103 protein-coding genes, 4 tRNA genes, 2 pseudogenes and 2 riboswitches (1 of these 111 only partly in view) are annotated in these 115,343 nt (G+C 38.5%); of the genes and pseudogenes, 61 read left to right on the forward strand and 48 right to left on the reverse strand.

The genetic code is table 11. The features are described 5' to 3' along the window. Nucleotides 1-150 precede the first annotated feature (150 nt). The 3 genes from CTN01_RS06520 (at nt 151) to CTN01_RS06530 (ending at nt 3,913) form a co-directional block, all read left to right on the forward strand. Nucleotides 151-1,767: a phosphoethanolamine transferase gene (locus tag CTN01_RS06520; protein WP_107342123.1), complete on the forward strand. Its 1,617-nt coding sequence runs from the start codon at nt 151-153 to the stop codon at nt 1,765-1,767. A gap of 77 nt (nt 1,768-1,844) precedes the next feature. Continuing rightward, on the forward strand, nt 1,845-2,516 hold the full coding sequence (locus CTN01_RS06525; RefSeq protein ID WP_005367570.1) for a response regulator transcription factor: 672 nt from the start codon (nt 1,845-1,847) through the stop codon (nt 2,514-2,516). 2 nt (nt 2,517-2,518) lie between these two features. After that, the gene (locus CTN01_RS06530) at nt 2,519-3,913 is read left to right on the forward strand and encodes a sensor histidine kinase (protein ID WP_107342124.1); all 1,395 of its coding nucleotides are present in this window, start codon (nt 2,519-2,521) and stop codon (nt 3,911-3,913) included. Nucleotides 3,914-4,053: 140 nt separating this feature from the next. Here the strand turns inward: CTN01_RS06530 and CTN01_RS06535 are convergent, their stop codons facing one another. From CTN01_RS06535 to CTN01_RS06550, 4 genes are all read right to left on the reverse strand, one after another. Further along, complete coding sequence (locus CTN01_RS06535) at nt 4,054-4,431, reverse strand: nuclear transport factor 2 family protein (protein ID WP_045147771.1); 378 nt, start codon at nt 4,429-4,431, stop codon at nt 4,054-4,056. 312 nt (nt 4,432-4,743) lie between these two features. Then, entirely contained in the window at nt 4,744-5,382 is a 639-nt protein-coding gene (locus tag CTN01_RS06540; protein WP_045147774.1) for a hypothetical protein, read from the reverse strand. 123 nt (nt 5,383-5,505) lie between these two features. Next, a complete protein-coding gene (locus CTN01_RS06545) occupies nt 5,506-6,279 on the reverse strand; it encodes a GNAT family N-acetyltransferase (RefSeq protein WP_045147775.1) in 774 nt (257 codons plus the stop codon). Between the two features lie 107 nt (nt 6,280-6,386). Next, on the reverse strand, nt 6,387-6,704 hold the full coding sequence (locus tag CTN01_RS06550; RefSeq protein WP_045147777.1) for an antibiotic biosynthesis monooxygenase family protein: 318 nt from the start codon (nt 6,702-6,704) through the stop codon (nt 6,387-6,389). Nucleotides 6,705-7,134: 430 nt separating this feature from the next. Between CTN01_RS06550 and CTN01_RS06555 the strand changes: the two genes are divergently transcribed. The 4 genes and pseudogenes from CTN01_RS06555 to CTN01_RS23240 all read left to right on the forward strand — a co-directional run. Continuing rightward, nucleotides 7,135-7,317, forward strand: a complete 183-nt coding sequence (locus tag CTN01_RS06555; RefSeq protein ID WP_341844117.1) for a hypothetical protein — start codon at nt 7,135-7,137, stop codon at nt 7,315-7,317. Further along, nucleotides 7,289-7,491, forward strand: a pseudogene (locus CTN01_RS23235) (IS91 family transposase); the annotation flags it as partial. The gene CTN01_RS06555 and the pseudogene CTN01_RS23235, both read left to right, overlap by 29 nt. A gap of 165 nt (nt 7,492-7,656) precedes the next feature. Next, a complete protein-coding gene (gene panB, locus CTN01_RS06565; RefSeq protein ID WP_045147779.1) occupies nt 7,657-8,448 on the forward strand; it encodes a 3-methyl-2-oxobutanoate hydroxymethyltransferase in 792 nt (263 codons plus the stop codon). Nucleotides 8,449-8,529: 81 nt separating this feature from the next. Further along, nucleotides 8,530-8,700: pseudogene (locus tag CTN01_RS23240) on the forward strand (IS91 family transposase); the annotation flags it as partial. Nucleotides 8,701-8,789: 89 nt separating this feature from the next. On the opposite strand, the gene CTN01_RS06575 reads toward CTN01_RS23240, so the two are convergent. The 3 genes from CTN01_RS06575 to CTN01_RS06585 all read right to left on the reverse strand — a co-directional run bounded on the left by CTN01_RS06575 (nt 8,790) and on the right by CTN01_RS06585 (nt 12,495). Continuing rightward, on the reverse strand, nt 8,790-9,563 hold the full coding sequence (locus CTN01_RS06575) for a hypothetical protein (protein ID WP_045147782.1): 774 nt from the start codon (nt 9,561-9,563) through the stop codon (nt 8,790-8,792). A gap of 754 nt (nt 9,564-10,317) precedes the next feature. Next, nucleotides 10,318-10,773: a YaiI/YqxD family protein gene (locus CTN01_RS06580; RefSeq protein WP_045147783.1), complete on the reverse strand. Its 456-nt coding sequence runs from the start codon at nt 10,771-10,773 to the stop codon at nt 10,318-10,320. A 126-nt stretch (nt 10,774-10,899) separates the two neighbouring features. Beyond that, a complete protein-coding gene (locus tag CTN01_RS06585) occupies nt 10,900-12,495 on the reverse strand; it encodes an ABC-F family ATPase (protein WP_045127035.1) in 1,596 nt (531 codons plus the stop codon). 331 nt (nt 12,496-12,826) lie between these two features. Between CTN01_RS06585 and CTN01_RS06590 the strand changes: the two genes are divergently transcribed. Next, nucleotides 12,827-14,179, forward strand: a complete 1,353-nt coding sequence (locus CTN01_RS06590; protein ID WP_045147785.1) for a phosphatidylserine decarboxylase family protein — start codon at nt 12,827-12,829, stop codon at nt 14,177-14,179. Between the two features lie 121 nt (nt 14,180-14,300). On the opposite strand, the gene CTN01_RS06595 is transcribed toward CTN01_RS06590, so the two are convergent. Next, a complete protein-coding gene (locus CTN01_RS06595; RefSeq protein WP_005367537.1) occupies nt 14,301-14,774 on the reverse strand; it encodes a VF530 family protein in 474 nt (157 codons plus the stop codon). A 193-nt stretch (nt 14,775-14,967) separates the two neighbouring features. On the opposite strand from CTN01_RS06595, the gene rhtB reads away from it, so the two are divergent. From rhtB to CTN01_RS06610, 3 genes are all read left to right on the forward strand, one after another. Continuing rightward, the gene (rhtB, locus tag CTN01_RS06600; RefSeq protein ID WP_045127037.1) at nt 14,968-15,588 is read left to right on the forward strand and encodes a homoserine/homoserine lactone efflux protein; all 621 of its coding nucleotides are present in this window, start codon (nt 14,968-14,970) and stop codon (nt 15,586-15,588) included. Nucleotides 15,589-15,860: 272 nt separating this feature from the next. Next, nucleotides 15,861-17,402 carry a DUF1800 domain-containing protein gene (locus CTN01_RS06605; protein ID WP_045147786.1) on the forward strand — a complete coding sequence of 514 codons (1,542 nt, stop codon included), beginning with the start codon at nt 15,861-15,863 and terminating at the stop codon, nt 17,400-17,402. After that, nucleotides 17,399-18,712, forward strand: a complete 1,314-nt coding sequence (locus CTN01_RS06610) for a DUF1501 domain-containing protein (RefSeq protein WP_045147788.1) — start codon at nt 17,399-17,401, stop codon at nt 18,710-18,712. The genes CTN01_RS06605 and CTN01_RS06610 overlap by 4 nt, the downstream gene beginning before the upstream one ends. 234 nt (nt 18,713-18,946) lie before the next feature. Here the strand turns inward: CTN01_RS06610 and tdh are convergent, their stop codons facing one another. Beyond that, complete coding sequence (gene tdh / locus CTN01_RS06615) at nt 18,947-19,978, reverse strand: L-threonine 3-dehydrogenase (protein WP_045147789.1); 1,032 nt, start codon at nt 19,976-19,978, stop codon at nt 18,947-18,949. A gap of 135 nt (nt 19,979-20,113) precedes the next feature. Beyond that, nucleotides 20,114-21,307, reverse strand: coding sequence for a glycine C-acetyltransferase (locus CTN01_RS06620; protein WP_045147790.1), 1,194 nt, complete (start codon nt 21,305-21,307; stop codon nt 20,114-20,116). Between the two features lie 265 nt (nt 21,308-21,572). On the opposite strand from CTN01_RS06620, the gene CTN01_RS06625 reads away from it, so the two are divergent. The 5 genes from CTN01_RS06625 (at nt 21,573) to CTN01_RS06645 (ending at nt 27,306) form a co-directional block, all read left to right on the forward strand. Continuing rightward, nucleotides 21,573-22,484, forward strand: coding sequence for a LysR family transcriptional regulator (locus tag CTN01_RS06625; RefSeq protein ID WP_045147792.1), 912 nt, complete (start codon nt 21,573-21,575; stop codon nt 22,482-22,484). Nucleotides 22,485-22,671: 187 nt separating this feature from the next. Further along, the gene (locus tag CTN01_RS06630) at nt 22,672-22,959 is read left to right on the forward strand and encodes a hypothetical protein (protein WP_045082896.1); all 288 of its coding nucleotides are present in this window, start codon (nt 22,672-22,674) and stop codon (nt 22,957-22,959) included. Between the two features lie 166 nt (nt 22,960-23,125). Further along, nucleotides 23,126-24,886, forward strand: coding sequence for an ABC transporter ATP-binding protein/permease (locus CTN01_RS06635; RefSeq protein ID WP_045147794.1), 1,761 nt, complete (start codon nt 23,126-23,128; stop codon nt 24,884-24,886). 216 nt (nt 24,887-25,102) lie between these two features. Continuing rightward, nucleotides 25,103-26,218, forward strand: coding sequence for an anhydro-N-acetylmuramic acid kinase (locus tag CTN01_RS06640; protein ID WP_045147795.1), 1,116 nt, complete (start codon nt 25,103-25,105; stop codon nt 26,216-26,218). A gap of 119 nt (nt 26,219-26,337) precedes the next feature. Then, entirely contained in the window at nt 26,338-27,306 is a 969-nt protein-coding gene (locus CTN01_RS06645; protein WP_005367526.1) for an LD-carboxypeptidase, read from the forward strand. A gap of 62 nt (nt 27,307-27,368) precedes the next feature. Here the strand turns inward: CTN01_RS06645 and def are convergent, their stop codons facing one another. From def to CTN01_RS06660, 3 genes are all read right to left on the reverse strand, one after another. After that, complete coding sequence (def, locus tag CTN01_RS06650) at nt 27,369-27,881, reverse strand: peptide deformylase (protein ID WP_005367524.1); 513 nt, start codon at nt 27,879-27,881, stop codon at nt 27,369-27,371. Nucleotides 27,882-28,067: 186 nt separating this feature from the next. Next, the gene (locus tag CTN01_RS06655; protein ID WP_249033678.1) at nt 28,068-30,080 is read right to left on the reverse strand and encodes an ATP-binding protein; all 2,013 of its coding nucleotides are present in this window, start codon (nt 30,078-30,080) and stop codon (nt 28,068-28,070) included. 17 nt (nt 30,081-30,097) lie between these two features. Next, nucleotides 30,098-30,988, reverse strand: a complete 891-nt coding sequence (locus tag CTN01_RS06660; RefSeq protein ID WP_244155977.1) for a sulfurtransferase — start codon at nt 30,986-30,988, stop codon at nt 30,098-30,100. 343 nt (nt 30,989-31,331) lie between these two features. On the opposite strand from CTN01_RS06660, the gene CTN01_RS06665 reads away from it, so the two are divergent. Then, entirely contained in the window at nt 31,332-31,613 is a 282-nt protein-coding gene (locus CTN01_RS06665; protein ID WP_181318094.1) for a hypothetical protein, read from the forward strand. 120 nt (nt 31,614-31,733) lie between these two features. Further along, nucleotides 31,734-33,101, forward strand: coding sequence for a DEAD/DEAH box helicase (locus CTN01_RS06670; protein ID WP_045147800.1), 1,368 nt, complete (start codon nt 31,734-31,736; stop codon nt 33,099-33,101). A gap of 102 nt (nt 33,102-33,203) precedes the next feature. Here CTN01_RS06670 and fruA read toward each other — a convergent pair whose 3' ends face one another. From fruA to fruB, 3 genes are read right to left on the reverse strand one after another with little or no spacing between them, the layout of a single operon-like run. After that, nucleotides 33,204-34,943: a PTS fructose transporter subunit IIBC gene (fruA, locus tag CTN01_RS06675; protein WP_045147801.1), complete on the reverse strand. Its 1,740-nt coding sequence runs from the start codon at nt 34,941-34,943 to the stop codon at nt 33,204-33,206. A 40-nt stretch (nt 34,944-34,983) separates the two neighbouring features. Further along, on the reverse strand, nt 34,984-35,934 hold the full coding sequence (gene pfkB / locus CTN01_RS06680; protein WP_045147803.1) for a 1-phosphofructokinase: 951 nt from the start codon (nt 35,932-35,934) through the stop codon (nt 34,984-34,986). A gap of 11 nt (nt 35,935-35,945) precedes the next feature. Continuing rightward, the gene (gene fruB / locus CTN01_RS06685; protein ID WP_045147804.1) at nt 35,946-37,064 is read right to left on the reverse strand and encodes a fused PTS fructose transporter subunit IIA/HPr protein; all 1,119 of its coding nucleotides are present in this window, start codon (nt 37,062-37,064) and stop codon (nt 35,946-35,948) included. Nucleotides 37,065-37,369: 305 nt separating this feature from the next. Here fruB and cra point away from each other — a divergent pair, with 305 nt between their 5' ends. The 3 genes from cra (at nt 37,370) to CTN01_RS06700 (ending at nt 40,059) form a co-directional block, all read left to right on the forward strand. Next, a complete protein-coding gene (gene cra, locus CTN01_RS06690; protein ID WP_045131780.1) occupies nt 37,370-38,353 on the forward strand; it encodes a catabolite repressor/activator in 984 nt (327 codons plus the stop codon). A 141-nt stretch (nt 38,354-38,494) separates the two neighbouring features. Continuing rightward, the gene (locus CTN01_RS06695) at nt 38,495-39,547 is read left to right on the forward strand and encodes an FUSC family protein (protein ID WP_045147806.1); all 1,053 of its coding nucleotides are present in this window, start codon (nt 38,495-38,497) and stop codon (nt 39,545-39,547) included. A 137-nt stretch (nt 39,548-39,684) separates the two neighbouring features. Continuing rightward, nucleotides 39,685-40,059, forward strand: a complete 375-nt coding sequence (locus CTN01_RS06700; RefSeq protein ID WP_045131781.1) for a hypothetical protein — start codon at nt 39,685-39,687, stop codon at nt 40,057-40,059. A gap of 97 nt (nt 40,060-40,156) precedes the next feature. Here CTN01_RS06700 and CTN01_RS06705 read toward each other — a convergent pair whose 3' ends face one another. Then, complete coding sequence (locus tag CTN01_RS06705) at nt 40,157-41,044, reverse strand: putative PEP-binding protein (RefSeq protein WP_052666552.1); 888 nt, start codon at nt 41,042-41,044, stop codon at nt 40,157-40,159. Between the two features lie 339 nt (nt 41,045-41,383). Between CTN01_RS06705 and CTN01_RS06710 the strand changes: the two genes are divergently transcribed. The 5 genes from CTN01_RS06710 (at nt 41,384) to CTN01_RS06730 (ending at nt 46,581) form a co-directional block, all read left to right on the forward strand. Further along, nucleotides 41,384-42,442: a 3-deoxy-7-phosphoheptulonate synthase gene (locus tag CTN01_RS06710; RefSeq protein ID WP_045147951.1), complete on the forward strand. Its 1,059-nt coding sequence runs from the start codon at nt 41,384-41,386 to the stop codon at nt 42,440-42,442. Nucleotides 42,443-42,588: 146 nt separating this feature from the next. Next, on the forward strand, nt 42,589-43,071 hold the full coding sequence (locus CTN01_RS06715) for a YajQ family cyclic di-GMP-binding protein (protein ID WP_045127058.1): 483 nt from the start codon (nt 42,589-42,591) through the stop codon (nt 43,069-43,071). Nucleotides 43,072-43,665: 594 nt separating this feature from the next. Next, nucleotides 43,666-44,955, forward strand: a complete 1,290-nt coding sequence (locus CTN01_RS06720) for an HAAAP family serine/threonine permease (RefSeq protein WP_045147807.1) — start codon at nt 43,666-43,668, stop codon at nt 44,953-44,955. A gap of 138 nt (nt 44,956-45,093) precedes the next feature. After that, on the forward strand, nt 45,094-45,720 hold the full coding sequence (locus CTN01_RS06725) for a DNA-J related domain-containing protein (RefSeq protein WP_045147809.1): 627 nt from the start codon (nt 45,094-45,096) through the stop codon (nt 45,718-45,720). A gap of 114 nt (nt 45,721-45,834) precedes the next feature. Beyond that, entirely contained in the window at nt 45,835-46,581 is a 747-nt protein-coding gene (locus tag CTN01_RS06730) for a DUF481 domain-containing protein (protein WP_045147810.1), read from the forward strand. A 103-nt stretch (nt 46,582-46,684) separates the two neighbouring features. On the opposite strand, the gene lpxL is transcribed toward CTN01_RS06730, so the two are convergent. After that, entirely contained in the window at nt 46,685-47,617 is a 933-nt protein-coding gene (lpxL, locus tag CTN01_RS06735) for an LpxL/LpxP family Kdo(2)-lipid IV(A) lauroyl/palmitoleoyl acyltransferase (protein WP_045147812.1), read from the reverse strand. 227 nt (nt 47,618-47,844) lie between these two features. Then, on the reverse strand, nt 47,845-48,771 hold the full coding sequence (locus CTN01_RS06740) for an LpxL/LpxP family Kdo(2)-lipid IV(A) lauroyl/palmitoleoyl acyltransferase (RefSeq protein ID WP_080896158.1): 927 nt from the start codon (nt 48,769-48,771) through the stop codon (nt 47,845-47,847). Between the two features lie 366 nt (nt 48,772-49,137). Here CTN01_RS06740 and CTN01_RS06745 point away from each other — a divergent pair, with 366 nt between their 5' ends. Both CTN01_RS06745 and CTN01_RS06750 read left to right on the forward strand, forming a co-directional pair. Beyond that, complete coding sequence (locus CTN01_RS06745; protein WP_005367491.1) at nt 49,138-49,431, forward strand: winged helix-turn-helix domain-containing protein; 294 nt, start codon at nt 49,138-49,140, stop codon at nt 49,429-49,431. 79 nt (nt 49,432-49,510) lie between these two features. Next, entirely contained in the window at nt 49,511-50,596 is a 1,086-nt protein-coding gene (locus CTN01_RS06750; RefSeq protein WP_045147815.1) for a site-2 protease family protein, read from the forward strand. Between the two features lie 79 nt (nt 50,597-50,675). On the opposite strand, the gene CTN01_RS06755 is transcribed toward CTN01_RS06750, so the two are convergent. Then, a complete protein-coding gene (locus tag CTN01_RS06755; protein ID WP_005367488.1) occupies nt 50,676-51,032 on the reverse strand; it encodes a YajD family HNH nuclease in 357 nt (118 codons plus the stop codon). Between the two features lie 455 nt (nt 51,033-51,487). Between CTN01_RS06755 and CTN01_RS06760 the strand changes: the two genes are divergently transcribed. The 4 genes from CTN01_RS06760 (at nt 51,488) to CTN01_RS06775 (ending at nt 57,524) form a co-directional block, all read left to right on the forward strand. Continuing rightward, a complete protein-coding gene (locus CTN01_RS06760; protein WP_045127347.1) occupies nt 51,488-52,156 on the forward strand; it encodes a DUF2760 domain-containing protein in 669 nt (222 codons plus the stop codon). Then, on the forward strand, nt 52,156-53,991 hold the full coding sequence (locus CTN01_RS06765; RefSeq protein WP_045147816.1) for an Hsp70 family protein: 1,836 nt from the start codon (nt 52,156-52,158) through the stop codon (nt 53,989-53,991). Before CTN01_RS06760 ends, CTN01_RS06765 begins: the two co-directional genes overlap by 1 nt. A gap of 151 nt (nt 53,992-54,142) precedes the next feature. After that, nucleotides 54,143-56,995 (forward strand): Hsp70 family protein, encoded by a 2,853-nt coding sequence (locus CTN01_RS06770; protein WP_107188398.1) that lies wholly within the window; start codon nt 54,143-54,145, stop codon nt 56,993-56,995. Nucleotides 56,996-57,320: 325 nt separating this feature from the next. Beyond that, nucleotides 57,321-57,524 carry a hypothetical protein gene (locus CTN01_RS06775; protein WP_005367479.1) on the forward strand — a complete coding sequence of 68 codons (204 nt, stop codon included), beginning with the start codon at nt 57,321-57,323 and terminating at the stop codon, nt 57,522-57,524. 127 nt (nt 57,525-57,651) lie between these two features. Here the strand turns inward: CTN01_RS06775 and CTN01_RS06780 are convergent, their stop codons facing one another. From CTN01_RS06780 to CTN01_RS06790, 3 genes are all read right to left on the reverse strand, one after another. Beyond that, nucleotides 57,652-58,485: an ABC transporter gene (locus CTN01_RS06780; RefSeq protein WP_045147817.1), complete on the reverse strand. Its 834-nt coding sequence runs from the start codon at nt 58,483-58,485 to the stop codon at nt 57,652-57,654. Next, nucleotides 58,482-59,354, reverse strand: coding sequence for an ABC transporter ATP-binding protein (locus tag CTN01_RS06785; RefSeq protein WP_045147819.1), 873 nt, complete (start codon nt 59,352-59,354; stop codon nt 58,482-58,484). Before CTN01_RS06785 ends, CTN01_RS06780 begins: the two co-directional genes overlap by 4 nt. Before the next feature lie 572 nt (nt 59,355-59,926). Next, on the reverse strand, nt 59,927-60,232 hold the full coding sequence (locus CTN01_RS06790) for a hypothetical protein (RefSeq protein WP_005367470.1): 306 nt from the start codon (nt 60,230-60,232) through the stop codon (nt 59,927-59,929). 556 nt (nt 60,233-60,788) lie between these two features. Here CTN01_RS06790 and CTN01_RS06795 point away from each other — a divergent pair. After that, nucleotides 60,789-61,802 (forward strand): ribonuclease T2 family protein, encoded by a 1,014-nt coding sequence (locus CTN01_RS06795; RefSeq protein ID WP_045147820.1) that lies wholly within the window; start codon nt 60,789-60,791, stop codon nt 61,800-61,802. Nucleotides 61,803-62,373: 571 nt separating this feature from the next. Next, nucleotides 62,374-63,876, forward strand: coding sequence for an alanine/glycine:cation symporter family protein (locus CTN01_RS06800; protein WP_045129633.1), 1,503 nt, complete (start codon nt 62,374-62,376; stop codon nt 63,874-63,876). 69 nt (nt 63,877-63,945) lie between these two features. Here the strand turns inward: CTN01_RS06800 and CTN01_RS06805 are convergent, their stop codons facing one another. Continuing rightward, nucleotides 63,946-64,527 (reverse strand): glutathione peroxidase, encoded by a 582-nt coding sequence (locus CTN01_RS06805; RefSeq protein WP_045147822.1) that lies wholly within the window; start codon nt 64,525-64,527, stop codon nt 63,946-63,948. A gap of 108 nt (nt 64,528-64,635) precedes the next feature. Continuing rightward, nucleotides 64,636-64,917, reverse strand: coding sequence for a hypothetical protein (locus tag CTN01_RS06810; RefSeq protein ID WP_005367462.1), 282 nt, complete (start codon nt 64,915-64,917; stop codon nt 64,636-64,638). 290 nt (nt 64,918-65,207) lie between these two features. Between CTN01_RS06810 and CTN01_RS06815 the strand changes: the two genes are divergently transcribed. Continuing rightward, nucleotides 65,208-65,573: a hypothetical protein gene (locus tag CTN01_RS06815; RefSeq protein WP_005367461.1), complete on the forward strand. Its 366-nt coding sequence runs from the start codon at nt 65,208-65,210 to the stop codon at nt 65,571-65,573. A 222-nt stretch (nt 65,574-65,795) separates the two neighbouring features. Beyond that, nucleotides 65,796-67,736: an FUSC family protein gene (locus CTN01_RS06820; protein WP_045147824.1), complete on the forward strand. Its 1,941-nt coding sequence runs from the start codon at nt 65,796-65,798 to the stop codon at nt 67,734-67,736. A 30-nt stretch (nt 67,737-67,766) separates the two neighbouring features. Here the strand turns inward: CTN01_RS06820 and CTN01_RS06825 are convergent, their stop codons facing one another. The 4 genes from CTN01_RS06825 to CTN01_RS06840 form a co-directional block, all read right to left on the reverse strand. Beyond that, a complete protein-coding gene (locus tag CTN01_RS06825) occupies nt 67,767-68,465 on the reverse strand; it encodes a hypothetical protein (protein WP_045147825.1) in 699 nt (232 codons plus the stop codon). A 95-nt stretch (nt 68,466-68,560) separates the two neighbouring features. Next, on the reverse strand, nt 68,561-69,028 hold the full coding sequence (locus CTN01_RS06830) for a hypothetical protein (RefSeq protein WP_080890335.1): 468 nt from the start codon (nt 69,026-69,028) through the stop codon (nt 68,561-68,563). 54 nt (nt 69,029-69,082) lie between these two features. After that, the gene (locus tag CTN01_RS06835) at nt 69,083-69,685 is read right to left on the reverse strand and encodes an HAD family hydrolase (protein WP_045135663.1); all 603 of its coding nucleotides are present in this window, start codon (nt 69,683-69,685) and stop codon (nt 69,083-69,085) included. A 29-nt stretch (nt 69,686-69,714) separates the two neighbouring features. After that, nucleotides 69,715-70,323, reverse strand: a complete 609-nt coding sequence (locus tag CTN01_RS06840; RefSeq protein WP_045127069.1) for a TetR/AcrR family transcriptional regulator — start codon at nt 70,321-70,323, stop codon at nt 69,715-69,717. Nucleotides 70,324-70,457: 134 nt separating this feature from the next. Here CTN01_RS06840 and CTN01_RS06845 point away from each other — a divergent pair, with 134 nt between their 5' ends. Both CTN01_RS06845 and CTN01_RS06850 read left to right on the forward strand, forming a co-directional pair. After that, nucleotides 70,458-71,609 (forward strand): efflux RND transporter periplasmic adaptor subunit, encoded by a 1,152-nt coding sequence (locus CTN01_RS06845; RefSeq protein WP_045147827.1) that lies wholly within the window; start codon nt 70,458-70,460, stop codon nt 71,607-71,609. A gap of 1 nt (nt 71,610) precedes the next feature. Further along, nucleotides 71,611-74,703, forward strand: coding sequence for an efflux RND transporter permease subunit (locus CTN01_RS06850; protein WP_080896160.1), 3,093 nt, complete (start codon nt 71,611-71,613; stop codon nt 74,701-74,703). A 130-nt stretch (nt 74,704-74,833) separates the two neighbouring features. On the opposite strand, the gene CTN01_RS22990 is transcribed toward CTN01_RS06850, so the two are convergent. The 3 genes from CTN01_RS22990 to CTN01_RS06860 form a co-directional block, all read right to left on the reverse strand. Continuing rightward, nucleotides 74,834-75,187: a hypothetical protein gene (locus tag CTN01_RS22990; protein ID WP_052666558.1), complete on the reverse strand. Its 354-nt coding sequence runs from the start codon at nt 75,185-75,187 to the stop codon at nt 74,834-74,836. A 209-nt stretch (nt 75,188-75,396) separates the two neighbouring features. Beyond that, nucleotides 75,397-75,738, reverse strand: coding sequence for a J domain-containing protein (locus tag CTN01_RS22995; protein WP_249033679.1), 342 nt, complete (start codon nt 75,736-75,738; stop codon nt 75,397-75,399). An 87-nt stretch (nt 75,739-75,825) separates the two neighbouring features. Beyond that, nucleotides 75,826-76,527, reverse strand: a complete 702-nt coding sequence (locus CTN01_RS06860; RefSeq protein ID WP_045147835.1) for an AraC family transcriptional regulator — start codon at nt 76,525-76,527, stop codon at nt 75,826-75,828. Between the two features lie 497 nt (nt 76,528-77,024). Here CTN01_RS06860 and CTN01_RS06865 point away from each other — a divergent pair, with 497 nt between their 5' ends. The 3 genes from CTN01_RS06865 to CTN01_RS06875 all read left to right on the forward strand — a co-directional run bounded on the left by CTN01_RS06865 (nt 77,025) and on the right by CTN01_RS06875 (nt 80,853). Beyond that, entirely contained in the window at nt 77,025-78,350 is a 1,326-nt protein-coding gene (locus CTN01_RS06865) for a glycoside hydrolase family 18 protein (RefSeq protein ID WP_052666559.1), read from the forward strand. A gap of 363 nt (nt 78,351-78,713) precedes the next feature. Next, a riboswitch (glycine riboswitch) is annotated at nt 78,714-78,806 on the forward strand. Nucleotides 78,807-78,883: 77 nt separating this feature from the next. Next, nucleotides 78,884-80,278, forward strand: coding sequence for an alanine/glycine:cation symporter family protein (locus CTN01_RS06870; protein ID WP_045131801.1), 1,395 nt, complete (start codon nt 78,884-78,886; stop codon nt 80,276-80,278). Between the two features lie 266 nt (nt 80,279-80,544). After that, complete coding sequence (locus tag CTN01_RS06875) at nt 80,545-80,853, forward strand: high-potential iron-sulfur protein (protein WP_045082927.1); 309 nt, start codon at nt 80,545-80,547, stop codon at nt 80,851-80,853. A gap of 53 nt (nt 80,854-80,906) precedes the next feature. Here CTN01_RS06875 and yegD read toward each other — a convergent pair whose 3' ends face one another. After that, nucleotides 80,907-82,259, reverse strand: a complete 1,353-nt coding sequence (yegD, locus tag CTN01_RS06880) for a molecular chaperone (protein WP_045147836.1) — start codon at nt 82,257-82,259, stop codon at nt 80,907-80,909. 209 nt (nt 82,260-82,468) lie between these two features. Between yegD and CTN01_RS06885 the strand changes: the two genes are divergently transcribed. The 3 genes from CTN01_RS06885 to CTN01_RS06895 all read left to right on the forward strand — a co-directional run bounded on the left by CTN01_RS06885 (nt 82,469) and on the right by CTN01_RS06895 (nt 86,241). Next, the gene (locus CTN01_RS06885; RefSeq protein ID WP_045147838.1) at nt 82,469-83,095 is read left to right on the forward strand and encodes a thiol:disulfide interchange protein DsbA/DsbL; all 627 of its coding nucleotides are present in this window, start codon (nt 82,469-82,471) and stop codon (nt 83,093-83,095) included. A gap of 221 nt (nt 83,096-83,316) precedes the next feature. After that, nucleotides 83,317-85,023, forward strand: coding sequence for a methyl-accepting chemotaxis protein (locus CTN01_RS06890; protein ID WP_045147839.1), 1,707 nt, complete (start codon nt 83,317-83,319; stop codon nt 85,021-85,023). 177 nt (nt 85,024-85,200) lie between these two features. After that, nucleotides 85,201-86,241 (forward strand): FUSC family protein, encoded by a 1,041-nt coding sequence (locus CTN01_RS06895; RefSeq protein ID WP_045129620.1) that lies wholly within the window; start codon nt 85,201-85,203, stop codon nt 86,239-86,241. A 33-nt stretch (nt 86,242-86,274) separates the two neighbouring features. On the opposite strand, the gene rlmC is transcribed toward CTN01_RS06895, so the two are convergent. From rlmC to pheS, 7 genes are all read right to left on the reverse strand, one after another. Then, the gene (rlmC, locus tag CTN01_RS06900; protein ID WP_045129619.1) at nt 86,275-87,429 is read right to left on the reverse strand and encodes a 23S rRNA (uracil(747)-C(5))-methyltransferase RlmC; all 1,155 of its coding nucleotides are present in this window, start codon (nt 87,427-87,429) and stop codon (nt 86,275-86,277) included. A gap of 152 nt (nt 87,430-87,581) precedes the next feature. Further along, entirely contained in the window at nt 87,582-88,346 is a 765-nt protein-coding gene (gene btuD, locus CTN01_RS06905) for a vitamin B12 ABC transporter ATP-binding protein BtuD (RefSeq protein ID WP_080896161.1), read from the reverse strand. Nucleotides 88,347-88,350: 4 nt separating this feature from the next. After that, nucleotides 88,351-89,343, reverse strand: a complete 993-nt coding sequence (gene btuC, locus CTN01_RS06910) for a vitamin B12 ABC transporter permease BtuC (protein ID WP_045129732.1) — start codon at nt 89,341-89,343, stop codon at nt 88,351-88,353. 101 nt (nt 89,344-89,444) lie between these two features. Further along, on the reverse strand, nt 89,445-90,488 hold the full coding sequence (astE, locus tag CTN01_RS06915) for a succinylglutamate desuccinylase (RefSeq protein WP_045147841.1): 1,044 nt from the start codon (nt 90,486-90,488) through the stop codon (nt 89,445-89,447). Nucleotides 90,489-90,692: 204 nt separating this feature from the next. Then, nucleotides 90,693-90,989, reverse strand: a complete 297-nt coding sequence (ihfA, locus tag CTN01_RS06920; protein ID WP_008986880.1) for an integration host factor subunit alpha — start codon at nt 90,987-90,989, stop codon at nt 90,693-90,695. Nucleotides 90,990-91,479: 490 nt separating this feature from the next. Then, complete coding sequence (gene pheT / locus CTN01_RS06925; protein WP_045147842.1) at nt 91,480-93,867, reverse strand: phenylalanine--tRNA ligase subunit beta; 2,388 nt, start codon at nt 93,865-93,867, stop codon at nt 91,480-91,482. Nucleotides 93,868-93,887: 20 nt separating this feature from the next. Beyond that, nucleotides 93,888-94,871 (reverse strand): phenylalanine--tRNA ligase subunit alpha, encoded by a 984-nt coding sequence (pheS, locus tag CTN01_RS06930; RefSeq protein ID WP_005367402.1) that lies wholly within the window; start codon nt 94,869-94,871, stop codon nt 93,888-93,890. Nucleotides 94,872-95,602: 731 nt separating this feature from the next. Between pheS and CTN01_RS06935 the strand changes: the two genes are divergently transcribed. From CTN01_RS06935 to CTN01_RS06945, 3 genes are all read left to right on the forward strand, one after another. Beyond that, entirely contained in the window at nt 95,603-95,848 is a 246-nt protein-coding gene (locus tag CTN01_RS06935; RefSeq protein ID WP_045082934.1) for a hypothetical protein, read from the forward strand. 146 nt (nt 95,849-95,994) lie between these two features. Continuing rightward, nucleotides 95,995-96,252 (forward strand): YiaA/YiaB family inner membrane protein, encoded by a 258-nt coding sequence (locus tag CTN01_RS06940; RefSeq protein ID WP_045082935.1) that lies wholly within the window; start codon nt 95,995-95,997, stop codon nt 96,250-96,252. Nucleotides 96,253-96,266: 14 nt separating this feature from the next. Then, nucleotides 96,267-96,716, forward strand: a complete 450-nt coding sequence (locus CTN01_RS06945; protein ID WP_045082936.1) for a hypothetical protein — start codon at nt 96,267-96,269, stop codon at nt 96,714-96,716. Nucleotides 96,717-96,815: 99 nt separating this feature from the next. Here the strand turns inward: CTN01_RS06945 and rplT are convergent, their stop codons facing one another. The 5 genes from rplT to yqfB all read right to left on the reverse strand — a co-directional run bounded on the left by rplT (nt 96,816) and on the right by yqfB (nt 100,498). Then, entirely contained in the window at nt 96,816-97,169 is a 354-nt protein-coding gene (gene rplT, locus CTN01_RS06950) for a 50S ribosomal protein L20 (protein WP_005367388.1), read from the reverse strand. 44 nt (nt 97,170-97,213) lie between these two features. Beyond that, nucleotides 97,214-97,408 (reverse strand): 50S ribosomal protein L35, encoded by a 195-nt coding sequence (rpmI, locus tag CTN01_RS06955; RefSeq protein WP_005367387.1) that lies wholly within the window; start codon nt 97,406-97,408, stop codon nt 97,214-97,216. Nucleotides 97,409-97,510: 102 nt separating this feature from the next. Then, the gene (infC, locus tag CTN01_RS06960) at nt 97,511-98,062 is read right to left on the reverse strand and encodes a translation initiation factor IF-3 (RefSeq protein ID WP_080890338.1); all 552 of its coding nucleotides are present in this window, start codon (nt 98,060-98,062) and stop codon (nt 97,511-97,513) included. A gap of 3 nt (nt 98,063-98,065) precedes the next feature. Next, on the reverse strand, nt 98,066-99,997 hold the full coding sequence (gene thrS / locus CTN01_RS06965) for a threonine--tRNA ligase (RefSeq protein ID WP_045127082.1): 1,932 nt from the start codon (nt 99,995-99,997) through the stop codon (nt 98,066-98,068). A gap of 201 nt (nt 99,998-100,198) precedes the next feature. After that, nucleotides 100,199-100,498, reverse strand: coding sequence for a N(4)-acetylcytidine aminohydrolase (gene yqfB / locus CTN01_RS06975; RefSeq protein ID WP_201774390.1), 300 nt, complete (start codon nt 100,496-100,498; stop codon nt 100,199-100,201). A 385-nt stretch (nt 100,499-100,883) separates the two neighbouring features. Here yqfB and CTN01_RS06980 point away from each other — a divergent pair, with 385 nt between their 5' ends. Both CTN01_RS06980 and CTN01_RS06985 read left to right on the forward strand, forming a co-directional pair. Beyond that, nucleotides 100,884-101,753 (forward strand): fructosamine kinase family protein, encoded by an 870-nt coding sequence (locus tag CTN01_RS06980; protein ID WP_045129615.1) that lies wholly within the window; start codon nt 100,884-100,886, stop codon nt 101,751-101,753. Nucleotides 101,754-101,993: 240 nt separating this feature from the next. Next, nucleotides 101,994-102,197, forward strand: a complete 204-nt coding sequence (locus CTN01_RS06985) for a CPXCG motif-containing cysteine-rich protein (RefSeq protein WP_005367380.1) — start codon at nt 101,994-101,996, stop codon at nt 102,195-102,197. Nucleotides 102,198-102,258: 61 nt separating this feature from the next. Here CTN01_RS06985 and CTN01_RS06990 read toward each other — a convergent pair whose 3' ends face one another. Continuing rightward, nucleotides 102,259-102,867 (reverse strand): riboflavin synthase, encoded by a 609-nt coding sequence (locus tag CTN01_RS06990; RefSeq protein ID WP_045147843.1) that lies wholly within the window; start codon nt 102,865-102,867, stop codon nt 102,259-102,261. Nucleotides 102,868-103,160: 293 nt separating this feature from the next. On the opposite strand from CTN01_RS06990, the gene CTN01_RS06995 reads away from it, so the two are divergent. The 12 genes from CTN01_RS06995 to thiD all read left to right on the forward strand — a co-directional run bounded on the left by CTN01_RS06995 (nt 103,161) and on the right by thiD (nt 111,500). Next, nucleotides 103,161-103,814 carry a riboflavin synthase subunit alpha gene (locus CTN01_RS06995; RefSeq protein ID WP_045147844.1) on the forward strand — a complete coding sequence of 218 codons (654 nt, stop codon included), beginning with the start codon at nt 103,161-103,163 and terminating at the stop codon, nt 103,812-103,814. Nucleotides 103,815-103,824: 10 nt separating this feature from the next. Beyond that, complete coding sequence (locus CTN01_RS07000; protein ID WP_045147846.1) at nt 103,825-104,847, forward strand: glycosyltransferase family 2 protein; 1,023 nt, start codon at nt 103,825-103,827, stop codon at nt 104,845-104,847. Beyond that, nucleotides 104,840-105,220 carry a GtrA family protein gene (locus CTN01_RS07005; protein ID WP_005367375.1) on the forward strand — a complete coding sequence of 127 codons (381 nt, stop codon included), beginning with the start codon at nt 104,840-104,842 and terminating at the stop codon, nt 105,218-105,220. The genes CTN01_RS07000 and CTN01_RS07005 overlap by 8 nt, the downstream gene beginning before the upstream one ends. Continuing rightward, nucleotides 105,217-106,371 carry a glycosyltransferase family protein gene (locus CTN01_RS07010; protein WP_045082942.1) on the forward strand — a complete coding sequence of 385 codons (1,155 nt, stop codon included), beginning with the start codon at nt 105,217-105,219 and terminating at the stop codon, nt 106,369-106,371. Before CTN01_RS07005 ends, CTN01_RS07010 begins: the two co-directional genes overlap by 4 nt. A gap of 226 nt (nt 106,372-106,597) precedes the next feature. Then, complete coding sequence (locus tag CTN01_RS07015; RefSeq protein WP_045127087.1) at nt 106,598-107,968, forward strand: MATE family efflux transporter; 1,371 nt, start codon at nt 106,598-106,600, stop codon at nt 107,966-107,968. A gap of 92 nt (nt 107,969-108,060) precedes the next feature. Further along, nucleotides 108,061-109,143 (forward strand): DUF3080 domain-containing protein, encoded by a 1,083-nt coding sequence (locus CTN01_RS07020; protein WP_052666560.1) that lies wholly within the window; start codon nt 108,061-108,063, stop codon nt 109,141-109,143. A 131-nt stretch (nt 109,144-109,274) separates the two neighbouring features. Further along, the gene (locus CTN01_RS07025) at nt 109,275-109,535 is read left to right on the forward strand and encodes a DUF5062 family protein (RefSeq protein WP_005367367.1); all 261 of its coding nucleotides are present in this window, start codon (nt 109,275-109,277) and stop codon (nt 109,533-109,535) included. Between the two features lie 228 nt (nt 109,536-109,763). Beyond that, a tRNA-Val gene (locus CTN01_RS07030) sits at nt 109,764-109,840 on the forward strand. 40 nt (nt 109,841-109,880) lie between these two features. Beyond that, nucleotides 109,881-109,957: transfer RNA gene (locus CTN01_RS07035), tRNA-Val, on the forward strand. Between the two features lie 38 nt (nt 109,958-109,995). Next, a tRNA-Val gene (locus CTN01_RS07040) sits at nt 109,996-110,072 on the forward strand. Between the two features lie 40 nt (nt 110,073-110,112). After that, nucleotides 110,113-110,189: transfer RNA gene (locus tag CTN01_RS07045), tRNA-Val, on the forward strand. A gap of 265 nt (nt 110,190-110,454) precedes the next feature. Then, nucleotides 110,455-110,554: riboswitch (TPP riboswitch) on the forward strand. A 100-nt stretch (nt 110,555-110,654) separates the two neighbouring features. After that, nucleotides 110,655-111,500, forward strand: coding sequence for a bifunctional hydroxymethylpyrimidine kinase/phosphomethylpyrimidine kinase (thiD, locus tag CTN01_RS07050; protein WP_045147847.1), 846 nt, complete (start codon nt 110,655-110,657; stop codon nt 111,498-111,500). A gap of 79 nt (nt 111,501-111,579) precedes the next feature. On the opposite strand, the gene CTN01_RS07055 is transcribed toward thiD, so the two are convergent. Next, nucleotides 111,580-114,663, reverse strand: coding sequence for an efflux RND transporter permease subunit (locus CTN01_RS07055; protein WP_045147849.1), 3,084 nt, complete (start codon nt 114,661-114,663; stop codon nt 111,580-111,582). Continuing rightward, nucleotides 114,650-115,343, reverse strand: the 3' portion of a protein-coding gene (locus tag CTN01_RS07060) for an efflux RND transporter periplasmic adaptor subunit (RefSeq protein ID WP_045147850.1). Its footprint extends 479 nt past the window's final position; 694 of the gene's 1,173 nt are visible here — the last part of the coding sequence; its start codon lies off the right edge, out of view; its stop codon occupies nt 114,650-114,652. Before CTN01_RS07060 ends, CTN01_RS07055 begins: the two co-directional genes overlap by 14 nt.

The raw sequence follows: 115,343 nt of genomic DNA on the forward strand, positions 1-115,343 counted from the left end.
ATATGAAAGTTAATACAATATTGATAATCAATTTTGTTGAATATGGGGTGAGTATTTTTGAAATTAATAGTGATTTTAATCCAAATATTAAGTAAGTCTTAAGTTATAAAATGGATGATATGGCCCTTCGCTAATTCATAAGAGCCCGTAATGCGTCAAATTTTCCAAATTAAGATGACAAGCTTCATCGTGGTGATGTCAGCATACTTCACCCTATGCTTTAACTATCCAATCCTCGCTAAGATTTTCGATTTAAGCCATTCAGTATCTAATGTCTTTTTTCCATATACTGCACCTATAGTATTAATGGCAGCATTTCTGATTATCTTCACGGTGATATGTTGGCCATACCTGTTTAAACCAGTAATGATTTTCTTAACCATTACTTCATCGATGGCTCTCTATGCAGAGGTGAATTATCACACCTTATTTAATAATGCTGTAATTGAAAGTATTTTCGAAACACGTTCAGATGAAGCGATGTCTTATATTAATGCAGATTCTATTATCTACGTCATCGCATTTGGTATCGTGCCAAGTATCTGGATTGCAATGGTAAAAATCACCAAGCGAGAATCTTTTATTAAAGATATCGTTGCTCGTGTCGCGTTAATTGGTATCGCTTGTACCGCGATTTTGCTCGTCGGATTAACGACGTTTAAAAGCTATGCTTCTGTGGGTCGAAATAACCATTTTTTAAACCGTATGATCATTCCAGGTCATGTATATGCAGGTGGTAAGTATCTCTATAAAAAGTTTATTTACAAACCACTACCATTTAAACAACAAGGGTTAGACGCAAAACTAAGCCCAAGTAAAAACCATAAACCTACTTTATTTGTGATGATCTTAGGTGAAACCGCACGTACCTATAACTATGCTTATAACGGTTATAAACGTGACACCAATCCGTACACCAAAAATGAAGGTATTATATCGTTTAAAAACGTCGAATCTTGCGGTACTTACACTGCCCTTTCTGTGCCTTGTATGTTCTCGAATTTAACGCGAGCACATTACAATCAAGATCGTGCATATTCTCAAGATAATGCCGTTGATATTATCCATCGCGCAGGGGCGAAAGTACTGTGGCTTGATAACGATGGTGGATCAAAAGGCGTAGCAGATCGCGTTAACTATCAAGCGATCGATCCTTCACAGCATAATCAATTCTGTAATGGTACCAGTTGCTACGACAGTGTAATGCTAGATAAAGCCCAAAGCTTTATTGATAAAGGCGATACAAATAAATTTCTGGTACTACATTTAATCGGTAGCCACGGACCGACTTATTTCAAACGCTACCCTAAAGCGTTCGATAAATTTAAACCATCATGTAATCGCAGCGACATTGAAAATTGCACTGACGAAGAAATTAGGAACGTGTACGACAATACCATTTTGTATACTGACTTCGTGACAGAGCAAATGATAAAAATGCTGAAAGCCAAAGAAGATAAATATAACGTTGCTTTGTTATATATGTCAGATCATGGTGAATCTTTAGGTGAGAACGGTTTCTATCTTCATGGTGCTCCCTTCTCTATTGCGCCTAAAGAGCAAAAACACGTGCCTTGGCTACTATGGTTACCTAACCAATACGCACAAGCGAAAGGGTTAAATAAAGCGTGTTTAGAGAAAAAAGAAAATCAAGCAGGACTATCACAGGATAATTTATTCCCTAGCCTACTGAGCTTATATGGTGTGAAATCAAAAGTGATTAATCCAAAGCTCGATATCGCGGCAAGCTGTCGAGTAAGAGCTTAACCATTCAATGATCCCATTAACTTAATGTATACTTGTAAGACATTACAGGTATACATTTTTATTTGAGCTCTCATTCCATGAAAATACTGATTATCGAAGATTCCTCAGCATTACGTCGTAGTTTAGCTGTGGGGTTTAATAATTTAGGCTTTTCCACTGACGAAGCAGAAAATGGTAATGAAGGGCTCACTTTAGCCTTAGACAATGATTACGATATTATTATTTTAGATCTCATGCTTCCTGGCATTGACGGTATGACAATTTTAAATAAACTGCGTCAAACAGGCATTGAAACTCGTATTATTATTCTTTCAGCCAAAACACAAAGCCAAGATCGTATTGATGGCTTAATGCAAGGAGCTGATGATTATGTCACGAAACCTTTTTCATTTGATGAGCTCCATGCTCGTGTGGTTGCAATTTCCCGTCGTTGCCAAGCTGTAAGCATTACCAATACCATTGAAATTGATGGCTTTCTGTTAGATCTTAATAAAAGAACGTTATTCTATGGTAACAACGATTTAGAACTCACACCGAATGAATTTAAGATCATCGATTATCTCTTCACTCACCGAGGTCAAATCCTCACCGCTAGTATGATCAGCGATAACATTACTAATAACTTCGACTATATTTCGAAAAATACCATTGAAGTACATATCTCTACGATGCGTAAAAAAGCGAAAAATATTGAGGCTGTTTTGCCAATAAAAAATAAACGCGGTTTTGGGTATTACGTAGAGAGTTAAACATGACGAATCCTCGCTCAATTAAAAAGAATTTAATTAACGCGATTAGCGCCGTATTTGGCTTCTTTATTATTATTGTTTTTACCTTCGTCGATTTCAGTGTAGATAATTGGGTTCAAGAACAATTTGAATTAGAGATCCAACAAAAAGCCGGACAGTTCAAAACCATCACCAATATCCAAGATTTTGCACAAACGATTAAAAGCGATAAAGATTATGCCTATTATCAGATCTGGAAAAATGATGGTGTCATTTATCGTTCTACATCGCTCAATGATTATCCCAACATCAATTTACTCCACAAGAAGTTACCACTAAATAGCTATCAAATTGTCGATGTCACTTTACCAAACCATGAGATTGGTAAGGCATTTCTATACTCTTATCTCGCAAAACCTAAAGATAAAAAGCCAACCCCTATTTATTTGACCATTTATGCATCAACGACAGGACTTGATAAGGTTACGGGTATTCTCGATATTTTACTGGTTGGTAGCTTTTTACTCTCGATGATCATTATGCGTATAGTCGCTAAAATCATTGTGACTAAAGGGCTTGATCCTCTCGTAAACTTAAACGATCAAATAAAACTGTTTAACGAAAATAAACAGCAACGACACAATCATACCTTTGCGTTTAAAGAAAATGTATCCTCTTATATTGAGATTGATTTAATCCGCAAAGAGCTTAATAACTTCCTCGAAACTAACCGTAAAATGGTCGATAACGAAAAACGGATCACCTCTGATATCGCCCACGAAATCAAAACGCCTATTGCAGAACTCATCACCCTAACCGAAGTGCATCAACGCTTTCCAGATGATGAACGTTTAGCGAAAACCTTTACCTCTGACATTCTCCAAATATCAAACAGAATGAAAGTGATTGTAGAAAACCTATTATTACTACAACGCACGTCTCATTCGCTTTCTCTTTATAAAGAGCCGATTGAAATCACAACCTTATTAAGTACCGTGATTCACGATTTAAACTTTAAATATGACGATATTAAACAACGTGTAGTTTTAAATAACACACTTCAGCACCCTATTTTCGCTGATGAGTTTTGTTTAAAAACCATTATCACCAACTTATTAGATAATGCACTGTTTTACAGCGTGCCTAATACCGCTATTAATATTACGATTAATGATGATACTCAGGATGTGGTATTCACTATTACCAACCCATCCTCTATTAATTACTCACAGCAGGAAGTCGATAAACTGGTGCAGCCGTTATTTCAACATGACGATTCACGCTCTAATAACGATCGCTATGGTTTAGGGTTATCTATCGTTGATAACATCTGCAAAATCAACGATTACGAGTTATCAATAAACCAGTTAGAGAATGGGGATTTTCAAGTGTTAGTAAGAATTCCGAAAAAGAATTGAAGCGAAGAAAGCTAACCAATGAGCTGAAAATAACAACAACTAGGATTCTTTATTGCTGCCTTATTAAAGGTAATCCACTTATAAATCAGAGTTTTAAAACTATTTATTCACACCAAGGATAACACTCGACTTCTTAAGCTTTAATTATGTTCTAGCTCGAAAGGCGAGCACGGTGTGCCTTGGTGATACTTGAGTTGCCAGCAAGTACCGGTAAATACCCAAATTGATGAACGTTTTGCAAAGTGATTAACTTCTCCATACTCGTCAATAACTGCCGATTTATATAGCAGCAACTTGGTTGCAGTTGCTAGCTCTACACACTCAAAATCTTGAGAGTGTACTTTAGAATTTGATGGAGATTCCGACTGCATAATGTCGACAATGGATGAGAAATCATAAGTACAACCAGATTTACCCACTTCAATAAAACTATGATGCAGCAAGCGATTAATTTCGGATAAGTTTTGTCTTACTTCATAATGATGAAGTGCAATTTCTTGCTCAATTAGAATGTCCATTATTTCCTCTGCGTTTATATATAAACATGATTACTATCATGTCAAAACAAAATCATAAAACACCAATATCATAATCGATATATTCTTTAAACATTTGTACATACGTATTTCTAAACAGCGTAAATAATCGTTCATATTAATAAAAAGTTAACAATTGGATTTACAGAAAAATAAGGATAATGCTCGACTTCTTTTTGGTATCACCCTTCATGATATTTTCAATATTTACTTATATAAGGTGGCTTGGGTTTGTCTAACCCTTCGAATAGGTGTCGGCTGCGCGACATATATCCTTATTTGTCATAAAACAAATTACTGCTCCGTAACATCCATAGACTTAGGTGTCGGTATAACACCAATAAATCGCGCTAAACTCAACAATGTCATGAACAAACCTATCATTGCTTGCCCAATAACTAGTGAGTAAGCTAAAACCCCTAACGGTGTCACGTTGTAAAACCCGAAGCTAGTCATTACAACAAAACTCGTATAAACCGCTCCTAAAACACTTTCGTGAGATCCATCAACTGCGAATGAGAAGATGTTTTGAAAGAAAATATATTGCGCTGCAAACCAGAAAATAATCTCGAAATAGTTCTGCATTAACAAAATCACAATTCGTCTATAACCATGCAATTTGTATTCTTTACCAGCCTTGATCGCTCGATATTCATCAAACAAAAGTACATTTGTTTGATAAATCACAACCTCATAAACCCGTAATAATGCATAAGAAGCTATAGCAAAGCCGATATATTGATTATTGATGTATAAGACAGCAGGCACAGACATGATAGATAAAAACACATGACTTAAAGCCCATATTTCAGAAAAACGACCAGTTCTAGCTTTAGGGCATAGCCTTCTGACCAAGTTGAAAAAAGAAATTTTGCCAAGCATTTTGAATACAAATGCCCAAAAATCAACAATAAACGAATCTGACTTTTCCATAAATCACTCTTGTTTTATAACGTCACAATAACGGCATTTACTAGCCAAAACTGATTGAAACGCATGGATCACTACGTTTCTATAAAAGTTGCGCTACGAGTAAATGTCACGTTCATTATTCTGTTATATTTCCTTACACCAAACGTTCCTTACGCCAACACTAGTAAAGCCAAAAGACTTGCAATTACGACTGCTAGTGCTGTTTAATTCCACATCCGTTAGGACAACTTCAATACCGTTATCGAAAGCATCCTTTATGCGCGCATCAAGCAATGCTTTTTGGCAACCTCGGCCTCGAAACTCTTCTTGTGTATATGCGTTAGCTAAAATTACATGCTTACTTTCAAAAAAGCTTGTAGCCCATGCGCAAGGCATGCCATTAACGAATGCTACATAGCTACGAAATTTATCAGTACAATATAGCGAACGCTTTTTTAACCAAATGTCGTCTGAACAACTTACCCCAGACGTTTTTAACAGAGAGAGAAAATCGTCAACTTTACTATGTCCCCATACTTCTACATTAATAGCATTTGATGAGTCATTAGAGGCCAGCAAATTCTCTTGTGTTAGTTGAAGAAATTCATGTTCAAACACATTAGTAAATTCGTGGCTTGATAGCCATGAATTGAGTTCGGGTGTAATAGCTTTTGGTTCAACACTGATTTCTAGTGGCAAATTAATGTCGAATAGCTCAAGGCTATTATCCAATGATTCTAAATTGCAGATATCTCGAACAATTATTTGATTGTCGTATCTACGCGTTTTGTCTACATAAGTAGCGTAAGAAGTTAAATCTGTAACGGAAAGCTCACTTGGTGTATCAGTAGACAGAGCCCGCTCGTTATTGAAGATAAAGTAAGAGTTGTATACTTCCTGTACTCTTTTGTCCTGCATTCATCTCTCGTCTTTTAATGAAATCTAACACCGCACTAAGCAGAAAAATTGTAGGCTAACGTATTGAACAAAAGCCAAGCGTTTTCTGTCCGTTCTTAAGCACCTTGTTACATGCCATAGTCTCGTTCTACTCTTGAAATACGAACCTTAAATGACTCATACCATAACTTACGACCAGTTTTTTGAGCTGCTTGATGCTCAGTATTAGCTTTCCAATTTTTAATAGATTCCAAATCAGCCCAGTAAGAAACTGTAATACCTACATCTTCTCTTGCTGATTCTGAACCTAAATACCCTGCTTGCTGTTCAGCAAGCTCTATCATCCTATTTGCAGTTTCTCCATAATCATTATCGTCCGCAGTACGGACTGAAGTAAAAATAACAGCATAATATGGTGGTTTTGGGGTATTAGCTAAAAGAGTCATCAAAAATCCTTGGTATATAACGCCGCATTATGTTGTAAGTTATGTTGCCATCATTTCTATGTTTAACTGTCCTGCCAAACCTGCCTCTCGATGAACGCTTAGAGCCTTAAGCTCTTCCGATGACGTAATTTCAATGAAATCTTGTCGAGATGGATCTCTAACGATTACAAATATATTTAACCAGAATCAGATGAATGCTTCAGTCTGACAATCTGATTGGATACGTTGATTAAGAACTTCCATTTTTCCTACTTAAACAGAACGCCGCAATAAAGGGCAAAAAGTAGTTGGCTGAAATTGTGAGACACTAACAAAGCCAGGCGTTTTCTGTCCGATTTTAATTGCCTTATTGGACGTAGCCTCTGCTCGTAGAGTGAAAACCCGCAACCTCAACTACGGTAAATACACATTTCCAAAAGGAATATTTACCATGAATAAAGCACAGTATCATCGTTCATTTTATATTTATGAACAACACCTTACCCATCCCACATTGCAAGGTAAACGTCGCTCTACGATTGATGTTTATAGCCGTGAACTACGTCGCATTACACATCAACAGGATAAATCGCCAGACAATTTAACTACCGAAAGGATTTCGTCGGGTACGTAATTATGATTTGTTGTGGGTCATGAAAAGAAGCAGCTTCAAGCTATCCAATTTATGTTCATGTATTCCGAGCAACTGGCGTGGCCCACACCGAATAAAACAGTACGTATAAAAGCCCAACCCTTTTGCCCCTGCTGCCAACATGTCATGCTATTAACGAGGATATTTCGACCTTGATAACCGACGTTCAATCATAAGGATAATGATATTGACGTTTGAGCTTTGAAGAAGATTTTATTGTAAATCAGAGTGTCACATAAGAAGGATTTAATGTCTTTTTAGCAATATGTATACATTTAAGGTCATGTTAGCATCGTTTTTTTTACAAAAATCGAATGACTAATGAAAAAAATAACCATCGCAGATTTAAATAACTGGAAAAAATTAGGCGAAAAATTTGCATCAATAACTGCTTATGATGCGAGTTTTGCTAAAATATTTGAAGAGCAAGGCCTACCTGTCATCGTTGTCGGAGATTCACTTGGTTCAGTAATACAAGGTAAACCAACAACTTTGGATGTGAGTATTGATGAATTGGTATATCACACAAAATGTGTTAGAGCAGGAAGCCCAAATACTTTTATTATTTCAGACCTTCCTTTCATGAGTTACCACACCCCTGATGCAGCATGTGAATCAGCAGCTAAGTTAATGAAAGCTGGTGCAAATATGGTAAAGATTGAAGGCGGTAGTTGGTTAACCGGTACTGTTAAAATGCTAACTGAACGTGCAGTTCCAGTTTGTGCTCATTTAGGATTAATGCCACAAGCTGTAAATCTATATGGCGGATATAAAGTTCAAGGTAGAACAGAAGAACAAGCTACAGAAATGCTTGAAACTGCCAAAGAACTTCAGCGCGCAGGAGCTCAGACACTGGTCCTTGAATGTATTCCTGCGAAATTAGCACAACAAATAACATTAGAATTAGACATTCCAGTTATAGGGATTGGTGCAGGTAATGATACCGATGGTCAAGTTTTAGTTATGCACGATATTTTAGGTGTATCAGCCAATTATATTCCAAGATTCTCTAGGAATTTCCTCGCTGAAACCGGGTCGATTGAAGCCGCTGTGACTAAGTATATAGATGAAGTCAAACAACAAACCTTCCCAGAGGAAAAACACAGCTTTTAATGTCAATAAAAGAAAACCGATTAACTGGATCGGTTTATGGTTTAAACGTTAATAAATTTGTATAACTATTTTGTGGATTGCTTGTTGCGTGGTAATGAAAAGAAGCAGCTTCAAGCTATCCAATTTATGTTCATGTTATCTGGGCAACTGACGTTGCCCCCACCGAATAAAACGGTACGTATAAAAGCCCAACCCTTTTGCCCCTGCTGCCAACATGTGATGCAATTAACGGGGATATTTCGACCCAGATAACCGACGTTCAATAATAAAGATAATGGCTTTAACGCTTTAGAAATAAAGAGGATTTTATTATAAATCAGAGTATTAAACTTATTAAACATTTAATTTATATTACGTTTTGTTATTGAGGGCGTCACATTTTGATCAAATGAATAAACAGAATCAAGTACCTGCTTAATATATTCAGATTCAGAACTAACTTTTCCATTATAGATTTCCGTTGTAGAATACTCATCTGTAACAAACACTGAGCGTCCGTAAGTCACTATTAACAAATATCCATTACTTAATTCTTTTACTTGGTGAGAAGCTGTAAATACATCATCTCCTCCACGCACTCTTGAGTACATTAACTTTTTACCATAAGCATTTCTAGATTCTTGAGACCATTCTGATGATGGTAACGAACCAAAATATCCTGCATAGCCTAATGTCCAACAACCTTCTTTGTTTCCAACTGTAGTTAATAGATCCCCTTCAATAAATGTTCGTTGCGAATTTGACTTGCGTCCATTCTCAGCTTTTTCGCCATAGCCTGTTAGTTTACGGAATGAACAATTACCATATGATTGATCAATCCAACTATTAGGACGTGCAACAAAAACAGTCATCGAATCACCCACTCTTCCTCTGTCGAAAGCAGAAAGAATATACCCAGTTCCTGCTTCACCAAAATATTCTTTAGTTGTCACAACCCACTTTCTATCAGGTATGTTGTATTTATTACCAAATATAGATAGCTCTTCTATTTCTGAATGAATTTCGACATTATTATAATCATTTTTCAGCATTTCCTCGGTCTTAGCCGTTATTTCTGGAGTCGTTTTACAACCCCAAAGTAGCATTAAGCACAGACTCAAAATTAACTTTTTCATAAATCTCCCCAAAATATATGCCCTCATTGTTTGTTACATTTATTTCGTATTGTGTAGAAGCTACTTCAGAGTGCGAATGTTGCAATCACGGGCGCTTACAAGACCAGCCCAAATTGCTTTAATCCTCTGTATTCCTAACACTTTGAAAGATGCTGCATTGGCAAAACCTCCACGCTTATTGTCTTGTTATAGGAAATTACTCAGAGATAATCGACAGAGCTAAAACCTGAAACATATCCGTAGATCCTATATCCATTTTCAGTAAGAGAGCCTGGTACTTGGACTTTTTAGATCATTCAGAACTAGTGAGCGTTGGGGCTTACCATCCACTTTGATTTCAACTTACTCAATACCTCACTAATTGTCGTCTGCAAAATGATAATACCAGTCAGCGTCCCAAATTTACTGATAGCCAGTTGTGAGAGTTTTGACTTTCCACTAAGTACTAGCTGAGCCTAAATAATACATTGCCTTTCGAAGTTCTCGCCAAACGCTCTATTAATACTCTAAACAACCTACATTTTACTAAAAAAAGTACTAATTTTCATAACATTAGTCGCAAAAAAACACATTCAATCGATAATTTTACTTAGCTAAAAGTAAGAACAGTATTTTGATCGTTGGATAAATAATTAAATTATTTCATTACTTGAAATCAAAGCTTCTCGCCTAAATAAAAAGAGGAATTATTGATGTACAGAAGTACTAAAGAAAGGAAATGGAGACAAACGGCTTTCATCTCCATATTTAGGGATTATTGTGGCTTGTGGTTCTTAGCTAAAAACGTATCCAGTTTGTTAGCAAAGTTTTGACGATCCGCTTGGCTTAATGGTGCTGGGCCGCCCGTTTGTACGCCACTACTGCGCATGGTTTCCATGAAATCACGCATTTGTAAACGCTGCTTAATGTTGTCTTTAGTATACATTTCACCACGAGGGTTTAATGCATGTGCGCCTTTGGTGATCAGTTCGTCCGCCAATGGGATATCAGCGGTGATCACCAAGTCCCCTGCTTCGGCTTGTTGCACAATATAATTATCAGCAACATCAAAGCCTTGCTCTACTTGAATCGAGCGTAAAAACGGTGAAGGTGGCGTACGGATGTATTGGTTAGCCACCAGCGTTACGTTCACTTTTGCGCGATCAGCAGCGCGAAATAGAATCTCTTTTACGACGTTTGGACATGCATCAGCATCTACCCAAATTTTCATAGATAATCCTTTCATTCTTTCTCTACGTGCCATAAAACACGTAAGCTTTATTTGTAAAAAAGCCGCCCTATCTAAAGGCGGCTTTCAATTAACTTTTTGGCTTAGTCTGTTTTATTAAGTAAAAACTTAACCAATAAGACCTTTCTTCGCGATGTACTCATCGTAAGTACCGTGGAAGTCTTCTACGCCGTCTTTAGTGATCTCAAGAATACGTGTTGCAACGGATGTTACAAACTGGCGATCGTGAGATACGAACATTAATGTACCTTTGAAGTTCTCTAACGCAAGGTTAAGTGCTTCAATAGATTCCATGTCCATGTGGTTTGTTGGTTCATCCATAAGTAAGATGTTAGGACGTTGCATGATTAACTTACCAAACAACATACGACCTTGCTCACCACCAGAAATCACTTTAACTGATTTCTTAATGTCGTTTTGTGAGAACAGCATACGGCCTAGGATACCACGAACAGTTTGCTCGTCATCGCCTGGCTTTTTCCACTGACTCATCCACTCAAGCAATGTAATATCTTCTTCGAAATCAGCGCTGTGGTCCTGTGCGTAAAAACCAATGTTATTGTTTTCAGACCACTTAATCATACCCGACATCGGTTCCATTGCACCTGCAAGGGTGTTTAGGAATGTTGATTTACCGATACCGTTCTCACCGATAATCGCGATGCGCTCACCTACTTCAACAAGTAAGCTCACACCGTTAATTAAGATGTTTTCACCGTAACCTTGCTTCAAACCTTCCACTTCTAATGCGTTTCGGAACAGTTCTTTTTCCTGATCGAAACGAATGAATGGTGTTTGGCGGCTAGATGCTTTCACTTCTGTTAATTGGATTTTATCCAATTGCTTTTGACGAGACGTTGCTTGCTTCGCTTTAGATGCGTTAGCAGAAAAGCGGCTTACGAACGTTTGTAGTTCAGCTATTTGTGCTTTCTTCTTCGCATTATCGGCATGTAACTGCTCACGAGCTTGCTCAGCAGCCATCATGTATTCGTCGTAGTTACCTGGGAATAGACGAAGCTCACCGTAATCTAAGTCAGCCATGTGTGTACATACGCTGTTTAGGAAGTGACGGTCGTGCGAGATGATGATCATAGTACAATTACGCGCTAATAGGATCTGCTCAAGCCATGCAATTGTGTGAATGTCCAAGTTGTTCGTCGGTTCGTCAAGCAGCATGATGTCAGGATCGGCGAACAGTACCTGTGCAAGAAGCACACGCACTTTAAGACCCGGAGCAACGGCACTCATTAGACCGAAGTGCTGATCTTCTGGGATACCAAGACCAAGTAGTAATTCACCTGCACGCGCTTCTGCTGAGTAGCCGTCCATTTCTGCAAATTCTACTTCTAAATCCGCAACACGCATACCATCTTCTTCTGACATTTCAGCCATTGAATAGATGCGATCGCGCTCTTCTTTAATCGTCCATAGCTCTTTGTGACCCATGATCACAGTGTCTACTACGCTGTAGTTTTCGAATGCAAATTGATCCTGACCTAATTTAGCCATACGCTCATTAGGATCAAGTGAAACAGTACCTGCAGACTGCTCTAGCTCGCCACCCAAGATTTTCATGAATGTCGATTTACCACAACCATTCGCGCCGATTAGGCCGTAACGGTTGCCGCCACCAAATTTTACTGAGATGTTTTCAAACAATGGCTTATCGCCAAACTGCATTGTGATATTAGCTGTTGAAATCAATGTACTGTTCCAAAATTTATGAATATATCAAGCATTAAAAAAGCCGCCTACTACAAGCGACTTTTCTCTAAATTGGCGCGGAGTATAACAGATTTAGTGACTTACATCACCTTTAAATTAACAACAAAATTGTAACTAGTAATATTGCTCATGACTGCCCTTTTTTCTTATTTCATAGTTACCTTATTTTAATTAAGTATTTATTTACATTGCGTTAATAAGATTTGAAAAAAGAATAATGAAATATGAAGTTATGTTTTTGTGTGATGATTATGTTTATTCAAGGAGTATAGTAATTTTCAAACATTAGGTTAATAAATAGAGAGTTATTATGAATATCCATTCTTTCGGTAACTGGCTACCAAAAAGCAAAGCACATGTTAATGCTTGGATCCAACACTTAAAAGCACACACTGAGCAACATCCAGCAGAGCTTGTTCAACCTATCCAAGAATTTAAAGATTTGGTCGATAATGATGAAAGCCTAAAAGAACTCGCTGAACGTATGTTTAGCTATGCGGGTAATCAAAAAGAATTAACGCCGCTAGGTACACCAGAAGTCATGAGTTTTGATGAATTTCTTGTGCTACTAAACGCAATTATGACGCAAGCGCCTGAATGTACTGAATATACCGACCCTAAAACTGGCGAACTCAATCCTTGTGGTTTAATTGGTTTTCCTATTAATGCGTTATTAGACTGGCCGATGGCAACTCCTGCTGGCTACACATTCTTCTCAAATGCATTAGTGAATCAGCAAATTAAAAAAATATTAACTTACTGGTCTTCTTTCCTTTCAAGCTCTGACTCTCGTTACGTATTAGTAAACGATGATCTTAATCGTACACCGAAGGTGTTAGGTTGGTTAAATCCAACAGCTAAACGTGAAATGGTCGGTGTCGCTTGCCAAGCTACTTCTGATCCAGCACTTAAAGCATTACCGTTTGAGCACTTTTTCCAATGTGATCCTGATGATAAGTATTATGGCTTTAAATCATGGGATGACTTTTTCACTCGTGAGTTCGTAAAAGGTGTTCGTCCAATTGCTGAAGGTGATGACATTATTGCTAATGCATGTGAATCAGCACCGTTGCAAGTGGCAGAAAACGTAGCTGAAACATCTGAGTTCTGGCTAAAAGGTCAACCTTATTCACTACAGAATATGATGGATTTTGATCCACTCGCGAAACAATTCGTGGGCGGTACAATTTATCAAGCATTCTTAAGTGCATTAAGTTATCACCGTTGGAATAGCCCTGTTTCTGGAACAGTGAAAAAAGCCTTCATTGTTAACGGCTCATATTACTTAGGTAATAAATACCAAGGCTTTGGTAATCCAGAAGGAGCTGACGACAGCGCGCCGAATAACTCTCAGCCTTTCTTAACCGCAGTTGCAACTCGTGCAGTGATCTTTATTGAATCAGACAATCCAAAGATTGGTTTAATGTGCTTTATTGCAGTAGGTATGGCAGAAGTGTCATCTTGTGAAATTACTGTAAAAGAAGGTCAACACTTAAATAAAGGTGATGAATTAGGTATGTTCCACTTCGGTGGTTCAACACATTGTCTTGTCTTTGGACCGGATGTGAAGTTAGCGTTTGACTTCCACAATACAACACCAGGTTTAGATGCAACCAATATTCCTGTTTGTTCACGTATTGCAACTGTATTATCCGATAAATAATACCAAGACTTAAATTAGCTGATCACTAAATACAACAACGCCTTATTACAATGTCACTTTGTAATAAGGCGTTTTTTATTGTTCAAATAGCAGTATGTTAATAACTACTTAGCTAACAAGATTAACGACGGTTACGACCACCGCCACGGCTATTACTACGACCGCGAGAAGCACGTTCTTTGTAAGCTGAAGCCGCTTTTGCTTGTGATGCTAGAATTGATTCAACGGTTAGTTCCATTGGCTCTTTTGGTACAATGCCATCAGCAAAGGTACGCATACGTGGTGGAATTTCTAATTCAGCGGCTGTTGCACGTGGCATACGCTTAAAACGTGATAGGTAGAAAGCTTCTAATTTCTCTCTCGCCCACTCTGTTTTCTTCAAGTATTTCACACTACTCGCAATAGACGGTTTAGTATTGAAACAGTTAAAACGCATTGCCGTGTCTAAAATTTCCCAACCGTAGTGATCGACTAATTCGGTTAGCATTTTTTCAAGGCTCAAGCCATGAAGCGGATTATTTTGTAAAAGTCGCTGCTCTAGCGTTAATTCTTTTTCTTTTTTTGCTGGTTGAGCAGGTTGCTGTTGTTCTTGCATTACCATTCCTAACAGATATTGGCGAATTCTCGTTTTATTATACTTCCAATCATCCTTGCGCAGTAATAAAAGTACATGTTTTATTTTTTGCGATTAAGAAGTATCCACATTGAGAATACCAACAGCATAAGATACCCTCCACCTATAAAATTTCGTATCGCATACATATTTAAAATAAATCTTGGAGTCAACAATGAGCATGGATATTTGGCTAACCTTTTTATGCGCATCTATTTTGTTATCTCTTATCCCAGGAGCAGGGGCAATTTCTACGATGTCGAACACCATCAGGCATGGCTTTAAGTCGACGTTAATCAACAACCTTGGCTTACAAACAGGCAACCTTATCAATATTATTATTGTTGGTGCCGGGCTTGGAGCACTGCTTGCGAAATCTGAAACCGCATTCAGTGTTATAAAATGGATTGGGGTTATTTACCTTATCTATCTTGGCTATCAGAAGTTTCGTGAAGCAGGAGAAATAAGCCTTAATCAAGGCAACAATGTCAGTACTTCTTATATGAAACTTTTTAGTAAAGCTATTATTGTTAATATTACCAATCCAAAAAGTATTATGTTCTTGGTAGCCTTACTTCCTCAATTTCTAACAGCAAGTGGCTCCCATTGGTATCAACTCGCGGTATTAGGAACAACAATGATCGTGGTAGATTTATTAATAATGATTGGTTATTCATTATTGGCAACACGTTTAATGCGAATAGTAAAAGATGCCCGTCATATGAAACTGCAAAATCAAATTTTTGGAAGCTTGTTTATTGGTGCAGGTGCATTATTAGGCTTAAGTAGCCATTAGTACTCTTAGATTAAAAGCGAGCTTTAAGCTTGCTTTTAATTCGCTGATATCTTCTATAAATCAATTAATAAAGCCTTCCTTTAAAGAAAAAACAGTTTTTGGAACTATTGTTTAATTATTATCCCTCAGCTTTGAATCAATATCATATATTAAATATATAGTTATTCTTGTCGCTATAAAAGCAATTCTTCCTGCTATATTTTTATCGCTTGACCCAACTATTAAATTAGACTCTTTCATTTATTGGGCACTCTCGCCGATAAGGATATTACATGCCTGCATTAGATGTGCTTTATCAAGAACAGCCAAAACAAATTTCTGCATTTTTATATAGAAGTACTTTTGGTACAGTTTCTGAAGATATAACTTTTATTGAACAAGCTGGCGTTTCACGTTGGTTTGAAGATCAATATGAATTATCACCAAGCCTTCATCTACCAATTGTTCAAAGGGTAACTAAACAACTTAATCTAAAAAAAACCAATTCACAAGTTCGTATTGGTACCTGGCTTCAACACGCTATTACTGCACCAGATCAACTTCGCCAACGCATGGCTTACGCGTTAAGCCAGCATTTTGTGGTTTCTTCCGTCGGGGTTGGTGGCCGCCATGAGGATCTTTCAGCCTATTACGATCTATTAGTCACTCACGCCTTAGGTAACTATCGTGATCTGCTTAAAGCTGTGACGTTAAACCCAATTATGGGGAGGTATTTAACGTTACGAGGAAGTCGTAAGGAGAACCTTGAAGATAACACCTTCCCTGATGAGAATTATGCGCGTGAAGTCATGCAGCTCTTTACTATTGGTTTGTGGGAAATCACCGATAAAGGGAAACCCAAACTCGATGACACGGGCAACCCCATTGCAACCTACAATCAAGATGATGTTGAAAATATGGCACGTGCACTAACGGGGTGGAATGGTGGTGACTTATATCAACCCATGCAAGCACAAGAACAGTTTCATGATACAGATGAAAAATACATACTTGGACATTCATTGTCTTCGGGGCAAACTGCAGAGCAAGATTTAGATAGTGTTGTTGATATACTCTTCCATCACAAAAACACACCAGCTTTTTTTGCTATCGCGATGATTAAACGCTTTGTGATGAGTAACCCTCGTTCAGGTTATATAAAGCGCGTTTCCAATGCCTTTAAAGATAACGGTCATGGTGTTCGCGGTGATTTAAAAGCTACCTTATATGCAGTATTAACTGATCCAGATGTGACCAAACAACTCGGTGATACTGGCAACCAAGGAAAACGATCACGTAAATATCATTTTGGTTTAATCACAGAACCTCTTATTGTAGCGACCAATCTAGCAAGAGCATTGAAGATGAAACCTGCCGGTGATTATTGGAATAATTGGATCCATGCATTAGATGATTTTGGCCAAGCACCATTATCCGCTGATACTGTTTTTAATTTTTACATGCCTGATGATGCTCCTCGCGGCCTTATTGAAGATCATGATTTAACTTCGCCAGAAGCAAGCTTGCTTACAACTCATCAAATGCGGATGATCCATAATCAAGTCTACACCATGATCAAAAGCTACCGTTCAAATAAGCCTAATCGTTGGACTTATGATGCTGTTAAGTTAATGGAATTACACACGTCGCCAGAGGCTTATGTGGAATACGTAGATAAAGAGCTAATGGGCGGTATTATGTCGTCAACGGTACGCCAAAGAATTCTGACTATTTTTAATTCAATCGGGGTTGAAGATGGTCTTCGTCGAGTTGAGTCTACCTTGTACGCAGCATTCACTGCGCCAGAGTTTTTCACTCAGGAGGCTTTAAAATGAAAATAACTCGCCGTCAATTTATTCAATCCTCAGCCGCATTATCAGCGACATCAACAATGAGCCTCTCTGGAATCACACAGGCAAAAACTCAGCCCCACGATGATTATAAAGCCCTCGTAGTTATCTTTTTATCAGGTGGAAATGATGCTTTTAATATGGTTGTGCCAGCTGACGGATCTGAATACGAACAATACATCTCAATGAGGCCGAAACTAGGACTAAAAGCAAGTGAGATGTTGCCACTTAACATTAAAACGGACAATCATACTCCGCTTGCTATTCACTCTTCATTAGCAGAGCTTGTTCCGCTTTTTGATCAAAACCAAGCAACAGTTATCGTCAATAGTGGGCAATTATTAATGCCAACAAGCCGCTCTTCAATCAAATCTGGAGAGGCGCAGTTACCTTCATTTCTTATGGCGCATAATTTCCAGAGAATGATGTGGCAAACTGGTGCGGCAAATAGTCAAAACCCATTAGGCTGGGCCGGACGTTTATTTGATATACTCGCTACCAAAACTGAAATATCCCCCCTCTTCGCAATAGATAAGCCGCAGCGTTTAACAACCGCGAAAGTCCAACAGCAAACCGTTATAAGTCGTAAAGGTGTTGGGGATTATAGTGGCTGGCGTGATGATATTAATGTGGATAGTTATTTCGAACACTTCAATCAAGACTATACAAATATATTTTCACAGCATTTCGCAAACACAATGAAATCAAGTGTCAGTGAAAATGAGACACTAAAAGCTATCTTGAATAATCATCCAGAACCATCAAGTTACCCAGATACCAAATTAGGTGAAAGACTAAAAATGGTTAGCCGCTTAATTGATGCTCGTTCAGACTTTAGCCATCAACGACAAGTATTTTTCGTTAGTCTAGGCGGTTTTGATACCCATTCAAATCAAAAAGAGACTCATAAAGCTCTATTTACTGAACTAAGCCAAGCAATGGCAGCATTTCAAACCGACATTAATAATAAAAACTTAGCACCACAGATAACCACTATGACAATGTCTGATTTTGGTCGTCGAATTTCAGCCAATAGCTCTGGTACAGATCATGGCTGGGGCGGACACCAACTTATATTTGGTGGTGCCATAAAAGGAATGCAGGCATATGGGAAATGGCCAGATCTGAGTCCAGGTAGTGAAAGAGACTTCAATAATGGACGTATGATCCCTGAAATCGCCGCCGATCAGGTTAACGCATCGGTTTGTCGTTGGATGGGACTCAATGATAATCAGCTTTTATCATTATTCCCAAATCTGGCTAATTTTGAATCACCGGTTATTGATTTCATATAACTTCCTCGCCCAAGTTCAATGAGTTTGGGCGTTTTCTTCATCTTTTATAAATACTAATTTAACTAAAAAACATGTAATACATGTTGTTTTAAATAGCGCCGCACTGCCATTTATTGCCAACAAAGTGCTAAGGTGTTTTTAAAATAAAGTGAGTAGTAAGGTAAAATAAAGCTGCATTTATGGCTTTTACATAACCCTAAATACAGCTTTTAATTTAAAGTACAAAACTAGTTGTTATTCCCAATCAAGAATAACCTTACCTGACTGACCAGAGCGCATTACATCAAAGCCCTGTTGGAAATCATCAATCTTGTAATGGTGAGTAATGATTGGTAATAGATCTAAACCTGATTGGATCAAGGTTGCCATCTTGTACCATGTTTCAAACATTTCACGGCCATAGATACCTTTGATGATCAAACCTTTGAAGATCACTTGATTCCAGTCAATTGCCATATCTGATGGTGGAATACCTAGCAGGGCAATTTTACCGCCGTGGTTCATGCTTGATAACATGCTGTTAAATGCCGCAGGGTTACCCGACATTTCCATGCCCACGTCAAAGCCTTCTTTCATGCCAAGCTCTGCCATCACATCGGTCAAGCTTTCTTTAGCTACGTTAACCGCACGTGTCACGCCCATTTCACGTGCAAGATCTAAACGGTATTCGTTCACATCCGTGATCACTACGTGACGCGCACCTACGTGTTTTGCTACAGCCGCAGCCATAATACCGATTGGGCCTGCACCTGTGATCAGCACATCTTCACCCACTAAGTCGAACGACAGTGCTGTGTGAACAGCATTACCGAATGGGTCGAAAATAGACGCAACATCATCTGAAATATCATCAGGAATTTTGAATGCGTTAAATGCAGGGATCACTAAGTATTCCGCAAATGCACCTTCACGGTTTACACCCACACCAATAGTGTTACGGCATAAGTGGGTACGGCCACCACGACAGTTTCGGCAGTGACCACATGTAATATGGCCTTCACCCGAAACGCGATCGCCAATAGCAAAGCCACGCACTTCCTGCCCCATCCCAACCACTTCACCTACATATTCATGACCAACAACCATAGGTACAGGGATCGTTTTTTGTGACCACTCATCCCAATTGTAGATATGAACGTCAGTACCACAAATTGCTGTTTTCTTGATGCGGATAAGCAGATCGTTATGACCAACCTCAGGCTTATCTACTTCAGTCATCCAGATGCCTTCTTCAGGCTTTAATTTAGAAAGAGCTTTGATTTTCATTATATTATTCGCTTATTTCTTTAGGATACAACATGCTTTTCAGCGTCCATCTACCACTGCATGTTATTGAACCTTTGCCTTACCATGCAGTAGTAGCAATATGTTTTCGTCACATTTAAAAACGTGATGCTTTAATTAGATAATGCCCATCTCTTTACCTACTTCGATAAAGGCATCAATCGCTTTATCTAGTTGTTCTGGTGTATGTGCTGCTGACATTTGTGTACGAATACGTGCTTTGCCTTTTGGTACAACAGGGAATGAGAAACCAACCACGTAAATGCCTTTTTCTAGGGCACGCTCGGCAAACTCTGCCGCAATTTTTGCATCACCTAACATGATAGGAATGATCGCGTGATCAGCCCCTGCCATCGTAAAGCCAGCTTCTGTCATGCGAGTACGGAAATGCGTCGAGTTACTCCATAAACGATCGCGAAGTTCGCCGCTTTCTGCTAATAGATCAATAACGCGATTTGAAGCAGAGACAATTGCTGGCGCGACTGAGTTAGAGAACAGGTATGGACGTGAACGTTGACGTAACCAGTCAATCACCTCTTTCTTACCTGCTGTATAACCGCCTGATGCACCACCCATCGCTTTACCTAATGTACCGGTAATAATGTCGATACGATCCATAACATTATGGTATTCATGCGTACCACGACCATTTGCGCCCATAAAGCCAACCGCGTGAGAGTCATCAACCATCACAAGTGCGCCGTATTGATCCGCTAAATCACAAATCGCAGGTAGGTTCGCTACGACACCGTCCATTGAGAACACGCCATCAGTTACGATTAATGTATTACGCGCACCAGCTTCTTTTGCTGCAATTAATTGTTGCTCTAATTCTGCCATATCATTGTTGGCATAACGGAAACGCATCGCTTTACATAAACGTACACCGTCAATGATTGACGCGTGGTTTAAAGCATCAGAAATAATCGCATCTTCTGCACCTAAAATCGTTTCAAATAAACCCGTATTTGCATCAAAGCATGAGGTATAAAGAATCGTATCTTCCATACCAAGGAAATCAGACAATTTACGCTCTAACTCTTTATGCGCATCTTGCGTACCACAAATAAAACGTACAGACGCCATACCAAAACCGTGCTCATCCATCCCCTCTTTAGCAGCTTTGATCAACTCAGGGTGGTTGGCTAAACCAAGGTAATTGTTGGCACAGAAATTTAAGACTTCTTGACCCGATTGGATATATACCGCTGCTTTTTGTGGTGATGTGATCACACGCTCAGATTTGTATAACCCTTCACTTTTTACATCTTCAATTTGTTTTTGGATTTGGGTATAGAATGCAGAAGTCATGATGTCCCTCACAGTATTATTATGGTTTATGTTAGTTAGCGAAAATTAGCTAACAACATTCTCGTCACATGATATAAACAACTATCATAGCGACTCTGTCCGAATAAAAATCGTAGCTATGCCTTGTTTTAAACTATTTGTATTCCTAAATAACAATTAATCCAATACAGATAACTACAAGATAATATTGCCATTCTAAATCATGCTAAAAACAACTATTATCCCCTGCGATGGAAAATGATTAATGAACTGTAGGCACAAATAAATGGATACACATAAGCTCATCGCACTAATGCCAGATTTAGCCACCTTCATCGTTATTGTAGATGAAGGCAGTTATACTGCGGCTTCACGCAAATTAGGTGTTACGCCATCCGCACTCAGTAAACAAATCGCACGGTTAGAAAAAGCCTTATCAGTAAAGTTATTAGAACGTACAACACGTAAATTAATGATCAGTGAATCGGGTAATCGTATTTACAAACAATGCACCCAGATGATTGATGCGGCTAAACAAGCAATTGAAATTTCAAGCTCTGAGCATACTGTGCCCTCAGGGACTGTCACAATTGCAGCACCAAAAGCCTTTATGAACATTCTTCTTCAACCTTTAGTTAAACCTTTCTTAACACAATATCCTGAAGTAAATTTAAAACTAAAAGCCTGTGATGGTGATATTGATATTATCGCTGAAGGTATTGATGTGGTATTTCGTTTAACAGAAAGACCCTCTGAAGGCTTAGTGCTAAAGAAAATTGGCAAAGTAAATCTGACTTTGTGCGCAAGCCCTAACTACATTGCCCAACGTGGGATACCAATACATCCGCGCGATTTGAAACACCACGATTGTTTATATCTCGCTGAAACTAACATCGATCACATATGGGATTTTGATAAGAATGGAGAACAAATAACCGTTGCTGTTTCTGGTCGATATGCCGTTAATCACTCTCAGATGCGATTAAAAGGCGTAAAAGATGATTTGGGCATTGGGATCTTTCCTGATTTTGTCATCAAACACGATCTTGTTGCAGGAAAGGTAATCCAAGTCTTACCGGATTGGACTATTCGAGGCAATTATCACGGAGACATTGCACTGCAATACGCGCAAAGTAAGTTTATGCCAGCAAGAATTCGTGCAGTCATTGACTATTTTACGGCTCATTTGACTCTTTAATGAAAATTAAAGTTGAGGAATTTGCTCAATATCTCCTTTTTAGCGCTAGAATCATTATTTTAATAACAATTCATCGATTATTTCTTTGTGATGGTTGATACTCTATTAACACTAAGTAATTATAAATAAAAGCATTTTTATACGATTAGACGTTAAAAAATGCACTAATACATCAAGGATAGAGCATATGAATGCTAAAATTATCGAAAACCACGATGAGTTGATGTACTGGATGAATTTAGTTGAAAAAGAGTATGGACACTCAATTTTGATTAATACTTCGATTCATTTTGTATCTGGTACATATGAAGATGGCACCACAGGCCACGCGATTGAAATCACGAATGATCAAGAAGAGCTTATTGCACGCTCTCCAGTTAGCCTAGAACTAATGAATTTTGCTAATAAAATGCAGTCTGTAGTTTCGAATCAAGGCGTACAGAGTTTAAAAGGCAATACGACTAGATTACATTAATAATAAATTCATATTACCTTTTCTAATGAATTATAAAGAGCCACTAACCCAGTGGCTTTTTTGTTAGATGTAAAGCAAGATTCAATCACCAATAAAAAGTGATTACGATCTTTAAATAAGAAAAGTACGTATTTAGCAATTTATAACGAGGTTTCTTTCCCACACAATGAGTAAGAATAACAACAAAAGGCTCAGTATCCTTTTAAAGCTTAACACCTACATTACGCCTTATAAGTGGCGTGTAGTTGCTGCCTTAGCTGCGCTTCTCACCACAGCAAGTCTAACACTTTCAATTGGTTACGGGGTTCGAATTTTGATTGATCAGGGTTTTGCCCAACAATCATTAACCGACCTTCGCCATGCCATTCAATTTATTATTGGCGTGACTATCTGTATCGCAATAGGCACATATTTCCGTTTTTATCTCGTCTCTTCCGTTGGTGAGAGAGTGAGTGCAGATATCCGTCTTGCCGTATTTAACCATGTGATCTCACTACACCCTAGTTACTTTGAAATCAACAGTAGTGGCGATATTATGTCGCGACTAACGACTGATACTACTTTATTGCAAAGTATTATTGGGTCCTCATTTTCAATGGCTATGCGCAGTGCACTATTATGTTTAGGCGCCATAATCATGTTGTTTGCGACCAACTTTAAACTGACATTTATCGTTCTTATTTCTGTTCCTTTTGTACTAATACCTATTTTATTTTTCGGACGACGTGTACGGGCATTATCAAGAAAAAGCCAAGATACTATGGCTGATATTGGCAGTTATGCGGGAGAAGCCATTGAGCATATTAAAACAGTACAAAGTTTTAGTGCTGAGCAGTATGAAAAGCAAGCTTTTGCAGATGAAGTAGAAAAAGCCTATGACGTGGGGCGACAACGAGTAAAACAACGCGCTATTTTAATAGCCGGTGTCATTGCCATCGTTTTTAGTGCAATTGCAGGTATGCTGTATGTCGGTGGCAGTGATGTGATAAAGGGTGAAATGTCAGCTGGTGATTTAGGGGCTTTCGTTTTTTATGCCATCATGGTTGCATCTTCAATGGCAAATATTTCAGAAGTGCTTGGTGAGTTACAAAGAGCATCTGGCGCGACTGAAAGACTCATAGAGATCCTTCAAGTAAAAAGTGATATTTGTACGCCACATGATCACGAATCAATTGACTCTTCTCACCCATCAGACATTCGTTTTAACAATGTGAGCTTTCACTACCCTTCTCGCTTAAATCATCCTGCTATCAATCAATTAAACTTAGTTGCTGAACAAGGTAAAGTTTTAGCTCTTGTAGGACCTTCAGGTGCCGGTAAAACAACGCTTTTTGAATTACTTCAACGCTTTTACGATCCACAACAAGGTCAAGTTTTAGTTGGTAATAAAGATATTCGCCAATTTGCTCCAAATGAACTTCGTCAACACATGGCACTCGTTCCTCAGCAACCTGCATTATTCAGTAATGATGTATTCCATAACATTCGTTACGGCACCCCAGATGCAACAGATGAAGAAGTGATTGAAGCGGCAAAAAAAGCCCATGCCCATGAGTTTATTGAAAAACTACCTAATGGTTATCATAGCTTCTTAGGCGAGCGAGGCGTGCGTTTATCTGGTGGCCAGAAACAAAGAATTGCGATTGCGCGAGCTATCCTTAAAAACCCTAAAATTCTTTTACTTGATGAAGCAACCAGTGCGCTAGATAGTGAGAGCGAACACTATGTACAGCAAGCACTTGAAGAACTAATGAAAGATCGTACTACATTAATCATTGCTCACCGACTATCAACGATACAGCACGCAGATAAAATCGCTGTATTAGAGGGTGGAGAACTTATTGATGAAGGCGATCATGAATCATTACTTAAAAGCTGCGAACTCTACAAGCGCTTAGTTCATCTTCAGTTCAAGCATTTAGAATAAGACTATCTCGATTAGTCAATATTCATTCGTAATAACTTAAATAGCCGACACTCCGTCGGCTGTTTTTTACATCAATTTGAGACACTTTTAGTTATTCATCTGTGCATTGGCTTCACTTTTAAAATATAAGCCAATCACTTCGTTAAAATCTATTTGATTATGAAACAGTAAGCTCTAAAGTATGGCTACAGCTTTGTAATGTGTATGGAATTTGTGATGGAAAAATATATTGGCCTAATGTCTGGCACTAGCATGGATGGCGTAGATGCCGTTCTGGTTGAAATGAATGATCACAATATTAAGCTATTAGGTAATCATGACTACCCTATGCCAAGTGATTTAAAACAAGCCCTATTGGATGTTTGTATCGGTCAAAGCACAAACCTTCAACAAATTGGCGAGCTTGATCATCGCTTGGGTCTGCTCTTTGCCGATGCCGTTAATGCCTTACTAGAAAAAACACAAACACCTGCCAGTGCAATTAAAGCCGTAGCCAGTCACGGTCAAACCGTTTTTCATGCTCCAGATTCACCCTATCCTTTTACGATGCAATTAGGTGACTCCAATATCATTGCCGCTAAAACAGGGATTACTACCGTGGCTGATTTTCGCCGTAAAGACATGGCATTTGGCGGTCAAGGCGCGCCATTAGTGCCTGCATTCCACCAGCAACTGTTTAGCGATAAAAACATTAATCGTGTCATTTTAAACATTGGCGGTATTTCCAATATAACCGTTCTGACACCGAATAAACCTGTGATAGGTTTTGATACCGGTGTAGGCAACATGTTAATGGATGCATGGATCAATCTGCATCTTCAACAAAGCTATGATAAAAATGCACAATGGGCATTATCAGGCACAGTGAATGTAGAGCTATTAGCTAACCTACTCAGCGAACCTTACTTATCATTACCTGCACCTAAAAGTACCGGACGAGAATTGTTTAACTTGCCTTGGTTAAAGCAACATTTAGCAGGTTTAAGCATTAAGCCTGAAGATGTACAAGCAACCTTAGCGGAATACACAGCAGTAACCATTGCCAACGATGTAAGACAAACAGCGCAAGATACGCCCGATAACATGCCTAATGAGTTATTAGTGTGTGGTGGCGGAGCCCATAACCCATTAATAATGCGTCGTTTAACACAGCTGCTAACTGATTGGACAGTGACGACCACCAATGAGCGTGGTGTCGATAGCGATAACATGGAAGCAATGGCATTTGCATGGCTTGGTTATCGTACACTCCATGGTTTATCAGGTAATTTACCCGAAGTGACTGGCGCATCGCAATTAACCACATTAGGTGCGATTTACCCTGCACAGTGATTTATGACGCTGACCTAAAATAACGAATAAACAATCTGTTATACTCATTGCCATCATTAAAAACCACTCTTTTCAGTGGTTTTTAATATGGCACACGCTCAATTGAAGACAGATCTAATATGAATACAATGAACAATAATGCGTTAGATTCCGATCATATTTGCGCAAAAGATTTGAACCAAATCGCCCTAATTTCATGTTCAACTCAATATGATGAACAAAGCGTCAATAACGTGGTTGATACTTTTATTGCCCAGGGCTACATGGTTACCACCAAATATTTAAACCAAGTGATTTCCGACATCGGTTATGTGAATACAGATCAAGAACGAGCAAATAACCTTATTGCCGCCTTACTGGATCCAACGATTGATGTCCTATGGTTCTTCCGTGGTGGTGGTGGCGCATTAAACCTCTTACCCTTTTTACACGCTTACAAAACACAGTTGCTGGAAATAAAACCAAAAATGATTGTTGGTTTTAGCGATGTTACAGCTATCCATAGTTTTATTAATAACGAATTAGGCTGGCAATCGGTACATGCTGTTAACGCTTCAACCAATCAAGCGACCAACGGCGGTAATGAGCAACCTATTCCTGATTTAAAAACCTTAATAAATGATGGTGTAAGCTACAACAACGTATTGCCTCTCAATGATTTAGCTAAGAGCGCATCTGTATCGGGTCAGCTTATTGGTGGTAATCACACATTAGTTTCAGCCACCTTTGGCACACATTACCAACCTGATTTTTCAAATAAAGTCTTATTGTTGGAAGATATTGGCGTCACTTACCGCCAGCTTGATCGCTATCTTCAGCAATTACTGTTCTTAAAAGACTTTGATGTTAATGCGATTGTGTTTGGACAGTACTACAACATGGATCCTAACGATCAAGACCGTCTAATGTATAAACATGTGCTTGAACAATTTGCTAAACAACTTGGCAAACCCGTGTATTACTTCCCTTTCATCGGTCACGGTAAATATAACCAACCGGTTATTTTTGGCCGCCAAGTCTCGTTACAACGTCACGAATTAAACGAGCATGGTATGCCATCTGATTACTGTAATTTGACGCAAAATTAAGACATAAAAAAAACGGTGAGAGGCTATCAACCTTTCACCGTTTTTTTCTAAGCGAGAGTGAATTACTTCGCTTGTGCCTTCAAGAATTTCTTCACTTTCTTCATTGCCATTTGGCGCTTAAGAGGTGATAGATAATCAATGAATAAAATACCTTTTAAGTGATCAATTTCATGCTGTAATGCGATAGCAAGGAAATCATCACGCTCAAGGTGAATATCATTACCATCACGATCAAGCGCTGTTAATTCGATTTTTTCAAAACGCTCTACATCTGCGTAGTAATCAGGAACAGATAAACAACCTTCTTGACCAACAACAGGATTTTCACCACGAACAATCTTAGGGTTTACGAATACCTGTGGCTCGTTGCGCTCTTCAGATAAGTCGATAACAATGATAGATTCTTTACGGCCAACTTGAGGTGCCGCTAAACCGATACCATTACCCGTTTCGTACATGGTGTGAAGCATGTCATCAATCAGCGTTTGAATGTGCTCAGCTTTTACGTCTACAACATCTTCTGCTTGAACGCGTAGCTTTGGATTTGGTTCGGTTAAAATTTCTAAAACTGCCATTTTCTCTCTACTTACTTAATGGTGTTAAATACCTTGCTGGGTCGTAACTTATCAGATAGGCGCTAACTCTCAAAGTGATAATTCATATCGTTACTTTATGATTAATAAATTACAGAAAATAGCGTGTAAAAAACAATCGTTTTTTTCAATTACACTGATAGGCAGAATTTATAGGTAGGATAATTTTTAAATGTTGGCAGCCCAGTTTTCACCATGTTCATTATCAAAAGCACGTTGTAAGCTTTTATAAAGCATGATTTTTTCAATCGGTTTAGAGACATAATCATCCATACCGACACTTAAACAACGTTTTTTTTCTTCCTCCATAACGTTTGCTGTTAAGGCTATGATGATAGGTCGAGACATTGACGGCATATCTCTAATTAATTCAGTTGCCTCTAACCCACCCATATTGGGCATTTGACAATCCATTAATATCACATCGGCAGTATTTTCTATCATATACTCAACCGCCTGTACCCCGTCATTAACAATAGTGATGTTTTTTAAACCAAATGCAGTTAAAAATGCCTTAATTAATTGTTGATTAACCATACTGTCTTCAACCACTAAAATCTTACGATCTTCATACATGCTAAGATTGGTGATTAAAGCATGATCTTCGCCATTTTCTTTTCTCTGAATATCCGATTGTTTTAGTGGTATATCAAACCAAAACTCTGTGCCATTACCAATGGTGCTTTCAACCTGTAATTTTGCTGACATTAATCGACATAAACTGTTAGATATGGATAAGCCAAGCCCTGTTCCACCAAATTGGCGAGAGATAGATCCATCAGCTTGTGTATAAGAGTCAAAGATAAACGCGAGTTTTTCTTCAGCAATACCAATCCCCGTATCTTTCACTTTAAAGCGCAGCCATTGAATATGTTTATCGTTATATTTTTTTAATTCTTCGCACTGCTGCTCAGGTGGGTCTCGCTTTTCAACCACTAATTTCACAGAGCCTGTATGGGTAAATTTAACCGCGTTACCAATAAGATTAATCAGAATTTGTCTTAACCGTCCTTCATCTGCGGTGTAGCTATCAGCCAGCCCCTCACCTATTTCTGTTGATAACTGTATTTTTTTTATCTTGGCTTGATGGATAAACGGGGTCGCACAACTATGTACAAACGGCTTTAAATTAAATGCCGTCATGTGTAATTCCACATTACCCGACTCTAATTTAGAATAATCCAATATTTCATTGATAATAACTAATAATGAATAAGCTGACTCTTTGATATAACCAATTTGGCGTTGTGATTCTTGATCTAAATTTCGTTCTTCTAAACATTGAACAAAGCCAAGGACTCCATTCATTGGCGTTCTAATTTCGTGGCTCATATTTGCCATAAATTCAGCTTTTATTTTTATCGCTTCGCTTAAATCGTTTGCCTGCTCTCGTAATTTTCTATTTAAGCCTTGTAGCTTACTTTCCGTGTTATAAATACACTCGTCGGCTTTTTTTAGCTCGCTGGCTAATAAGGACACTTCCCCTTCGGCATCTTCAACTTCTGTAATATTCACACCACCCGAACCAATTTTTGGAAGTTGACCAATCAAAAACGTTAGTGGTCTTGTCACTTTGCGGTACATGTAAACTAAAATGAAGATAATAAAAAACAAGAATGGGAGAATAAAAACAAAAAGCTGTATTAATATCGTCCGAATAATTTCAGCCGAACTGTAATAGATAACGTAATTAAAAATATTATCGCCATTAAATGATACCGGATAAGTAAGGGTATAGTTTCCCTCATAAATAGATAAACCCGGTGATTGTGCTAATGGTGTGTAACTGTTGCCATCATTCTTCTCATAAAAATGAATTAAATTTCCATCCAAGTCATACAGTGATAAAGAGAGTATTTTTTTATGGGTTTCCAATGAGCGATTTAATTCTATCGACGTTTCTGTATCTTTATAAATAGCAGCATCAATGATTAATGGTGAAAAGGTATTCATCATTACCTTGATGTCTTTGACGACCCGCTGGGTATTATTGTAATAACTAATATATAGCGCTGTTAACATAACACACAGTAGAACACTGCTCATTACCAGCGCTATTTTGCTGAATAAACTCGTTTTATGGTACAAATGATGCACATCAATATCATGTAAAATCTTGGCGTGTAATCGCTCATTCTTTCCATGTTTAAGACAATTATCATCCAATTTATTTTTCATCATTAACCCTCTAGATAATATTACTTCTCTATGGGTAGTCCTTTTGCTGACCAATCTAACCACGAACCATCATAATGAGCGACATTAAATCCAGCTTGTTTTAATAAGAAATAAGATAACGTTGAAGCAGTACCTTTATTACAGTACGTGATTGTTTTCTTGTTATTATCTAATTTATTTAAAATGTCAGACAATTCTGATTTAGGTTTTAAGATTTTTTGACCATCTTCATTAGTCGTAAAAAACTCACTCAGCTCGATATATTTAGCTTTAGGTATTCGACCATATTTATCAGTAACAGATTTTTTCCCTAAATATTCATCATACGTGCGGCTATCATAAAGCTCATAATTAGGGTTATGGACAGCGACTTTTGCTACAGTCGTACTTGCATAAATATTTGATTTCAAAACAGGAACAAAATCAGACTTAGGTAATGTGTTTACTGTTTGAGACATAACATTATGTTGTTGCCATGCATTGAGTCCGCCATTAAGTATCGCTACATTTTTCACGCCATATAGCTCTAATACCCAAAATAGGCGTGACGCCTGCATAAGCTCGCCTTGATCATAAACAACTATCATAGCGTCTTTTGTTACCCCTTTCTCACGTAAAAGAGGCGCAATAGTGACCTTATTTTTAACATAATAAACACCGTCTTTGATGACATAAGTATCATCCACAGGAAAACTGATTGCGGTAGGTATATGTCCTTTATCATAATCTTCTTTTGAACGGGTATCGAAAATCACAACGGGCTGTTTATCTGCAATCTGCGCTTTTAACCAATCAGGCTCTGCGACCATATCTTGCTGTGCAAAGGCATTACTACTCAATAACGCCCAAATTATAAACATAAAATATGCTACGAATTTCGAGAGATCTCGCCATTGAATCATTCTTCCCATCCTTATCACCCTGCAATACTGAATTTTATCAACACACAATCAAGTGACTTACCTAAAAACACAGCAATTAACCAGCCAATTTATTAAACATACAACTTATTGATTTATCAGGTAGTTAAGCCTTGTTAATTAAAACTGTTATTCCCAAAATGCATTTTGCAAAGCAAATTAGCGCTTCACGGCTGTTTTTTTTAGACATTGCCATTGCATAAAAATAATGTTTTATATCAATATGATATTTATCCATATATTCATTTCATTGCCTTTCATTAGTATAGGATGATTACCAATAGATATTTGTTTTATGCTGTTTTAGAATGCTGTTTTATCAAAAGTCTTTATGATGAATAAGAAGCCCGACCGTAAAACGGCGATGTTGAGTATAATCAGCCAAGTTAAGGAACAGTTTCCTCTTTATGATGAAAGTACGTTTGTCTGTGGTCCTGATAACAAATGCGTCGGTTGCCCTAAAAAACTGTTAGAGCTCGTTGATACTGATTTAACCTATTGGGTATCCGCTATTTCACGGGGTGAAACACCGCAATTTGACGAGATACGTCGATTTGGCAAACTTTGTAATAATGTCCGCCGTGCATTAGTGAGAAACAACATCATTATTAACTAGTTATTTTGTCTTCTCTACCTGACTACATACAGCCGATTGTTAAGCGTGGTACAATCCGCACGTATTTACGTTAGTTAATGCGCCGCATTAGCTATTTAATGATTTATTTTGAGATTCTACATGCCATTCTCTAAGCTTGGATTAAACGATTCCATCGTTAAAGCCGTAACCGAAATGGGTTACACCTCTCCTACTCCTATTCAAGAAAAAGCCATTCCTGTTGCACTAACCGGTAAAAACTTGATGGCAGCAGCACAAACAGGTACGGGTAAAACCGCCGGTTTTGTACTGCCTATTCTGCAAATGCTAGATGATGGCACCAAGGTTCGAGCAAAACGTATACGTGCACTCATTCTTGCACCCACACGTGAATTGGCCGTTCAAGTAGAAGACAATATTAAGCAATACAGTAAGCACTTAAATTTAACTTCAATGGCAATGTACGGTGGTGTTGATTACGAACCACAAAAACGTCGCTTAATTGAAGGTGTCGATATTCTTGTCGCCACCCCTGGTCGTCTATTAGATATGTACACTAAGCGTGCAATCCACTTTGATGCAATTGAAATTCTAGTACTTGATGAAGCCGACCGTATGTTAGATATGGGCTTTATTGAAGACATTAATAAGATTGTTGAGCGTTTACCCGTTGATCGTCAAAACATGCTGTTCTCTGCAACGCTTTCTGATCAAGTACGCTTTCTTGCAAAAACAGCGGTGCGCAACCCCATTGAAATCTCAGTTGCAAAAGATGCTTCTGCTGATCCAAAAATCGATCAATGGCTTGTTACTGTTGATAAAGACATGAAATCGGCTTTGCTGAGCCATTTGATCCAAGAACAAAAATGGGATCAAGCATTAATATTTATCGAAACTAAACATGGTGCAGCAAAACTGGTTACCCAGTTAGAAAAGCGTGGCATTTCCGCTGAGTCTTTCCACAGTGGTCGTAGCCAAGCTGTACGTTCTCAGTTACTGGAAGATTTCAAAAACGGTAAGTTGCAATACCTTATTGCAACAGGTGTCGCTTCGCGTGGTATCGACATTGAGCAACTGACTCGTGTTGTTAACTACGATCTACCGTTCCCACCAGAAGAATATGTACACCGCATTGGCCGTACGGGTCGTGCTGGTGCATCAGGTGAAGCGATTTCTTTTGTTTCACGCGATAACTTTAAAAATCTATGCATGATTGAAAGCCTACTTGGTCATTTGATCACGCGTAAAGAAATCGAAGGTTTTGTACCGAAAAAAGATGTACCGGTTTCAGTTTTAAACTATAAACCTAAGTTTAAAAAACCAATGACAACTCGTGACGGCGATAGCGAAAATTCTGAGCGTAAACCTCGTCGCGATACACGTACGAAAAACAATACGCCACGTGGTGAAAAAACAAAATCACCTAAGCCTAAACGCCGAAAACCAATTACTGATCGTGATACGGGTATTCCACGTAACCCACGAAATAAAGCGAAACCTGCGCAGTAAGTACAGCGTTAAACTTTAAACAAAAAATGGCGAGATGGACTGAATATACTTTCTATCAAAGTGTATTCAATACATCCCGCCATTTTTATATCTGTTGTGATATTACGCTTTTGCTGTATCTAACTCTGTTGCCGAATTTTGCTCTGGGCGCTTTAATATCGCGTAAGAAATACCCGTTACTAATGTACCTGCAATAATTGCAACAAGGTAAAGTAGTGGCGGTGTAATAGCGTTAGGGATCAACAGTACAAACAATCCACCATGAGGTGCCATTAGTTTTGCACCAAACAACATCGACAATGCGCCTGTTAATGCGCCACCTAGCATACAGCATGGAATCACACGCATAGGATCGCGCGCTGCAAATGGTATCGCACCTTCAGAGATAAAACATAAACCTAATACGAAAGAGGCTTTACCTGCTTCATTTTCACTTGCCGCAAATTTACGTTTTGCAAGGAACGTTGCTAAGCCCATACCCATTGCTGGCACCATACCTGCAGCCATTACTGCAGCCATTGGCGCATAAGTATGTGACGCTAATAAACCCACACCAAAGGTGTAAGCCGCTTTATTCACTGGCCCACCAAGGTCAAAGCACATCATGCAGCCTAAAATCACACCTAAAAGCACAGCATTTGCAGAGCCCATTGTATTTAGGAAGTGAGTTAATCCTTCCATTGCTGCCGATACTGGACCACCAACAATGTAGATCATTACAAGACCAGTAATTAAACTCGCCACCAGCGGAATGATTAAAATAGGTTTTAATGCATCCATTGATTGTGGCAGTTTCACTTTTTCGGCTAAGAATTTTGCACTGTAACCTGCGAGGAAACCAGCAACAATACCGCCTAAGAATCCCGCCCCTGTCGCACTTGCTAACATACCGCCAATTAAGCCAGGTGCTAGACCCGGACGATCTGCAATGGAGAAAGCGATAAAGCCAGCTAATACAGGAACCATCAATGCAAAGGCAGATTCACCACCAATTTTCATTAAGGCCGCCGCTAATGTGCCCTGCTCTTTAAATGCCTCGATACCAAAAACAAACGACAGTGCAATAGACAAGCCACCCGCAACAACTAATGGCAGCATGTAAGATACACCTGTCATTAAGTGTTTATAAACGCCTGCTTTTTCTTCTTTCTTCTCGCTATTTTCTTTAACGGTATGTGTATAAGGCGTTGCTTGTTCAAACGCTTTTTCTATTTCTTGGGCTGTTTTCTTTAGTGCCAATCCAGTACTGGTTTTATACAGTGCTTTGCCATTAAAACGAGATAACTCGACATCAATGTCGGCGGCAATCATTACTAAATCAGCAGCTTCAATTTCCTCGGCTGTTAACTGATTTTTAGCGCCTACTGAACCACGTGTTTCAACTTTAATCTCATAACCTTGACGTTTCGCTTCCGTCTCTAGCGCTTCTGCTGCCATAAACGTATGCGCAACACCTGTTGGACACGCGGTGATTGCTACAATTTTTTTCTTGGTCGATATAGCTTGAGTTGCCACACTTTCAACAGTCAGTTCTGATGCCTGTTCAACCGCTTTTTGTAACCACGCGGTTGGGTTTTCCATGCAAGCGGTAACATCAGCACGAAAGACTCGCTTACCAACAAAACGTTGCTCATCAATAGCGAGATTTTCATTGGCGGCAATCACAATACAGTCAGCTTGTTCGATCTGTACTTGTGTTAGCATATTGGTTGCTTTTAACGATGTATGGCGCTCAATATTGGCTTGCCATTTTAATTCGGCGGCAGCTTTTTCAAGTAAACCTGCAGCAATTAAACTTGTTGCGATACCGCTTGGACATGCGGTAACAATACTAATATTCATTATTCGACCCCTGCACTTTTCACGTTATATTTTTATGTTGTTATGAAAGTTGAACGTTATCTTCGATTGCTTTTACTGCGCTTATATCATCAACGCCAACACCCACTTGTGTGACTGCATACGCTGATAGCGCCGTTGCAAAACGTAATGTCTCTGATCTTGTCCAATGCTGTAGGTGCCCCCAACACATACCTGCAACTAAAGTATCACCTGCACCAACAGTACTAACTACCGTCATTTTTGGCGGCTCGGCACGTAACCAACCTTCATGATTGCGCCACATCACTCCTTTCGCACCCAGTGACACCACTACATTTTCAATGCCTTTAGTAGCAAGCTGCTCTGCCACTTCAATGATTTCGTCATCGTTGTGTAATTCGCATTTTGCCCAGTCAGCTAATTCTTCATCATTTGGTTTAACCAGCCATGGTTTTGCGTCTAACCCTTCAGCAAAAGCCGCTTTACTGCTATCAAACAACACTTGCTTACCTTGCTGTTGAAGCTGCTCGATCCATTTCGCACATTGCTGGGTTGAAATTCCACGGGGTAAACTACCTGCGATAACAAAAACGTCATGACTATTCGCCAGTTCAAATAAAGTCGCTTCAAATTTCGCAATGTCAGTAGCATTTACTTCAACACCCGGGAAGTTTATGTCGCTTACTCGCCCATCTTGCTCAACCAATTTAACGTTGATACGTGTTGCGCCTGCGACCCTAACAAATTTATCAGTGACACCAATTTGTTCAAATAACTGACAAAAACCGTCTTGGTTTTCACTCCCTAATAATCCCGTTACCGTTACTTCTGCACCTAATTCAGCGAGCACTTTTGCAACATTAACGCCTTTGCCTGCAGGGTGAAGTGAACCTGAATCGACCACATTCACCGTACCAGCAGTAAGAGATGATAAGTGCCCAGTTAGATCCAACGCTGGATTTAACGTCACGGCGACAACTTTAAGTGACTGTTTAATTACTGTTTCGCTCATTATTTTTACCCTTAAAGTTTCTCGCCCAAACCATCGGCAATGGCTTGACCAATCGCCGTTAGTGCTTGTTCAGCATCACTACCACTAGCTGTAAATTTCAATTCGTTACCACATTTCACACCAAGCCCAATAACTTTCATTAAGCTCTTTGCATTAACCGCTTTGCTAGCGCTTGAAACATTAACGACTTGTATATCTGCATCAAACTTCTTGGTGGTATTAACTAACATTGCACCCGGACGAGCATGTAAGCCATGTGGGTTTTTAATCGTAAATATTGCGCTATTGCCCTCTAATTTAGTTTGAGAAAGCACTGAACATATTTGCTCTGGGCTCGATGATAAAAACGCATCAACCGTTTGGCTATAAATCATCTGAGTCAATCGTTCAATATTGGCAACATAGCTACTGTTATTCGCCGCAATAACGATTAACCCTTTAACTGGATGACTCTGCTCTTCAAAGATTGCTGACGGTGTCACAACAGCAATCGCTGTACGCTCAACCTCTTGATTGCTACTTATTAGCCACAATCCCTGACCTAAGTAACTCGCCTCTTTTGCGACAATATCCGCCACCATTTGCTTGTTAGCAAAACCTTGATGCTTTATTAAGCCAGCAGCAACCGCACTTAACTGCAATAAATCGGTTGCTGGAAAATCTTTTAAAACAAGTTGAGCATTGCATTCCGCTTCCGACTGCTCTGAGCCCATTAAAATCGTAATGACCTCACCTGCTGAATCACAACGCTTTAATTTCTCTTCGATACCATCTGCTGAAAGCACTTTGGTTAATTGCTTTAAAATCTCAAGATGCTCATCGGATTTAGCAGCGATCCCAATGGCTAAATAAACAGTCTGCCCCTCGCCCCAATCTACACCTTGAGGAAAATGATGAACCTTTACACCTGTTTTATTAACAAGATTTCGCGTCTCTGTTGTACCGTGTGGGATCGCTATACCATTACCAAGGTAGGTTGAGTTTTGGGCTTCACGTGCCAACATGCCATTGACGTAACCCGTTTTAACTAAGCCTTCTGACTCTAACTCTGATGCCAGTACTTTGATTGCATCTTGTTTATTGTTTGCTGATTTACGCAAAGCAATATCGTGTTTTGATAATGACAACATCTCTAACTCCGATAGTATCGAATCTTATCTATATTGCTGAATCGTTTCAGCAAGTAGTCAAATTAAAAGTTTCAGTCGAATTATGGGATTATTCTATACCTATAGATTCTGCTGAAACCTTTCAGCTTGAATACTGAATCGTTTCAGCATAAATTACAATTGATCAACGCATAGCGATTATCAGATCTATGATGAAACGCACAAATTGGCCTTAAATCTATATCTAGCATTATGAAACAAGGATAAGAATTGCTATCTATAGCAAAAGGCGCTGCACAAACAGCTTTAAAGAGAAGTATCAACTGATGACATTAAATGAAATTGCCAAGCTTGCTGGTGTATCAAGAACCACGGCTAGCTATATTATTAACGGTAAAGCTGAGCAATATCGAATCAGTGAGAAGACACAACAAAAAGTCCTCGAAGTGGTCAATGCACACAACTATCGCCCAAATCATGCCGCTTCTTCCCTTCGTGCTGGAAGTAGTCAATCATTGGGCTTGATCATCCCCGATCTCGAAAACACGAGCTATGCAAAAATTGCTAAGTTATTAGAATTGAATGCTAGAACCGCAGGTTATCAAGTTATTATTTCGTGTAGTGATGATGATCCTGTCACTGAAGTAGACGTCGCAAATCTGTTATTAAGCCGTAAATTAGACACACTTATTGTTGCGAGTGCCCTTCCTGCTGATAATGAGTTTTACAAAACAGTACAGGCCAAAGGTACGCCAGTTATTGCCATTGACCGCGCGTTAGATGATGAATACTTTGCATCCGTAATTAGTGAAGATCTTGAGGGTGCCTATGCATTAACTAACGCATTGTTAGATCAGCCTATTTCATCGATCGGATTAATTGGTGCAGTTGCGGATCTGGGTGTTTCAATTGAGCGAGAGCAAGGTTTTCAAGCAGCGATCAACAATCACCTCAAAACAGTGAATGTTAGCCTTGCCTATGGTGAGCAATTTAGCCAACAGCAAGGTGCATTGATTGCTCAGCAATGGATTGATGCTAACTGCTTTCCTGAAGCTATCCTTGCCACTTCTTATACCTTGTTTGAAGGTGTTTTAGATTGTTTATTAAAGCATCCAGAGGTGATGGAAAGAACATACTTGGCAACCTTTGGTGATAATCGCTTACTTGATTTTTTACCCAATAAAATCCAATCACTCCCACAACAATTCGATTTAATTGCTGATCATGCGCTACGACTCGCCCTCTCTGCGATTCAAGGCGATTATCAGCAAGGCGTTGAAGTCGTACCCAGAAAAGTGATCCGCCGATAAATAAGCGTGCATTACAAAATAACAGCATGATTTTTAGTAACTCGTTAGATATTTGATACCTACAGCACATAAATGGGTGGATAGGCTGTGACTTTAATCGCATAATCACAGGATGTAACTAACTACCCATTATGGCACGCTATGTATTTTCGTTTTAAAAATTTGCTGTTAACGCACGCACAATTTGCTCATTCCCTTCGTGTCACTATGGCTATCGCATTTAGCTTGATCTTTTATCATTTTATTCCTGTTCCTCATTCAATGTGGGGACCTGTTACGGTAGCTGTGGTGTTAATGCAGCCCTATGCAGGCGTGATCAAACAAAAAGGCTTTCAACGTGTAGGCGGGACTTTACTCGGTGCCGTTCTCGGTTTAGTTACTGTATTTTTTCCACAAAACCTCGTTGCGTTCATTCCTGTTTGGATACTAACGTGGTGTTTTTTGCTGTCGCTAAAGTCACATGGTAAGAATACATATATCTTTTTCTTAGCTGTAATGACGCTTATCATCGTGGCGTATCAAGGTAACAGTGCCCAAGAAGTCTCTGTTGCATTATGGCGAGTTACCAATATTATAATTGGTAGTTTGATCGCGATGTCTTTTTCAATGCTCTTCCCTATTCGCGCCAAATATTCATGGGATAAGCTATTTAATCAAAACATGCATGATTTACGTCAGCTTTATCAAGCACATGCATCAGCCCATATACCAAGCATTAAGATACTGGCGCGGATCAAAAACCACGTGAATGAACGCCAAATAAAGATGATAAGTTTGCTGGCGAATGTTCAAAAGGAAAACCCAAGGTCAGCGGGACACTATAAAGCAATTGTCACCATTCAAAGTTCGATGATTAGCTTAATTGAACAACTCATTGAAACCCATTGGAGCTCTGATATCGGTCGCCGTAAGTTATTAGAGCAAACTGGATTGAAAAACTATCAGCAGCAAATAGTGCTGATTTTAAATCAATTAGCCGATGATAAAGAGCTTAATATTGAATTGCCTGATATTCAGCAACTAAAACAGATGGCATTACAAATATCACAACCAAAAGACTCGATTTTACTGGGACCTTATGGTTATCTATGGTTAACGCGTCAATTGGTTTACCGTTTAGATGAGTTAATTGTGCAATTGAAATTAATTAAGAATACAAAACGTTATCATAATGATGATATGAATGGTGAGTAATTGGTGCTGATAACTAATTAGACAATTGCACTATGTATAAATAGTTATCACATTAATAAATAAAGAAATGCCAAACAGTAAACAACAACGTAAACTGACTCAATAATATATTTACAGCTATGTCGGGAGAATCAGCAATGACTCATAAAACGAAAACAATGGAAGTACCTGTAGCCATCGCCGATCGAGTACAGGCTTTAATTGATGCTTTTGAAGCCAAGCAAAAGTTTAATGCCGAGCAGAAAGTGATAGTAAACAACTTCCTTGCTATGGATGGTTTAAGTTGTGAAATGGCGGTTTATAGCCTACCTCAAGCAGAATTAATGGATACATTACGCTTTGCTTATGAGCTATCAGGTACAAACAGTAAATTTGTAACCAGCATTTTGACGCTAACCCGTGAGAACCCGAAGAAAGTTTTATCTGACGCTCAACGCGCTTCAGCAAAAAGCTTATTATTTAACCTAATCAACGATCCTTCTGTTGTTTCTGCTATGAAAGAAATGGATTAATTCAGCCTATTCTCTTTATAAAAGACAAAATAAAACGGCATGGTTAAAATTAACCATGCCGTTTTTAATTCTATAACACTAACTATTTAGAAGTACCTTAACTTATAACGTGAGTTACACCTTGCTCTTGTAACCATGAGCTAAACCTTGGCGAATCTTCAATAAAACGGCTATACACCAAGCACAGTTTATTCGAGCTTTCTACCGACGTTAATAACATTTTCACTAACAAAAGTAGCGCGTCATTTTGTGCATCCGACATGTAGTTAAGCGAAGTATTCTCAATATCTTGACCAAGTGTGAATTGCGCTAGTTGCTCAACATCAACAATAAAACCATCAAAATACTGCAAGAATGTTTCTGCTAGTAATGCATTGGAAGGGACGCTACACATCATAAAGACTTTTAAGTCATCAGCACCACGACATAAGCCTTGCTCAGCCAATAAATCAATTACTGTTGCCGCTTCACTGAACGTACGAACAAACGGTACAACAAGTTCAATATTCTTTGCATAAAGGCGTGCGCGTTTAATCGCTTCACATTCTAGCTCAAACGCTTTTCGGTAGTCTGCATGACCTAATCGAGATGCACCACGTAATCCCATTGCTGGGTTAATTTCGTCTTGTTCTACTTCCGCACCTAATAAATGGCTACGAGAGTGTGAATTATCACTAGTTAGACATACTTTTAACGGTGCATCGCCTTGTGTGGCAGCCGCTGCAATCAATAACTGGCTAAGTTTGGTTACAAATAACTCAGCGAAAGGCGTTTGATTATCGGCTTCTTTAAGCGCATCAAAAATAGCAGCTGTCGTTTCAGTAGAAAGTGATTCAGGCTTTGTAACAGCACAAGGGTGAACACCAATATCATGAGCAATAAGATCATCGAGTGAGACAATCCCCACCTCACCACTTTCAAGTCCAGTTAACTGCACTGATGACGTCAACATTGCAGTTAACGTTAATTCATTTTCAGTTGTCATAAAGCACCAATACTTCCTTGTTAATAAGACGAGTATTTAAAGAAATCGTCATTTAAACCCTGTGTATTCAAGAATACATTAAACACCATTACAGTATATCGACCTTACTTTGTGTTGAATTACGAGGCAAGAACTAAAGCTAATTACTGATAACTTATTCATATCAATCAAACTTTGAAGCTTGAACATTTCTTGATTACAAAATCATCATTAGTATTCAATCGTAGTAATAGGATGGTTAAAAACCTAAGTGATATCACAAGTTTGGTTTATTAAAATCGATTTTTGGGCTATCTTAGCGGTGTTATTACAGAGATCCCCAAGGTAGGCAAACATATTATGCCAATGAAAACAGATGAACTTCGCACTGTGAGTTTAGGCTTGATGCCAACTCCTGCTGAAATTGAAGCAACATCACCAATGACTGATGAAATTGCGACGCATGTAGAACATTCGCGCAAACAAATTGAAGCGATTTTAACGGGTCAAGATTCCCGTTTACTGGTGATTGTTGGGCCATGTTCTATACATGATACCGATGCAGCAGTTGATTATGCGAAACGCCTTGTTGCTGTACAAGAAACATATAAAGACCAATTGTTTATCGTAATGCGTACCTATTTCGAAAAACCACGCACTGTTGTTGGTTGGAAAGGTTTAGTTACTGATCCACATTTAGATGGCAGTTTAGATTTAGCAACTGGTTTAAAAAAAGCACGTAAACTATTAATTGATATTAACTCGCTAGGCTTACCCACTGCGACTGAATTCCTTGATATGATCACCGGTCAATACCTTGCTGATCTTATCAGTTGGGGGGCCATTGGTGCGCGTACTACAGAATCTCAGATCCACCGTGAAATGGCATCAGCCCTGTCTTGCCCTGTTGGCTTTAAAAACGGCACAGACGGTAATACCAAAATTGCGATTGATGCTATTCGCGCCACTCGTGAATCTCACCTTTTCTGCTCACCGGCAAAAAATGGACAAATGACGATTTACCGTACTTCCGGTAATCCTTACGGTCATATTATTTTACGTGGCGGTAAAATGCCAAACTACCATGCTGAAGACATAGCAACAGCATGTGAGGCATTAGCCGGGTTTGAGTTACCACAGCGATTAATTGTCGATTTTAGTCATGGTAATTGCCAAAAGCAGCATAAACGTCAATTAGATGTTGCAGCTGAAATCTGTGAACAATTGAAAAGTGGCAGTCATTCAATTGCGGGTATCATGGCTGAGAGCTTTATTGAAGAAGGGAATCAAGCGGTTATTGAAAACAAACTTGATGAGCTTGTTTACGGTAAATCTATTACAGACCCTTGTATTCATTGGAACGACACGCTTAAGATGCTAGATATGTTAGCGGGTGCCGTTAAAACAGCACAACGCTAAAATATCAATAAAAACAATTTGATGATATATAATACCGAGATAAAAGAGAGGTATAGATTGCTTCTCCTTCATTAATAAGCGGTATACTATACGTGTTAATGTAGATGGGAAATATTCCCTTAGACTTATGATAAGAGGTCATAAACATGCCATCTTTTGATATTGTTTCAGAAGTAGATTCCGTAGAAATCAAGAATGCGGTAGATAACTCAAAGCGTGAATTAGACACGCGTTTCGACTTCCGTAATGTTGAATCAAGCATTGAATTAAACAAAGAAATCGTAAAAATCACATCTGAGTCTGAATTCCAAGTAGATCAAATCGTTGCTATTTTACGTAGTAACCTTGCTAAACGTGGTGTAGATGCTAATGCGCTTGAGCGTAAAGCAGTCACTTTCTCAGGTAAAACTGCGTCTCAAAATATTGAATTTAAGCAAGGCGTAGAAACCACAAACGCGAAGAAATTAGTGAAAGCGATTAAAGACGCTAAACTGAAAGTTCAAGTTACTATCCAAGGTGACAAACTTCGCGTAACGGGTAAAAAGCGTGATGATCTACAAGCGACTATGTCACTTGTCCGTGAACAAGAGTTAGGTCAACCATTTCAGTTTGATAATTTCCGCGACTGATTTTATCCAAATAGTTAAAAAAGGAAGGCTCTTTGCCTTCCTTTTTTTTAAACTTTTTTTGCTAGCATTAAAATAATATTGTAAAAAATATACTCGAGGTGTATTATTCAAAATATAGTTTAAAATTCATTTTAATCATACAAATTGCATATTTCACCCGATATATACACTTTTATTACATAAAAAACCCACCTTTCTCACTGCATAATAATGTTATTAATATAGTGTTAACGCACTTGTATGCTTTGTAAGCAAACGCATTTTTTTTCTCTGCAAAATTTGTTGAACCCAAGATTTATCCCCTATAATGCGCGCTCTTCGATAGGGGCACTATTTACAAAGTTATTGAACAGAGAGAATCACAGCAGACATTGTTTATAACTTGCTTGATGTAAGTATGGAAACACAAGATCGACAACGGACCCGTCACTGAATATAGAATATATATCCTATATTTGACCATCAAATCGCACGTTCACTACTTCTTATTTTTTGAAGCTTTATCTGTTGCTCTTCGCGTATGCGACCAAGGAAGATCAGAATAACTCAGCCCTTTGAAAGTTAAACATAATACTTATAAAGGAGATGTCCATTATGGGCACCGCACAAAATTTAAAGGCGACGACTTCTGCACAAAGCAAAAAATTAGGGTGGAACAAAAGCGATACATTATGGATGCTTGGTCTATACGGTACAGCCGTGGGTGCAGGTACTCTATTTTTACCAATTAATGCGGGTGTTGGCGGTTTAATTCCATTACTTGTAATGGCCGTTCTTGCATTTCCAATGACATTCTTTGCACACCGTGCGATGACACGTTTTGTGTTATCAAGTTCGAATCCGGGCGCTGATATTACAGAAGTTGTTGAAGAGCACTTTGGTAAGGGCATGGGTAAAGTGATCACATTACTTTATTTCTTTGCTATCTACCCTATTCTATTAGTTTATAGTGTTGCACTTACAAATACTGTTGAAAGCTTTATGCTTAACCAGTTAGGCATCGAACCACCAGCACGTGCAATTTTAGCGTTAGTATTGATCCTTGGTTTAATGGCAATTGTTCGTTTAGGTGAGCAATTAATTGTTAAAGCGATGAGTATCTTAGTATTCCCATTCGTTGCTGTATTATTAATGTTGGCACTGTTTCTTGTACCATACTGGAATGACTCTATCTTCCATAACGTTATCCCAGCACACGGCGGCTTAAACTCTGTAATGCTTGCAGTATGGTTAATCTTACCGGTAATGGTTTTCTCGTTTAACCACTCACCTGTTATCTCATCATTTGCTGTAGCAACACAAAAAGCGCATGGCGAAAACGCAGAGCGTCAAAGTTCACGTATTCTAGCCCGTGCACACATTATGATGGTATTAACCGTAATGTTCTTCGTTTTCAGCTGTGTATTAAGCTTATCACCTGATAATCTAGCAGAAGCTAAAGCAAATAACGTATCGATTCTAACTTACTTAGCAAACCACTTTGATACACCGATCATTGCTTATGTTGCGCCGATTGTAGCAATTATTGCAATCACTAAGTCTTTCCTTGGTCACTACTTAGGTGCCAGTGAAGGCCTAAATGGTTTAGTTATCAAAGTTACTCGTGATAAGAATAAAGAAATCTCAAGCAAAGCACTAAACCGATTTACAGCAATCTTTATGCTAGTAACAACATGGACCGTAGCGACACTAAATCCAAGTATTCTAGGTATGATTGAGAGCTTAGGTGGTCCTATCATTGCAATGTTGCTATTTATTATGCCAATGTATGCAATCAAAAAAGTACCATCAATGAAGAAATATTCAGGCGCAATCAGCAATGTATTTGTGACGGTTATCGGCCTTGTTTCTATTTCTGCAATCTTCTACTCATTATTTATGTAATGTATAAACAATGAGTTAAAAGGCTAGCCTAGTGCTAGCCTTTTTTATTTTTAACTCTTACCACTCTCAATATTGTTAAAAATTTGCTACATTATTCATAACGTATGCCATTTTTATGACTTAAATATTGGGTAGCCAATGACTAATCAGCCAATTGATTTTCAACTCGAACACGAGAACCCGCTTATTTGGCCGATCCTGTCCTTACTGCAACACCAACCAAAAAACTGGATGATCCACACCCTTAGCCAAGCATTACGTGAAAAAGAAATGTTAGATACGCTTGATAGCGACAGCAATAAGGATCTCTTCAAACGTAATTTCTTATTAATGAATGCACTCTACCAACTCCAGGTTTTATTATTTCCTAAACAGTGGCTACAAGTTCAAGCAATGGATATTCAACTGCTTAATATTGTTTATCAAACCCATCATTTAGAACAAGAAGATCCTCTACGGGAGTATTATTTAGACTGGAGGAATTATCATGCTGATAGTGATGCGATAGAGCAACTAATGAGCTCTTTTTGGCGACGATACCAGCAACATATTAATAACCAGCCAATTAATATTACTACGACATCCATTGATGATGACTTTGATTTATTTTCTTTATCCAATACAGCATCACTAGCGGAAGTTAGAAAACAATGGCGTCGTTTAGCATTACAATGGCACCCTGATCGTGAAAATGGTGATGGTGAGAAATTCAAACTACTTTATAACGCTAATCAACGATTAATCAGTTACTTAAAAAACAGGTAGCGACACTGATAATCATCCGGCTGATATTTCACACATAGCTATCACACAGTTCTGACAGCACATTAACCTTCATCTCCTACATTGTCCGCGACATTTATTTTTGGCTGCGAGACAATGAAACTATATTATTTACTTCCTTTAACTACTTTCTTGTGCCAGACGGCTTTTGCTGCTCCGACAACAGAAACGGCAGAAAAAGATCCTGCATTTGATGGTTCAGCAAAACTCGGCTTTATTTACTCAAAAACAACCAATACCTCAATGTCGTTGAATTCCGCAACAGATCTTAATTATAAAAAAAATAATTGGTCGAATAAATTATCCTTAAGTTCTTTTTATACCGATAGTACTGAAGAAGAAGATGGTGTTAATAAATATCTAATAGCACTAAAAAACGAATACGCGATGGGGCCTCATTCTTTTACTTATTTAAGTAATACCTATAACCACGATCAATTTGGTACATATCGCAGTGAATACATTGTCTCGACGGGTTTAGGCTACAAATTTTACGATACCAAAACAACAAAACTAGTTGTTGGTGGTGGTCCGGGTTATCGTCATAGTCGTCGCCAAGCAGATGATCCCGATTACCCAAATCAAACAGAACAAAACATGATTGCTAATGCATTCTTGCGCGCAAAAAAACAGTTTACACCAACTTTTTCTGCTGGCTTTGAAAGCAATGTTGACTATGGTCGTTCAAATACAGCTTATAATTTAGATGCATTTATAAAGAACCGATTAATTGATCATATTGCACTTATGTTAGATACCCAATATATCTACAATACAGAAGTGGCAAGTGATAAAAGTAACGATGAGGTATACAGTACGGTCAGTATTACTTACGATTTTTAATCTTTTTCTTATAGAAAATATTCAATTAGATATAAAAATGCCGAAGATTAATAAACTTCGGCATTTTTATACTTTTTCTATATATTCGCTATCTTTGTATTAACTATTTATATAAAGATGGTTCACCCTCTGGGCGGGTTTTAAATCGATTATGTAACCACATATATTGTGAAGGTGCCGCTAAAATAGAGCGTTCTACCGCTTTATTAATATAAGCCGCGGCGGCATCTGGATCTTTGTGCGGAAACGCTTCCAAAGGTGGATATATTTTCAATGTATATTGACCGCTATCAGTATCACGGATCATCGAAAAAGGTAATGGAACGGAATCAGTATTATCAATTAATAAACTGGTACCTGTCGTTGTACACGCCTGCTCTACCGCAAATAAAGGTGCGAATGTGGAATTTCGACCACGACCATAATCATGATCAGGTGCATACCACAACATTTCACCCTGCCTTAAATCCTGAAACATACCTTTTAAATCTTTACGATCACGCATATGTTTATTTGAACGGACACGACCTTTAAATTGAAAATAGTCAAAACAAGGATTTTTATTAGGACGATAGACCCCGACACCTGGCGTATGTAAACCAAAAGCACGAGCTCCTAATTCGAGGTTCAGTGAATGAACAGCAATCAACAAGATCCCTTTTCCTTGTTCTTGCAACTTATAAATATGCTCTAAACCTTCAACCTTAACATGGCGCTCAACCCGTAAGTCAGGCCAAAACCATGCCATACTAGTTTCAAATAGCGCTAGGCCAGTGTTATCGATGTTTTGTTTAATAAGCTTATTACGCTCATTAATATCCATATCTGGAAAGCACAACTCTAAATTACGCTCAATCGTTTTACGTCTGTTAGGCATAAAATGCATCACTAAACGTCCAACACCTTGTCCTAAGCGAAATTGTATAAAGTAAGGCAACCAACTAATTAAATACATCACTGCCATAGATATCAAAACAGGCCAATATCTAGGATGTAAAAAAGACGAAGTAAACGTTGGAGCTGTGAATTTTCTCATAGCGACGATAATCCCTTTACAATGTATGGCTGCTTAGTGAAATGTAAATTTCTAATTATATTGATAGTATTTCTAAGCAGTTAATAACAGTATTTTAAGTTGAGTTATGGATTAGTTGCAAGATCAAGTGTGACCATCATCGCAAATAGACAGGTTGCGTTAAGATTATTAAAAATAAAAAGCCTGCAATATTTGCAGGCTTCAAAGTATTAATCTGATAGCTTAGGTTATTTATACAAGCATTCTTGCCCTTCAGGGCGAGTTTTAAAGCGACGATGTAGCCACATATATTGGCTAGGTGCAGCCATAATCGATTCTTCAACAATTTTATTAATGAAAGCTGCAGCTGCATCAGGATCTTTGTTCGGAAAACCTTCAACCGCCTTACGTAAGGTTAGTGTGTAATGCCCTTTATCGTCTCTTACCATAGTAAAAGGTACGATAACGCAATCAGTATTATCAACTAACAAGCTTGTACCTGTTGTTGTACACGCTTGATCTACAGCAAATAATGGCGCAAATGTTGAACGACGACGACCATAATCATGATCCGGTGCATACCATACTCGCTCACCCGTTTTTAATGCATGCAACATTGACTTTACGTCTTTACGATCAATCAAAGTACGGTTTGAACGTGAACGACCTAAATACTGAAAGTAATCAAAACAAGGGTTACTATTAGGGCGATAAACCCCCATACCTGACATTTTAATGCCAAACGCACGCGCACCTAATTCAAGATTCATTGAATGCACGGCAACCATCAATACGCCTTTGCCTTCTTTAGCAAGTTGTTCCATTTGTTCAAGGCCAACAATTGTCACATGGCGGTTCACGCGTTCATCAGACCAAAACCATGCCATGCCAGTTTCAAACAATCCCATACCGGTATTATCAATATTTTCTGAGATTAAACGTTGTTTGTCTTCTTCTAGCATCGTAGGAAAACATAGTTCTAAATTACGCTCAATTGTGCGGCGACGCTTTTTCATCAATTTAATCGCTAGGCGACCGATGTTTTTACCCATAGTTAATTGCCATGAGTATGGAAGACAACTCAGAAGGTACATTACGCCAACAAGAATAAGCGTCCCCCAATAACGGGGATGAAGAAGAGATAGCGTAAATTTTGGAGTGTTATTTTTTGTCATATTTATAGCCTTTCTGCCTCCTATCGTGCAAAAAGACAATAGAACGCATAATCATGTAGACCTACATAATAAGCGGTTAATAACTAATGAGGTAGTAAAATAATGTAAATAAATCATTCTCCCCTAATTCATTTTATATATATCTCAATATTTACTCTTTACATCACACTAAAAGAATCATTATTTTAAGTTAGTATTATTTAAAAAATCGTTAACCAATTAAAAAGTATGTGTTTATTGTTAAAATTTGACTCATAATTAAAGATATCAGGTCATTTTATTTTAAGTTCAAATTTTTACGCAAATAAAACATAAATTTATTGACTTATCCTCTAGGGTAAATTTTAAAGCAAAAGGAATACGTATATGGAATTAAGCAAAACCAAATCGAGTTTTTATCGTCGTCTTTATATCGCTTATTTAATCGAAAATGGCATTGATAGCGTCCCTAAAATTATTGCCTTTTCAGGTATGCCTCGTCGTACTGCACAAGATACTATCAAGAGCTTGATTGAACTTGATATTATTTGCCAATTTACCCAAACCAAGGGTGAGCGACATCAAACAGGTCATTACACCATTGAACAATGGGGAGCAATTAATCGGGACTGGCTTAACCAAAATATTGAACAGATAAAAGTAGCACTGGATTATCCATAACTCGTTACACATTTACGCTATAACATTGTGCTTTTTTCCGTATAATTTTCTTATTCACCTTAGATAGACAGGTAACGCATTGGAACTGCTTCAACTAGATGACTTTTTAGGTAAACCACTTCGTTTAGAAGGTTCACTTGCAGGCTGGCAACAGTTGTTCTGGGATAACACGCTAGTTTCACAAAAAGATGCTTCAGCATCAGACGATAACGAATTTCAGCACCAATTTGCGCTTCAAAATGGTGATGAAACCATTGAATGCCAGCTATCAGGTAATCTTTCATGGCAACCTTTTTTGATCAGTTACCAAGCGCAAGTGAATAACCAAGTTATCGCGCAGGGTGAGCGTAACGAAAAAGACATAGAGCGCCAAACCCCTCATACACCAATTGTTGCTGAAAGAAAATTTAGTATAATTGGTCTAGTTTCACTCGGTATGAAGGCCTTAAAAAGCGCTAAGCTGATCAAAGTGGTATTAGCTTCAGCCAGTCTTGCTGCCTATTCTTGGCTTTTCTCATTTCAGTTTGCTTTAGCACTTATCGCTTGTTTAGTTTTTCATGAATACGGTCACGTCCGTGCCATGAAATATTTTGGTATGAAAACCAAAGGCATTTATCTTGTGCCTTTCCTTGGTGGTCTTGCGCTAAGTGATGAAAAAATAAATACTCGTTGGCAAGATGTGGTTATCTCAATTATGGGACCACTCTTTGGTTTGATCATGTCTTTGATCTGTATGGTTGCCTATTGGATCACAGGCGAGATGTTCTTTGCAGGTCTTGCGGTATTTAATGCTTTATTGAATTTATTCAATCTGCTGCCTATTTTACCGTTAGATGGTGGCCATGTACTGAAAAGTATCAGCTTTTCTATGAATAGTAAGTTTGGCATTATTCTTTGTGCTGGTGCGGCTATTGGTGGTGTTATTCTCAGCTATAAACTAGGGTTAACCCTCTTTGGTTTTTTACTTATCATGGGCTGTATTGAAATCGTTTTTGAATGGAAACAGCGCCATCATAGTCATTTGCTTCCACTTGATCGTTACGGACAGATTTTCTCTTTCATATGGTATGTCGGTCTTGTTTCCTCACTAATGGCAATTATTTGGTACTTTGCAAGTATGGGCGATACCTTACTGAGCTTGCCATTACAGATTCTAGGCACCTAATAGATTTTTCCGAAACGACAGAAAGATAAAGGGACGAATTATCGTCCCTTTTATCTTTCTAACTGACACAAGCAAACTATTACTTCTTGCCTTTTTCCATCATTGCTTTTAAATCTGCAAATGGGTTGAACGTAGCAGCTTCATGTTCATTTTCACCAGCACGGATCACACTACTTTGACCGTTATCCGCATCAGTGTATTTTTCATGCTCATGATCATGACAGAATAAACAAAGTAGCTCCCAGTTACTGCCATCTTCTGGATTATTAGTATGATCATGATCTACGTGGTGAACAGTTAATTCACGAAGATTTGAATATACAAATTCACGAGAACAACGACCACATACCCACGGGTAAATTTTTAATGCTTTTTCACGGTAACCTGCTTCTTTACGTGCATAAGCGGCACTAGTGCCGTAGAAATCAGATGACATATCTTGTCCTATCTTCTAACACAACAGCCCATACACTATAGAGCTATCATGCTTTAGTACTAATTTTGCTGTATTGAACCACCACCAAAGTGGTTATATCAAGCAATTATTTTAAGATTAATGACCTTGTTATCGGATTTTAAGCCATATCTTTTTAATACAATCAGTTAGCTTGAAAACGTCACCTTGCATCCCCATTTTAGCTACATGTCAGATCATCGATGTGTCAAATACGCTAAATACACTAGTATTTAACGTAATATATTGATTGCAAATTAGGCTAAGAGACCGTTTGTTCTAGCTTTTAAGCAAAAAAACACGCTCTAATAGGCATCTTTTGCATACGTCTATGTTAATATTCGACTAATTATTTGAAGCTGATTCACACTTAATATTTAACCGAATCGCCCTTTAACCGCTAAGAGTAAACAAATATGGCTTTTGATTTTTCTAAGATGCACGTTGATTTGTCGGCTGTGCCAACTACTATCGACATGGGTCACGCATGGTTAGGCGCTCTAGTTCTAATTCTATTGGTTATGTACCTAACGAAAAAAGGTAAGCCAGTCGAAGTTGAAAAGATTATCGAAAAAGAAATCGAAGTAGAGAAGATCGTCGAAGTTGAAAAACCGGTTGAGAAAATCGTAGAAAAGATTATCGAAAAACCTGTCGAAAAAATTGTCGAAGTTGAAAAAGTTGTTGAAAAAATCGTTGAGGTTGAAGTTGAACCTAAGCTAAAAACATCGACGCCTGATGCAGCATTGCAACTTCTTTCTCTTCTACAACAAGAAGCGCGTTTTATCGACTTCATGCAAGAAGATCTTAAAGGTTATGCTGACGCCGATATCGGTGCCGCAGCACGTGTTATTCACGAAGGCGGTCATAAAGTATTAAATGAATACTTCAGTTTTGCGCCAGTTCGCACTGAAGAAGAAGAGACACGAATTACCCTGCCACAAGGCTTCAACGCATCTGAAGTTCGCCTAACAGGTAATGTGGTTGGTGAAGCACCATTTAACGGAACTTTGATCCACCGTGGCTGGAAAGTAACAGAAGTTAAATTGCCTAAATTGGCAGAAGGCCACGATGCACATATCATCGCAGCCGCTGAGGTAGAATTATAATGCAAGACACACAACAACACCGTTACAGCGTTGGTATCGATTTAGGTACAACACACTGCGTACTTTCTTATGTTGATCTTCAAGATGAGAACGCTGATGTAACGGTTATGCCTATCCCACAATTAACCAATCCGGGTAATGTGGAAGAAAAAAACCAGCTTCCATCATTCATGTATCAAGCACATGAGTCTGAACTGGCTGAAGGTGATACTGCACTTCCTTGGAATGCAAAACCGAATGCGATTGTGGGTGCAATGGCACGTTCATTAGGCAGTAAGACTCCTATCCGTCTTATCTCTAGTGCGAAAAGCTGGCTATGTCACGGCGGCGTAAACCGTCGCGATGCATTTTTGCCATTGAATAGTCCTGAAGAAGTGATCAAAGTATCACCTCTTGAAGCCACACAACAATATCTTGAGCACATGGCTGATGCATGGAACTTCCAGCATCCTGAAACGCCTATTTTTGATCAAGACGTAACGATTACTGTACCAGCTTCGTTTGATCCAGCAGCACGTGATTTAACTGCAGAAGCTGCACGTAATGTTGGCTTTAAGCACCTTACTTTGCTTGAAGAACCACAAGCGGCAGTATATAGCTGGATTAAAAACAACGATGAAAGCTGGCGTGATCAAGTGTCCGTTGGCGACATCATCCTTGTGGTTGATATCGGTGGTGGTACTACAGATTTATCGTTAGTCGCTGTAACTGAAGAAGACGGCAACCTTACTCTTAATCGTGTTGCTGTTGGCGATCACATCCTACTGGGTGGCGACAACATGGATTTAGCTCTGGCTTATCGTTTAAAGATGAAGCTAGCGCAAGAAGGCAAACAGTTACAACCTTGGCAAGTATTGGCGATTACGCATGCATGTCGTGATGCTAAAGAAGCATTACTTAATGATGCTGAGTTGCAATCAATGCCAATTGTTGTTCCTAGTCGTGGTTCTAAACTACTTGGCGGCACACTTCAAACTGAACTGACTCAAGAAGAAGTGCAACAGACACTTGTTGAAGGTTTCTTCCCGCAAACATCTGTTGAAGAGCACCCAGTTCAAGCAGCACGTGGCGCATTAACCCAAATGGGCTTACCTTACGCACAAGATGCTGCGGTATCTCGCCATGTAGCAAGTTTCCTTAGCCGTCAAAGTCAAGCGGTTGATGAGCTTTTTGAACAATTTGAACAAATGCATGACGGCTTCATCCGCCCGACTGCTATTTTATTCAACGGTGGTGTTTTAAAATCTAACCTATTATCTGATCGCCTACTAGGTATCATTAATAATTGGTTAACCACGGGCGGTTCAGAGCCTGCTAATTTACTTCAAGGCTTAGATCTTGATTTAGCTGTTGCTAGCGGCGCGTCTTACTACGGCTCTGTTCGAAAAGGTAAAGGCGTTCGTATCCGTGGCGGTATCGCAAGTAGCTACTATGTAGGTATTGAAAGTGCTATGCCTGCAATCCCAGGAATGGAACCACCACTTGAAGCACTATGTGTCGCACCATTTGGTATGGAAGAAGGCTCTCAAGCTAACGTACCAAGCCAAGAGTTTGGCTTAATCATTGGTCAACCCGTAAAGTTCAAGTTCTTCGGTTCTACAGTACGCCGTGATGATGTTGCTGGTACTCATCTTGATTGGTGGCAACCTGAAGAGATGGAAGAATTACCATCTATTCAAATGACACTACCAGTGTCTGATGGCCGTACCGTAGGTGAAGTGGTTCCTGTTAAGTTAGCCTCACGCGTAACAGAATTAGGGACACTTTGTCTTGAAGCTATTTCGACTGATAACGGTCAGAAATGGCAGGTAGAATTCGACGTTCGCGAAAGCTAATATCGAACTAACGGCGCATCTTTTGATGCGCCGTTTATCTATATACATACTCGTGGGTTTATAGTTATAACAATACACAATCATCTACCTTCTGTAGGGCTTTCATTTATTCCCACTTGTCTATTTTCCTATTTTACTTTGTGGAGTCGTCATGCCTTCATCTTCCCCTCGCTATTTAGTCGGTATCGACCTAGGGACAACGCACACCGTTGTAGCTTACGCTGAAATTACAGATGATCTTGAAAATAGCCCAATGCATATTTTCAATATCGATCAACTTATTGCACCAGGCGAAGTCGCTCGTAAACCTCTACTACCCTCTTTCCGTTATCATCCTGCTCAAGGTGAAATGGATGCTACGCAACTTGTCTTACCATGGACCCCTGAACCAGTTAACGGCGAAATTGATACCGTGATCATTGGTGAGTTAGCGCGTGAACTGGGCGCAAAGGTTGAAGGTCGTCAAGTGGTGAGTGCTAAGAGCTGGCTATCTCATCCCAACGTTGATCGTAACGAAGCTATTTTACCTTGGTCATCAACAGCATCTAAATCGGATGTAAAGAAAGTCTCTCCTGTTATAGCGAGTGCCAGCTACTTAAACCATGTTCGTCAGTCATGGGATTATCACCATAAAAATGCCAAGCTTGCCGATCAAGAGGTAGTAATCACTGTGCCTGCATCGTTTGATGAAGCTGCACGTGCGTTAACACTACAAGCAGCAGAGTTAGCAGGACTAAAAAAAGTCTTACTGCTAGAAGAGCCGCAAGCAGTATGTTACGACTGGTACGCGCAAAATAAAGATAACGCTGATGAATTATTAAAAGACATACCACTATTAATGGTATGTGATGTGGGTGGTGGTACAACCGATTTAAGCTTAATAAAAGTCGGTAGCAAAGATAATAAGCTAACCCTCGATCGTATCGGTGTTGGCGATCACCTCATGCTAGGTGGTGATAACCTTGATTTATCATTAGCTCATGTTGCTGAGCAGCGTTTAAATGGTGAATCAAAAAAACTCAGCCAAGCTGCGCTATCAAAGCTTATACAGCAAACCCGCAAAGTGAAAGAAAGCTTGTTATCAGGTAATGCGCCAGATGCAGCAAAAGTGACTATGCTTGGTAGCGGCTCACGATTGATTGGTGGTGCCAAAAGTATTGAGTTAAATCGTGACGAAGTGCATCGCATTGCGCTTGACGGTTTCTTCCCTATGACAGCATACAGCGAGCAACCAAGCCAACGTCAAGCTGCGATGGTCGAATTTGGTCTACCTTATGCGGCAGATCCTGCTATTAGTAAACATATTGCACAATTTATCGATCTTCACGATCATGTTTGTCGTGATGCTTTTAGCGAAAACGGCATTACTATAAGTGCAGATCAACCCGCAATCCCCGTTGCCGTTCTGCTTAATGGTGGCGTATTTAACAGCCCGTTACTGACTGAGCGCACAATTGACGTAATTTCATCATGGCGCGACGATAACAGTATTACAGAGCTTAAAAACCTACACCCCGATCTTGCGGTTGCATTTGGTGCTGTCGCTTATGCAAAGGCCCGTCATGGCGCACAACTGAAAATTGGTGGTGGCTCTGCCCGTTCTTTCTTCCTTGTTATTGGTCAAAATAAAGACGTAAAACAAGGTATATGTTTATTACCTAAAGGTATTGAAGAAAGTACAGAAGTGAATTTAACCCATCGTAAATTTGCTTTAACCTTAGGCGAACCCGTGCGCTTTAACCTTGTTTCCACTACAGATGAGAAATACTCAGAAGTCGGTGAACTGGTTAATATTATCGGTGACGGTTTTGTCACCTTACCGCCGTTTATTGCGACTCTTGATAGTGAACGAGATCGTAGCGAATTAGCTGCAAACCAGAAAGATCGTGAAGAGGTAACCTTAGCATGTCAGCTAACTGAAGTCGGTACCCTTCAGATCGAAGCAGTTAGCATAGCGGATCCAAAAAAACGTTGGAAAGTTGAATTTGCGATCCGAAAAGATCTCGCCAAATTGCATCGTGGTGATAACGGTAGCACCCTTGCTGAAAGTGAACTTCCTCCACGAATGAATGACGCCATTGATGCAATCAAGAAAGTCTATGGTGGTAGTAAGAATAGCGATAACAGTAAAGCGGCGAAAACGTTACGTAACGATCTTGATAAGATGCTGGGAAAACGTGATAACTGGGAAACCCCATGTTTACGTGAATTAGCTAACGCACTATTAGAAAGTAAAAAGCGTCGTCGGCGCTCAGATCTTCATGAACGTAACTGGTTAAAACTTATAGGCTTTACCATGCGTCCAGGTTTTGGCTACCCTGCTGATGATTTCCGTATGAATGAAGTTTGGGCATTGTACCAACAGGGAATTCAATTTGAATCCAATACCCAAACTTGGTGTGACTGGTGGACCTTCTGGCGTCGTGTTGCCGGTGGGTTAACCCAAGAGCAACAATTAGTGATCTATAAAGACATTGCTAAATACATCACTCCTGGTGCAAGTCGTAATGCCAAACTAAATAAAGAGCTTCAAGAACGTAGTTATGAAGACATGGTACGTTTAGCCGCTTCGCTTGAACATTTGCCTTTTGACAAAAAGCTTCAACTTATTGAGTGGCTATTTGGACGCTTACAGAAAGCCCAATACGCACAAGCACATTGGTGGGCGATTGGACGTATTGCTACACGTACGCCTTTCTATGGTTCAACTCATAATCTTCTATCAGCAGAGCATGTCTCCTTCTGTTTACCAGAGCTGATGGAGCTTGATTGGCGTAAAGAACCATATATTGGCTTTGCGGCTGTTATGATGACACGTAAAACAGGTGATCGTAACTTAGATATCAATGATGAATTACGACAGCAAGTTATTGATAAACTTAAAGTAAGTCGAGCACCTGAAAGTTGGATTGAAATGGTATCAGAAATTAAAATATTAACTGAAGATGAAACCAAGCGCGTCTTTGGTGATGCTTTACCCAATGGTTTAAGATTAATTGGCTAATCTACTCATTGGTAAAATTTAATCTTATTGCATTAAAAGGATGAGTATTTCACTCATCCTTTCATCATTTATGAAATATAATATCTGTGATTTATTACTTATCCGTTGATAAATATAAATAAACAAAGAGAATCCATAAAAATTCTGAATCAATATCTACTTTTAATAACGAAAGCCTAATCTATTAATCTTCTGTTAAGGTTCTAATTGTTATTGTCTTATTAACAGCATTTGTTTGCTTGTTTTATTAACAAGTAAAGCTATTGAGGACTCCCTTTAGCCCCTCAATAAAGACATTTAAATATATAGAAGAGTAGAAGCCGCTATGAATAATTCTCAATTCCACATCATCGCACAACGTATTTTTAAGTCAGAAAATCAACGTGTTGCTGTAGCAGCTGTTGTTTTTGATGGTCTATCAAGCTATGAGGCTGAAAAGCGTTACGAACTTCCTAAAGGCACATTATCACGTAACGTGCGTAAATATAAAAATGAAGTAAAGTACATTGAGTCTGTAACAGCAGCTTAATCTGAATTATAGAAATAATAAGCTTTCCCATGCATATAACTGTATAGATAAAAAAACAAACGAAAGCTTAATACCGGTGAGTATAAAAAAAGGAGAGTTAGTACTCTCCTTTTTTATTGTTCACTTTTTATTTACCAACTCTAAATCTAACAGTGAGAACAAAGAAACTAACCGCGATAATTAATAATCCCATCAATGTTGGGCTACCTATTGCCATTAATGTCTCCCATGGGTGATCACTCATTAATATATTAATTGACAGATTGTTGACTTGACTTATCCAATCACCGATGACTGTTGATTTAAAAACAATAGAACCCATTATTTTAATAAGTAAGATAATCACAAATATTGTAATTAAGGGATGCTCATTAAATTGAGAAATAAAGAATATAATACAGGCAACAGGCAATAACGCTAAACTCATGGCTGCCATTGTCGATATAAATTCACCATAATGCTGACCCAATGCCACAAGGTTGACTGAATAGTCCGTTAATAAACTTTGCGGGACAAACCATTGTCCGACAAACCAAACAGTAAGATCAGCAAACAACAATAGGAAAGAAGCAATAATCGGTATAATAACTAAGGCAAAAACAAGTTTTACAGCTATCGCTTTAGAATCAGAGATCGGCATTGAATGCCAAAAAGCTAAACTGCCCTCTTTTCTCTCTTTCGACAATGTTCTTGCTGTATAGGTAAAAAAGCTAACTAACGTCACCAGCCCCGCCAGCATAAAATTGATTAGCCCGACAATACCCGCAAAAGAATCGCTGTGAGTAAAATTTGGCGACCAACTTTCTAGCCCTGATGATTGAACATTAAATGAGAAATTCTGGCTATTACTCATAAGTAATATGATGCAAACAATAGAAAAAACAGCAAGAAACAGTGGTAATCGAGTAACAAGTTTATGCTCAAGCAATTCTTTAGTTAACAATGCTTTGATTGGGTTCATAAAGCCTCCTGCTGCTTGGCAATAAATATATCAGCAAGACTTGGCTTAGTAACTGTACCTAACATTGCTAATTCAGTTGGTGGAAAATTCTCAAACAATAAGCGGTGTTGACCTAAACCTGCTTTACAACTAATCGGTTTTAATTTTTTAGCTTGCTCAATATGCTGTTCATCTACCGAAAGGATACTAAAGCGCTCAGATAAATCGTTAAGTTGTCCTTGTAATACAGTTCGCCCTTCTTTCAAAACCAACACATCAGTAAGCATATGGGCTATTTCATCAACTTCATGACTTGCAATAATCAACGCTCTTTCGCCCTCATGGAACCATTCCATTAAATAACGATAGAAGGTTTCACGATACATTAAATCAAGGCCTAGCGTCGGCTCATCAAGAATTAAAACATTCACATCTGTCGACATCACAAGAGCAAGATGCAACTGTACTTTCATCCCTTTAGATAACGCAGCAATCTTACTTTTTAATGATATATTGGTCTGGGCTAAATAAGCTGTCATCTTCTGTTGATCATAACGAGGATGCACACCTTGTACATATTTCATTACCTGCTTGACGGTCATCCATTCTGGTAATACTGCAACATCAGATATATAGCCAAGACGCTCTACAATTTTTGCACGTTGTTTTTGTGGCTCTAAACCAAAAATAGTTAATTCACCACTATGGCTATGCATGCCCAGCATGGCTTTAATTAATGTCGACTTACCTGCGCCATTATGCCCAAGTAAGCCTAAGACTTGTCCCGATTTTAGCTCAAAACTAACATCACTTAATACTTCATTATTTTGGTACGCTTTACTGATGTGTTGGGCTGAGATAAATGTAAGATCTACATAACTTTTATTCACGTCCGCTTCCTTTGGAAATACCTAATAACGGTTATTATTGGCTTGCTTATAGTAAGAGTAACGAGAAGATCGACAATGAATCAACTGTTAATAAAGGAATGGCTTAGCATGGTTAGATTTTTATAATGAAAATCGACAAAAATTGAAAGTCTTTGTATTTAGATAAAATATATGATGATAAAAAGTTAATAGTACTCAGCCTAGCAATAAAAGATCTCACTTATGCAAAGTGCTAAATATAAAACGCCTTCATAAAGCGTAAATCACATTATAGACTTAGATCTATTCTTCTCTCGGTTATTTATCTAATGCCAAATTATCCTTTCTATTAAAAGAAATATCGCGGCAAATAGCATTTTCAAGCAATATAGATAGGTCAATAGAAAGCACAAACAAGCGTACACAGAGTATTGAATAAGAACACACTCTGTATACGACAACAACTCAGAAGTAATAAAGCAATCTATTAGGAATGCGATATAATTTACATATAAAAGACGATACAAATCCTGTTGTATATTCTATATATAATTATAATTCTTTTTATAAATCAATAAACTGCTTGTTACTGTTTAATCTTCATACTCATCATCTAGTAGCTCATAAGGAGAAACATTATCTTTTTCCATCATGGCTAATATTTCAATCATACGCGTATGACGTGATTCTTGTTTAAATTCATGCAGAACAGCAATAAGGTTGTTTATTTTTTGGAGTGGTATTCTTTTAATCACTGCTTTTTGACGACCTGGGACTTCATCGGCAAAATCAATCAAAATCTGACGGTAGTCGACACGTGTTTCTTTAACAACGCCCGTCTCTTCTACACTCTTTAACATTGCACTCAGCGCTTTTTCTGCAGCTGCGAAACTATCCATTAATTACCTCGAGGACACAAATTCGCTACGGTAGAAAGTACCGTATCATTTATTCGTAAAATCACTAATACCAAGCTTGATGTTGCATTAGTTTCTACATATTTAGTCTTTATGATATTAACATCCCAACAAAGAATCGTGGGATTATAACTGTAAACACTAATGAGTTGTTCACCAAGTAGGTCTGATTCTTTAATTATAATTGAAATTTACAATTTCGTATAACAGGGAGTGTTACTTGGACATATATTACTCTCTGTTTTGATGATTGTGAATAAATAATTAAGTAAAATTTTAATTCGGAGCCTAAATCACACAGACAACATATAGAATTGTACAAAAAAAAGGGACACAATAATGACTCGTCGCTCATATTTATAACCAGAATCACATATTCACTATTATCACTATCACGATGTTTCAATTGAGATTTGTCTAAATGGACTTGTAGATACCTAAAATCTAACTTTTACTACTGCGGAAAGTCACAACTATTAAGGTTTATAAAATAATAGACTATAGTTAGCGCCATATCATCTTTGTTATAGGTTTTACTGTGCGTAAACATCAACAAACACTAACAGTACTTTGCTTAGGTACACTTTTCTCTTTCTCTAGTTTTGGCTCTTATGCCTCTATTGCAACATCTGGTGGTTTTACAGCAACACAAAATTGCGAAGCCTTCCAATCCTTTCGTAAGCAAACAAACCCTGATGACACTAAACTTGTAGTCGGTAAACAATATCAAATAAAGGCACTCAATGAACGCGACTATCGCTGGGTTCATATTCTCGTGCCAGATGCTAAACCTGCTGTACGCTGGGTAAGTAAAGACTGCGGTACTGTGGATTTAAGCCAAAGCATCAGCGCCCCCGACAAAAAGTATGACAATAAATATTCAAACTCTCGTAAAAGTTGTAGCACTGTGGGAGATTTTGATTCTTATGTCTTAGCACTTACTTGGCAGCCAGGTTTTTGTGAACACTTTCGCTATAAAGGTACAAAGCCTGAATGTAATGCAATTAACGATGGTAAGTTAAAAATCACAAACCTAACATTGCATGGCTTGTGGCCGAATAAAGCAAGCTGTGGAACCACCTATGGTTACTGTGATCGTTACGCTCGATTAGACCTTTCTCGTAATACCATAAACCAAATTGCACCGTGGATGCCTAACTTCTACTACCAAACAAAGTTTGGTGAATATGAATGGAAGAAACATGGTACTTGTCAAACACGTGATGCTGACGACTACTTCATAACAGCAACAAAGCTAGTTGAAAAAGTAGACGCCTCTCCTATCGGTTTATTTATTAAAGATAATATAGGTCGTAATGTCTCTGTATCTAGTTTCAAGAAGAAACTTGTTGCCAGCTTTGGTAGCAATGCCGTTGATCGTATCAGCCTATCTTGTACTCAGGGTAAATTCCTGAATGAAGTACGCCTTAATTTAGGAAAAGATATCGATTTGAGTAAACCTATTGTTGATTTACTTAATGCGGGTACCAAAGGTAGAGCGTTTTACGGAAACTGCCGTAAAATGATTTATATCGAAGATTCGGGTAAATAATATAAAAGGGATAAACATTGTTTATCCCTTACTTTTTTCGTTTATATTTTTAAGCTGTGTAAATTCCATTCAATATAATAATGTAATGACTATTTATCGCTGTTTACAGTCATCTCAATCAGCTGTTAATTCTCTTATCTCGCGTTTTATCAAAAAATAAAATACCATCTGAAAAGTTAAAAACACTCGAATATTCTTAACCTATGATAATGCACAGCGTTTATTTGAGTAAGTTCACCATCATCGAGCATAAAAACATAACCATCTGATTACAATGCAAATATCACTATAAGAAAGCACGAAATGTAACACGTTACATAGATTTGATTCTTTTTTTGTGATATAAACCCGCTTGGATCTTTAGTGATTCGTGCTACCTTGCATCGCCTTTAGAGAAGTTAAGTCGGTGAGATGTTAGATGGTTGTGATATGTTCATTATAGAATATTCATTCAATATTAATTATAAAAAATATCATCATACAAACCGATAAATTAAGAACACTCACTAAATATGAATGTTCCTATTCACTTAATTATCTTGATGATTAAGTTTTATTTACAGGGAAAATTATGAATTCTACGAATGAAAATTTGCTTACAACTATTAATGATAGTCTGTTAGCAATCATTGGTTCAATCAATGGTGTACTGTGGGGACAGGTATTAGTGTACTTACTCGTAGGTGTGGGTATTTATTTCTCTCTACGTTTAGGCTTTATACAAATCCGTCAATTCGGACACGCGATTAAGGTACTTAAAAGTGGCCGTGAACTTGAAAATGGAATCAGTTCATACCAAGTATTTTGTACATCAATGGCGGCGCGTGTTGGTACCGGTAATATGGCAGGTATTGCAGTAGCCTTAAGCATTGGTGGACCTGGTGCTATTTTCTGGATGTGGGTTATTGCTTTATTTGGTATGGCAACCGCGTTTATTGAATCAACCCTCGCGCAAGTATACAAAGTAAAAGACGTTGACGGTCAATATCGTGGCGGCCCTGCTTATTATATGGAAAAAGGCTTAGGCAAACGTTGGATGGGGACGTTATTTTCTATCTGCTTAATTATCGCGTTTGGCTTTGTATTTAACGCAGTTCAAGCAAATACGATTACAGATGCGCTTCACCACTCTTTTGGTTTTAATGAAACAACTCAAGGCATCGTTCTCGTTATCTTATCTGCTTTCTTTATTATGGGCGGTCTACGCCGTGTCGCTTCAGCATCAGCTAAAATTGTTCCAGTGATGGCAATTGGTTACCTCGCGATTGCTCTTATCGTGGTCATCATGAATATTACAGAGCTCCCTGCCGTTCTTTCTCTTATCGTGAAAAGTGCATTTGGTTGGCAAGAAGCTGCTGCAGGCGGTGTCGCATTTACTATTTCACAAGCAATGCAAACTGGTATTGCACGTGGTTTATTCTCAAATGAAGCAGGTATGGGCTCAGCTGCTAATATCGCAGCAAGTGCAACACCAAACCCTAACCACCCTGCCTCACAAGGCTTTGTGCAAATGTTAGGTGTATTTGTTGATACTATTGTTATCTGTACTGCATCTGCTGCAATGATCATGCTTTCAGGTGTAATGGATATGCCAAATGCAGGTCAAGGAATTAGTTTATTACAAACCGCACTTTCTGACGAACTAGGTAACTGGACAACATACTTTATTGCCGCAGCAATTTTGCTATTTTGTTTTTCATCAATTCTTGCAAACTACACATACGCTGAAACAAATATTATGTTCCTGAATGGTAATACCAAAAAAGGTCTGATGCTTTTCCGCTTGTGTGTACTGGGCATGGTGATGTTCGGTTCAGTCGCTTCTCTACCTGTGGTTTGGAACTTAGCTGATGCATCGATGGGCTTAATGGCATTTGTTAATATCGTAGCGCTAATTTTCTTATCAAAATTAGCTATCCGCGTTATCAAAGATTACGAGCACCAGCTAAAACAAGGTAAAACTCCTGAGTTTGACCGTTCTAAATTCCCAGAGCTTGAAGATCTTGATGGTGCATGGCACCCAGATACCATTGCGAAAGCCCGCCGTAAACATGGTAACCATTTCGCTAAATAATCTGTAATCATTTTTAAATGCCAGTATTGAATATCAATGCTGGCTTTTTTTTATTTTTCTAGGTGCGGATTACATCTTCAATTGTTGCTTAATTGCAGCAACCATCTCATTACTTGTTGGTGATAGGCTTGATGGAAATACGCCTACTACTTGCCCTTGTTTATTTAACAAGTACTTTTGGAAATTCCACCCAACCGACTTACCAGACTGTGAGATTAAAAGTTTATATAATGGATTGGCCTTACTTCCCTTAACACTTGTTTTTGTCATCATCGGAAACGTTACGCCATAATTGCTATAACAGATATTAGCCGTTTGCTGATCGCTGCCTCTATCTTGCTTAAAATCATTAGATGGAAAACCAATAACCACCAATCCACTGTCTTTATACGTTTTATACAATTCTTCCAACTGTTTGAATTGGGGTGTAAAACCACATTGGCTAGCCGTATTCACCACCAATACCACTTTCCCAGTTAAATGTTGGCAGAAGTCATAATATTCATCGCTGTTGAGTTTTTTTAGAGGTGATTGATAGAGCGTAGGGCAACTTGACGCATTCGCCGATGTTGTAACGAGAGAAGTAAAAAGGATCGAACTGACTAATAAAATAAGTCGTAAGATTAAAAGATTATAGCTAACCACTTGCATGCTATTTCCCTTCTATTTATCAATTAATTATTTAGCTAACTAGTCAACAATACGAAAAAGGGCTAAAGAAAGTTTATTTCTTTAGCCACTATTGAAGAGAATAAAACATTAGATATAACCGTTTTGAAATTTCCACGCCTCACTCATCTTATCAATGACACAAGCAGGCAATGGGCGATGTGCTTTAGCTGGCTGCGTAGCAATATTTCGATAACCGCACCGTTTTAAGCGCAAATCAAACGCACGATCGATTTGCATTCCAGCACGAGCGAGATCCCAACGAAATACTCGGAGTGCTAAATATTCATGTTGCTCTAATTCACCTCCAAATGGGTATTTAAGCACTTTATTGTACGCCGTTTTTGCTAAATCGAAGTTCACTTGAATCATAAGTTCCTCCTTAGCTTTCAGCCATTAATATAAATTATCGGCTAACTTCAAGCTAAAACGTTACAGTGTCGCAAGCAAGCTTTTTCGCAATAGAAATGACAAGAAAGTGCAAATTAAGATAAATAATGTGATGTAAATCCGCTAATAATTGGTTGTTAATAGCAAATATGGCTAACAATCAAACAAAGAAGAAAGAGATCTACCATCGATTTTGCTTTTCGGTAAGAAAGGCTTTTATCCGTAATTAAGCTGAATTATTATGCTTTATCGAACAACGCTAGGAACTCAATATGCAACAAATTAAAATCGCCGCTAATTCGCAGATTGCCGTTATTTTTAAGACTTGGTCATCTGAATGGGAATCGGAAGTTGAAGCAGATAAAAAAGATGCTGCGAACAAATTCCATACAGTTTATAACATTGCAGCTGAGTTGTTCGCAAAAGGCGGAGAAATTGAAATTTCTTTCATTTCTGCACTATTTAATGATTGTAAGCAAAAAACTGAAATGGCAGAGCAAATGATCAACAAGATCAAAGCTAGCCTAAAAGATGATCCTGAACGAGCTGAGAAATACATCGCTAAAGTTAATACCGCAGCACAAGATGCTGCGTTTTCGATGAACTACCTTGGCCAGCTACTCTTAAAATCAGCTTAATGTCTCCAATGTCTAGAGCCCTTGTATCAAGGGCTTAATTGCCTTTATTTGCTGCTATATTCAGCAATATTTAACTAATAAGCACTAAATCTACTTTATACTGTAAATCTTCTTGTCAGCTTTCCTCGATAGGCATACATTACGCTAAAATATACCCTTTACGAATACTGTTAGTTTTTATACTAACTCATATCTATATTTCTTGCGTTTGTACTGTAACTAATGAAAAAGCACTCACTTCGCTCTCTATGGTCTCGTTGGTTTTCTAACGCGGCAGATATACCTGACTCTATTCGCATTACCATTCCAATGGTGATGTCACTCGGCTTATTCTATTTTTTTGGTTTTACTGCCGCAGGGATCTCAGGACTCATCACCGCTTGGCTACTTGGTACTCAAGCGCGCGATCTCCCCTACTTAAAGCGCTTACAAATTTTATCGATCTCAGTCCTTTTTACCGCTTTATCAACCTACCTTGCTTTTAGTGTCTTTGATAACTTATGGCTTAGCTCTGTTACATTATGTAGCATTGCAATTATATATGGCTTGATGTCTAACCAACGTCCGCATATTCGTTCGTTTGGTTATAATTTTGGTTTCACTTACATTATGTCCATTCACTTTGCGAGCACTGATAATGACTTTTTCATCATTCTGATCGCGAATTTTTTTGCGGCGGGCAGTGTAATACTAACGTCACTGATCTTATGGCCTTTTTTCAAAGGGCGTATTTTACAAAATCATATACACTCTGTGACGTTTACTCTTGCTGACTGGCTAAATACATTACGTTTAACGGATGATGAATCTGTTCTAGAAGAGAAACGACAGCAATTTTATTCATGCGCGCACAAAGTCGCTTATTACAGCAATTCAATTACTTCAGTTAAACGAACTGAACAAGTGCGTATAGATCTACAACGTTCACTTGAAGTCGCTGAATATATAATTAGTCTTGAGCGTATTTTAAGTTTCAATTTACAAGAAAATACGCGCAGACGTTTATCTAATTGGATTGAACAAGCCGCAAGAGAAATCAAACAACACCAGCAAATTACAGCGATCTTTGATGTCAATGAACATAAAAACAACCAATACATTGTCGATTTATTAGAACAACTTAAGCGCTGTTATAATTTTTCAACCTTCTCTACACTCGATTACAGTAAAAATATTTATCTTTTCACCTCAGATACGGTGTCCTTTTTACGTAATTTCAAACATGCTTTGCATCTTAAATCTAAAGAATGGCGACACGGCGGTAAAATAGCCATTACATTAGCGATTACGCAATTTTTGACGATTTTCTATCAAATCCCTCAAGGCTATTGGATCTCATTAACAGCATTTATTGTATTACTCACCTCATCAATAGGTGTAACTAACCACCGCATTTGGCATCGTTTTTATGGTACTGCATTAGGCGGTTTATATAGCTTTGTGTGCTTATATTTTTTCCCGAATCAACACCTAATTATACTAACCAGCATCTCTGTCTTTTTTGCTTTTACGACATACCATAAAGAGCGCTATGACATTCACGTATTCTGGTTAACATCGATGATTGTATTCTCTATCAGCTTACTCTCACCGGATAATACCTATGTGACGTTTTATCGTATCATTGATACCTTATTTGGGGTAACTATCGCCTTTTCTATTAATTATTTTGTCGCGCCAAGTTGGACAATGCGTTGGTTAGATCTCTATATAGCACGCATGATACGCTCACAAATTTTGTACGTAACAGTACTAAATAAGCCTCTCTTTGAGCAGAAACTAAACCTGTATAAAGCACAGGACAATTATTATGCCCTTAAAGGTGAGATCTTTAATTTACTAAAAGAACCCAATCTTAGCCCTCGTACCTCTAAAGATTGGAAGAGTTTGTTGGTTATCTTACGCCGTTTAAGTGATTCGCTTTTATTGGCAACCAAACTTGGGCTTAATACTCCTTATGATAATAACTATACCCAGAAGTGGATTAAACAGCTTTCTGATATAGAGAAACGATTCCCACATCGATATGAGATAGATCAACCGATTGAAATTGATACGGACAATTATGAACATTCGGCTGATATGCTATGTTCATTAATTGAAGAAGATATTAATCAATTAGAATTGTGGCTATGTTATCAACAAGCATTTCCATTAAAATAAGTTAAGTTTACCGTTCAGAAAAATCTACTTTCACTGTTTATTTTGAGAGTGATTCACCTTTCTAACACTGCCAGTCTCAACATTTACTGCTAAGTAATGTTGCTGACTGTTAGTATTATCAAGTTCTTCATAACTAAATAAATAGCAAGTTTGACAATCAAAAATCGGCTGGTTGTAATCAAGCTCTAAATTAGTCCCGTTCGCTTGATAATATTCACTATCGATTGCTAATCCTACGGCTTCTAATGCTTGTGCTTTATCCGTATATTTAAGTGCTGTCGATAGCTTTTCATTATAGGTTTTATCTGTATATTGAATGAGATACGTTTGATTATCAGATGTTAATAAAATATCTTTCCAACCGTTATTGATATCATCCCCTACCAATACGGGTTGTTGAATTTTTTCCCACTTCGCCATTATTTTATATTGGTCATCAAACAAATACGCTTTACACTCATTTTGCTCGCAATAGCTTTCGCTCTGCATAAGCACAAAGGTTTCTTCTTTACCGTTATTATTTAAATCCGCTCGCCCGTAGAGGTAATAAGGTAATTTCTGATTAGTATTAGGTAAGGTTTTATCTGAGGGTAAGATCTGTTTTTTTATCGCGGACGCTAACTTCTCATCAATACTTTGTTCATGTACTTCCTGTTCTCTTACCCCAAACACAACAAGAGCAATTATAGTGATGACAATAGAATAAAATACAATGTGGCGTTGTCCCATAATGCCTTCCTATTGATAACAACACACTCGCTCCTATTAGTGTAAGTCTAATTCAGCATCCTTGCTTTTATTGCTATACGAACAGTTGTAATAATCTATCCATTCAACTGTTTTTTCTCATCAATGCGTTTACGGTGCCAGATAGAATAATGACGTAATCCTGCTGGACCATGGGCAATAAAGACTGAAAGTAAAATCACTGTAATATAAATATGTGCTTGATGTGCAGGAAGCCAAATAATAGATAACAGCATGAATAATTTAACGAATGTTAAAATACCCTTAAGCTGAATGAGCCATAGTTTTGAACGATAAATTTCTAGCGACATCATAGTAACACCGCTCATCATGGCTAATACCCACCAATTGATCCAAAGTGCTTTATCAACAGCAAACATAAAACCAGCACTAGATACTGCAACCCCTAAAATATGCAGTGCTCTGATGGTTGTTTTTGCTAAACGCTGGCACCAAAATTGTGTTTCAGAAATCGTGTAAGGCTGGCCTTTATTCGGGTGTGGTTTATATGTTCCACGTTGATGCGTTGATTTTTTATCGGTCATAATCGTCGGTATTAAGCTAGTAGGCGCGCAAGCATAACTGATCTTCAGTTAACACTAAATATTTGCAGAGCGGAATTCTTTCATTTCTCCACCAGCTACTAAATAACAGTCCATGCCTGCCGCTTTAGCCGCTTGGCAACCTAATTCGGTATCTTCAAACACCACACAATCTTGTGCTGCAATACCTAATTTTTGTGCAGCTAATAAGAACGTTTCAGGTAACGGTTTATGCTGTGTAACATCATTGGCCGTGACAATAGCATCAAGATACGGCATTAAGCCTGCGCTGGTTAAAATTTCTTCAGTGTGGCGACGCTGACATCCCGTACCTATTGCGGTTGGAATACCTTTAGATTTTGCTTGTTTCAATACATCGAAAGTTCCCGTTATCACCTCACCTTTGTGTGTAATATCATCAAAGTAATGGAGTTTTGATTCAGCAAGATAAACCGGTTCTACATCTAACTGATACTTTTCAATAAGGGCTTTTGCCGTATTTAAGGTTGGTGAACCGCCCATGGTATAAAACCAATCGCGATTAAAAGGAATGTTGTGCGCTTCACAAGTGAGTTGCCAAGCATATATATGAGCTGGCATAGAATCGACTAGGGTTCCATCCATATCAAAAATAACAGCTTTGTATTTACTAATATCCATTTATTAAATCCCTTCTTAATCGTTTATCGTTATTTTTCTGCGGCGTAACCTGTCATAAATAAATCAACACAGCTTTCGATATAAGCATCATTTTCTTGCTCTGTCATATCACAAGGTTGACCTAGTTGCGCTAAAAATACCATTCGACCATGCAACATTAATAATAACTGCATCGCTGCATCAGAGGCTGAAATTGAAAAACTCAACACACCTTGTTGCTGTTGAACAGATAAATATTGAGCCAACATTTCGATGGTGGTTTCAGGTCCGGCAGAGACAAACACTTTAGCCAGATCAGGATGCGATTCTAACTGACGAATCGCTGTTCTATAAGTCAGAATAGCTTCTTCTGTTCGTAAAATCGTTTGAAAACGTTTAGCAAAATCACACAATACATCTCGTGCCTTTCTTCCATCATCCAATGGCAATTTATCCATCTGGCTTTCCATGCATTTAGCGCGAATACAAGTTTCAAACAGATCATCTTTAGTTTTGAAATGCGCATAAACCGTTTGTTTAGAAACATTCGCAGCCAATGCAATGCTATCCATAGAAATCGCATAGCCATGTTGAGTAAATAGCTCAGTCGCCGCATCTAATATTTGTTGTTTCTTTAATTTACTTCTTGCTGTTAGCAATTTTCCACCTACAAGCACATAAATGCTAATTATTTACATAAATACACACAATCAAACTAGACAGTCCAGTTTGAATGGTATACTTTTTAATCATATGGACTTATCAGTCTAGTTTAATATTAGGATAGCCAGTAATGCAACGGATAACCAAATCTTCTTTAGCGTTATGTTTGATAATGAGCACAGCTACGCTAACTGGGTGTGATGCGCCAGCAAAAGAGGAAAATAAAGCATCATTACAATTGCTTAATGTAGACACCTATCAACTCAAGCAACAACAAGATTTTGCGATTGAGCGTGAATACGTCGGCTTTGTTCAAGCGGGTCAACAGGCCAACCTTGGCTTTGAACTCAGCGGTAAAATCGATAGTATTTATGTCAATGTTGGTGACACAGTTCAGCAAGGTGATCCTCTTTTAGCGCTCGATACTTTATTACTTGCAACTGAAGCCGACCAATTAAAAGCCCAACAAGCTCAAATATCAGCACAACTTGAGTTAGTTAATGCTAATTTAAAACGCCAAAAATCACTAAAATCCAAAGGCTTTAGCGCGGCATCGGATATAGATAGCCTGACAAGCCAACGTAAAGAGCTTCAAGCGAACTATCGTCAACTCTCAGCGACCCTTGCAGCAAACCAACTACGGTTAGTGAAATCCACCATTATTGCCCCCTACAGTGGGGTTATTAGCGCACGTCATGTTTCCCATGGCGATGTTGTAAACGCAGGATCTCCTACTGTTACTCTACTGGCGAATAAAAACAAAGAAGTACATATCGGTATTCCTATCGACAAGGTACAAGGCGTGACCCAACAAAAAACATGGACAGTGCGGGTGGGTAAAGATACATACCCTGTCACTTTGCTCAATCCGGGTGCTACCGTGAACCTTAATAGTCGTGCAATAAATTTCCGGTTTTCATTGCCAACGAATGCCAATGTTATTAATGGTGAATTAGCGTATCTCAATTACAACGATACACAACAGCAAGCAGGGTTTTGGATTCCCTTATCAGCATTAACTGATGGTATTCGCGGTACATGGAATATTTTTGCGGTTGTTGAAAATGGTGCGGGACCGGAAGTTGAACGACGCTCAGTACAACTCCTCTATGCGGCAAATGATAAAGCCTATATCCAAGGTGCCGTTGATGAAGGCGAACAGATTATCGCAACGGGGTTACATCGTTTAGTACCAGGCCAAATCGTAACAATAAACCCAAGCGTAACACCGAAACAAAAAACAGCCACCAAGCCAGCATTAATTGACGATAATGGGGCTTAATATGAAACGTATTCTTTCTAATACTCGCCTACTGGCTTTGGCTGTCGCTTTATTGATTGTCAGTGGTCTTTCTGCCTTATCTTCGTTGCCAAGAGCTGAAGACCCAATTATTAACAATCGTAACGCTTCCATTATAACTCATTATCCAGGGGCAACGGCTGAACGTGTTGAAGCCTTAGTTACCGAGAAAATTGAAAATAAACTAAGACAAATAGATGATATTAATAACATCACATCGGTTTCTCGTCCGGGAATCTCGCTGGTTAGTATCGAGCTAAAAGACAGCGTTACAGATTCAGAACCAGTATGGTCTGATGCAAGAGATAAACTCTCTGATATCACACCGAATTTACCAGACGGTGCTTCTGTACCTAATTTAGACAGCGATCATTCTTATGCCTTTACCGTTATTACAGCGCTGACATGGCAAGGTCACTCTCCCACTGATTTACTCACTCTACGCCGTTATGCGATTGAATTAGGTAACCGCCTACGTGCGCTCAATGGTACAGAGTTTGTTGATGAATATGGCTTACCAGAAGAAGAAATTGTGGTAAAAATTGATCCTGTTGCCGTTAGCGCATTAGGACGCTCAGCCATTTCGATTTCTTCTGCCATACAAGGTGCAGATGCAAAAAATGCTGCCGGTGAACTGGTAAATGGACAAAGCCGATTTAGTCTAGAAATAGCAGACTCTTTAGATTCACTTGATCGTATAAGACAAGTACCTATCACTATTGATAGTAACGGTCATCTTGTACGGCTAGAAAATATTGCCACCATTCAACGTCAGCAAACAAACCCAGCAGCTGAGATAGCTGTTATCGATGGAAAGCTCGCTGTTATTGTTGCTGCGCGTATGCAGCCTCATCTACGCGTTGATCAATGGACAAAGAGCGTTAATCATTTTCTGACTCAATTTGAACAAGAGCTTCCGAGTAATATAAAACTCAATCGTATCTTTGAGCAGCAAGGTTATACCCAAGTTCGCCTTACTGGTTTAGCCCAAAATTTATTGCTCGGCTTCTCGCTTATTTTAATCGTATTATTTATTACGCTAGGGATCCGTTCTGCATTTATTGTGGCACTTTCATTACCACTTACTTGCTTATTCACCCTCGCTTTAATGCATTTTACGGGGTTACCGATGAACCAAATGTCGGTAACGGGGTTAATTGTTGCGCTTGGGATCATGGTCGATAATGCAATTGTAATGGTAGATACTATTCAACATTATCGTAAGAAAGGTCTTGAACGAATCGATGCAGCCTTAAAAGCTATTCAGCATTTATGGATACCATTACTCGGTTCAACACTAACAACCATTCTTGCCTTCGCCCCTATTTTCCTAATGCCAGGTCCTGCCGGTGAATTTGTAGGTGCTATTGCTATTACCGTATCTTTTTCTCTGATAGGTTCTTATCTTATTGCTCATACTCTGGTTGCAGGTTTCGCTGCGCGTTGGCTTCCTAAACAAACCCAACATAATGCATGGTACCAAACAGGATTAACCCTACCTTGGCTTGCGAATGTATTTGGCAATACCGTAAAAATGGCAATTAAGCGTCCGTTATTAGCGCTTATTACAATGTCAGTATTACCTTTTGTTGGTATCTGGAGTGCATCTCAGTTAACCGAACAATTTTTCCCACCTTCTGATCGTGATATGTTCGAGATCCAAGTGTTTTTACCGCCACAAGCGAGTATTAATGCAACGGAAGCAACCACGAAAAAAATAGATCACTTACTTAATAAATATAAGGATATCGAACAAGTTAATTGGTTAATTGGGACTAATTTTCCCTCGTTTTACTACAACATGGTCGCCAACCAACAAGGCACACCTAACTTTGCTCAGGCGATGATCAAAACCAATAACTTTAAAGTTGCTAATACGCTGATCCCTAAACTGCAAAAGCAATTAGATAAAGCGATCCCAGAGGCACAAATTTTAATTCGTAAGTTAGAACAAGGCCCTCCGTTTAATGCGCCACTTGAAGTACGTTTATACGGCAATAACCTTGATAAATTGAAAACCATTGGTGAAGATATCCGTTTATTGATGGCGAGTACGCCAAATGTTACGCATACCCGTGAAACATTATTATCAGGTTTACCGAAAGTCAGTGTGGATGTGAATGAACAAGCCAGCCAATTAAGCGGTTTAAACCTCACTCAAATCGCGGATCTCTTGCAAGCATCACTGATCGGGATCACTAACGGCAATATTATCGAAGGGGCAGAAGCAATCCCTATTCGTGTTCGAGTGGATAACCTCTCTCGCGAAAATATGACGAACTTAGCAAACCTTCATATTCCAGTGGTTAATAACCATGCAAGTGATCAGTTTTCAGGTATTGCTATTTCATCCATAGCAGATCTATCACTGACCCCAACACGTGGCGCTATACCACATCGAAATGGTCAACGCATTAATGTTATTGAAGGGTATTTAGAAGCAGGTGTTTTACCGCAAACAGCATTGAATGCATTTAAAGTAAAACTCAATCAATATATGAAGACATTACCCGCTGGATATACCGTTGAAATTGGGGGTGAATCTGCAGAGCGAGATAAGTCTGTTGGTAACCTCATCGCCAATCTATCCATGGTATTTACTCTCATGATTATGGTGGTTGTGATTTCATTTAATTCCTTTAGATTAAGTTTGATCATTTTCACCGTTGGCTTTATGGCATCAGGGCTAGGGCTGCTCTCAGTATGGCTGTTTAATTATCCGTTTGGCTTTACAGTCATTATTGGTTTACTCGGCTTAATCGGTTTGGCGATCAATGCCGCTATTGTCATTCTTTCCGAACTAAAAGCGGATCCTAACGCAATAAATGGTGATAAACAGGCCATTCATATTGCCGTAATGAGTTGCACTCGACATATAACATCAACCACGATTACAACCGTTGGTGGATTTATTCCTCTGATGTTAGAAGGTGGTGGTTTTTGGCCTCCATTTGCCGTCACCATTGCTGGCGGCACAGTATTGACCACATTACTTTCTTTTTACTTTGTGCCTGCAGCTTTTACGCTATTGATGAAACGTAAGCAGCAACATGTAATGCCATTACAAACGGCCTAATAAAACAAAGCCCAATGTTTATCACTTCAAGTGAGACATTGGGCTTTATCTATAAGCTACCCTCTACCACAATACTGTTGTAGTACTTCGTTAGAATTCAAAAAAGATTTATTAGAAAAATACTCTCTATTTATTTTAATACTTTGACTATTAACCAGTGATCCCGTTCTGTCCCTATCCCATAATCTATGCTATAAACCAAAAAATTCTGCTGCTGATGCATAAAGCGCAAATTTGCGGGTAATGACGTTCGTTGCTGAGTCATATTGGCATAATAATAAAAATGGAGATCACAGCGCTGTACAATGTAAGAACCTGCTTGATTACGTATTGCAATGTAAGGTGGCTGATCTATTGGTTGGAATAAACTCCATTCTCCCACTACTTGTGTTAGCTCTAACGGTCGATGTGCTGTTAATTTTGGCTTAGGTGGAATACGCTCTTCAACAGCAACTTTTTGTGGAGTTACAACTGGTTCTATCAACCTACTTTCTATCTTTGAAGTTATCTTTTTAGTATCATTGAATTTAAAAGTGTTATTGCAGCGACGGCTAATCCGATATTCAATGCAACAGAAGATATAGCTAATCCAAATTTAATTATTCGGTATCTTTTTTCCTTCGCCTTATTTTCATAAGGCAGTACTGTATTAACAATATTTTTTCTTTTTTCCCTTTCTAACGTTTCCGTTAATCATTTATTCTCACACGATTGATGATCTAATTTTTTTCTTAATTCTAAGATTTGTTTTTCTAATTCGATATTATTAATTTTTTGAAGTTCTAACTCTTGCTTTAATTTTTCAGCATACTTCTTTGTTAATAATATTTTGTCATGGTTAATATGGATTAATTCGCAATGCTTATTACCATTACCACATAATACTTCATTATAAGCATGATAAATTAATTGCATTAAAATAACAGAACCTGATTTATCAGGATGCAATCGATGAGATAACAATTTATAACGTTTCCTGATATCACTGGTTGTTGAGTATTCTGTTGTTCCCAACAGTTCATGGTATGTTGTCATTGTGAATATTAGTAACGGTGACGTTAAAATACTCTGCAATGAAGATTTTCGATTGGCAACTATTAATTAAATTTACTATAAAAAATTTCATTTTTTTTGACGACTGGCACGAAATTCACCAGGGGAACAACCAATATGCTTTTTAAATACTCGCGAAAAGTAAGAAACATCTTTAAATCCAGCAGATGAGGCAACGGCTGATATTTTTTCTTGATCTGAACTTAAGAGACCACAAGCTAAATCTAACCGCTTTTTAATAATGTACTGCTTGAGTGTTACTCCCATTATATTGTGAAATAAACGAGAGAAATATGTTGATGAAAATTGACAAGCACTCGCTAACTCTTCTTCCCGTAAAGGAGCGCTGATATCTTTGTCGATAATTGTTAAAGCGGGAAGGATCGAAAGTTCTCGCTGAGAAATATCTTCAACATTTATCATATTATCATCATGGGTATGTAAACGTGTTAAGCAAGCATCAACTTTTTGACGAATTGTATTACTCGACAAAATATCCTCAGCACCAGCTCGCAAAGCAGAAACAGCCAATTCGGCATCTAAATCATGATAAACAATAACGATTTTCACATCAGGAAAGCGTTGCTTTATGGTTCGTAATAATTTGAAACCATTTGATTGTGAATCTTGTATTTCAATAAAAATCAATTCAAAACCAGTCATTGTTGATAGTATTTCAAATGGCGATACATCAACGAGATTATGATATTGCAGAAGAATATCTTTGGTACTAGTATTTTTTTCTTTATGACAACAATTTACCCAAATCACATCATCACCTGTTTGGTTATTCTCTTAATAAATTTCTTTAATGAACATCCTTTATAAAAAATATTGTTCCTAAATTACTCAGATATTAATTATTAGATACTTATTAATATGGCTAATAATGGTTATAAACACTAATTTATCCAGTCATATTGCATGATCTTAATTATTAGCAACGAGACAATGATTTTTCTCTAGATGTAATTAATTGATAGCTTCATTAGTATATTTTGCAATAACAGCAACTCTTTTATAACATAATTAATCTCTAAGCATACTTATACATGACAATTCGGTATAAAAAAAACAGAAATAGTTTGTAGCAAAAAAAAAACAAATACCATATTTCTAATACAAAATTTTACATGTAAATTTTGCTTTCTAGTGTATCTTTGTGATCCTTGTCATAATGTATAACAATTCACATAACTAAATAAAAACAAACAGCGATAGTATACATGTTTGATATTAATTTATGTTTCGCGATTAGGGATCTATCAATGCGTTATTCCTCACGGAATTATTATCTTTCCGTTATTATGGCAACTCTTGTTAGTTGTTTTTTTTCTAATCAAGCTTCAGCCCACACAATAAAGCATTCATCACCTGTTATTGCTTCTTATTATCCAGATTGGAAAGTGTATACCCCTAAAACGCCTTACAGCGCCAATATGCTTCCTGTTAATGATTTAACGCATATTATTTATGCCTTTCTTGCTGTGTGCGGACCTGTTGATGCTTCCCCCGACAACATCAAAAAAATAATGAAAACCCAATGTAAAAATAAGCCAATAGGTACAGCTATCGTCTTAGATGACTATGCTGCACTTCAAATGAAACTGAAAGGTAAGACATCAAGTAAAGTTGGTTACCATGGTAACTTTGGTCAACTAAGGTTACTTTCAGACGAAAATCCAAATTTATCTATTCTTCCTAGTTTTGGTGGTTGGACATTATCAGAGCCTTTCCATACTGTGGCGTTAAACGATAAATACAGAAAAACATTTGTTGATAGCGCTATAAAATTAATACAAAAATATGATTTCTTCGATGGCATTCAAATCGATTGGGAATACCCTGGTGGACATGGCTTATCAGGCTTAGGTATTGACAATGTTGATAATGAACGTCTTGCATATACAAAATTAATTCATGAACTTCGTACCCAATTAAATACATTAGGTATAAAAAATAAGCGTACCTACCAACTTTCAGCAGCAGTAAATGGTGCACCTAAAACATTACCCGGTATTGATTGGAAAAAAGTATCACAAGATCTCGATCAAATATTCTTAATGAGCTTTGATTTTTTAGGCAGCTGGGGCCCTACGGTTGGTCACCATAGTAATTTATACAGTACACCATTAACACCTGATGATATGTCGGTTGATAGCCAAGTAAACTCCTTATTAAAACAAGGAGTTGATAGAAAAAAGATCATTATTGGTAGCCCCTTTTATGGTCGTGGCTGGAAAGGTGTCGACAACGCTTCTGCTGATAAACTCGAAGGGCTAAGTAGTAAAGGGACAATGGATAAAGGTTCAGATATTGCAGACCCTGGTTATTTTAACTACTCCGATATTGTGAAATATTTAATCAACAATAAAAAAATGGGTTACCAATACTATTACGACGAAAAGGCGGAAGCTGCCGTCTTATTTAGCCAAAAGAAGAATGAATATATCAGTTTTGAAGATAAGCGTTCATTACAAGCTAAAGTTGATTATGTGAAGAAACATCATCTCGGTGGTGTTTTTGGTTGGGAAGCAACATCAGATCACAACCATGAATTAATAAAATTACTCAGCAAAAGCTTCAAGCAATAACAACTATTGTTTATATAAACTAATTCCACGTCCTAATAAGCTTATTTTCCCGATAAGTAAGCTTATTTTTTATCCACCCAAAATTTTCAGTTCCCATCATCCGCTTATTTTTTTCACTTTTAGACATTTTTTCACTGTTTGCACAATTTTTTTGCTGACAATCACATTTCATTCCCCTAACATTGCAATCCGAAATATGAGTTCCGATGAAGACAGCAGGAGAGCGGCAAAAGAAATTACCATGATGGTATCTCTTACGCCCGCCGAAGAAGTAAGCGTTTTAAGCAGTTGAGCCCTCAACTTATTAAACCGTAAATCTTTCAGGCACCATGTCGTATTTTACGATAGGTATGGACTGTTGTTGGAGGAGCCTCTGGAGAGACTCGTTAAATCGAGCGCCGAAGGAGCAAGCCCTATATGGGTGAAACTCTCAGGCAAAAGGACAGAGGAGATAAGAGCAGCAACCAGATATTATCTGCATCCAACATTTATGTTGTTCTATATCTCTTCCTTTGAAGTTTAAAGGAGGAATAATGAATCCACTACACGATACAATTTTTAATTTTCTTAAAACCTTTGACAGTCTTGTTTGGGGACCGCCATTACTGATCTTACTAGTTGGTACAGGCTTGTACTTAACCATCCGTCTTGGTTTTATCCAAGTCCGTTATCTACCACTGGCATTGCGCTATGTATTTGGTGGCAAAAAAGATGCTGATAGTAAAGGTGAAGGCGATGTTTCTAGCTTCGCCGCACTATGTACTGCCCTTTCTGCAACAATTGGTACAGGTAATATTGTTGGTGTAGCCACTGCAATTAAACTTGGTGGCCCTGGGGCACTTTTCTGGATGTGGCTTGCAGCTGTATTAGGTATGGCTACTAAATATGCAGAATGTTTATTAGCGGTAAAATACCGCGAAGTTGACAGTAATGGCCAAATATTAGGCGGCCCAATGTACTACATCGAAAAAGGTGTTGGTAGCAAATGGCTCGCGAAACTATTCGCACTTTTTGCTGTTGGTGTTGCATGTTTTGGTATTGGTACTTTCCCACAAGCGAACGCCATTGTTGAAGCCGCACAGCTTTCTTTCAATGTACCGAAAGAAATCACCGTTGTTATTTTAACCGTATTGGTTGCGACAGTGACCCTTGGTGGTATTAAATCAATCTCCAGTGTTGCTAGTACAGTTGTTCCACTCATGGCTGGTTTTTACATCATTGCTTGTATCAGTGTATTAGCGAGTAATTTTGACGCCATTCCAAATGCGATTAGCTTAGTTATTGAATCTGCATTCACAGGACATGCCGCTACAGGTGGTTTTGTAGGTGCTGGGATCATGCTTGCTATTCAGTCAGGTATTGCACGCGGGGTATTCTCAAATGAATCAGGCTTAGGTAGTGCACCTATTGCAGCGGCTGCGGCACAAACTGAATCCTGTGTGCGTCAAGGTCTTATCTCTATGACAGGCACTTTCTTTGATACCGTGATTATCTGTACGATGACAGGTCTAACATTAATTGTTACTGGCGCTTGGTCTTCTGATTTTGCAGGTGCAGCAATGACAACGCATGCTTTTGCAGAAGGCCTACATTCGAGCTATTACGGCCCATTAATGGTTTCTGTTGGCTTAATGTTCTTTGCCTTTACAACTATTTTAGGTTGGAATTACTATGGTGAACGTTGTATTACTTACCTTTTTGGTGTGAAAGCAATTTTACCTTACAAGTTATTTTTCCTTGTACTTATCGCTGGCGGCGCCTTCATGCAGCTAGATATGATTTGGGTAATTGCGGATATCGTTAATGGCTTAATGGCGATCCCTAACCTTATTGGTCTAGTTGTATTACGCCACGTAGTCATTGCTGAAACACAGGCTTTTTTCACAAAATTAAAGCAAGATAATAGCCAACCTATTTCCGCACTATAAAGCACTATTAAATAGAATATCTATGAGCCGCACGGCTGTGAGGCTCATACTTCTCTCTTTCCTTACTTTTAACACAGCAAAAATCATCTTTTTTGACATTACTTAGGTAATATTGATTTAATCTATAAGTAGATTAAACAAACAGCTTTATCCATCGCTCTCTATAATTAGTAGATACTGCGTAGGTGACTTATTGATTATCCCCTACTTTAATAATTAATAAGTTAAATGAGTTGAAACTCATATGCTTAAAAAAGGACATTGCAATGAAAAATCAATCTTCACGTCGGCGCTTTTTACAATTAACTGTTGGTGGAGTTATTGGTCTGAGTATTGGAAGCAAGCTATTAGTAAAACCGGCTCATGCAGCTGAACTTCCACATTTGTCTATCGATGATCCACAGGCAAAAGCTCTAAGTTATGTTAACGAGTCCTCCAAAGGCGACAGTAATTGTAATAGCTGTATGCTTATTGAAGGTGATGCAAGCGCAGCATGGCGCCCATGTAAAATATTCCCTGGTAAGCTTGTTAATGCTAAAGGGTGGTGTTCTGCTTACGCCCCTAAACCTGCCTAACTCTTTTCAAATAAAAAGGCCATATCAAAGGCCTTTTTATTCTTATCATGAAATTAACGGTAACAACGTTCAGCCCAACGTGCTAATCCTGCTGTAACTGAACCAAAGAAATTACCACTTACAATAGGAATATCTGGCAACTGCTGCTCAATACAATGTCTCAAAATTGGAGAACGCGCGGTTCCTCCTGTCATAAACACCACATCTGGTTTTTTATTACTCTGCGCTAACACTTCCACGACAAGATCACGCATCTTATCTGTTGGAGTTTCGATGGCTTCTGCAAATTGTTTAGCGGTAATGTCGACTGCAAATAAGTCGTTGATTATTGCCATATCAACACGATATTTATCTTGATCGGATAACGCTATTTTAGCTTCTTCAGCACGTCGTACAATTTGGTAACCCAAGGTTTCATGATAAACATGAATAAGACGGCTTAGTTTTGCAGGATCTGCAGCGTCATAACGTAACTTTTCCAACGCACGTAAATTAGCCTCAGAATAAAACTCAGTTTGTGCCGCGACATTATTAATCGCGATAGGATTCCAAAATTGATTAAACGGCATATCAATGCCTCGTGCAGTTTTGCTCCCTAAACCAAATTCTGGCATCAATTGTTTAAAAGCAAGATGAATGTCTAAATCATTCCCACCCACACGCTGTCCGCTATGTGCCAATAGAGACTGTGTTCTATCTTGCTCATTAATCCATTTAGGCCCCATTTCTATCAGCGAGCAGTCTGTAGTACCGCCGCCGATATCAACCACAAGTACTGTTTTATTCTCAGTTAATGTTGATTCAAATTCTAATCCAGCAGCAACAGGTTCGAACTGGAACGAAACATCTTTAAAACCAGCGCGTTTTGCAGCTTGAGAGAGAATTTTTTCAGCCTGAATATTTGCTGCTTCCCCCCCTGTTCCTTGAAAGTTAATCGGACGACCAATCACTGTTTGAGTAATATCTGATTGAAGATGCTGCTCTGCATTACGTTTAATATTCGCCATCATAGCGCATACAAGATCTTCAAAAAAACTGATCTGTGCGTCACGTAAGCCATTGGCACCAAGAAAAGATTTAGGTGATTTAACGTAATAGACTTCTTCAGGATCAGACAAATACGTATTCAGTGCGGCTTCACCGAATTGTAAATCACCACGGAAAATTTCAATATCTTCTTCACGGTTAACAGTCATTGCACGACGTAAAACTTGCTCCCCAACACTGTCTGTTGGGGATATACCCATAAAACGATATAGATACTCTGATACCGCCTCTCGTGTTGGGGCACACAATGTTGATGGAATAAAATGATTATTGTGTTCTAGCGGTAACAGTTCGGGGTTACCATTTACCATTCTTGCGACTGAACAATTCGCAGTCCCATAATCAAATCCAATAAACATTTGAAACACTCAAAGCAATAATAAAGCCAGCAATAATACCCCATCAACATAGGCTTTTCATTGAGTTATTTACGCTATATCTTTACGTCTATCCATCAGCAAAATAGCGCTAACATTCGACAAAATAGTGTCATTTTGTAACTTTACGATGCAATGTTATTTAATTATCGCCATAATACTCTTTATTTAATTCTATAAAGAAGATCACAATGAAACGTATTTACCAATCTTTCTTCGTTGTACTATTAGCAGCACTGACATTAACAGCATGTTCTGATTCTAAAACACCCCAAGAAGGCGATAAGTATTCAGTAATTCCAACTCCTATGCCTAACATGCCCGCTGTCACAGAGATTTTTTCACTGTCTTGTGGTCACTGCCGTAATATGGAAGGAATGCTGCCAGAGATACAAAAATTAACAGACACCAAAGACATTAACCAAGTACACGTTATTTTCAATGAAAGCGCGCAAAAAGCGGCATTTATTTTCTACGCAGCAATGATTCAAACAAATAACGAACCTAGCCATAAACTAGTAGAGGCGTTATTTTCATTCGTACAAGATTCACCAAAAGATATGACAGATGCTCAACGCAAAGTAGCATTAGCGAAAACCTTCCATGATAACGGCTTAAAAAGCCCGTATGAATTAACAAAAGAACAGCAAGCTGAAATCTTTAAGCTACTCCAACAATCTGAAGATATCGTTCGTAATGCCGCATTACAAGCTGTTCCTGCATTCCTGATCAATGGCAAATACCTTGTGAATACAAGCGCTCACGACAGCTTACAAGATATGGCAAATACAATTACATACCTAAAAAATAAAAAATAAATTCATACTCTTAAAAAATACCTACCTCATTGGTAGGTATTTTTTTATCGATGCAATTCTCACTTTCATCCCCCTCAATGAAAACACCTGCAACAACTAGACTATTAATTGAACAAATATCAAAGATACATCTATCAGTAATATTTTTCTCTTATCATTACATAAACTTATATGTGCATACTAAACAGCAGGCACTCTCGTATGCATATCAGTGATTAATAATGGATAAGGCAAATGGAATTATGATCAACACACTTAAGCACAAATTATTACTACTAAGCTTATTGCCTATGATCGCTATCCTCGGTATAGCGATGTGCATCGTCATCTATTTAGAGAACCAATCTCTAACAAAAAATGTAGCACATTATAAGCAAGAGCTTATTTCAGAAAGACAACAAGAACTCAAAGATGCGGTCGTTATTACCAAGCACGCCATTGAAAATATTATTTCTAAAAACAGTGATGAAGCAACACAGCTTGAAGAAATCCGCCAACTTATTACGCCTATTCGCTTTGCAGCTAATGATGCAGGTTACTTTTTTATCTACACAATGGAGGGGGTAAATGTTGCTCACCCTCTTAAACCTTCAATTCAAGGTACTGATCAAATTGGCGCAACGGATGCTAATGGCGTTGCCTACATTAAAGTATTAATTAATGCGGCTAAAAATAATGGGCAGTTTGTTAAATATAGCTTTCCTAAAAAAGCGAACCAGCCAGCCCAACCAAAAGAAAGTTATGCAATTACACTTAATAATAATAAATGGTTTATTGGTACAGGCTTATATCTAGATGACATAGATAACAGTGTTGAACAATACACAGCGCAGATTCATGCGGATATGAAAGATCGTATCAATACCGTCGCTTTTATTTCGATCATTTTAGCCGTAATTTCTGCAATGATTATTTTATTGATCACAAGCCGTATCATTAAGCCGGTTGAACGTATGGTGAAAACACTTAACGATATTGCAGATGGTGAAGGTGACCTAACCAAACGTCTGGTGGTTGAAGGTAATGACGAAATTGCACAACTTGGAAAAGCATTTAACCGTTTTGCTAATAAACTACAAAGTATTATTTCCCAAGTTTCAGCGACGACAGATAGCCTGACAACAACGGCGCATAATGTACATAATCAAACTAATACCTTAACTGCTAAACTAAACGAGCATAATTGCGAAACTGAACAAGTTGTTGCTGCCGTTGAACAAATGAGCCTTGCTGCAAATGAAATAGCAGAAAACACCAACGATGTTGCTTCTGGCACTGAAAAGATGAGTGATGTTGCGCTTATCGCACAACAGCAAGTGGATACATCATTAGTCTCAATAAATACGTTAGTTGATGAAGTGACCCAAGCTTCTGGCTACATTGATGCACTAAATCAGCAATCGCATAATATTAACAATGTACTAAAAGTGATTGGCGATATTGCTGAGCAAACAAACCTACTTGCATTAAATGCCGCTATTGAAGCCGCGCGTGCTGGTGAACAAGGTCGCGGTTTTGCCGTTGTTGCCGATGAAGTTCGTGGGCTTGCCAGTCGTACTCAAAGCAGTACATTAGAAATTAATGAAATGCTAGATCAATTACATAACTTGGTTACACAAGCCGTTCAAGCGATGGATAAAAGTCAGACATCTTGTAATAATGCGGTAAGCTCGACGAATCAAATCTCTAATAACCTTATTTCTGTCACAGAAGCTGTAACCGAAATAAATGGCAAGATTAATCAAATTGCGGCTGCCTCTACCGAGCAAAATGCAGTAACGGGTGAGATAAGCGGTAATATGGGTTCTATCCAAAATATTGTGACCGACTTGATTCGAGAAAATAAAAACTCTGAACTTATCGTAAGTCAATTAGATGACGCTGGTCATAAATTACAGCAACTGGTAGGGCAATTTAAAACACAATAATTGCCATTCAAGCTAGTAATAAAAACGAACAAAGGCACTCTATGGTGCCTTTATTTTTATCTAAAATTCACCAACGTCACACATATTTCAAGTAACTGACTAGCTCTGTTACACAATTAAATAGTGACTTTAATCACATTCTTTGTATGATTTAGAAAATTTTAACGAATGTTTTGTATGAAGAATTATTCTCGCTTTGCAATCAAATATTTCCGCCAACTACTTGTGTTTCGCGTGTTTGTTGCGCTTAGTATTATTGTCTCTATTATTCAAATCTTTAACTTACCTTATGGCTCATGGGCACTGATTACTACAGTAACTATCATGGGTAGTATCCATTTTCTTGGTGGTGTTTTATCTAAAGCTAACCAACGAATAACTGGAACTATACTAGGGGCTATTATAGGTTTATCTCTCTATTTAATACCCACTTCATACAATTGGCTCCACCACATTATTTTGATCACCACAGTGGTTACGGCAATTTACTATACACAAGGTAAATATTCTTATGCGGCACTTGTTGTTGCTATCACTGTCGTTGTGGTAGCTGGTGGTGGTCCTGAGGATTTACATGCTGCAATGTGGCGCACAATCAATGTATTTTGGGCCGCTATCGTTGCGATTTGTTGTAGCCTTTATATTTTCCCTGCTCGTGCGACGGATCATTATCTTAATTACACTCATCAGTTCATCAAACTCTGCTGCAATTATTACCATCAGCATAACCAGCAAATAGCAGTAGAAAATTTTCAACCTATAGATATCAATCCCCTATCAAACATACTGGATAAACAAACTAGCCTTCAACCACATACTAAAAATGAGAATATTGCCAGTAAACAACTCTTAACTGAGATAATGCTGACAGAAGAACAAATATTTACCATGATGGGATCAATGCTGCACACAAGGTGGGATAAACAGTTAGGACAGAATAAAATTAACGACATGCCTGGTCTAATGGAGGCAAAAGAGCAATTAGCAGACCGATTCTTACGTCTAGCTATTCAAATAGAAAACCAACATATTTTACCGGTTAAACAAGAAGAAATAAAAATGCTCTCACTTTTACCTCCTACGGAGAACCATGAGCAAAGTGATACCAGTAATATTAGTTATTATGGTTATTTATGGCTTAACCGTGAGATAGCTCGCCAATTTTCACAACTCACTCATTTATTAAGTGAATACTACTCTCACTTGAATAACAAATAATAATAAGGGCATAACTTTATGCCCTTTTACCTTCTAAACGTTACTATGTTGAAGTAGCACCATAACTTCAACATGCTCTGTGTGCGGGAACATATCAAACCACTGCAACTTTATTACCTTATATCCTGTTAACCTAGCTAAGTCTTGCTCTAGCGTATAAGGGTTACAACTTGAATAAATAATATGTTTTGGTGCAAAATCATTAAGTTGTTGACACAGTTGTTCACCAATCCCCCGCCTCGGTGGATTAACCAATACTAACTCTGGCGCACTTTCATTTGATTGTGAAAAACTGGTTGAATCTAAAGCCGCAAAACGTAAATTCGTCACTCCCATAGTTTCAGCAGAATGCTTAGCACTCTCAATAGCTTCTGGCTCTATTTCGATACCTGTAACATGCTCTACTTCTTCAGCGCAATGTAACGCAAAACCACCAACACCACAGAATAAATCCCACATAGAAGCTGGCTTTATCTCACTGACCCAACGTTTTGCTGTTGCATAAAGGCTCTCTGCCACTTTTGGATTGGTTTGAAAGAAGCTTTTAGGTCTTACAACCAAAGGAACATGATTAAATTGTTCTAATAAATAATGATCAGAGGTTAAGAAAATTTCTTCTTCCCCTTCTAAGCGTGCCATGTGTACAGGTTGAATATTCACCGAAACGACTTTTACCGAAGGAAATGCCGCCATCAGTTCAGGTAAATTATTAACGATACGCGCGATAGCATCATGGCTTCTTAATACAAATCGAAGCATAAACTCACCTCGGCTATTACTGCGTGTTAATAACACAAATTTCAACTCACCTTTCTTTTTCTTTACGTTATAAGGTGGAATACCTGCACAACGAATCCAACGCTCAATATAGATCAACAACGCTTGCATATCAGCGGGATATAAAGGACAAGTACACAAACCAATCGGTTTAGATCCTGACGTTGATAAATCCTCAGTCTGCTTTTGAATACCTAAACATGGCTCATGAGCTGCGCCTAATACCACCATTTTTGCTTTATTACGGTAGCCAGAAATGGCACTTTCTACTGGTGCTAACCATTGATGTGGATGATGTTCTGAAAACAAACTGCGTAACACATCATCTTTTTGTTTAATCTGCTGCGGATATGAAAGCGAAGCTAAAGGGCACGATTGGCATACCCCTTGAAGGGAGAATGGACACTGCATAGTTCAAACGTTAACAGGAAAAAATGTTAGTCTAACCTGCGAAATAAAAATGACTATTTAGGTTATAAATCATCAAGATTAAAAATTTTTATCGCCGATTTTAATATCGCGTTTTGTTACTTTTATACCATCAATAAATCAATAGAATTTACCTAATCAACAAACACTAAATTTTCGATTCCTTGATAGTTCACTTTCATAATCCCAGTATCAAATACCTTTTCTAACTGCGAAACAATCATTACCTCCTGAGCCCTACCAACAGCAATACAATGGCCCGCTTCAAGCAATATCACTTTGTCGGCTTCACGTAATGTTCGATTCAAATCATGGTTAGCCATAATCACAGCGACCCCTTGTGACGCAATCTTTCGTATCAATTTATACATAGACGCTTCTTGACCAATATCTAAAGATGCCGCCGGTTCGTCGAGTAATAGATATTTAGCGTCGGGATTTAATGCAGGCCAAACTTGTAAACAAGCGGAAGCTAATCTCACTCGCTGCCACTCACCACCAGAGAGCTTTTGAATACTTCGCGATAATTTATCAACAATACCTAAATATCCACACACTTCATCAATAGCAGATTGTTTACTCACGTCTTTTACTTCTCCTAGCGCCGTAAAAGACATTAAAAGATACTGGTACACTGGAATGGCAAAATTTGGCTTATCTTGCTGAGACATATAACTCCGCACACGAGCTAATGAAGCAAGATCATAATCTGCTAGCTCAATACCTTCCAAAGTAACATTGCCACCTGAAGAAAATAACCCAGAAATAAGCCCTATTGCGGTACTTTTACCACTACCATTAGGACCAATAAAATGCACGATTTCACCACTATCAACAGAAAAAGATAAAGGCTCTAGTCGATTATCAGCAGCAATACGATTAATCATTAACATTGGCATATTATTAATCCAGCTGTGCTCGCATAAGCATCCAAATAAACACTGGTGCACCGAGTGATGTAGTCACAACGCCAACAGGAAGGTCAGCAGAAGGCAGTAAAATACGTGATAACGTATCGGCGAAAGCTAATAATAGCCCTCCAGCTAAAGCAGATAACGGCAATAAAAAACGATTTTCTGTGCCTAACATCAAACGTATTAAATGCGGAACAACAAGCCCAATAAAACCAATAATACCAGCTAATGCGACAGCACTACCGACTAATAACGATACCATTAATATCAGTTTCCAGCGCAGTGTGGTTACATTCAAGCCAAGTTGCCGCGCATGGAGCTCTCCTAGCATTAAAATATCGAGTTTTCTTCCCTGGCAACATACAACAGCTAACACTGGAACAATAAAAAATAGCAAAGAGAGTTGCTGCCAATTAACCCCACCAAGGCTTCCCATGAGCCAGTACATTAACTGTCGCATACTAAGATCATCACTGAAATAAAATGCCCAAGTAATAACAGCACTAGACAAAATACCCAACGCGACACCAATCAGTAATAAACGAGTCATTGAAACACTACGTCGACGTGAGAGCCCTACAAGAATTAATGTAAATAATAATGCGCCAACCATCGCTGTAAACATAGTAAGCATTGGAGATGGTGCAAATGGTAAGAAAAATAATACTGCAACTAAGGCTAAACTTGCACCACCGGAGATACCCAATACGCCCGGCTCAGCTAATGGATTACCAAGTAAAACTTGCAGCACAGCACCAGAACTGGCTAAAGCTGCCCCTATGGCCAGAGCAGCTAATAACCGAGGCAAGCGTAACTGTAGGAGCAATTGTTGTTCTAAGCCCCCTTCTGGTGCCCATGGTTTGATCCACAACTCACCGATGGATAAGGAAAAAAAACAAACAATAATGAGCAGTAAAACTATTAGCCAAAAACTAAACCGCCAGCGTGATTGCTGACGGGCTAATAATGCATTAAGAGACATACGATCCATCGTCAAGGTAGTAAAAGAGCCTTACCTTACAACCTCTCATAACAGAACAAAAGTAAGAGATTGTAATTATGAAAAACATAAATTAAAAAAAATTAGCCACATAACCGTACCTGCTCATCAAATATGATATGTGCTTTTTTTACCATTAATGCTGCTCGTTGACCTAACGCCACATTGGCATTAGGAAAAACAACAGCCTCTCCTTTTTCATCCGCAATAAACTCTTGTTCTTTATCGCTACCTAAATAAGTACCTTCTTCGAAAAATGTAAAGTTTGGCAAGTCATTAGGAAAAGAAAAAGTGAATGATTCCGATTGTTTCAGTAAAGTCCTATTTACACGATAGACTTCAACATCATTATTCCAACTAATGGGTAATGTACTTTCCGTTATTAACTTCATTAAAGCATGACTAAAATACGACAATAGTGTTAAGTCATTTTCTCCAAAATCCGCTACTTTACCTAACTCAATCGTTAATGATTGCGCGCCATGATATTCAGCACTAAACCAACTAAAGGTAGAGGATGGATCATTCGCTAACAGTACCGCTTCAATTTTTGCATATTGAATAAAACTAAACAGACTATTACTACGTGATAACTTATGGCTATATGGGCTAATTGCAAAGGTATAGTGCTCTGAGCGTCGAATTGCACAGTGAAGGTCAAGATGCCACTTTTCTGGCTGAATCGCTGTAGAGGAGCCATAAAAACTGTTTACAGCCTCTTGCAGTTGATTTGCAACCTTACAGTCAATATTCCTTTCTTGATTCCGAACTTTGAATAAACGATTCATGTTTTCATCAATGAAGCGTGTTTTGTTATTAATAGCTTCAGGGTGAGCAATAATTAACAGTAATCGATGAACAGGTTCAATATGCCCAAGTAAAATACCTTCAGCTAATTGCTGTATTAATTCAATTGGCGCCGTTTCATTGCCATGTACACCAGAAGATAAAACAATATCTTTTGCCGTACTCATTTGCTCCACCGGCGTAATTTGCAGAACACCACGCTGCAACAATTTACAATGAATACCGGATTCCAAGACCCATTCATCTGCCGTAAATGGTAATGATAAGTCACAAGTTGCCGATAAAAAACGGCCTTTTTTCACTTCATCAACAAACGTCATATTACCTCCATGTACATAAACGTTATGAAATACAATCGCCCAATAGCTTTAAACTCCAGTATAAAACACCAATCTTTAAACACAATAGCAACATAATAACAACCTACCAACTTCGTATAGTTCCAATTTCCCGAGCAATAGGTAATAAAAAACCCAAGAGAATAAATTCACTTGGGTTTCGATTTGACTAAGCGTTAAACGGGCTTATTTAGGTACTTCTAATGTTTCTACTCGTGCTTTTAGCTTCTGACCTGGGCGGAAAGTAACTACACGGCGAGCAGAAATTGGAATATCTTCGCCAGTTTTCGGGTTACGCCCTGGTCTCTCGTTTTTGTCTCGTAAGTCAAAATTACCAAAACCAGATAGTTTTACTTGTTCGCCATTTTCTAAAGCCTTCCTGATTTCTTCAAAGAAGACTTCCACCGTATCCTTGGCGTCCCGTTTGCTTAATCCAACATTCTCAAACAGGTTCTCAGCCAAATCGGCTTTTGTGAGCGCCATAGATAACTCCCTCAAGACTATGTTGAATGGATTGTAACAATGCTAGCATCATTCCGGCTTGTTACTGTGAATAAGGTTACGTTGACACGGTTCGTAGACACCTATCATTGGTGTTTATAGAGATTAACATCTCCAGTTCCTTATCAACTAGAGTCAAGTCTAAGCCAACTTGCTGATTTCCGCCAACTTTTTTAAGCAAACTTCACGTTAATTTCTATTCTTTTTATTGATAAATAATATCACTCTTGTGCAATTAGTTGTGCTTAATTGCTGTTCCATTAAAAACAATAACCAATAAAAACATAGAGTTACAAATTTAACGTGCATTAAAAATGTGGCAAAAATAAAAATTCATCTATTTTTCATAGTGTTATTATTTTTTGGAGAAAGATCAAAAAAAAAGCAGCCATGATTGGCTGCTTTTAAAAAACAAAGAGTTAAATGCGTCAATATTTTTGTAATTAACGTTATTAACCTTTATAAACTCGTCTTAGTCACGTAGTGATGCACCGAACTTTTCAGCTAATGCAGCAACAATAGCTTCGACTGCTGATGCAATATCTGCTTCTTCTAATGTGCGCTCTGCTGATTGCAGCGTCAATGCGATTGCAAGACTCTTGTTACCTTCTTCAACGCCTTTACCCGTGTAAACGTCAAATAGGTTAACATCTGTCAGTAGCTCACCACCGATTTCACGACAAGCAGCAACAACATCACCAGCTAATACATCTTCGTTTACCACAACGGCGATATCACGACGGTTTGCAGGGAACTTAGATACAACAACTGCTTCAGGAAGCATACGAGAGTTAATTGCAGCCCACTCGATTTCAAACATGATAGTACGACCATTCAAGCCAAACTTACGTTCTAGCTCTGGGTGTACAGTACCAATGAAACCAACTTCTTTGCCATCAACAACGATTGCTGCTGATTGACCTGGGTGAAGTGCTGGGTGCTTAGCTGCTTTGAAGCTAAATGCGGCTTCATTAGCTGTTAACTCAAGCACTGCTTCTAAATCACCTTTAAGATCGAAGAAATCTACAGTGTTAGTTGCAATATCCCAGTGCTCATCACTACGGTTACCGGCAATAACACCAGCAAGCATCATTTCTTGACGCATACCGTTTTCTGCTGATTGCTCAGGAACAAAACGTAAGCCCGCTTCAAATACACGAACACGTGGTTGCTGACGTTTCTGGTTAAATACAACTGTATTTAGTAGGCCAGTCCACAAGCTTAAACGCATTGCTGACATATCCGCAGAAATTGGGAATGGCAGAATCAATGGCTCAATTTCAGGCACGATAAGTTTTTGTTGCTCAGGCTCAACGAAGCTGTAAGTAATCGCTTCTTGGTATCCACGATCAACAAGCAGATCACGTACACGCTTAAGCGGAAGGTTCGCTTCTTTATGTAGATTCATGCTTAGCGCAGCAACTGGCGATTGATTTGGAATATTGTTGTAGCCGAAGATACGACCCACTTCTTCCACTAAATCTTCTTCAATTGCCATGTCGAAACGCCATGCTGGTGCTGTTGCTTTCCAGCCAGCATCAGTTGTTTCAACGTCACAGCCTAGGCGTGTTAGGATTTCACCCACTTCCTCAGAAGCAATTGAGTGACCTAATAGGCGATCTAGTTTAGTACGACGAAGTTCAATCGTTGCTGCTTTTGGTAAATCAGCTTCTGATTCAGCTTCAACGATTGGTGCAACTTCACCACCACAAATTTCAACGATAAGTGCTGTTGCACGCTCCATCGCCTTCATTTGTAGTGTTGCATCAACACCACGCTCAAAGCGGTGTGAAGAATCAGTGTGTAGACCGTAGCTACGAGCACGACCACGGATTGCATCTGGTGCGAAGAACGCACACTCAAGTAGTACGTCTTTCGTCTCAGTGTTAACACCAGAGAACTCACCACCGAAGATACCAGCAATCGCTAGTGCTTGCTTGTTATCAGCAATTACTAGGGTGTTGTCGTTTAGTTCAGCTTCGTTACCATCAAGAAGAGTCAGCTTTTCGCCTTGCTCTGCCATACGAACAACGATGCCACCGTCGATCTTAGCAAGATCGAATGCGTGCATTGGTTGACCCATTTCAAGCAACACGTAGTTAGTGATATCAACAATTGGATCAATTGAGCGAGTACCACAACGACGTAGCTTTTCTTGCATCCATAATGGTGTTTCAGCTTGAACGTTTACATTACGAACAATACGACCAAGGTAACGTGGACATGCCGCAGGCGCTTTAACATCAATAGCGATAGTGTCAGCAGCTGTTGGTGCAACAATCTCAAATTGAGGCTCAGTCACTTCAGCACGGTTTAGAACACCTACTTCACGAGCAAGACCTGCAATACTTAGACAGTCAGCACGGTTAGCGGTTAGATCAACGTCGATAGTAACATCGTCAAGACCTAGGAATTCACGGAAGTCAGTACCCAGTACTGCATCTTCTGTAAGCTCCATAATGCCATCAGACTCAACATCGATACCTAGCTCAGTGAATGAACACAACATACCATTAGAAGGCTGACCACGTAGTTTAGCTTTCTTGATTTTAAAATCACCAGGAAGCACAGCACCAACAGTTGCAACTGCAACCTTGATACCTTGACGACAGTTAGGTGCGCCACAAACGATGTCTAGTAGCTCTTCAGCACCGACATCCACTTTTGTAACACGAAGTTTGTCAGCGTCTGGGTGTTGTGCACACTCAACCACTTGACCAACTTTAACGCCAGTGAATTCACCAGCTACTGCTTCAATACCGTCAACTTCCAGACCAGCCATTGTGATCTGGTGAGCTAGTTCTTCGCTGTTTACTGCAGGATTAACCCACTCGCGTAGCCAAGATTCAGAGAATTTCATAGATTTCTAGCCCCTAGTGCTTACTTAAACTGTTTTAGGAAACGTAAGTCGTTCTCAAAGAACGCACGTAAATCGTTAACGCCGTAACGAAGCATAGTTAGACGCTCAACGCCCATACCAAATGCAAAGCCTGAGTATTTCTCAGGATCGATGTTAACTGAACGTAGAACATTAGGGTGTACCATGCCGCAGCCTAGTACTTCTAACCACTTACCATTCTTACCTTTTACATCAACTTCAGCTGAAGGCTCTGTAAATGGGAAGAAAGATGGACGGAAACGTACTTCAACTTCTTCTTCAAAGAAATTACAAAGGAAATCGTGAAGAATACCTTTTAGTTGCGCAAAGTTTACGTTTTCATCAACTAACATACCTTCCACTTGGTGGAACATTGGTGTGTGAGTTTGATCGTAGTCATTACGGTAAACACGGCCAGGTGCAATGAAACGGAATGGCGGTTGGCCATTTTCCATTGTACGGATCTGAACACCTGATGTGTGCGTACGTAGCATTAGATCTGGGTTAAAGAAGAACGTATCGTGGTCGGTACGTGCTGGGTGATCTTCAGCAATATTTAGCGCATCGAAGTTGTGGAAAGCATCTTCGATTTCAGGGCCAGCTTCAGTTGTAAAACCAAGTTCACCAAAGAAACTTTCAATACGCTCAATAGTACGTGTTACCGGGTGTAAACCACCATTTTCAATACGACGACCAGGCAGAGAAACATCGATAGTCTCAGCCGCAAGCTTAGCTTCAAGCTCTGCACGTTGTAGGCCATCTTTACGCTCTACAAGTAGTGTTTGCACTGCTTGCTTTGCTTTATTGATCTCTTGACCAGCAGTACGACGTTCTTCTGGCGGTAATTTGCCTAGGGCTTGAAGTTGAAGAGTTAAGTGACCCTTCTTACCTAGGAATTGAACTCGGACTTCGTCCAGAGCGACTAATGAATCAGCCTGCTCAATAGCTGCCGTTGCGTTGGCAATAATCTCGTCTAGATGTTGCATCGTATCCTCATCCACCCACAGGTGGCGTCCTTAAGGGAGATATAAAATCGCGTATCGATACATACTAAAGAAAGCAGCGTCTAAATCCAAATTGAATCGTAATAAAAGCGCAAGTTTGGACGAAAAAAAAACGCCTTTATCAGTTGAACGGCAAAAATTGAGGATTTCAATCAATTAGCGCCTAACAATAAAAAGATCATCACATTGTATGAGCATTTCTATTTCTCATTTTTTTACGTGCCAAACCTTATCTAATGAGAGTAATTTTATTACGTCTTTTTTCAGTAAATAACAGTGCACATTGAAGAGTTCATAACTCTTTTAATATCTTCATAACCGGATAAATACTTTGTATTACACTAATGTTCATGCGCAATATGAAGAGCTTTCAGCATACCTATTATGCTAAAAAACAAGTTAAAAACTTAGGTTCATATCGACCATACACGCACTGCAATAATCTGTTTCTATTGATTTATTTGTGAAAATATTCACTCCTTAGTAACTATTTTTAAACAAATTAAAACCCAAATAAAACCGAACAACACAAACATTCTTTATTTATTACAACACGTCAAAATCAACAACAAAATAACAATATAGATATGCAATCATTATTGTTGCTTTTCTTATAATTCTGACGAAAAGCAATGAAATAAATCATCAAAACTGTTTTAAAATTACATTTTTCAGTGTAAATTATGATCAAAATCAAAGTGAGGAAGTTTCTGATGAACAATAAAGATCTAGCTGCACTATTAAAAATCTCAACACTTGCAATGATCCTTTGCACGGCATTACTTGCTCTTGGTAACTACGGCCTAGCGCATTCAATGCCTATTAACTCAGCTGCAGGATTTAACATTGTTAACCTTGTATTCTTCATTGGTCTTAACGCTCTTTTAGTACCATTCCTTGCATTTCTATTTAAAACTCGTGCCCGCGCAAACAAGCAGCGTCGTATGATTAAAGCATAAGTTTTATTTTCTTTAATTTTTAAACCAGCACCCTATTTCTAGAGTGCTGGTTTTTTTATATCCGCAGAAAATAAAATACACTGTTGCATTATTAATCAATATCAAATACCATAATTTAACACTGTTTTATTAAATTGGAGTATCACATGAAAAAGCAAGATAACTATTGGTTAACGTATGCTAAGACTACTTTTGTCATTGCGACCATCGCAATGATCATTAGTATCGTAAAATTACCGGGCGATTTAATAGTGAAAGGGTATTACAGTATTTGTAGCTTGTTTCTTGTCAGTGCAACTATCACTTTAAGTAAAGCTATTCGTGATGAAGCTGAGTCAAACCGTTTAATCAATCGAATAGAAGAAGCTAAAACAGCTAAATTACTTAATGAGCTCGATGAATAAGATAGATATCAGCCATGACGAATATTTCGTTTAAATACCTCTACTTTCAATATTCGCAATTGAAACAAGTCATAACAACGTTGGAAGTAAAACAGAGTCAGTTGCTTGAGGATGAAAAATGCCTCAAGCAGCAACTTACTGATGCTGATCAACATTTCTTAATGCTTATAAATAATCCACTACCAGAGCCCCACCCTTCAAAACCAAGAATATTAAAAGATGGCCCTCAATTAAAACCTAAATGTACAAAGCCTATTCACCACGCTTTATTTGCATTAAGTAAACAGCAACAACAATTAAGTAAAGATCTCATCAAACGACAAAAATATAAGGAGAAAACTAAACGTCTTTTAATTCTTTTTAAAAAAGCAATATCTAATAAAGCTTACTTAGATATGGAGCATAGACTGCAAATAGAACAATTGAGTTTACAGTTAGAGCTATTACTTGCGAGCCATCTATAAAGTAATAGAAAAATGGATATTTAGAAGAAATAGATATGATATACAACGAAAAAAGGAGAGCCGAGGCTCTCCTTTTAACTTAAAAACTAAACTGATAAATTACAGTGCAGCTTTTGCCTTTTCCACAAGAACAGTGAAAGTAGCTTTGTCAAATACAGCGATATCTGCAAGGATCTTACGATCGATTTCGATAGACGCTTTCTTAAGACCGTTGATTAGACGGCTGTAAGACATACCATTTTGACGTGCAGCAGCGTTGATACGTGCAATCCAAAGTTGACGGAAAGTACGTTTCTTCTGACGACGGTCACGGTAAGCGTATTGACCAGCTTTAGTAACAGCTTGGAAAGCTACGCGGTAAACACGTGAACGTGCACCGTAATAGCCTTTAGCTTGTTTAAGAACTTTCTTGTGACGTGCACGTGCTTGTACACCACGTTTTACGCGAGGCATAGGAGACTCCTAACTAAAATAATAAAATATAAAACTAAAAACGATTAAGCGAACGGAAGCATACGAGCAACTGCAGCCACTTCACACTTAGGAAGGATTGCATTTGGACGAAGCTGACGTTTGTTCTTAGTAGTACGTTTAGTCAGGATGTGACGCTTAGTAGCGTGCTTAAACTTAAAGCCACCAGCTGTTTTTTTGAAGCGCTTAGCTGCGCCACGATTTGTTTTCATCTTTGGCATGAGATGATAACTCCGCATTGTTGATAGTTAATAATCACAGTAATAGGGCGAACAAAAAGCGCTACTTAAAAGCAGCGCTTTTTAGCTACTTGAATGCCTTTATTACTTCTTCTTTGGGGCAAGCATCATGGTCATTTGGCGACCTTCTACACGATTAGGGAAGCTCTCGCAGACAGCGATGTCTTCAAGTTCACCCTTAATACGGTTAAGAAGTTCAATACCAATACCTTGGTGAGCCATTTCACGACCACGGAAACGTAGCGTTACTTTGCCTTTGTTGCCCTCTTCTAAAAAGCGAGTCAGGTTGCGTAGTTTTACCTGATAGTCGCCTTCGTCTGTACCAGGTCGGAATTTAACTTCCTTGATCTGGATTTGTTTCTGGTTTTTCTTTTGCTCTTTAGCAGCCTTGCTCTTCTCGAACAGGTACTTGCCATAGTCCATCACGCGACAAACTGGTGGCTCGGCATTAGGGCTAATTTCAACTAGATCCACACCAGCGTCTAGAGCAACTTCCATTGCTTCATCAAGTGAAACAACACCAACTGATTCGCCATCAAGGCCAGTCAGGCGAACTTCACGTACGCCACGAATTTCTTCATTTAGACGATGCGCGTTTTGCTTAACTGGTGCTTGGGTTCTTTTTCCGCCTTTAATACCTTATTCCTCCACAATATTGAGCTTACGACTGCTAATTTCTTCTTGCATAAATGCAACAAGTTCATCAATCTTAAATTTACCCAAATCTTTACCCTTGCGAGTACGAACTGCTACAACGCCTGCTTCGACTTCTTTGTCGCCACAAACGAGCATGAAAGGCACTCGCTTCAAAGTATGTTCGCGGATTTTAAAGCCAATCTTCTCATTTCTCAAGTCCGCATTGACTCTAATTCCACATTTTTTCAATTTTTCTACAATTTCTTGCACATATTCTGACTGAGCGTCAGTAATGTTCATCACTACAGCTTGTTGAGGCGCTAACCATGTAGGGAAGAAGCCTGCATAATCTTCGATAAGAATACCGATGAAACGCTCTAGTGAGCCAAGAATTGCACGGTGAATCATAACCGGTGTGTGACGTTCATTATCTTCACCTACGTAAGTAGCGCCTAAGCGCTCTGGTAAAGCAAAGTCTAGCTGAACGGTGCCACACTGCCATGCGCGATCAAGGCAATCGTGAAGAGTGAACTCGATCTTAGGACCGTAGAACGCACCCTCACCTTCTTGAATTTCAAATGGAATTTCCATTGATTCAAGCGCGGTAATTAAGTCTGATTCTGCTTTATCCCACATTGCATCAGAACCAACACGTTTTTCAGGACGTGTAGATAATTTAACAACAATGTTGTCGAAGCCGAATGTCTTGTAAGTATCATACACCATTTCGATGCAAGATGTAACTTCTTGTTGTACTTGAGCTTCTGTACAGAAAATATGCGCATCGTCTTGGGTGAAACCACGTACACGCATAATACCGTGAAGTGAACCTGATGGTTCGTTACGGTGACATGAGCCAAACTCAGCCATACGCAATGGAAGATCACGGTATGATTTCAGACCTTGATTAAAGATCTGTACGTGACCTGGGCAGTTCATTGGCTTGATAGCGTATTCACGGTTCTCAGAACTTGTTGTGAACATCGCATCAGCGTACTTATCCCAGTGACCAGAACGTTCCCAAAGCACACGATCCATCATTAGAGGACCTTTTACTTCTTGGTAATCGTATTCATTTAGTTTTTCACGAATGAATACTTCTAGCTCACGGAAGATAGTCCAACCGTTGTGATGCCAGAAAACCATACCCGGTGCTTCTTGCTGCATATGGAACAAGTCAAGTTGCTTACCGATTTTACGGTGATCACGCTTAGCCGCTTCTTCTAAACGAGTAAGGTGTGCTTTTAATGCTTTCTTATCGTGGAATGCAGTACCGTAGATACGTTGAAGCATCTTGTTGTCACTATTACCACGCCAGTATGCACCAGCAACGCTTAATAGTTTGAAGTTTTGACAGAAACCCATGTGAGGAACGTGTGGACCACGACACATATCAATGTATTCTTCGTGGTGGTAAAGACCTGGACGGTCATCACGTGCTACGTTCTCATCAAGAATTTCAATTTTGTAAGTTTCGCCGCGAGCTTCAAAAGCATCACGCGCTTCTTGCCAGCTTACTTTTTTCTTAACAACCTGATATTTGGTTTTAGCAAGCTCAAGCATGCGCTTTTCAATCACTTCAAGATCTTCTTGAGTTAGTGATTGCTCTAAATCGATGTCGTAGTAGAAACCGTTATCGATTGTAGGACCAATAGCCATTTTCGCTTCTGGGTAAAGCTGCTTAATTGCGTGGCCTAATAGGTGAGCACATGAGTGACGTACGATCTCTAAACCATCTTCTTCATCTTTTGCTGTGATGATTTCAAGGCTTGCGTCGTTTTCAATTAGATCACATGCATCTACGCGTTCACCATCAACACGCCCTGCGATCGTTGCTTTAGCAAGACCAGGACCGATTGAAAGTGCCACGTCCATAGTTGATACAGGCGCGTCGAATTGACGTTGACTACCGTCAGGAAGAGTAATTACAGGCATGAATAATGTCCTTTAACAGTGGTGCCACACACCAAGTAGCACATGTTGAATTTATAAAGCTTTCAGAAGCTTTTACGAATAAAAAACGCTTTACTTTCGATACCGCAATACTGAGCGGCACACTAAAAGAAAAGCGAGGCTGTACTATAGCAAACGGATTAAAAGGATTGCAAAGAATCCTCTTAAATTAATAACAATAATTTATTCAACGAGTGTGTAACTAACCACGTACAGTTTTTCTATACCAGGATAGATATCTTGAATAACGCTTTTAAGCACATCGAGTGTCATATTTTCTTGTTTAGCATGAAAATCATTTAATTCAGAAAATAAGATAGGCTCAACCTTATCGATTTGTAATGTACAAAATTCACGGCCATCTTCAAATGTTGATACTTTTACTTGTGAACCTGGAACATAGTGACTTTCAGATTCATCACGAATAGTGATTGTCTTTTTTCCTGAAAGAATATCGGTTTCAAAACGTTCAAAAAACGTCATTTCTGTTGGTGTGATTTTCTGGTTCATATTTTGTTCTTTTCATAAAAATAGTGTGCTAGTAGATTACCTGCATTTACATCGTGAATACATTTTGTTTTGTAAGTATCTTTATCAATTAATGTCTAATTACCTTTCAGTGAGCCACTATCTAACATTTACGTATATTTTTACGCTGAAATTATTTTTTATTTAAAAAAGAAGAACATATATTTTACGTATTGTTTTTTTTTAATACTTTGTTTTTGTTATTCTTTCTATCGCATGAATTCTAAGTTTTTAAAAACAGTAACTAAAATCACACTGAGTTCACATTTCTTCACTCGATATTTAGTCTAAGATGTTGATAGACAAGTTGTATACATACGTTTCAGTGCGGAGGATGATTATGTGGCAAGCCATTTCTCACCAACTGTCAGATGTACTAGGTCGACCATTTAAGATTGTTGAACGACAAATGCTTGAAGGCGGCGATGTCAATGAGTGCTATTGCGTTAGCGATGGTGAACAACGTTTCTTTCTCAAACTCAATGATAAAGAACAGCTAGTTGTCTTTGAAACTGAATCAGAAAGTTTACGCATTCTTAATGAAGCAAATTGTGTTCAAGTACCTCAGTATATCCATGTTGGTACGTGCCGCGATAAATCCTTCCTCACACTTAATTATTTACCAACAAAAAAAGTCGATGATAATGCTGGTTATCAATTAGGTCAGCAATTAGCAAAACTGCATCTATGGGGTGAACAGGCTGAATACGGCTTTGACTTTGATAATTATGTTGGTTTAACACCACAACCTAACCGTTGGCATCGTCGCTGGTGTCGTTTTTTTGCAGAGCAACGTATTGCATGGCAATTACAACTTTGTGAAGAAAAAGGCATTCTATTTGGTAATATTGACACCATTACCAGCAATGTCATTAAACGCTTAGTTAACCACCAGCCTAAACCTTCCTTATTACATGGCGATTTATGGCATGGTAATACTGCTCTAACCGTATCGGGTCCAATTATTTTTGATCCTGCTACATACTGGGGTGATCGCGAGTGTGATATAGCGATGACAGAGCTGTTCGGTGGTTTCCCCAACAGTTTTTATGAGGGGTACAATTCTGTCTATCCCCTCCCCCCCGAGTATCAAGAGCGCAAAGAACTTTATAACCTTTATCATATTCTTAACCACTGCATACTCTTTGGTGGGGAGTATATGGGTCAAGCTGAATACATTATTGCCAAGCTTAATCTCTTAGATGAATAATTAGTCTAAGTCGACTTCTGTTTATGAGTCGACGTAAGGTATGCATTAGCCTTTGCATATCTTACGTCGTAGATTGGCCTTCATTGATGACTATTATCACCGCAGTAAAATAAGTTTACCTGCAAATACTATTACCAGCGACTAGGCTAACAATAGTGTTTTTGGTTATAGCGAATGTTATCAACATAACCTAAATTAAATTTGCTGATATTAACTGGCTGCGAGTGAAGGAGTACAACAATGAGAAACTATTCAGAACAAAACGTTAGCTGTCCCCACTGCGGACACATCATACGCATAGAATTAGATGCAAGCGCTGGTAGTCAAGAGTTTTATGATGATTGCTCTGCATGCTGTAATCCGATTCATATTAATATGCAGGTTGATGATCTCCACAAAACCATTAATTTATTTATAGATGCTGATGATGAACAAATTTTTTAGTGCTAGTTCCATAAACAATTAACTAGACCAGTTAAGTAGAGCGGTCTAGTTAATCTCTCGTTTATGATTTTGCAGCCATTACACGCTCAACTGTATCAACTATCGCTTGAGTTTGAGGATCTATTTCAATATTAATTACATCACCAATAACACGACTTTTTAAATTTGTACGCTGTAATGTTTCTGGAATTAAATTCACATTGAAACGATTTTCGACCACATCACCTATGGTGAGACTTATACCATCAATCCCTATATACCCTTTAGTGAATACATACTTCATCTGTGTTTGCGGTAAAGTAAACCAGATCTGATGATTATTTTCTGATGTAACAACATTTGATACTTCTGCTGTACACATAATATGTCCAGACATAGAGTGACCACCAATTTCATCGCCAAACTTTGCTGCACGCTCCACATTGACGACATCACCTTCTTTAAGTAAACCAAGGTTAGTGACATTAAGTGTCTCTTGCATCAAATCAAATGACCACAAATCATCATTAATATCCGTGACTGTCAGACAACAGCCGTTGTGAGCAACCGAGGCCCCTATCTCTACATTACTTAATAAATTAGCAGGCATACGTATCACGTGAGTTTGAAAATCTTGTTTCTTAGTAATCGAAATAATTTCTGCTGTTCCCTGTACGATTCCCGTAAACATAACGCTCCTAACTGAGTTAATAATTAACTTAACTGTTAATAAATATATTGATTTTATTGCTCTTTTTTATAGCAAAATTTTCAAATAAGCCAATACTTAAAAGTGAGTACCCAATGTCTTAGTTTTACTTTTCTTATACAGCATTGATTAACCTTTTTTATGTTATTTAACAATGACAATTAATTGTCAAAAAAACAACATGGCAATGAAATTTATATCCCTTTTTGGAATAAAGATATAAAGTGTGTTTTTACAGCAATAAGATAACGAATACAAAATCATATAGGTATGTTATGACTGTTGACGTCGCTAATGATGCCATGCAAATAAACACTAAAAAATCCCATTTTTCTACAACACTACGTATTACGCTACTAACGTTAATTACGATCTTATCGTGTTATTATCTTTGGGTTTTATATAAAGCAGTAACCCCGAACGTAAGTATTGCGTACAAGGCTTATTACATTAAAACTCAGACTCTTTTTTGGCAGCCTAAAGAGCCTGACCTTGCTCTAAATATTCCATCATCGTTAGAACTTTCAACAAAAGTTCCATATTTATCACGTGAAGGCTGGAATAAAGACGCTGATAATGGTGCTCGATTATTAACAAATACTGGTGGGTTTTATTTCACGCTTCCGAATAAGGTAAAACAAGATGTTAAAGTCAGTATCACACTAGCATCTTCACTATCCTCGCCATTGCACTTTTCAGTAAACCAATGGCATGGCGTTTTTGCATTGACAAAACAGACTAATGTGTTTGATGCCATCATCCCAGCATCTGCATTTAAGTCTGGTGATACATTACAAAGATTGCAGATAAATACGTTAACACCGTTAGCATTTAAGTTGGTGGATTTTTCATTTCTATCTTTATCTAAAAACGATAGTTATCAATCAACATCACCGATACTCGCGTCACCTTCAATGACCCATAACTAAGGTAAATAATATGAATAATAACCTTAAAAAAGCAGACTATACGCTGTCACTTATCGTTCCTGTATATAACGAAGAAGTCGCTATTGAGCCATTTATTAATGAAATCAATAATAAGCTTTCCTCCATTCGTTCACATATTGATATTGTTTTCATTAATGACGGTAGTAAAGATAAAACACAGTCTGTAATTGAAGCTCAAATAGCTAAAGACGATTCTATTAGCTTAATTAACTTCGCACGTAATTTTGGCAAAGAAGCGGCCATGACCGCAGGTCTTAACTACGTAAAAGGTGATGCTGCTGTTATTTTAGATGTTGATTTGCAAGATCCGCCAGAGCTCATCCTTGAATTTGTCCAATTATGGCAAACAGGTGAATACGATACGGTCTATGGTGTTCGTGTTGACCGCTCACAAGATACGTTTTTAAAACGTGTGACTGCAGGTGGTTTCTATCGTTTCTTCAACTTTTTATCTGCAGAAACAATCTTACCTGAAAATGTCGGTGATTTTCGTCTCATTGACCGATGTGTTATTGAAGCAGTAAAACAGTTACCTGAACGTAACCGCTTTATGAAAGGCTTATTGGCTTGGTCTTCATTCCGTTCTATCGGTGTCGATTTCCAGCGTCCTGAGCGAAATGTCGGTGATACTAAGTTCAACTATTGGAAGTTATGGAACTTCGCAATGGATGGTATTACGAGTTTTACCGCTTGGCCTTTACGCGTATGGGGGTTTGTTGGTTTTGGTATCTCGTTCTTATCTTTTATCTTTTTAATGTATGTATTAATCAGTACTGTTTTCTTCGGTGTTCATACACCAGGGTACGCATCAACCATTTCCGTTGTTCTGTTTCTTGGGGGGATTCAATTAATCTCATTAGGTGTAATTGGTGGCTATATCAGCCGTATTTATACCGAACTAAAACAACGCCCTATTTACCTTGTTGAAGGTGTCTATGGAAAATATAGTGACCAAAAGACACAAACCCTAGTTACAGAAACAGAAAAAGAGTTAGAAACCACCAATGAATGAGTCATTTTTAAAGCACTTTTGGCAGTTAAATCGATTTGCAATTATTGGCTTACTTGCAACTGCAGTGCACTTGTCTGTTGTTAGACTATATTTTTTCCAAATCCAAGATCCATCAGAATACAGTGCCAACGTGATCGGTTTTAGTATCGCCTTTTTAGTGTCTTATTTTGGACATCGCCACTTCACGTTTGGACAGAAAGGTTCATTTTTAAAATTCTTGGCCGTATCACTGATGGGCTTTTTTATTAACAATTTGATCCTTGCTTCATTATTAAAATCTGCAATGTTCTCAGGTTGGCTGGCGGTAACAATATCAACCCTTTGTGTACCCGTAATTACCTTTATCTTGGCTAAATTTTGGGTGTTTAAATGAGTGCGTTAAGCTTACCTTCAATAAAAATTAGTCAACAAGAATGGCTGACTATTATTTTTGCCGTTATTGTTAGTCGCACCGTTATCTACTGCTTAGGTTTGTGGGGAGTAACTGAGTTCGCTTCTGGGCATTATGCTGAACAACCTTTATTACAAACTATCTGTCGCTTTGACTGTGTCTGGTTTTATCGAATCATCGAAAATGGCTATGATTTAGTGCCACAATGGCTAAGTCAGAAAAATGCGGCTAACTGGGCATTTATGCCTCTACAGCCCTTTCTTGGTTGGATCTTTTCGAAATTTATCTTTTTTGAAAATCCAATTAATAATGCCCGTTTAGGTTTAGTTATAGCGTCAAACTTAGCGTTTTTATTCAGCTTGCCGATTATTTTAATGGCGTTAAAACAGCTTAATTTCAGCAAGGCTACGCAGTCTGCTGCTATCTGGTTATTGTGTTTTTCACCTTATACTGTGTATTCAACCGCAGGCTATACAGAACCGCTCTTCATTGTTTTTGTTACTGGTGTATTCCTATTTAGTTATCGCCAACAATGGGGATGGGTCGCTATTTTAGGTCTATTAGCCGCTATTACACGTAACCTTGGCGTTTTCTTGGTTTTTCCTGTGCTCATTATTGCGATTCAGCACTATGGTATAAATAGCTTTGTTCGCTTTAAAACCCCTGCGTTAAAAGCAATTTCAGCCATATGGGTGATCCCTTTCGGCTTTTTCACTTATATGGCTTATCTCTACTTTCATGTAGGTGATGCGCTGGCTTTTGGACACATCCAGATCGCATGGGGACGTCAATTAACCAATCCATTTCACTGGATCATCTATGGTTTTGAAACAGGCGGCCCTAAGCTTTACTTAGCCATCATGGCGATACTCGCGTTTATACTAAATATCTATTTGGTCGTGCGTAAATACTACGCTGAAGCCATATTTATGTTCATTTGTTTGGTATTACCGCTGTCATCAAATTTAAATGCGATGCCTCGTTATGCGTTTGGGTTATATCCAACCTTCCTTGGCTTACTTTTACTTATCGAACGTTATCCACATATTAAAACACCGATGCTATGTGTCTTTAGTGCAGCAAGTACCTTTATCGCAATTGGCTTCTACAGCCATATGATGTTTACGGTTTAACTTTCTAAATAAAACAGCAGCTTAATGAGTAAAATACTATTTACTAGGCTGCTGTTATTCCTTCCTTTGAATAATTATTATGCAATTTGCCAATATTCTATTTTGGTTATGAGCTTTTTGTTTATATAATCCTGAAAAATCATTGGCAGTACAAAATAGAATGCCACAGAAGCATTTTAATACTTGACTCCTCCCCTTTATTTACCTCTTTTGGGAGCCAAAAATAGTGCATAACTATAAAAAAGAAACTGCGCAACTTATAAAACTTGCGGTGCCTGTTCTCATTGCTTCAGTTGCTCAAACATCGATGGGCGTTGTTGATACAGTGATGGCGGGTAGCGTCAGTGCGACTGACATGGCTGCTGTAGCTGTTGCCGCCAGTATTTGGTTACCTTCTATCTTATTTGGTGTTGGTTTACTTATGGCAATTGTGCCGATCGTGGCACAACTTAGTGGTTCAGGACAAAAATCGAAAGTTCCTTTTGAAGTTCAACACGGTTTTTACCTTTCTATATTAATATCGATACCAACGATGCTGATTCTCTTTAAAGCAGGTATCTTGATCCACTATATGAATGTAGAGCCAGTACTAGCGGAAAAAACGGTCGGTTACTTATATGCAGTGCTTTTTGCTGTGCCTGCATTTTTACTATTCCAGACCTTAAAAAGTTTTTCTGAAGGTTTATCTTTTACTATTCCCGGCATGGTTATTGGCTTTTTAGGTTTACTTGCTAACATTCCACTTAACTGGATTTTCGTTTACGGTAAATTTGGCGCCCCAGAGTTAGGTGGTATTGGCTGTGGTGTCGCGACAGCCATTGTTTATTGGTTTATGTTTTTCGCACTGCTTCTTTATGTACTAATTAACAAACGTCTAAAAAGTATTGGGCTATTTACACGCTATTATCGACCACAATTAAGTGCCCTTTCACGCTTATTCAAACTAGGTTTTCCCGTTGCGGCTTCACTTTTCTTCGAAGTATCACTGTTTGCCGTGATTGCCTTACTGATTTCGCCACTAGGACCTAACAAGGTCGCGTCACACCAAGTTGCTATGAACTTTTCATCATTGGTGTATATGCTGCCAATGAGTATTGCTGCAGCGGTGAGTATACGAGTAGGCCACAAAATGGGTGAGAAAGATATCGATGGAGCACGTATTGCGAGCCATTGCGGCTTAATTGTTGGTACTTCCTTAGCCATCTGTACTGCAATAATGACGGTTATTTTCCGTGAAGATATAGCCGAACTCTATACTCATAACTCAGAAGTGATCGTACTTGCTGGGCAATTATTACTACTCGCAGCAATCTATCAATGCAGTGATGCAGTTCAAGTTGTAGCTGCAGGTGCGTTACGTGGTTATAAAGATATGCGTGCCATTTTTGTTTGTACATTTATTGCTTACTGGCTAATAGGACTGCCATCAGGTTATGTCTTAGGCCTAACAAACTTGATTGTGCCAGCAATGGGCCCGCAAGGTTTTTGGATTGGTTTTATTCTCGGTTTGAGTGCGGCAGCCATCATGCTTGGTTGGCGAATACACCATGTGCATAAACTTGATGCTGAAAAGCAACTTGAAATGTCATACCGATAAGACAAAAAGGCGATCATCAGATCGCCTTTTTTGATCTAATATTGATAATAATCAGTATGATGAATATTCACTTAATGCTTTAAGAGACGCCTATGCCTGTATCTATCTCTACTTTCCTTCATAGACTGTCTCTACTACTGATCATCTCAATATTACTGATAAGCTGTAAAAACAATAACAATGAAGAAGCCTTTAATACATATCATCAACGTTTAGCTAATGTACTCGATATAGACAAAGCCCCCTTTCCTGAAACGCCTTTACTGGTTTTACCCACAAAACGAGAGCTTACTCAGCCTTTAGCTGATATTAGAATTGGTCTCCTTGATGCCTATGAATTACGGCAGTGTGGCTTATTCCAATTGATTGCAGAGCGAAATTCGATTTTGGGTAAAGTTCAAGATAAAACCCGCGGTCTCCGCTATGAGCTTTTACTATTAGATGGGTTACAATATTGTTTAGAAACACTGCCTAAAGACTCTGATTTATTGGCCGAGCTAGCACCTATTTACCAGCAAAAGAAACAGCAGATCCCATTAGTTTTTTGGAATACGCTTTTTACTGGAGAAGAGTGGCGTAAACAATTAACGCTAGGCCATCAACTACTTGAAAGCAATCAAACCACTCAATTTAACGCTAGCCTAAGCGCATTTAGCTATATCAATAATTTACTTTCAAATAGCATCAAACGCACAAATAACATCACAGCACCTTATTCTAACCAGGATAAATATCAGGATCTTTTTGAGTACCAACAACAAATTTATAATAGCCGATATATTGGTGATCTTTTCTATTCAATGCAACGCACCACGACATTGCTGAACACGATTACAGAACAACTTACCCAGTCACAAGATTCAATTTTGTGTGGAAAGAATATGAATCAGCAAAAAGCACAGTATCTTCGTAATGTTTTCTATAAGTTTTATGTTCCAACTATCCAGCCTTATTTATCAACACTTGATTCACAATATCGACAAATACAGCCTGTTTTACAGCAAATACTCCAACAATTAAATCAACCAAATATGCATATCTCCTCACCGATGCAAACCTATGTAGCTTTGTATGTTGATGGCGATATGTATCAGCAGTTTCATGAAGCCACATTAGCGCACGTTAAATTCTGGCAACGTCTCTTTAAACAATGTAAATTCAAAGTTGGACAATAACTTTATTCTAATTTGATAGAATAACTTTGCTTCAAAAACTTGAGGTTTAAACTAAAATTTAAATTCAGCTTCTACAGTCGCGAAGACAATAAATTTGTATATATTTTCGCTAAAGGATATAGGAGATACGCATGAAGAAAACCAAGAATGAAGCAAAACTTCTTAAAAAAGCATTAGAAATAGGCTTTGCATTCGCGAAAAAGCAAGGATTTGGCGATTTAGACCGCAGTGTTGGCTCTACCGACCGTGTTGAGTGTATTTATCGCTTACTGGTTGATTGTAAACAAATTACCCCTCTTGCCGTAGATCAAGAAGACGGCGTCCATATGAAACATAAACTTGTTTTATGGATAAGCCGCTTACTCCCACCTGATCACGAACTTTTAAACTAAACTATCTTCCTGCGTAGCGCACGTTCTCTTGCGCTACCACTTTTCTTTTCACATGAACAGCTAGTGCCGCTTCCCTTAATACAAAACTTAGACTATTTCATCACCATAATTTTATTAAAACTGGCTATTGTGCAAGCAAACGCACTGAATTTACTAAAAAATCCAACTTTAATACTTGCCTCGTAACAAGTGACTCGCTAATATGCTTGTCGTTCTCTAGAACATCTTACGAGCGTAGCTCAGCTGGTTAGAGCGCTACCTTGACATGGTAGAGGTCGGTGGTTCGAGTCCACTCGTTCGTACCAATTAATGATTTAAACCAGTAATCATTAATTTACACAATTTGCGTCTGTAGCTCAGCTGGTTAGAGTACTACCTTGACATGGTAGGGGTCGGTGGTTCGAGTCCACTCAGACGCACCATTTATTATGAAGTGATTAACTTGATCAGTTCATGTTATACGAGCGTAGCTCAGCTGGTTAGAGCGCTACCTTGACATGGTAGAGGTCGGTGGTTCGAGTCCACTCGTTCGTACCAATTAATGATTTAAACAAGTAATCATTAGTTAACACAATTTGCGTCTGTAGCTCAGCTGGTTAGAGTACTACCTTGACATGGTAGGGGTCGGTGGTTCGAGTCCACTCAGACGCACCAAATTTAAACAAAAAAACCTGCTTAAAAGCAGGTTTTTTTGTGCTCAAATATAACGTTATTCTTTTTTAATTTAACCCCCATTCTGTTATTTGCGACTAAAACGACTTCGTCTTTCTACCACAGTTTCAAACCTTAAAAGTAATCCAAAACACGATATTTAATTTACTTAAAACACAATATTTCATAGCGTACATTTTCGGTTATAAGCTGATCAACACCTCATTTTATAAGTACGTGACAACAAAACGTTTATCTATTAGGATTTGAGAGTTAGTCGGGGGGCATTACGCTGAGATCACAATTGAGTGGGACCCGTTGAACCTGAACCAGTTAACACTGGCGGAGGGAACTAAATAAACAATATCAGTATTGTTTAGGCAAGTTATCAATGGATCTCATCATTTCACATTAACCGATCCTTTCATTACTTGGCACCAGTTCCTAACGCATAATTAGGAATCTGTTATGTCATCAAACACAAATAATACATCCCATGTTACAACACCGATAGTTTTAACTATTGCTGGCTCAGACAGTAGTGGTGGCGCGGGTATTCAAGCCGATATCAAAGCTATTTCAGCAACAGGTGGCTATGCTTGTTCGGTGATCACTGCAATTACGGCGCAAAACACCCAAGGTGTTAGTGGTATTCTTCCTATTCCCCTTGCGATGATAGAACAACAGTTAGATGCTGTTTTTACCGATCTAAATATTCAGGCAGTTAAAATAGGCATGCTTGCTGATAGCGACATCATCACGCTGGTCGCGAATAAAATAAAAGAGTACAAGCCACGCTACCTTGTGATTGATCCCGTAATGGTTGCCACCAGCGGTGACTTATTATTACAACAGTCAGCCATTAGTACATTAAAGAAAAAACTACTTCCACTTGCTGATCTCATCACACCTAATTTACCTGAAGCCTCTGCGCTGACAAACAGCGAGATCCCACACAATCATGCAGATATGTTGGGATTAGTCAGCAAACTGCGTGATATACAAACCAAAGCCATACTGCTTAAAGGTGGACACCTAGAAAGTGATTCAGAAAGTAATGATTTATTGCTATTAAATGACAATATCATGGAGCTAAAAACAAAACGTATTGATACCCACAATACTCATGGTACAGGCTGTACTCTATCTTCAGCCATTGCTTCTTACCTTGCTCAAGGTTATTCGATCGAACAAGCAACACAGCGTGGCAAAGAATATATTACCTCAGCCATTTCAGCCGCTGATCAGCTCAATATTGGTTGTGGTCATGGTCCTGTGAATCATTTTTTCAATCATGACCAAAATAGAGCGTAATAAGTGTAATATCACGCTATATGATGTAAAAAAGCGGTGACTTGCCTCACCGCTTTGAGACGTTGGATGCTTGTTAAGCTTATGCTTTTGAGGTTCGTAACTGTTTCAAGCGTTTTATAATATCTTGCTCTCTTAGTTTAGCCATCGCCACATAAGCAATCGGTACTAAGAATAAAGAGAAAACAGTACCGAGAATGAGCCCTCCGACCAACACTAAACCTATGTTAATTCGCCCCACTGAGCCGGGCCCTACCGCAAATGCTAAGGGTAGTGAGCCAATAATCATGGTTAATGATGTCATCAGTATCGGTCTCAAGCGCGACTTAGCACTTTCGATTGCTGCATCATAAGCACTCAACCCTTTCTCTTTTTGCTGTTTATTAGCGAACTCAACTAACAAAATACCGTGTTTTGTGACCAGACCAACTAAAGTTAGCAAGCCAATTTTTGAGTAGATATTTAAGCTTTGGCCGAAGACTTTAAGCGTCAATAAAGCCCCAACTAAACATAATGGAACGGTAAGCAAAATGATTAACGGCTCAATAAAGCTTTCAAATTGCGCCGCGAGGATCAAGAAAATAAAAATCAATGCCATACCAAACAATAATGTCATTCCATGAGATGATTCATGTAAGTTTTCTATCACACCATTGAATTGATAGCTTTGTCCTGACTGCAACAACTCAGGCACGTGTTGATTAACATACGTTTCAACATCACTTGCACTATAGCCCGGCATAATATCTGCGGTAATTTCCGCATTATCTAGCCCCATAAAGGTTTTGATATGCGATTCAGAAGTCACTTGCTTAATAGAAACAAACTGCGACAACGGCAGTTGCTGCCCCGCTTTAGACATAACATAGAGTTTATCTAACACTTTAAAATCACTTAATGACTTACGGTTAACCTGTACTTGTATTGGGTAGGTATAGCCATCTTTCATTTTTAAGTCAGCAGCTTTCACTGAACCTAAAAATGTTGAGAGTGCACTGGTTATGTCGGAATAATCCACGTTTGATAAAACGGCGGCATTTTGATCAATTTTCAAATCAAAACGAAGTTGATCTCGTTGCATCGAGTTATTCACATTGGCAACGCCAGGGTAACTTTCTAGTACCTCTTTGACTTTTGCTGCGGATACACCCAGCGCCTTAATATCTTTATTCACTGTTGTCAATTCAAGAACAAGACCTGTCGGCAAATTCAAGTTATCAGCTGCGCGAACCGACATAGACACTTTGTAAGCTAATACTTGCTGTTTTGCTTTCGCCATTAAACGAGAAATGATCTCTTCAATTGAGTCTTTACGTTCATTCCAAGGCGTAAGGAGTAAGTGATTTTCAGGTTCACTTTCTATGTAAGACATATTAGCAGCAATGTCCGGATCACCTTTAAAAATACTATTTAATTGTGCATTATTTTGTAAGTGATAATTCCGCCCAACGCTACTTGATGCTTTAGCACTGACACTGATAAATCCTGTATCTTCAACTGGTAACAATGTTTTTGGCATAAACCATGTCGCTGCTGATGCCATTGCTATTAATATAACTGCCAACACCATTAAAGCTGCTTTCTTAGTGAAGGCCTTTTTTAATAACGCTAAGTAGTAATGCGTTGTTTTATCGAGCTTATCATCAACCCACTTGAACCACTTAGACGTGTGTGAAGCAGGTTTTAGGATAAATGCACTCATCATTGGTGAAAGTGTTAATGCGACAAAACCAGAAATCAATACAGAAGAAGCTAACGTAAATGCAAATTGATGAAATAAATCTGCGGTTAGCCCTGACATTAAACCAATGGGGAAAAATACTGCTGCCAACGTTAATGTCATTGCAATAACTGGCGCAATGATTTCTCGACTACTCTCTAAGGCGGCTTTAAGTGGTGGCTTGCCTTGTTCAATATGACGATAACAGTTTTCAACGACTACAATCGCATCATCAACCACCAGCCCGATCGCCAGTATGATCGCTAATATTGTTAGCACATTGATCGTAAATCCAAGTGCAGCCATCACTGCAAACACCCCAATAACACACACCGGAATAGTAATTAATGGAATAAGCGCAAAACGGACTGAACCAAGGAAGATAACAACGACAATACCGACCAACACGATAGCTTCAACTAGCGTTTTAAATCCTTCATCAATCGAGGCTTGAATAAAATCCGCTTGGTTATAAACCATTTTCATTTTAACGGTATCTGGCAATTTCATGTTTGCCATGGCAGCCTTTACACGTTTTGCGACAACAACGGGGTTTTCACTTTTTAACGGTAAGGTCTGAATCGACATGCCAAGTTTGCCATTTATATGCAAAATAGAAGGCGTATCCGTTGCATCGTCCATTACTACATTGGCAACGTCACCAACACGGACAATATTACCGTTATCATATCGAACCACTAAGTTACGAACATCTGCAACAGAGCTAACAGAGTTGACAGGGTTTATAGAAAAATCACGAGCTTGACCTTTAATTGTACCAGCCGTAAATGTTGCATTGTATTTACTTAATGTGCTGACGACATCATTTGCAGTGATCCCTAATGCCATCATTTTTTCAGGGTTTAGCCATACGTGAATAGCTTGGCTACTACCGCCATAAGGCCCCCAAACACCACCCACTCCTGATATGTGTCTAAACTGAGGGATCAATTGATCACTGATTAAATTATACATTTGCCTTTTTGAAATATTACCTGTCGCTTCAAAGGTAATAATGTTACTTGGTAATGCATTTTCCGATGAGTCATCAGTGACAACTGGCTTATCTATCATACTCGGAGGGAAGTTATCAATGGCTTCCACTTTACTACGCAAGTTATTCATTAAACTTGCATATTTCACTTCAGATACGTTGTCTTTGAAGAAAATTTGCAACTTACAGCTTCCCTCCTGACAGTCAGTATTCATGGTTTTTACTGACTCTAACCCTGTAGCTGCAGAGATCAGTTTATCTGCCACATTATTAGACATAAAATCAGCACTGGCACCAGGAATGCTGGCACTCACTGTCGCATTAGGAGAGCGATGATCTGGAAAATACTGAATTGGCAAACTCTGAAGTGACACTAAACCAATCAAGACAATCGCAATTGACATCACACAGGCAAGAACTGGGTGTTTTATACAGACTTCAGGCAGTTTCATTGGTTACATCCCCTTTAACTTGCTTTGCAGGAGATGATTTCAGAGCCGCTTTCTCTTTAGTCGGTTGAGGTTGAGGTTGAGGTTGAGGTTGAGGTTGAGCAGCTAACTTTGGTTTGGCTTGATTTTCAACTTCAACAATAGAGTTGGTGTTTAAGTTTTGCTGACCAGATACAACAACATGATCACCAGCTTTAAGCCCTTTGGTAATTGCTACAAAACCATCATTGGTATTCTCACCTAATGTCACAGCTTGCTTTGTGACACCTTTACCATCGTAAAGCCAAACATAACGCTGTTCACCATCAACAACGATCACCGTTTGCGGCACAATTGGGAAGGTATGGCTATCATGTGAACGTTCAGTCACTTTAGCAAACATACCAGGGACTAACAGCTTATCGCTATTTTCAACCTCTGCATGAACATCAATACGACCTGATGATTGATCAACAAGTGGCGCAATATATTTCACATCGCCAGTAAAACTTTTGTCTTTGTATGCATCAACAATGATAGTGACCTTCTGACCAACTTTGGCATCTGCCAATTCTTCTTGGCTTATAGAGTAATCGACTTCGACTGGTGTATTTTGGATGATAGAAACAATTGTATCGCTATCACTAACTCGACTCCCTATCGAGTATTTAAAGTCGGTCAATTGTCCATTAAAGGGGGCAATC

Source organism: Photobacterium angustum (genome assembly GCF_003026365.1).
Classification (GTDB): domain Bacteria; phylum Pseudomonadota; class Gammaproteobacteria; order Enterobacterales; family Vibrionaceae; genus Photobacterium; species Photobacterium angustum.

Excerpts from the sequence above, each read along its gene's own strand:
- CTN01_RS06520 (WP_107342123.1), top strand. The coding sequence starts at position 151 with ATGCGTCAAATTTTCCAAATTAAGATGACAAGCTTCATCGTGGTGATG.
- CTN01_RS06525 (WP_005367570.1), top strand. The coding sequence starts at position 1,845 with ATGAAAATACTGATTATCGAAGATTCCTCAGCATTACGTCGTAGTTTA.
- CTN01_RS06530 (WP_107342124.1), top strand. The coding sequence starts at position 2,519 with ATGACGAATCCTCGCTCAATTAAAAAGAATTTAATTAACGCGATTAGC.
- CTN01_RS06535 (WP_045147771.1), bottom strand. The coding sequence starts at position 4,431 with ATGGACATTCTAATTGAGCAAGAAATTGCACTTCATCATTATGAAGTA.
- CTN01_RS06540 (WP_045147774.1), bottom strand. The coding sequence starts at position 5,382 with ATGGAAAAGTCAGATTCGTTTATTGTTGATTTTTGGGCATTTGTATTC.
- CTN01_RS06545 (WP_045147775.1), bottom strand. The coding sequence starts at position 6,279 with ATGCAGGACAAAAGAGTACAGGAAGTATACAACTCTTACTTTATCTTC.
- CTN01_RS06550 (WP_045147777.1), bottom strand. The coding sequence starts at position 6,704 with ATGACTCTTTTAGCTAATACCCCAAAACCACCATATTATGCTGTTATT.
- CTN01_RS06555 (WP_341844117.1), top strand. The coding sequence starts at position 7,135 with ATGAATAAAGCACAGTATCATCGTTCATTTTATATTTATGAACAACAC.
- panB (WP_045147779.1), top strand. The coding sequence starts at position 7,657 with ATGAAAAAAATAACCATCGCAGATTTAAATAACTGGAAAAAATTAGGC.
- CTN01_RS06575 (WP_045147782.1), bottom strand. The coding sequence starts at position 9,563 with ATGAAAAAGTTAATTTTGAGTCTGTGCTTAATGCTACTTTGGGGTTGT.
- CTN01_RS06580 (WP_045147783.1), bottom strand. The coding sequence starts at position 10,773 with ATGAAAATTTGGGTAGATGCTGATGCATGTCCAAACGTCGTAAAAGAG.
- CTN01_RS06590 (WP_045147785.1), top strand. The coding sequence starts at position 12,827 with ATGAATATCCATTCTTTCGGTAACTGGCTACCAAAAAGCAAAGCACAT.
- CTN01_RS06595 (WP_005367537.1), bottom strand. The coding sequence starts at position 14,774 with ATGCAAGAACAACAGCAACCTGCTCAACCAGCAAAAAAAGAAAAAGAA.
- rhtB (WP_045127037.1), top strand. The coding sequence starts at position 14,968 with ATGAGCATGGATATTTGGCTAACCTTTTTATGCGCATCTATTTTGTTA.
- CTN01_RS06605 (WP_045147786.1), top strand. The coding sequence starts at position 15,861 with ATGCCTGCATTAGATGTGCTTTATCAAGAACAGCCAAAACAAATTTCT.
- CTN01_RS06610 (WP_045147788.1), top strand. The coding sequence starts at position 17,399 with ATGAAAATAACTCGCCGTCAATTTATTCAATCCTCAGCCGCATTATCA.
- tdh (WP_045147789.1), bottom strand. The coding sequence starts at position 19,978 with ATGAAAATCAAAGCTCTTTCTAAATTAAAGCCTGAAGAAGGCATCTGG.
- CTN01_RS06620 (WP_045147790.1), bottom strand. The coding sequence starts at position 21,307 with ATGACTTCTGCATTCTATACCCAAATCCAAAAACAAATTGAAGATGTA.
- CTN01_RS06625 (WP_045147792.1), top strand. The coding sequence starts at position 21,573 with ATGGATACACATAAGCTCATCGCACTAATGCCAGATTTAGCCACCTTC.
- CTN01_RS06630 (WP_045082896.1), top strand. The coding sequence starts at position 22,672 with ATGAATGCTAAAATTATCGAAAACCACGATGAGTTGATGTACTGGATG.
- CTN01_RS06635 (WP_045147794.1), top strand. The coding sequence starts at position 23,126 with ATGAGTAAGAATAACAACAAAAGGCTCAGTATCCTTTTAAAGCTTAAC.
- CTN01_RS06640 (WP_045147795.1), top strand. The coding sequence starts at position 25,103 with ATGGAAAAATATATTGGCCTAATGTCTGGCACTAGCATGGATGGCGTA.
- CTN01_RS06645 (WP_005367526.1), top strand. The coding sequence starts at position 26,338 with ATGAATACAATGAACAATAATGCGTTAGATTCCGATCATATTTGCGCA.
- def (WP_005367524.1), bottom strand. The coding sequence starts at position 27,881 with ATGGCAGTTTTAGAAATTTTAACCGAACCAAATCCAAAGCTACGCGTT.
- CTN01_RS06655 (WP_249033678.1), bottom strand. The coding sequence starts at position 30,080 with ATGATGAAAAATAAATTGGATGATAATTGTCTTAAACATGGAAAGAAT.
- CTN01_RS06660 (WP_244155977.1), bottom strand. The coding sequence starts at position 30,988 with ATGGGAAGAATGATTCAATGGCGAGATCTCTCGAAATTCGTAGCATAT.
- CTN01_RS06665 (WP_181318094.1), top strand. The coding sequence starts at position 31,332 with ATGAATAAGAAGCCCGACCGTAAAACGGCGATGTTGAGTATAATCAGC.
- CTN01_RS06670 (WP_045147800.1), top strand. The coding sequence starts at position 31,734 with ATGCCATTCTCTAAGCTTGGATTAAACGATTCCATCGTTAAAGCCGTA.
- fruA (WP_045147801.1), bottom strand. The coding sequence starts at position 34,943 with ATGAATATTAGTATTGTTACCGCATGTCCAAGCGGTATCGCAACAAGT.
- pfkB (WP_045147803.1), bottom strand. The coding sequence starts at position 35,934 with ATGAGCGAAACAGTAATTAAACAGTCACTTAAAGTTGTCGCCGTGACG.
- fruB (WP_045147804.1), bottom strand. The coding sequence starts at position 37,064 with ATGTTGTCATTATCAAAACACGATATTGCTTTGCGTAAATCAGCAAAC.
- cra (WP_045131780.1), top strand. The coding sequence starts at position 37,370 with ATGACATTAAATGAAATTGCCAAGCTTGCTGGTGTATCAAGAACCACG.
- CTN01_RS06695 (WP_045147806.1), top strand. The coding sequence starts at position 38,495 with ATGTATTTTCGTTTTAAAAATTTGCTGTTAACGCACGCACAATTTGCT.
- CTN01_RS06700 (WP_045131781.1), top strand. The coding sequence starts at position 39,685 with ATGACTCATAAAACGAAAACAATGGAAGTACCTGTAGCCATCGCCGAT.
- CTN01_RS06705 (WP_052666552.1), bottom strand. The coding sequence starts at position 41,044 with ATGACAACTGAAAATGAATTAACGTTAACTGCAATGTTGACGTCATCA.
- CTN01_RS06710 (WP_045147951.1), top strand. The coding sequence starts at position 41,384 with ATGCCAATGAAAACAGATGAACTTCGCACTGTGAGTTTAGGCTTGATG.
- CTN01_RS06715 (WP_045127058.1), top strand. The coding sequence starts at position 42,589 with ATGCCATCTTTTGATATTGTTTCAGAAGTAGATTCCGTAGAAATCAAG.
- CTN01_RS06720 (WP_045147807.1), top strand. The coding sequence starts at position 43,666 with ATGGGCACCGCACAAAATTTAAAGGCGACGACTTCTGCACAAAGCAAA.
- CTN01_RS06725 (WP_045147809.1), top strand. The coding sequence starts at position 45,094 with ATGACTAATCAGCCAATTGATTTTCAACTCGAACACGAGAACCCGCTT.
- CTN01_RS06730 (WP_045147810.1), top strand. The coding sequence starts at position 45,835 with ATGAAACTATATTATTTACTTCCTTTAACTACTTTCTTGTGCCAGACG.
- lpxL (WP_045147812.1), bottom strand. The coding sequence starts at position 47,617 with ATGAGAAAATTCACAGCTCCAACGTTTACTTCGTCTTTTTTACATCCT.
- CTN01_RS06740 (WP_080896158.1), bottom strand. The coding sequence starts at position 48,771 with ATGACAAAAAATAACACTCCAAAATTTACGCTATCTCTTCTTCATCCC.
- CTN01_RS06745 (WP_005367491.1), top strand. The coding sequence starts at position 49,138 with ATGGAATTAAGCAAAACCAAATCGAGTTTTTATCGTCGTCTTTATATC.
- CTN01_RS06755 (WP_005367488.1), bottom strand. The coding sequence starts at position 51,032 with ATGTCATCTGATTTCTACGGCACTAGTGCCGCTTATGCACGTAAAGAA.
- CTN01_RS06760 (WP_045127347.1), top strand. The coding sequence starts at position 51,488 with ATGCACGTTGATTTGTCGGCTGTGCCAACTACTATCGACATGGGTCAC.
- CTN01_RS06765 (WP_045147816.1), top strand. The coding sequence starts at position 52,156 with ATGCAAGACACACAACAACACCGTTACAGCGTTGGTATCGATTTAGGT.
- CTN01_RS06770 (WP_107188398.1), top strand. The coding sequence starts at position 54,143 with ATGCCTTCATCTTCCCCTCGCTATTTAGTCGGTATCGACCTAGGGACA.
- CTN01_RS06775 (WP_005367479.1), top strand. The coding sequence starts at position 57,321 with ATGAATAATTCTCAATTCCACATCATCGCACAACGTATTTTTAAGTCA.
- CTN01_RS06780 (WP_045147817.1), bottom strand. The coding sequence starts at position 58,485 with ATGAACCCAATCAAAGCATTGTTAACTAAAGAATTGCTTGAGCATAAA.
- CTN01_RS06790 (WP_005367470.1), bottom strand. The coding sequence starts at position 60,232 with ATGGATAGTTTCGCAGCTGCAGAAAAAGCGCTGAGTGCAATGTTAAAG.
- CTN01_RS06800 (WP_045129633.1), top strand. The coding sequence starts at position 62,374 with ATGAATTCTACGAATGAAAATTTGCTTACAACTATTAATGATAGTCTG.
- CTN01_RS06805 (WP_045147822.1), bottom strand. The coding sequence starts at position 64,527 with ATGCAAGTGGTTAGCTATAATCTTTTAATCTTACGACTTATTTTATTA.
- CTN01_RS06810 (WP_005367462.1), bottom strand. The coding sequence starts at position 64,917 with ATGATTCAAGTGAACTTCGATTTAGCAAAAACGGCGTACAATAAAGTG.
- CTN01_RS06815 (WP_005367461.1), top strand. The coding sequence starts at position 65,208 with ATGCAACAAATTAAAATCGCCGCTAATTCGCAGATTGCCGTTATTTTT.
- CTN01_RS06820 (WP_045147824.1), top strand. The coding sequence starts at position 65,796 with ATGAAAAAGCACTCACTTCGCTCTCTATGGTCTCGTTGGTTTTCTAAC.
- CTN01_RS06825 (WP_045147825.1), bottom strand. The coding sequence starts at position 68,465 with ATGGGACAACGCCACATTGTATTTTATTCTATTGTCATCACTATAATT.
- CTN01_RS06830 (WP_080890335.1), bottom strand. The coding sequence starts at position 69,028 with ATGACCGATAAAAAATCAACGCATCAACGTGGAACATATAAACCACAC.
- CTN01_RS06835 (WP_045135663.1), bottom strand. The coding sequence starts at position 69,685 with ATGGATATTAGTAAATACAAAGCTGTTATTTTTGATATGGATGGAACC.
- CTN01_RS06845 (WP_045147827.1), top strand. The coding sequence starts at position 70,458 with ATGCAACGGATAACCAAATCTTCTTTAGCGTTATGTTTGATAATGAGC.
- CTN01_RS06850 (WP_080896160.1), top strand. The coding sequence starts at position 71,611 with ATGAAACGTATTCTTTCTAATACTCGCCTACTGGCTTTGGCTGTCGCT.
- CTN01_RS22995 (WP_249033679.1), bottom strand. The coding sequence starts at position 75,738 with ATGACAACATACCATGAACTGTTGGGAACAACAGAATACTCAACAACC.
- CTN01_RS06865 (WP_052666559.1), top strand. The coding sequence starts at position 77,025 with ATGCGTTATTCCTCACGGAATTATTATCTTTCCGTTATTATGGCAACT.
- CTN01_RS06870 (WP_045131801.1), top strand. The coding sequence starts at position 78,884 with ATGAATCCACTACACGATACAATTTTTAATTTTCTTAAAACCTTTGAC.
- CTN01_RS06875 (WP_045082927.1), top strand. The coding sequence starts at position 80,545 with ATGAAAAATCAATCTTCACGTCGGCGCTTTTTACAATTAACTGTTGGT.
- yegD (WP_045147836.1), bottom strand. The coding sequence starts at position 82,259 with ATGTTTATTGGATTTGATTATGGGACTGCGAATTGTTCAGTCGCAAGA.
- CTN01_RS06885 (WP_045147838.1), top strand. The coding sequence starts at position 82,469 with ATGAAACGTATTTACCAATCTTTCTTCGTTGTACTATTAGCAGCACTG.
- CTN01_RS06890 (WP_045147839.1), top strand. The coding sequence starts at position 83,317 with ATGGATAAGGCAAATGGAATTATGATCAACACACTTAAGCACAAATTA.
- CTN01_RS06895 (WP_045129620.1), top strand. The coding sequence starts at position 85,201 with ATGAAGAATTATTCTCGCTTTGCAATCAAATATTTCCGCCAACTACTT.
- rlmC (WP_045129619.1), bottom strand. The coding sequence starts at position 87,429 with ATGCAGTGTCCATTCTCCCTTCAAGGGGTATGCCAATCGTGCCCTTTA.
- btuD (WP_080896161.1), bottom strand. The coding sequence starts at position 88,346 with ATGCCAATGTTAATGATTAATCGTATTGCTGCTGATAATCGACTAGAG.
- btuC (WP_045129732.1), bottom strand. The coding sequence starts at position 89,343 with ATGTCTCTTAATGCATTATTAGCCCGTCAGCAATCACGCTGGCGGTTT.
- astE (WP_045147841.1), bottom strand. The coding sequence starts at position 90,488 with ATGACGTTTGTTGATGAAGTGAAAAAAGGCCGTTTTTTATCGGCAACT.
- ihfA (WP_008986880.1), bottom strand. The coding sequence starts at position 90,989 with ATGGCGCTCACAAAAGCCGATTTGGCTGAGAACCTGTTTGAGAATGTT.
- pheT (WP_045147842.1), bottom strand. The coding sequence starts at position 93,867 with ATGAAATTCTCTGAATCTTGGCTACGCGAGTGGGTTAATCCTGCAGTA.
- pheS (WP_005367402.1), bottom strand. The coding sequence starts at position 94,871 with ATGCAACATCTAGACGAGATTATTGCCAACGCAACGGCAGCTATTGAG.
- CTN01_RS06935 (WP_045082934.1), top strand. The coding sequence starts at position 95,603 with ATGAACAATAAAGATCTAGCTGCACTATTAAAAATCTCAACACTTGCA.
- CTN01_RS06940 (WP_045082935.1), top strand. The coding sequence starts at position 95,995 with ATGAAAAAGCAAGATAACTATTGGTTAACGTATGCTAAGACTACTTTT.
- CTN01_RS06945 (WP_045082936.1), top strand. The coding sequence starts at position 96,267 with ATGACGAATATTTCGTTTAAATACCTCTACTTTCAATATTCGCAATTG.
- rplT (WP_005367388.1), bottom strand. The coding sequence starts at position 97,169 with ATGCCTCGCGTAAAACGTGGTGTACAAGCACGTGCACGTCACAAGAAA.
- rpmI (WP_005367387.1), bottom strand. The coding sequence starts at position 97,408 with ATGCCAAAGATGAAAACAAATCGTGGCGCAGCTAAGCGCTTCAAAAAA.
- thrS (WP_045127082.1), bottom strand. The coding sequence starts at position 99,997 with ATGCCTGTAATTACTCTTCCTGACGGTAGTCAACGTCAATTCGACGCG.
- yqfB (WP_201774390.1), bottom strand. The coding sequence starts at position 100,498 with ATGACGTTTTTTGAACGTTTTGAAACCGATATTCTTTCAGGAAAAAAG.
- CTN01_RS06980 (WP_045129615.1), top strand. The coding sequence starts at position 100,884 with ATGTGGCAAGCCATTTCTCACCAACTGTCAGATGTACTAGGTCGACCA.
- CTN01_RS06985 (WP_005367380.1), top strand. The coding sequence starts at position 101,994 with ATGAGAAACTATTCAGAACAAAACGTTAGCTGTCCCCACTGCGGACAC.
- CTN01_RS06990 (WP_045147843.1), bottom strand. The coding sequence starts at position 102,867 with ATGTTTACGGGAATCGTACAGGGAACAGCAGAAATTATTTCGATTACT.
- CTN01_RS06995 (WP_045147844.1), top strand. The coding sequence starts at position 103,161 with ATGACTGTTGACGTCGCTAATGATGCCATGCAAATAAACACTAAAAAA.
- CTN01_RS07000 (WP_045147846.1), top strand. The coding sequence starts at position 103,825 with ATGAATAATAACCTTAAAAAAGCAGACTATACGCTGTCACTTATCGTT.
- CTN01_RS07005 (WP_005367375.1), top strand. The coding sequence starts at position 104,840 with ATGAATGAGTCATTTTTAAAGCACTTTTGGCAGTTAAATCGATTTGCA.
- CTN01_RS07010 (WP_045082942.1), top strand. The coding sequence starts at position 105,217 with ATGAGTGCGTTAAGCTTACCTTCAATAAAAATTAGTCAACAAGAATGG.
- CTN01_RS07020 (WP_052666560.1), top strand. The coding sequence starts at position 108,061 with ATGCCTGTATCTATCTCTACTTTCCTTCATAGACTGTCTCTACTACTG.
- CTN01_RS07025 (WP_005367367.1), top strand. The coding sequence starts at position 109,275 with ATGAAGAAAACCAAGAATGAAGCAAAACTTCTTAAAAAAGCATTAGAA.
- thiD (WP_045147847.1), top strand. The coding sequence starts at position 110,655 with ATGTCATCAAACACAAATAATACATCCCATGTTACAACACCGATAGTT.
- CTN01_RS07055 (WP_045147849.1), bottom strand. The coding sequence starts at position 114,663 with ATGAAACTGCCTGAAGTCTGTATAAAACACCCAGTTCTTGCCTGTGTG.